Raw genomic sequence first — 114087 nt, 5'->3', positions numbered from 1 at the left:
AGGACCGGGAGCAGGACGTAGAGGTGGCGCAGCGCCTCGGCGACCGTCAGCCCCCGCGCCTCCAACTCCAGCCGTACGTAGCGGGACTCGCCCCACTCCGGGAACTGTTCGTCCAGCGGAACGGCCTCGGCCGACACGGTCCAGCCGAGCGGTTCGAAGAGTGCGCGGACGAGGTCGGCGCCGCCGCGTGCGGGCAGTGCGGGCACCTCGACGCGCAGCGGCCGGGCCTCCGCGGGCAGTTCGGGCCGGGCGGCGCACTGGCCCTTCATCGCGCTGGAGAAGACGGCGCTCAGCGCGACGGCGAGCAGCGAGGAGGCGGCGTACGGGCGGTCGTTGACGTACTGCGCGAGGGCGGCGTCGGGTGCGCCGCCGCGTCCCTTGCCCTTGCCGCGCCGGACCAGGGCCACCGCGTCGACCTCCAGGAGCAGCGCGGCCGTGTACCGCTCGGCGGTCGCCTCGGGGTAGAGGACGTGGGCCGTGCCGTAGGACGTCGAGAACGTCTGCGCCTTGTCGGGATGCTTGTGCAGCAGAAAGCCGAGATCGGTCGCTGGGCGCTCTGGGGTACCGGTGGTACTGATCGTCAGGAACACTGTCGTCTGCCTCGAAACGTCTTCTGAGCTGCGGAAACCCACACGGATCGGCGGTTCGGCGCACACGGGTGCGCGCCTCTTCCGGCGCCGCCCGGTCGCAGCGATGGGCGAGCGTGCCTCGGGGTCGCCGCCGCGGCCTCCCCTCCGGCCCGGCGGCCTGTGGCCACACCGCGCCGCGGTCGGCCGCGGGGGCGACGCCTGGTCTCGGCGCGCCCCCACAACGTACCGCCGACGTCCCAGGTGGGCTCGGGGTTTTTCGTGCCGCCGGGGTGGGTGACGGGGGTCGGACGGAGGTGCCGGACGATCTCGGCACGGCCTCCTACGCGTCGTCGACGCCCGCGGCGTCGAGGAGGGTGCGGGCCGTCGTGACGGCGAGGCCGTCGAGCCCCCGGCCCTGCATGACGGCGCGGACCCCGGATCCGTCGAAGGTGACGGTCAGCTGCCGGGCGAGCAGTGCGGGGTCGTCGGCGCCGGCGCGCTCCGCCTCCTCCGCGAAGAACGCGGTCAGGGTGTCCTTGCAGCGGCGGGCCACCAGGCTCGCGGGGTGGTCCGGGGCCTTCAGCTCGGCGGTGACGGACACGAAGGGGCAGCCGCGGAAGTCCGGGCGGGCGGCGAGCTCCTCCAGGCGCTCGAAGACGTGCAGGATGCGCGCCCGCGCCGGCCGGTCGTCGGCGGCGGGCACCAGGAACGCCTGGTGGGCGGGCGCGATGCGTTCGAGGCTCGCCGCCAGCACCTCGTCCTTGCTGCCGAACAGCTGGTACATCGAGCGCTTGGAGACCCCGGCCTCGCGGCACAGCGCCTCGACGCCGATGCCGACCCCCTCGCGGTAGAAGAGCCCGGCCGCGGCGTCCAGCAGTCGGTCCCGCGTCGTGGAGGCAGCGGTCGGGGAGGCAGCGGCCGCGGAGGCCCCGGTCGGTGTCGCCTGTGTCATGCGGACAGCCTACGTTCTCCGGTTGCCTTTCGGAAACCGATCGGTTTACAGTTCCCGGAGACGAAGGAAACCGATCGGTTTCCGAAAGGGGAAAGCTCATGACCAGCATCGAAGGTTCCGTGGCACTCGTGACCGGCGGCAGCCGCGGCATCGGCAAGGCGCTCGTGGAGTCCCTCTACGAGCGGGGCGCCGCCAAGGTGTACGCGACCGCCCGCGACCCGAAGACGGTCTCCCACCCCGACGCGGTGCCGCTGGCGCTGGAGGTCACCGACCCCGCGTCGGTCGCGGCCGCCGCCGAGCGGGCCCAGGACGTCACGATCCTGATCAACAACGCGGGCGGATCGGGACGGACGTCGTTCCTCGACTCCCCCGTCGAGGACGTGCGACGCGAGTTCGACATCAACTTCTACGGCCCCCTGCTCACCACCCGGGCGTTCGTCCCGGTCCTGGAGCGCAACGGCGGCGGACACATCCTGACCGTCCACTCGGTGCTGTCCTGGCTGACGGTCCCCGGCTCGGGTGGCTACAGCGCCTCCAAGGCCGCCCTGTGGTCGCAGAGCAACGCGCTGCGACTGGAACTCCAGCCGCGGGGGATCAAGGTCACCGGGCTGCACGTCGGCTACGTCGACACCGACCTGACGACGGGCCTCGACGTGCCCAAGGTCTCCGCGCACAGCGTCGCGACGGAAGCTCTCGACGGCATCGAGGCGGACGCCCACGAGGTCCTCGCCGACGCGGTGACCCGCCAGGTCAAGGCGGGCCTCTCGGGCGACCTCAGCGCCCTCTACCCGCAGCTCGCCGAGCAGCGGTAGCCCCCGTGGGGCCCCCGCCGCTACGGGGTGACTCGACCGATCGCGCCGAGCCACTCGGCCAGCAGCCGGCTCGTCTCCTCGGGGCGCTCCTGCTGGATCCAGTGGCCGCAGCCGTCGAGGACGTGCGAGGAGACGAGGCCCGGCAGCGTGACGGGGAAGGCCTCGATGGCGTCGGACATCCATGTGGTGGAGGCGTCGAGGGCGCCGCCGATGAACAGTGAGGGCTGGGTGATCGGGGCGCCGTCGTGATCGGCGAGGTCCTCCCAGTCCCGGTCCATGTTGCGGTAGCGGTTGAGCGCCCCGGTCAGGCCGGTGCGTTCGAACTCGGCCGCGTAGACGTCGAGTTCCTCCGTGCCGAGCCAAGCGGGGCGGGCGTCGGCCGGGAAGCGGTCACGGAGCGTGCCGCCGGGTGCGGCGAAGTGCGGGTCGGGCGCGCCGGCCCCGGGCATCGTGTCGCCGGACAGGGCGGCGTAGAAGCCCGCGAGCCAGCCGCGTACGTCCGGCTCGATCTCGGCCTCCGCGCGGCCTGGACGCTGGAAGCGGGAGACGTGGAACTCCTCCTCACCGCCCATGCCCGCGAAGATCTCGGAGGGTCGCGGGCCGCCCCGCGGCGCGTACGGGACGCTGAGCAGCCCCACGGCCCGGAACACGTCGGGGCGCAGCAGCGCGGAGCCGGCCGCGATGTTCGCTCCCCAGTCGTGTCCGACGATCACCGCGTGCTGTTCGCCCAGCGCCCGCACGACGGCCACGTTGTCCTCGACCAGGTCGGGCATCCGGTACGCCTCGACCGCCTCCGGCCGGGACGAACGGCCGTAACCGCGGACGTCGACGGCGACCGCCCGGTAGCCGGCCGCGGCCAGGACCGGCAGTTGGTGGCGCCACGAGTACCAGAACTCCGGGAATCCGTGCACGAGAAGGACCAGCGGCCCCTCACCCTGCTCGACGAGGTGGATCCTGCCCGCGGGGCCGGGGACCACCCGGTGCGTGACGTCCGGAGTCTGCTGCGGCATGGGTCCTCCACGGGCCTCGGTCCGGCTGGTACGGCTGCGGCGCCCGGTGGTGCGCACCGGGTACGGATGCTGCGCCAAGATCGCCTCCGATCCTGGTGGAACGCCCCCGCCGTCGCGAGCGATGTTGCCGCTTCGGCAACAGAGCGATCGGGGGACCGGGAGATCGAGGGCCCAGCTCGGGGCGAGATGATCGGGACGGTGGGGACAGCGGTTCGGCACGGGACGCCTGATGTGACCGGTGCATGATGGATACATGGATCTTCGAGTCTTCACAGAACCGCAGCAGGGCGCGACCTACGACACGCTGCTTCGCGTGGCCAAGGCCGCCGAAGACCTTCACTACGGCGCCTTCTTCCGCTCCGACCACTATCTGCACATGGGCTCCGCCGACGGCCTCCCCGGCCCCACGGACGCCTGGATCACCCTGGCCGGCATCGCCCGCGAGACGAGCACCATCCGTCTCGGCACGCTGATGACCGCGGGCACCTTCCGCCTTCCCGGCGTTCTCGCCATCCAGGTCGCGCAGGTCGACCAGATGTCGGGCGGCCGTGTGGAACTCGGACTGGGGGCCGGCTGGTACGAGGCCGAGCACGCGGCCTACGGAATTCCCTTCCCCAAGGAGAAGTTCGGCCGGCTGGAGGAGCAACTCGCGGTCGTCACCGGGCTGTGGGGCACGCCCGTCGGCGAACGGTTCAGCTTCGACGGCACGTACTACCAGTTGAAGGACTCGCCCGCGCTGCCCAAGCCCGCGCAGTCGAAGGTACCCGTGCTGATCGGCGGCCACGGAGCCAAGCGCACCCCGGCTCTGGCGGCTCGCTACGCCGACGAGTTCAACATCCCGTTCGCCTCCGTCGCGGACTCGGAGCAGCAGTTCGGCCGGGTGCGGGCGGCGGTGCAGCAGGCCGGACGCAAGGCCGACGAACTCGTCTACTCCAACGCCCTCGTGGCCTGTGTCGGCCGCACCGACAGCGAGGTGAAGCGGCGCGCGGACGCCATCGGCCGTGACGTCGACGAACTGAAGGCGAACGGCCTCGCGGGTTCTCCCGCCGAGGTGGTCGAGCGGATCGCCCAGTACCAGGCGGTCGGTTCGCGGCGGATGTATCTCCAGATCCTCGACCTCGACGACCTGGACCAGCTGGAGTTGATCGCGGCCGAGGTGATGCCGGGGCTCGACTGACCCCGGACATCGCGCCGTACGGTCCGGCCGTGGAGCGGCACGCGCCCCGCTCCGGCCGGACCGCGGCGGCCCGGCCGACCTCCCGCCGACTCCGACGGAGTCGCGACGGATCGGGTCAATCCCGGTCACCCGCGCGGCAGTCGCCGACGTCACGGCGGCATCCCTGTCCACGGGCGGGTGAAAATCCGTCAACCCCGGTTGCGCTGCGGGGTCGCGCCAGTGACCGGGGTCGACGGTGATCGTTGGCTCGGGCGGAGCCGGACCGCCCGGCACCCGTCGCCGGCGGTCGCCGGGACGTCACCCTCGTCAGTGGCCCTCCGTCGCGGGGGCCGAGGAGGCCGTCGTGACCCAGGAAACCGTGCCCCAACAGGGCACGTCCGCCCAGCCGAAGGGGCTGCTCCAGCAGATGGAGGAGCTGATGGCGGCACTGAACGCGGACCTCTCCCAACTGGACGCGGACCTGTCGGCGCCACGCCCCACGCGGGCGCCCGAACCCGAGAGGGCCTGACGGCCCGACCTCCCGGACGGGGCTCGCCCCGCCCCCGTCCCTTCGTCCGGGCCCCGGCATCTCCGCATCCCGCAGACCCCGCTCGCGTCCTCCCGCCCCCGGGGCGGGATGCACGGGCCCGGGTGGGCCGCACGCCTACCCGGTGGCCGAACCCCGTTCGACCACGCGTTTCTCGTCCCGCACCGCGAGGCGTCTGAGCATCTCCAGGACGCGGTCCCGGGACTCGTCCGCCGCGTCGATCGCCTCCATGCACTGCCAGTACGTCCCCTCGTCGTCCGCCGCGCAGGCGACGCTGACCAGGGCCATACCGACCTCGCCCAGGAGGCTGCCGAGGCAGAGCAGCGCCTCGCGCGGATCGCCCAACTCGGTGAGCTGGGCGGCGCGTAAGGCGCCGACGCCGAGCGCGGGGGCACCCAGGACCCCGCAGCCGCGGCCCGCCAGCTCCGTCAACCCCAGGGCCTCACCCCGGAGTTCAGGCGGGCCCGAGACCGCGAACCGGCTGCCGATCGCCTGGGCCAGGGAATGCGCCTGCCATGCCTCGGCCATCACCTCCGGGGTGTCCCCGCTCTCCGCCAGGGCACGTCTGCTCGTCACGATGAGCCGCACCGCTTCCATGCGCTGCCCCCGTCTGTCGCGACGCGCTCGCACGCGTCCGCCCGAACTCACTGGTTCACTACCCAGAGTGAAGTCCCTTGAGACGAAAAGCCAGAGGAAGCCCGAAATCTGTGGACACGGAGTTGAGAGTTGACGACTGAACGACTCCGGAGAGTGACACCTTCCTCTTTCGGTGATCGTGAACGGGCTTCTTTCGTTCCCCTCAGGAGTCCCCGGGCGCCGGGAACCTCAGCTCGTTGCGGTCGATCTTCGCGTCGAGTGCGGCGAGCGGATCGACCCCCAGCACCTCGCAGAACTGCAGCAGATAGGCGAGGACGTCGGCCACCTCGTCACGGACGCGGTGCGCGCGGTCCGCGTCGTCCATGACGCGGGCCGACTCCTCCGGGGTCAACCACTGGAAGATCTCGACGAGTTCGGAGGCCTCCACGCTCAGGGCCGCGACCAGGTTCTTCGGGGTGTGGTACGGCTGCCAGTTCCGGGCGGCCGCGAAGTCGGCCAGCCTGCGCTGCAGTGTCGCTACGTCCAGTTCACTCACGGCGTCAGGTCTACCACCGTCGCCCCGGCCGCCCCGAACGCCGGGGCGCCGTCGCTCAGTGCGGCCACCAGCCGGATGTGGCCCCGCTCGCACATCCGCTGGGCCAGCCGCACCAGTTCGCCGGTCTGCCGTGCGTCCAGCCCGCGGTCGAGGCCGTCGGCGAGCACCGTCAACGACTGGAACGCGGCCGGCACCTCGCCCGCCGGGTCGACCTCCAGGACCCCGGGTCCGGTGAGCAGGACGAGGGCCAGCGCGAGATACCGCAACTCGCCGTCGCCGAGCAGCCCGAGCGGCGTACGGGCACCGTCGCCGCGGTCGAGGAGCCCCTGGACCCGGCCGTCGCCGACCACCTCGGCCAGGACGTCGGTGACGGTCCCGGCGCAGCCGGCGCGAACGGCGGCGACCAGGTGGGCGTACCGGTGGCCGCACTCCGACCGTGTACGCCACAGCACTTCGGCGAGGTTGCCGCAGTTCCGCAGAAGGCGTCCCGTGCCGAGCGGGGCGGGGACGCGCATGGCGTGCGGGCTCGGGTCGCAGGCGTAGACGGAGCGCAGCGCGAGCACCATCTGCTCGGCGGCGGCGAGGACCTGACACTCGCCCGCGGTGCGGCCCGCGACGCGCAGGGGCAGCAGGGCGGTGCCGAGGCGGTCGTCGGGGAGGGGTCCGCGGGTCACGGCGGACGATCCCCCGGTGTGCCAGGCCGCCTGCACGGACGGGCGGCCCGGGTCACGCAGCGCGGTCTCCAGCAGGGTCTGGCCGCCCGCCGACAACCGCTCCCCCACGATGCGCAGTTCGGGCTCGGCCTGGACGGCCACATCGAGGCGGACCGGTCCTTCGGGGCCGTCCACCGTGCAGCCGATGCGGAAGCCGCGGCGCTGCTGCGCGTCGGGCCGGGCCTGCTCGGGCACGCAGGCGACCGGATCCGGGAACACCTCCCGGAGTTCGGCGCCGCCGCCGAGCCGGGCCAGTGCCTCGTAGGCCCGCAGGGCGGCCGTCTTGCCGCTGCCGCTCGGGCCGGTGACGAGGGTGAGCGGTCCGAGGGGGAACCGGACACGGCGATGGGTGGCGAAGGCGGCGAGGCGCAGCTCGGTGAGGCCAGGTCGGTCGGGGCGCGCCTGCGCCACGGTGGGCGCTTCCGGCGTGGACAGGGTCATATGCGGACGGTAGGCCTCCGTCACCGGACGAACCGTTCCACTTGGGGAACCTTCCTACGATCGGGGGACGAATCCACCGGTTCGTAGGACGGGTTCACCGGGCCCTCGGCTCCGTTCGCCCGGGACCGGGGTGAGTTCACGACGGTCGCGGGGTGAGTTCACGGCGGGGCGAGTTCACGGCGGGGCGAGTTCACGACGGGGCGAGTTCACGACGGGGCGAGTTCACGACGGGCGCGGGGCGAACCCCTCAGAGGGCAGGGGGCGCCGCCCGGTCGCGCTGCCGATCGGGCACCCGGTCACGGTGCCGGTCGCCGGTCCCCCGTCGCGAGTACCCGCTGGGCACCGTCGCTCGGTCCGGCGGCGCGGCGTCAGATCCCGGGGACCCCCGCCTCCTCCATGAGTCCGCGCACCTCGGTTCCCGGAGGGGTCAGCAGGAACACGTTCCGGTCGACGCGATGCATACCGCTCGCGAGGCCGAACACCACGCCCGTACTGAAGTCGAGGACGCGCTTGGCGACTTCGCTCTCCGCGCCGGTCAGGTCGAGGAGGACCGGGATGCCGGCCATGAGGGTCTCGGCCACGTCGCGGGCGTCCGCGAAGACGTTGACCCGGAGGACCACGAAACGGCGCCGCGCCTCCGTCGGGGCCTCGGGGATCGACCGGTGGCCGACCGAGGAGGGCCAGGCGTCCCGGCCACGCAACGGAACGACCTGGGCGAGCCCTCTCCACTGTTCGTCGGTGACGTCGTGGCTGTTCATCGATCCACCCCGTCCTGGCTCGCACTCGTAGTCTGCACCGGGCAATTCTTACGCATGGTCACCCGTTCGGCCCAACAGCGACACGGTCCGCGACCCGGTTCGCGTGCGTTCCGCCCGTTCCTCCGGCGCCGTGCCCCTGTTCGTCGGAGGCGCTCCGTGCTGGAATACCCCGTCGCCGTCGGGCCGTTCGCGGACGGGCGACGTCCGGCGCCGTGCCGGGAGCAGCGAGGTCGTGAAGATCAACGTCGCCGAACCCGTGGGGTCGTGATGGCTGGGACGTCGGATTTCTCGCAGCGTGAGGGTGTCGCGTTCGTCGCGGGCGGCACCGGGGGCATCGGCTCGGCGATCGTGCGGACGCTCGCCGAGCGGGGCAGCGACGTGGTGTTCACGTACCGCTCCAGCCGTTCGGCGGCGGACGCGCTCGCCGGGGAGGTCGCCGGGCTCGGGCGCCGGGTCCGTTCCCTGCGGCTCGATCTGACGGAGGAACGGGCGGTGGCCGACGCCGTGTCCGAGACCGCCGTCACGCTCGGTGGTCTGCACACCCTCGTCCACGCGGCGGGACCGCACGTTCCCATGGTGCATCTGAGCCGGGTCACACCGAGTGAGTACCGCACCCAACTCGACGCCGAGGCGGGAGCGTTCTTCAACCTCGTGCACCCCTCGCTGCCCCTGTTGCGGGAGAGCCGGGGCAGTGTCGTCGCGGTCACCACCGTGGCCACGCGACGGTTTCCCGTCCGCGACGGACTCTCCTCGGGCACCAAAGGCGCCGTCGAGGCGGTCGCCCGCGCGCTCGCCGCCGAGGAGGGCCGCTACGGCGTCCGCGTCAACTGCGTCGCCCCCGGCATGCTGACCGACGGCATCGCCGCCCGTCTGATCAGCTCCGGCGAACTCGACGACACCGCGCTGGAGATCGCCCGCCGCAACATCCCCCTGCGCCGCTTCGGCACCGCCACGGACATCGCCGAAGCGGTCGCCTTCCTCGCCTCCGACCGCGCGGGCTTCATCACCGGCCAGGCGTTGGGGGTGGACGGGGGGTACAGCGTGTAGGGGGTGACGGGGAGATCGGCCAGGGCGGTACCGGCACCGAGCGTGCGCGGCGGGCACATCCCCCTGCGGGTGCGGGCGTTGACCGCGCCCGCCGGGCAAGTCCGCCGGCAGGCGCGGCCGTCGACCGTATACGGAAGGCAGGACCGCCGGGATGCAGGGGCGTCGACCGTGCGAGGCGGGCGACGCCCCCGACGGGTGGCTCGATCGACTCCGCGCGCCGGGTCGCCGTCGCCTTCCCGGTCCTCACCCGCCCGCCCCCGTCGCCGTGCCGATCTCGACCACGCGGGCCCAGGCGGGCGGAGTGTCCGGGACGTAGTCCGGGTCGTCCTCGTCCCAGGAGTCGTCCTCCCCGTGCCGGGGGAAGAGACCCACCACCGTCCGGCACGGTGGGCGCGCGTCCGGCCACGGAGTCTGGCCGTCGGTCAGGACCACGACGACGTCGGGGCGCGGCCGGGCCCGGAGCGCGGCGGCGAACCCGGAGCGCAGGTCGGTACCCCCGCCACCCATCAGCGAGATCCCCTCGGCTCGGCACAGCGGGTGGGCGACCCGGGCCGCCGCGTCGCAGGCCGCCACGGTCACGAGGTCGCGACGGCCGCCCACGGCACGGGAGATGGCGGACACCTCCAGGAGCGCGCTGCCCAGTTCCGCGTCGCTGACCGAGCCGGAGGTGTCGATGACCACGAAGACCCGGGGTGGTCTGCGGCGCAGGCTCGGGAGCACGATGCCGGGGAGGCCGGCCGCGCGCCGCGACGGACGGCCGTAGGTGTAGTCCTCGCCGGCGCCCGGCCCGGAGGCGGCGGACCGGACCGCCGCGCCCAGCAGCTCCCGCCAGGGCTGCGGCGGATGGAAGGCCTCCTCCGCCCACCGCTTCCAGCCCCGGGGAGCGCTGCCGGGGCGGGCGTTGATGCCCTGAGCGACCCGGAAGCGGACGGCGTCGCGTTCCTGCGCGCTGAGCCCGTGTGCTCCGTCCGGTCCGAGGTCCCAGTCCCGTTCGCGTCCGTCGGCGCCGCTGCCGCAGTCCAGCCAGGCCAGGCTCTGGGTGCGCGGTCCGAGCCGGAACCGGGTCAGGTACTCCTCCATCAGTTCGCCCGGCGGCAGGAGCAGGAACTGCGGTGTGACGGCGCCCTCGGGCCGGACCAGGCCCTCTCCGAAGGCGTCGTCGTTGATCTCGCAGTCCGCGGCGATGTTCATCCGCAGCCGCTCCGCAGGGCCGGTCAGGCCGCGTTCGCGGGCCACGCGGTCGCTGCGGCCGTGGTGGTCGCGCAGCAGGTGGGACACCTCGTGCACCCAGACGCCGGCCAGGTCCTCGACGGGCGTGCGGTCCACGAAGCGCGGCGAGACGTAACAGCGCCAGTGCCGGTCGACGGCCATCGTGGGGACGTGCCGCGACGCGACGGTGTGCAGGGCGAACAGCGCCGTCGCGAGGTAGGGGCGGACCCGCGCGGCGTGCAGGCGGGCGGCGAAGAGCTTGTCGAGGTCCAGGGCACCTCCCTGCGCGCCGGACGTCGTCATCGGCGCACCGTCCTGACGCCGGACGCGGCGCGGGCCGCCGCGTCGTCCGCGCGCCGGGACAGGGTCACCGCTCCGGCGAGCCGCTCGATGGAGGCGGGCACGTCCCAGTCCTGCCGGCGCAGCGTCGCGAGCGTGGTCGCGGGGACGACCACGAGATCGGGTGCGCCGGTGTCGAGCGCCCGGACGAGCAGGGCCCATGCGGCGTCCCAGCGGGCCTTGTCCGGACGGGCACGGACGGCGGCGACCACCCCGTCGAGAACGGCCTGGCGCAGATCACCCCGCTCGGGGAGTTCGGCGCTCTCCGGGTCGGCGAGCAGGGTCTCCGGGTCGGGCAGGTCCAACCGGTCCAGACCGGCGAGGAGTTCCAGCCCCGGGCCGTCCCCCACGGTGCCCCGGACGAGCAGGGACAGCACCTCGCGGGAGGAGTCGGCGGCGGTCGCGAAGGCGATCAGGCGCAGGGTCATCTCCCAGCTCCGCGGCGAGGGCCAGGCGCCACCGCGCCGGGTCTCGCCGCTGGGCAGCCGATGGACGAGTCCGGGTCGGGCGGTGAGCAGGGCGCACACCGCGCGGCGGGCGAAGTCCACGGCCTCGCGCAGCCGCCGCGGGTCCAGGCGCGGCAGGGTCGCCCGGGGCCAGGTGCCTCCGAGGCCGCGGACGACGACCTCGTGGTCGTGGGTCCACTGGAGGTGGACGAACCGGTTGGCCAGCGGCGGGCTCAGCTCCCAGCCGTCGGCCGCCGAGGAGCGCGGGTTGGCGGCGGCCACGATCCGGACGCCGGGCGGAAGTTGGAGCGCGCCGATCCGCCGTTCCAGGACGAGCCGGAGCAGGGCGGCCTGGACGGCGGGGGGCGCGGTCGACAGTTCGTCGAGGAAGAGCAGCCCCCGGCCGGCTCGTACGAGACGGACCGCCCAGTCCGGTGGGGCCATGGGGACGCCCTGCTCGGCGGGGTCGTCGCCGAGCACGGGCAGCCCGGAGAAGTCGGACGGTTCGTGGACGCTGGCGATCACCGTGGTCAACGGCAGGTCCAGGGTCTCGGCGAGTTGGGTCAGCGCCGCGGTCTTGCCGATCCCCGGCTCGCCCCACAGCAGGACGGGCAGGTCGGCGGCGACGGAGAGGGTCAGGGCCTCCAACTGTGTGTCGGGACGCGGCTCGGTTCCGGTGTCGCGGAGGAGGGACAACAGTGCCTCTGCCACGTCGAGTTGGTTCGTTCCTGCGGGAACGTCCGGGTCGGAGAGAAGGTCGGCTTCCAGGAACGGGGTGCGTGTGGGCATGTCTGATCACCTTGGGTTTCGTGACGGTCGCACGGCGGCGGACCGGGCGGATGGTCGCGGCCAACCGCTGTGCGGCGAGGTTTCGGTGGGCTTCGGGCTTCGAGCGCGTCGAGTTGGGCGCGGGCGACGGGCGGTGACGATTCGGGGCGGAGAGGTGTCCGGCGAACGGGACCGGCCCAAGGGCCTCTCGTGTCGCGCGCGGTCGGTCTGGTGGTGAACGGGCGCTATTGGACTGCGTGTTGTCCCGCGCGGATGGGACTGGTGGTGAACGGGCCCTGTCCGACCACCTGTTGTCTCGCGCGGATGGGAGGGTGGCGAAGGAGCCGGCTGACCGCTCGTTGCGGGGTGCGGAGGGGACCGGTGACGGACCCGCTGGTGGCCTTTCGCGTCACGCGGGTGCTACCGGTGACGAACAGGGCCTGGTCGACGGTCTGTTGTCGCGCACAGATGGGACTGGTGGCGAGGGGGCTGACTAACGGCCCGTTGTACGGCGCGAAGGGGACCGGTGACGGCCTGGCCGGCGGCCTGTCGGGTCACGCGGTGCGGCCGGTGACGAACGGGGCCCGGTTAACGGCCCGTTGTCTCGCGTGGATGGGACCGATGGTCCCGGGGCCGCGTGGGCCCCGGTCGGATGCGGCCGGGCGCGGGACCGGTCAGGCCCGCTCTGAACAGTCCGTAGGTGATCCGGCGCTCGGCGGCCGCCCGGAGTTCGTCCCGCAGCGCGCCGCCCCGCAGCACCGCGTCCGGGCCCAGCAGGCCCTCGACGACGGCCAGCGCACCGGCGGTGTCGCCGTGATGGAGGCGTTCGCGGACTCCGGACAGACAGTGCGGGCGCCGATGCGCCTCGTCGATGGCCTGGAGGCAGGGCAGGGGCGTGCCGGTCAGCGCGACCAGCAGTTCCTCGCGACGGATCTCGGTCGGGTCGTGGTCCAGCGGTCGCAGGACGCCGTCGACCAGGCCGATCCGGTGCCGGTCGCCCCGGCACTCCACGATCCGGGGCCGGCCCGGCGGGTCGGGTGCCCGGGGGACGGGGACGGGGGTGCGCCCGGGCACGAGGGCCGCCGCGACCAGCGGATGCAGTCGCTGGGCATCGATCGCGCCGGTGCGGATCAGGTGCAGGTCGGGCAGCACCCAGGTCGCCGCGTCGGGCAGGACCGGCAGCGGCGAGCCGTTGCCGCCCTTCGGCGCCGGTCGGATCCGCGGGCCGGGCGGTCCCGGGCCGTCCGACGCCTGGGGCACGCCCCTGTCCACGCCCGAGTCCGTGAGCGGGTCCAGGGCCGAGCGGCGAAGGCCCACGTCCAAGCCCACGTCCAGAAGCAGCCGGTGCCGGGACCCGAGCCGTACGGCGACGGGTCCGGCCGTCCGGCCCTCGGCACGCAGCAGGATCGCCGCCTCGGCCGCCCACCGGTCCACGGCACACCCGAGTTCGGGCGGCACGAGCCCGAGCGGATCGAGCCCGAGCGGATCGAGGTCCGGCGGCCGGGGAACGGCAGGTGGTAGGTCGGCACCGGCCCGGACCCACAGGCCTTCGGCCCCGGACGGGTACGCCCCTCCGTCGGCACCTGCCGAGGATCGAGATGCGTCGGCAGGGGAGAACGCGCCGCACCGGACCCGTAGCTCGTCCGTCCTGCGCGCGTCCCAGAGGTGGCGGTGCAGGTCGAGACGGTAGCGCCGGCCGGGGCGTGGATGCGGATGCCTGTGGGCACCTTCGTCGAGGCACGGGCCGCGGGAGCCGCCCTTCGGTGCCTCCCACAGCGCGAGGCTGATCCGCTGGCCGCCGTCGGCCCAGGCCGGTGGCGTGCGGACGACGAGGTGCACCGGGTGGACCGGGTCGGGTGCGGCCCGGTCAAAACGTGCGGGCGCGCCGCCCTCGGGCCCGGCCCGGTCGTAGCGTGCCAGCGTCAGGGTGATGCCGGGGCGCAGCAGTCCGTCGGGGCCGACCCGGGGCATGTGCCAGCGCAGCAGGTCGGGCGCCAAGTGGCGTAGATCCGCTCGGACTTGGGAGGCGAGGGCCCGGCCGTGCGTGCGGGCCAGGGAGCGGAGGTCGAGGTCGACGTCGACGCCCGTGGCGGCACACGCCCCGGCCCAGTCCCCGGCACGGCGGCGGGCGGTCGCGGTCTCGATCATGGAGGGCGGCACGGCGAAGTCACGCACGCGCGGCCAGAAGGAAGCGAGGAGGGAGTCCTCGTACGCGGTCCGAGTGAGCATCAGCACTCACCTTGCGCGGACGGGGCCCCCCATCTGTCACCGGAGAGAGTTGTCATCGCCGGGAGCATAGCCCGCTGTTCGGAGGGCTGTCAGGTGATTTCGACCGGCCCCGAACCGGCCGCCGGTCCCCCCGTGGTGCCGGTGGTGCCGGTCAGGTGCGGGGCCCCGTCGTCGTCGAGGAACTCGACCACGGCGAGCACCAGCAGGGCCACCACGGCGATCCAGACGGTGACGGCGGCCGTGGGGTAGTTCCAGATGAGCAGGGTGACGGCGGCGACCGCGACGACCGTCCAGTTGAGCCACGTCTTGGCCCGGTGCACCCAGGCCCCGACCGGTCCCAGGTCGAAGCCCACCGCGCCGCGCACGGCGCCGATGCCGCCCCGCCAGGCGGCCAGGACCCGCGTGGCGGCCCGGCCGCTGCCGGTCAGCCAGGTCGCGAGGGCGACGACGATTCCGAGAGTGATCACCATGCGTACCGTCGTCCGCAGATAGCGCACGAGGGTGTCGAAGACCGAGCCCGCTGCGGGCTGGGAGACCCCCGAAGGCAGGCCGTCGAGATAGATCCCCCGGAAGATCCAGAGCGCGATGCCGAGGACGGCGGCCCCGGCGGCCACGGCGAGCGCCGCTGTGACGAGGGCGCGGCGCCTGCGGATGGCGAGGAGCACACCGCCGGCCGCGAGGAGCAGGGTCAGCACCGGCAGCCAGAACCCGACGATCTGCAGGAGCCGGTAGAGCTTCTTGGCCTTGCCGATGGAGTCGGAGGTCAGGACCGTGAAGTCGGTGTGCACCTCGGGGATCTTCGCGGCGATGCCGAGTCCCCTGTCGACGAGGGCCTGCTTGACGCGGTCGATGACGGGGGCGAGGTCGATGACGACGGCGTCGTCGGTGAGCTTGACGGCTCCGCCGCCCTTTCCGGTGAGCGCCTTGTCGACGGAGGCGTGGGCCGTCCTGTTGAGGTCGGTCCACAGGGTGGCGAACGCGTCGCTGCTGACGAACTTGTCCGCCGTGCTGTGCACGAAGTCGGTGAGGCCACTGGTGATCGGACCGCTCAGCGGGCCCAGGGCCTTGGTCAGCCGGGGCCGGTCGGCCGGGGCGACGGAGGTGAGCAGCGCCTCGATGTCGACGTGCTGCATGACCGCTTTCGTCACCCGGTCGGCGACGGCTTCCTGGACGTCGGCGTCGGAGGCGAGCGGCTTCATGGTGGAGACGTAGCGGTCGGTGTCTCCGATCAGGTCGCTCGACCAGGCCGCCACCGCGCTGAGCGGGGTGAGCACGGCCGCGACGAGGATCAGGAGGACCGCGAAGAACGGCCGTACCCAGTGCCGCCCGCCCGTCGGGCGCCGCCGCTCCAGTTCCGCGACCCGGGACCGCAGCTCGGCGATCTCCCGGGCGTCGTCGCCGTTCACGTCGCCTCCGTGGGGCGGGCGGCCGGGCACGGCCGGCGTCGCGCGGACCGTTGACCGGCGCGTGCCCGGTCGGTCAGGTCATCCATGGCGCTCTCGTTCCGCTCGGTCCGCTGCGTGGTGGTGTACGGGTACGACGGCCCCTCCCCCGGCGGCGTCGGATCGGCCACCGGGCGGAGGGGTCTCGTGGGTGCGGGTGCGTCACATCGCTGCCGTCACGTCGGGGCGGCCGGAGCGGAGGACGGTTCAGCGCGGCTGCGGCTGTCGCGGGGACTGCGACGGTGACTGCGGCCGGGACGGTGAGTGATGGCCGTGGGGCCGGTAGGCGGCGAGCGCCCAGATCACGAAGACGTCGATCGCGATCATGATGACCGACCAGATCGGCGCGTACGGCAGGAACATGAAGTGGAAGAGCATGCTCACCGCGGCCAGCGCGATACCGGTGACGCGGGCCCACGCGGCGCCCTTCAGGATGCCCGCACCGACGACGGCGGCGATCACGCCGACGACCAGCAGGATCCAGCCCCAGCCGGTGAGGTTGATGCGGTACACGTAGTCGTTCACGCGCGTGTACACATCGTCCTTGGCGATCGCGGAGATGCCCTGGAGGATGTTGAGGAAGCCGTTCACCAGCAGGAGCACACCCGCGAAGGTGACGCCGCCGGCCACCCAGGCACCGTCACCCGACGGCGGCGGCCCGAGATCTCCTCCGGCGGGCGCCGCTCCGGACCACTGGTCTCCCCACAGCGGCATGTCGCCGCCGCTCGGCTGGGATCCCGTGCCGCCACCGGGCGGCGGGGTCGGGGGCTGCGAAGCGTCCTGGCTCATGCTCGACCACCTCGATGCGCTGTCGGCCGCTGGCCGACCCCGGTGCGGGAGGCATCGGGGAATTCGAGCCTCCGCCGCCGTTCCCCGCCCCGCCACGGGGGTGCCGCCGATCGGGTGACGGTACGAGGACGGGCCTGCCGCCGACGGCAGGCCCGCATCCTTCGCCTCTCACCCGTCGCTCCACCCCTGGCTCTTCGGTCCCCGCCCCGCCTCAGACGGCGTCCGCCTCCGCGTTCTGCCGGGAGACGAGGTCCAGTGCCCGCCCCAGCGTGGTGAGCCGGGCGTCGAGGGTCTCGCCCGCGGGATAGAGGCGGACGGTGTCGACGCCCGCGGAACGCCATACGCGGAGCCGCTCACGGACCATGTCCTCGGTGCCGATCAGGGTCGTGCCGAGCACCATCTCGTCGGTCACGAGTCCCGCGGCGCCGTCCCGGTCGCCGGCCTGCCAGCGCTCGTGGACCTCGGCGGCGATGTCCGCCCAGCCCTGCCTGCTGTACGCGGCGTTGTAGAAGTTGGTGGTGGCGGAGCCCATCCCGCCCAGGCTGAAGGCGAGTTCCTTCTTCCGTCCCGCCACCATGGTCCGCAGCGCGTCCTCGTCCTCGGCGAACGCCACTTCGGCGCCCTGGCAGATGTCGAGGCCGGCGCGGTCCCGGCCCGCCGCCGCGAGACCCGCGTCCAGGTGGTCGAAGTACGCCTCCTTGGCGCCCTCGGGTACGAAACTGGTGCCCAGCCAGCCGTCGGCGATCTCCCCCGTCAGCCGCAGCATCTTGGGGGAGAGGGTGGCGAGGTAGACGGGCAGGTCGTGCTCGGCGCGCATCGACAGCCGCATGGGACGGCCCTCGCCACCGGGCAGCGGGATCGTGAACTCCCGTCCCTTGTGGGCGATCTTGTCCCCCGCCACGGCCTGCCGAACGATCTCCACGGTCTCCCGCATCCGGGCCAGCGGGCGCGCGAAGGGCACGCCGTGCAGACCCTCGATCACCTGGGGCCCGGACGGTCCGAGGCCAAGCAGGAACCGTCCGCCGGAGATGTTGGAGAGGGTGATCGCGGCGCGGGCGATGGCGGAGGGAGTGCGGGTGCCGAGCTGGATGATGCCGGAGCCGAGCAGTATCCGCTCGGTCCGTGCCGCCAAGTAGCCGATGGGGGACGGTGCTTCGGAGCCCCAGGCCTCCGCGACCCAGCAGATGTCCATCCCGAGCTTCTCGGCCTCGACCACGAAGTCGACGGTCTCCCGCCAGTCGCCCCCGGACGCCTCGATCGTCGTGGAGGTCCGCATCACGCGCCCTCCCCTTCCGCGTTCTCGGCACGTTCCCTGATCGCCTCGACGGTGCCCGTCATGCTCCGCTCGAACTCCCGCAGCCGTACGAACACGATCTTCTGCTCCTTGTCCGGCATCCGGTCGATCGCGTGACAGAGCCCCGAGCGGCCGGGCCCCATCCGCATCCACTGGGTCAGCTCGGTGCCGCCGTCCTTCTCCTCCAGACTGAACCGCCAGACGGAGCTGGGGCGTTCGGGGTCCTCCACGGCCCAGGCGAACGTGCGGTACGGATCGCACCGCACGATGTACGAGGTGGTCTCCCACTCCCCCAGCGACTCGTGCCGGCTGCGGCCCACGAACCGGGCACCGACCGCGGGGGCCGTCGCGTCGTCGAGCCACCGCACCGACTGGAGTTCCGTGCTCAGTTCCGGCATGAGCCCGATGTCGGAGACCAGGTCCCACACCCGCGGCGGCGGGGCGTCGATCCGTGTCCGCACCTCCACCGTCGGCTGGTCCGCATAGCGCGCGCCCGTCCACTCCATGAGTTGCCCGGCCTTCCTCTCAGCGTTCAGGAAACCTGCCCCAACAGGGCTCTGAGCTTGAGAGTTGCGTAGATAGACTTACCTGTCAAGGAAATCCGCCCCCGGCACGCGGACCGGGGGCGGTGAGGAACCGGCGAGTCGGACGGGGAAGCGCACCGCGCTCGCGGTCGGTGAAGCGGGCGCTCAGTCGGTGAAGCGGCTGCGGATGTCGGGGCGTTCGGCCAGGTGCGGCGGGTAGCCGGGACCGAGGCGCGGCCGGGTGTTCTCGGCCGTCATCGGCTCCCCGCACTCGGCGCACACCACGGCCGCCTCGCTCTCGTGTCCGCAGCGGTCGTGACGGAAGACGACGGGCGGCCCCTGCTCACCGCTGAGCCAGCGGTTGCCCCAGCTGTTCATGGCGGCCAGCACCCCGAAGAAGTCGCGGCCCATCTCGGTGAGCACGTAGTCGTGGCGCACCGGGTCCGTCTGGTAGGCCCGCTTCTCCATGAGCCCCTCGTCGACGAGGCGCCGGAGCCGGTCGGTCAGCGTGTTGCGCGCGATGCCCAGCTCCTGCTGGAACGCGTCGAACCGCTTGATCCCGTAGAAGGCCTCCCGCAGCACGAGGGGCGTCCACCAGTCGCCGAGGAGGTCCATCGTGCGCGCGATGGAACACGGCCAGTTCGCAAAAGAAGTCCGCCTCACCCGTTCAGCATACGAGGGTCCAGGAAAAGGACCCAGCAGCTCGCACGGGGTGACTCACCGCGAGGGGCCGGACCGGCCCGCCCCGTCACACGAGGCGCCTGATCTCTCCGCGCACCCGGTAGAAGCCGCCCACGGAGGAGTGCAGCGCATCCACCACATAGCGAGCGCCGGGCTCGCGTATCGCCCGCGGGAACTGGACCTTCCAGCCGGTCTCGTACCCCTCGGAGACCACATGGACCCGCACGCGACCGCCCTCCTGGACGCACTCGACGACCACGCCGTCCCCCGGCGCGGGCAGGGCACTGACCGTGGCGACGGACGCGGCGGTGGTCAGCGGTGCGTAGGTCGGCAGCGCCGCCGCCAGCTTGACGTCCGCCGCGACCGGGACGGTGCCGGACTCGGCGGCCCGGATGGCGCTCTCCGTCGCGTCGACACAGGCGAGCGAACCGTCCGTGGAGACGATGTACAGCCGCTCGTCGTGGTACTGCATGGACAGCGCGGAGCCGCCGCCGGTGCCGAGCTTCCACAGCCGGGTGCCGTCGGCCGTGAAGCAGTAGACGGAGGAGGCCGAGTCGCCCGCGAACACGTACCGGCCGCCGGGGGACGTGGCGCACGAGTAGACGGGAGCGTCGCAGAGATAGGTGGCCTCGACCCGTCCGGTGGACTTGGCGAGCCGCTGGACCTGCCTGCGTCCGGTCCCCGCGTAGACCGCGTTCTCCTCCTGCCAGCCGAACAGCACGTTGCCGCCGGTGTCGGTGTGCCAGAGCAGGCCCGCGCCGTCCGCGGCGTACGCCGTCACCCCGCGGCTGTGCCCGTGGTACACGGCGTGGTCGTCGGCGCGCACCATCCAGGCGTGGTCCCCGCCGGAGTCGCGCGACCACTGGAGCTCGTCCTCGTGGTCGATGACCGTCAGCCCGCCCCGGCGGTCGGACACGCTGAGCACGCCCGCGTGGATGTCCAGCCAGAAGATGTCGACCTCGGCCGCTATCTCGTAGGCCGCGAACGGCACCTTCGAGGAGAGGTCGTACACCCGGCCGTCGTCGCAGCCCGCGTAGATCCAGAAGTCGTCCGCCACCAGGCACTTGACGCCGTCGGGCAGGGAGTAGTGCGCGAGCACCTCGCCGGAGTGGCTCAGGTTGTACACGTCGCCGTGCTGGTTGCCGACCCAGCAGCGGTCCTCGTCGACGTGGATGCCGAACGCCGAGGCTCCCGTGCGGAACCGCCACAGCACCGGTGCCGTGGCACGGGCCGTGGAGGGCGCCGACGTCACCTGACGGCGCGTCACCGCACGGGCCGCGCGCTGCCCCTGGACGGCGGGCGCGTACCCCTTGCGGACCTTCTCGGCTATCTTCTTCGCCGCCGCGGCCCGGGCCTTCTCGACGGTGGGGAAGCTGGAGGTCTGGCGCTGGCCGTCGACGCCGATCCGGCCGTACCGCACGGAGACGGTGGTCTGCTCGACCGTCACCTCGTAGAACTTGTGGGCGCCGCAGCTGTCCTGGGACAGCTCCAGATACGTCGTGTTCCCCGTCTGTCGTGTCTGCGCAGCGGACACAGCACACCCCTCCCCAATGACCCGGCCGGCCCCGCACGGGCCGTCTTCCAGTGACTCCAAACTAGAGGTCACCACTGACAACGGCGTCGCAGCGCGAACGCCCGAGGGGCTCCCACGGGTACGCGCCCCGGGGAACCCCTCGATGTGACACCTGCCGCGCGAACGGTGCGAAGACGATCGCGTGCGGGAGGTCGGTTCGCCCGCGCCGTCAGGGCGCGAGCAGCAGGCTGTCGCCGCGTTCCTTGGCCGCCGTGTAACGCCGGGCCACGTCCTGCCAGTTGACGACGGCCCACATGGCGTCGATGAAGTCGACCTTCTGGTTCTTGTACTGCAGGTAGAAGGCGTGCTCCCACGCGTCGAAGACCAGGACCGGGGTCGAGCCCTGCCCGACGTTGCCCTGGTGGTCGTAGACCTGCTCGACGATCAGGTGGCCGCTCAGCGGCTCGTAGGCGAGGACGCCCCAGCCGGAACCCTGCGTGGTCGCGGCGGCCTTGGTGAGCTGCGCCTTGAAGCCGGCGAAGGAGCCGAAGGACTCGGTGATCGCGTCCGCGAGGTCGCCCACGCCGTCCGCGGCCAGGGGCTCACCACCGCCGTCGCCCGTCATGTTGTGCCAGTAGATGCTGTGCAGGATGTGCCCGGAGAGGTGGAAGGCCAGGTTCTTCTCCAGGCCGTTGATCGACCCCCACGCCTCCTTGTCCCGCGCCTCCGCGAGCTGCTCCAGCGTGTCGTTCGCGCCCTTGACGTACGCCGCGTGGTGCTTGTCGTGGTGCAGCTCGACGATCTGGGGATTGATCACCGGTTCGAGCGCCGCGTAGTCGTAGGGAAGCTCCGGGAGCGAGTACACCGCCATGTCCAACATCCTCCGCCATAATTGCAATCAGTGTGCAGTTGCACGCTAACAGCAAGAGAAGACCAAGTGCAGGAGGGTCGCGGATGGGGTCGACGATCGTGCTGGGTATCGAGTCGTCCTGCGACGAGACCGGCGCCGGGCTCGTCAGCGAAGGGCGGTTGCTCGGGCACGCGGTGGCGTCGAGCATGGACGAGCACGCGCGCTTCGGCGGCGTCGTCCCGGAGATCGCCGCCCGGGCCCACATCCACGCGTTCCGGCCGGTGGTCCGTCAGGCGCTGGACGACGCGGGGCTGCGGCTGTCCGACGTCGGCGCCGTGGCCGTCACCGCCGGCCCGGGCCTGCCGGGCGCCCTGCGGGTGGGCGCGGCCGGCGCCAAGGGGCTCGCCTACGCGCTGGGCGTTCCGCTCTACGGCGTGCACCATCTCGCCGGGCACGTAGCCGCCGACACCCTGGAACACGGCCCGCTGCCGGACCCGTGTGGTGCTCGTCGTGTCCGGCGGCCACACCTCGCTGCTCCTGGTGCGTGACCTGGTCCGTGATCCGATCGTCCACCTCGGCGACACCCTCGACGACGCCGCCGGGGATCGACAAGGTGGCGCGGGTCTTCGGGCCGCCCTACCCGGGCGGCCCTGCCATCGACCGGGCGGCACGTTCGGGCCGTGCGCGCGGTCGCCTTCCCGCGCCCGCTGCCCGGCTCGTACGACTTCTCCTTCTCCGGTCTGAAGACGGCGGCGGCCTGCTGGGCGGAAGGACACGGGGACCGCGAGCTGCCGGTGGCCGACGGGGCGGCCTCACTCCAGGAGGCCGTCGCCGACGTCCTGACCCGCAAGGCGGTCGCGGCGTGCGTCGAGCACGGCGTGGGCACGGCGGTGGTGGTCGGCGGTGTGGCCGCGAACTCGCGGGTGCGCTCGCCCGCCGAGGAGCGCTGCCGTGCGGCCGGTGTCGAACTGCGGTTACCGCCGCCGCGGTTGTGCACCGACAACGGCGCGATGATCGCGGCCGTCGGCGACCTCCTCGTACGCGCCGGTGCGGAACCCGCACCGCTCGACATGTCCACCGACCCGTCGGCACCGCTGGAGCACGCCGCGCCGCATCCGGCCGGGGCCACGACTCGGCCGGCCGGGCCCGTCTGACGGCTCCCGGCGAACCTGCGCCCGCCGGGATGAACCGCCTCCACCGCCCATCTGGTCGGGGAGGACGTCACCGACCGCTCGACACCCCGTAGTACTGGAGGTCCTGGACGGTTGCCGTGCGTCGGGCCGGGTAGCGGGTCGTGACGGCTGCCGCGGTGTCGCCCGCGCGGCGGGCGACGACCTGGGTGCGGCCCGGACTCAGCGGCAGCGCATGGGCGTTGACGCCGACGGGAGCTTGGTAGGCGTGCGGCACGGAACCGACGCGCGCGGACACGGAGGCGGGCGCGGTCAGGAAAGTGAGCAGCTCCACCTGGTCGCGCGGGGTCGCCGTCCCCGCGCGGGGCCGCATCAGCCGTGCCTGCTGCACGCCACCGCCGCCGGTGAACTGGACGCGGGAGGTGACGTACACGGTGTCGCGCACGATCCGCGGCCAGGCCCCGGTCTTGAAGCGCGTGAGGTAGTACGAGGAGATGTCCAGGTACGTATGGCCGTTGTGCAGTGAGGGCGCGAACTGGCTGCCCTCGGAGTAGTCGTTCCAGGTGGTGAGTTGCACCCAGTCGGCGCCGTCGGAGATCGCGTGGTTCCAGGTCGACCGCAGGGTGGCGGTGTTGCCGGCCTCGTCGTAGACGCCCTGGTTGGGCCGGGCGTCCTGCACGGAGACGGCCTGCATCCACTTCTTGCCGAGCGAGTGGGCGAGCCGGACGTCGCCGGGGACGTTGTCCTGGCGGGCGTAACTGCGGTTGCCCCAGGACGAGAAGGCATGGCTGATGGGCGCGAAGCGTTCCGCGTTGGCACGGAAGTTCAGGAAGACCGGGACGAGCGCGGTTCCGACACCGTGTTGGCGCAGTCGCGCGGTGACCTGGTTCCACCAGGCCGGATCCTGGGCCTCGGCCTTGAACGGGGACACCACGAGGCGCCCGTCGGCCAGCCGGTACGCGGCGGGTGACGCGGCCAGTACGGCCAACTGGTCGGCGAGCGTGCGCGGATCGGTGTGCAGGGAGGTCATGTCCGGCATCAGCACGATCCGGAACCCGGGGTCGACGCGGTGCGCGGCGCGCAGCAGCAGGTCGACCCGCTCGCGGTTGGGGCCGGTCAGGGAGAGGAGGTCGACGGTGAAGCCGTCGATCCCGGCGTCCCGGGCGGTCCTCACCTCCCTTTCCAGGTTGGCGAGTTGCCAGTTCCCGGTCGACGGGGTCACGGGCTCGGGCCGGTCGCGCAGCAGTCCGCCGTAGGCCGCGTGCTTGCCCTGTTCGCCCTGGGGCGTCAGGTAGTTGCGGGTGTAGTAGTCCCGGGACGCGGGCTGGTTGTCGAGGGAGAGCGGGTAGGGCGTGAAGTAGTGCGCGAAGACCAGGTGGGGACTTGCCCGCAGCACGGCGGCGGAGGGCTGGTCGAAGGGCAACGCCGTGGCGTTGGCCCGCTCGGCGGAGGACGTCTTGTCCTGCCGGTCGAGGGCCAGTCCCGTGCCGGCCACGACTCCGATGAGGAGCAGGCCGAACAGGGCGCCGAGCGCGGTGCGCCGCCGTGTGCCAGGCGGCCTCCGGTGCTGGCGCGTTGGACGTGCGGGCTGATCCGTCATGGGTGTCCTCCGCGGACGCCGATGGGCCACCGGGGGCGAACTCTACTGCACGGGCGGCCTGTTGGGTGACAGAACGTCACTCAAGAGGCCACCGTGCGTGATCATCGCCGTGCGGTCAGGACGTCGTGGCGCCGAGCCGGTCGACATCGTGGGACTGGAGGTAGACGTCGAGGGCGTCCTCGCGCATCGCCCGCCACAGGTCGGATCCGTTGGTCCGGTCGAGCAGGACCACGGACTGGCCGGAGATGGTGTCGGTCCCCTTGGCGGGGGCGTTCATGAAGACCATGTTCCCGGGGCGGACCTTCTTGTTGTCCCAGAGCAGGTCGCGCAGGTCGCCGTCGCCGAGCCGGTCGTCGACGCTCACGGCGGCGGTGAGGTCGTCCAGCACCTCGCCGGCCTTGACCGGGTTCTTGAAGGTGGACGGCTGCATGACCTTCGACAACAGCGTGCGCAGGAAGTACTGCTGACGGTGCGTGCGGTCGAAGTCGCCACGCGCGAGGTGGTGCCGCTCGCGCACATAGGTCAGGGCCTGCGTGCCGTTCATGTGGCGGCTCGCGCCGTCCACGACGAGGTTCACACCGCCCACGGAGTCCGTGAGCTTCTTGAATCCGTCCCAGTCGATGACCGCGAGGTGGTCGACGCGCACCTTGGTCAGCCGCTGGACGGTGTCGATGAGGAGCGGCGGTCCGCCCCACGAGAACGAGGCGTTGAGCTTCGCCTTGCCGTGTCCGGGGATGTCCACCCACGCGTCACGGGGCAGCGAGACGACGTACGCGCCGGAGTGGTCGGCCGGGAGGTGGACCAGCATCATCGTGTCGCTGCGCTGGGCTCCGTACTTCCACTCGGGGGCCTTGGCGTCGCGGCCGGTGGTCGGCAGGTCGGAGCGGCTGTCGACACCGACGAGCAGGAACGTCTGCCCGCCGTCGGAAGCGGCCGGCTGGGCCGCGGCGGGCACCTTCGGGAAGACCCCGGAGATGCGGTCGACCTTTCCGGTGTAGTGGTCGACGGCCCACCAGGCGACTCCGCCCATCAGCAGCAGAGCGACCGCGAACAGCACGAGCGCCCCGAGGAGCACCCGTCGCGTGCGACTCATGCGGCGCCGCGGACGCACCGGAGGGGCGTCGGCCCCCTTTGCCGGAGCGCCTTCCGCGCGACCGCCGTCGTCCACCGGGTCGGATACATCCGAACCCGTCCTGCCCAGCTCGTCGCCCCGGTCCGCCCCCGCGTCCCCGCCCGCCACATCGGCCTCGGCCGTGTTCCTGTCCCCCACCACGTACTCCCCACCTCACCCCGGTACGGCCCCTTCCGCACCGGGCGCACACTGTAGCCAGCACTTTCTATGATCGTACGGATTTTCGGAAGTCCGGCGTCGCGCAAGATCAACGGGTGGACCCGGGGCGCGATTTCGTACAGCTCGGCACTTCTCGGTGACGTTCACGTAAACACTCACATGCGTACACAAGTTTGCCGTACTGTTCACCATCGTGCCGCATGTTCGACGAATAGGTGTTCGCGACGTCCGGCGACTCGTGCAGCTGAATGTGCCTGGGGGGGTACATGTGGGATGTTCAGGCCACTGAATCCGACAGATCACGCAAAGCGCGCTCACGGGCGCGCTCTTCACTTTGGATGGGACGCAAGTCCCGTTGGTATCTTCCCGCGTCGCTGATCACCGATCTCGTCGGCGCGGGCGTACCGGTCACCGTCATGTTCTCCACCGCGCACCAGCCGTGGCCCGTGCCGAGCGGCATCGTCGCCGGACTCGCGTGGGCGGGCGTCCAGTTGTTCCGTTCGCGGTACGCGGCCCGGACCATCGGTGAGAGCCGGGGCACCCTGCCCGTACTCCACGACTGGTTCATCCTGCTGGGCGTGCTCGCGGTGGTGCACGCCTCGGCCGGGATCCGGCTACGGGCACCGCTGTGCCTGCTGGCGCTGCTGCCGGCCCTGCTGCTGACCCTGGTGTGCCGCAAGGCGGTTCACCGTCATCTCGCCGCGGTGCGCCGCAGCGCGCAGGCGGTGATCAAGGTCCTGGTGGTGGGTGAGGCCGCCGCGGCGGACGATGTCACCGCCCATCTCGCCTCACGCACGGACCATCCGTACGTGGCGGTGGGTGCCGTCCCGGTGGGCTCGGGCCCGTTCGCCTCAGGGGTCAGGACCGGGGAGCGGCTCGCCGCCATCGCACCCGATGCACCGGCGGAGGACGCCAACCTGGTGATCAGCGCGGTGCACCGGCTCGGCGCCGACCTGGTGCTGGTCGTACCCGGCGCCGCGACCTCCGGGGAGCGGCTGCGGCGGCTGTCCTGGGGGCTGCACGACGCCGGCATCGAACTGTTCGTCGCACCCGGCCTGGTGGAGGTCTCCGTCAAGCGCCTGGAGACCGGCTCGGCCGGCGGCATGTCCCTGCTGCGCGTCGCCCCTCCCGTACGGGAGGGCATGCAGCCGCTGCTCAAGGAGGTCCTGGACCGGAGCACCGCTCTGGTGGGGCTGCTCGCGCTCGCCCCGGTGCTGCTGCTGGTCGCGGTCTCGGTGAAGCTGTCCTCACGGGGTCCGGTCCTCTACCTGCACGAGCGCATCGGCCGGTCCGGCCGCCCCTTCGTGATGTGGAAGTTCCGCACCATGCGGGTCGGCTCCGACCGACTGAAGGCCGAACTGGCCGAGGAGAACGAGAACGACGGGCTGATGTTCAAGATGCGCCGGGACCCGCGGGTCACCCGGGTCGGCCACTGGCTGCGGCGCACCTCGCTGGACGAACTGCCCCAGCTCGTCAACGTCCTCAAGGGTGACATGTCCCTGGTGGGTCCGCGTCCGCCGCTCGCGGACGAGGTGGCGCACTACACCCCCGTCGAGTGGCGGCGGCTGAGCGTACGGCCGGGCATGACCGGGCTGTGGCAGATCAGCGGACGCTCGGACCTGTCCTGGGACGAAACGGTTCAGCTGGATCTCAGTTATGTCGACAACTGGTCCTTCACCAGCGACGTCGACGTCATGGCCCGCACGTTCCGCGCCGTCGTCGACGGTCGCGGGGCGTACTGAGAGGGCCGCCCGTGAGAGCACAGTTCCCCGGCGCGCGGCGCGCGCCGGGGTCCGTCGGCCGGTCGGGCCCGTCAGCCGTCGAGGCCGCCGCGCCAGTGGGCGTAGGTGGCGGCGATGCCGTCGCGCAGCGGGATCGCCGGCTTCCAGCCGAGGTCCGCGAGCCGGGAGATGTCGAGCAGCTTGCGCGGCGTGCCGTCGGGGCGGGTGGTGTCCCAGCCGATCCTGCCGGTGAAACCGGTCACCTCGGCGACCGTCGCGGCCAGTTCGCGGATGGTGAGGTCGTTGCCGCAGCCGACGTTCACCGGCTCGTCGCCGTCGTAGGAGCGCAGCAGCAGGGCGCAGGCGGCGGCGAGATCGTCCACGTGCAGGAACTCCCGGCGCGGGGAGCCGCTGCCCCACAGGGTGACCTCGTCACGCCCCTCGGCCGCGGCCTCGTGGAAGCGGCGGATCAGGGCGGGCAGGACGTGGGAGGTCTCCAGGTCGAAGTTGTCGCCGGGTCCGTAGAGATTGGTCGGCATGGCGCTGATGTAGGACGCGCCGTACTGACGCCGGTAGGACTGCACCTGGACGATGCCCGCGATCTTCGCGAGGGCGTAGGCCTCGTTGGTGGGTTCCAGCGGTCCGGTCAGCAGGGCGTCCTCGCTGATCGGCTGGGGGGCGTGCTTGGGGTAGATGCACGACGACCCCAGGAACAACAGGCGGCCCACACCGGCGGCGTGGGCACCGGCTATCACGCTGAGCTGGATCTGGAGGTTCTCCTCCAGGAACTGCACCGGCTGGGTGCTGTTGGCCATGATCCCGCCGACCTTCGCGGCGGCGAGCACCACGGCGTCGGGGCGCAGGTCGGCCAGTTCGGCCGCGGTGCGCGCGGCGTCGCGCAGGTCCAGTTCGGAGCGGGTACGGGTGAGCACCTCGTGCCCGTCGGCGGCGAGCCGGCGGGCCACGGCGGAGCCCACCAGGCCACGGTGGCCGGCGACGAAGACACGGGCGCGTTCGGGCAGGAGCGATGCGGTCATATGCCGGATCATGCCAGGCGCCGCGTGGCCGGATCGCCCGGATCGGCAACTCTGCCGAAATTTCCTGTAGTTCATGACATGCGACCCGCGCACCGCGGGCGCACGGACCGGACCGGCCCGCTGGGCGGGTCCGGCAGGGAGGGGAACACCGCATGACCAAGACCGCGCTGATCACCGGCGTGACCGGGCAGGACGGCTCGTACCTGGCGGAGCTTCTGCTGGCGAAGGGATACCGGGTCCACGGCCTGGTGAGGCGGTCGTCCAGCTTCAACACCGAGCGGATCGACCACATCTACCAGGGCCCCCAGGAGGCCGAGCGGCACTTCGTGCTGCACCACGCCGACCTCTCCGACGGGGTGGCGCTGGTGAACCTGCTGCGCGAGATACAGCCGGACGAGGTGTACAACCTCGGCGCCCAGTCCCATGTGCGGGTCTCGTTCGACGCGCCGCTCTACACCGGTGACGTGACGGGCCTCGGTGCGCTGCGACTGCTGGAGGCCATCCGGGCGAGCGGGGTGGAGACCCGTATCTACCAGGCCTCGTCCTCGGAGATGTTCGGCTCGACGCCGCCCCCGCAGAACGAGGACACCCCCTTCCACCCGCGCAGCCCGTACGGCGCCGCGAAGGTCTTCGGGTACTGGACCACGGTCAACTACCGCGAGGCGTACGGGATGTTCGCGGTCAACGGCATCCTGTTCAACCACGAGTCCCCGCGCCGCGGCGAGACCTTCGTGACCCGGAAGATCACCCGCGCCGTCGCCCGTATCAAGGCCGGCCTCCAGGACCGTCTCTACCTGGGCAACCTCGACGCGGTGCGCGACTGGGGGTACGCGCCCGAGTACGTCGAGGCGATGTGGCGGATGCTCCAGCACGACGAGCCGACGGACTACGTGGTCGCCACCGGAGTCTCGGCCACGGTGCGGCAGTTCGTGGAGACGGCGTTCGCCCACGCCGAGCTCGACTGGAACGAGCACGTGCGCTACGACCCCAAGTACGAGCGTCCCAGCGAGGTCGACGCGCTGATCGGTGACGCGTCCAAGGCCCAGGAACTGCTCGGCTGGAAGCCGACCGTCCTGGTCGACGAGCTGGCGCGGATCATGGTCGACGCCGATGTGCAGCAGGTGGAGAAGGAGCTCGCGGGCGCCGTCGTGCGCATCGACCGCTGACGCGGGCCACCCGCGGAGGAAGTCGGCCACCTGCGAAAAGGCGGCCGCGAGTGTCGGGTGGGCATCAGGAGAGTCACGGAAACGCCGTGAACACCTTGAAATTTCCTACCAGATGAGTCAAGTGCGTTCCATGACGTGTCATGTACTCGTATGGTTCGCGAGCAAACAGTTCACGCGGCCCGTGCGGATCAGGGGAAACACCGCCGGGCACGCCGAGGCAATGGGTCCGCGAGCGGGCCCGGAAGCCGGGGGGTTCATGCACAGATCCAGAGGGCTCAGCGCCGCCCTTGTCCTTTCCACAGCGGCAGGCCTGGGCCTGGTGGCCATGCCGCAACCGGCCGCAGCGCTCACCGCGCCGGTCGCCTTCACCGCCGACGACCTGCCGACCTGGCAGACCAACGGCATCGTGTGGGCGCTGGCGGAGGCCGGCGGCACCGTGTTCGCCGGGGGCACCTTCTCGCAGGTGCGTCCGCCCGAGGGGGGCAGCGGCACGGCGCAGAACGCGGTGAACTTCGTCGCGCTGAACGCGGCGACCGGCAACCCGACGTCCTGCAACCTGTCCTTCACGATCGGCAGCGGCAGCGCGACGGTCCGTGCGCTCGCCGTCTCGCCGGACAAGAAGACGCTGTACGCGGGCGGTTACTTCGGGGCGGTCAACGGCACGCCGGTCAGCAGCCTCGCCGCGATCGACATCGCCACCTGCACGCCCAAGGCGAACTTCCACCCGAGCGTCTCCGCCACCGTGCGGACGCTCGCGGTCACCAACGACACCGTGTACCTGGGCGGCGACTTCACCTCGGTCGGCGGCGCCGCGCACGACCGGTACGCGGCGGTCGACGCAACCAGCGGTGCCGTCAAGGCCTTCCAGGCGGACGTCGACGAGCCCGGCCGGGCCGTCGCGGTCACCCCGGACGGCAACAACGTGATCCTCGGCGGCGACTTCTTCACCGTCAACGGCGCGAACTCGCACGCCCTGGCGGTCGTCGACTCCGGCACGGGCGCGAACGTGCGTACCTACCCGGGGTTCATCGAGAACAACTCGGTGGTCAAGGCGCTCGACACGGACGCCACCGGCTTCTACACCGGCAACGAGGGCACCGGCGGCGGTGTCTTCGACGGCCGTATCGCGCTGGACCTGTCCACGTTGAACCAGCGCTGGCGCGACACCTGCCTGGGCGCCACCCAGGCCGTCAAGTCGTACCAGGCCGTCGTGTACAGCGCCTCGCACGCGCACGACTGCTCCAGCGTCGGGGAGTACCCCGACGGGCGCCGTCACCACCTGCTCGCGGAGCCGACCTCCGGCACCAACAAGCTGGGCTGGTTCCCGGACACCAACGACGGTCTCGGCGAGGGCATCGGCCCGCGCGCCATGGCGATATCCGAGACCTCAAACAACAAGTACATGTGGGTCGGCGGCGAGTTCACCACCGTCAACGGCTCGGCGGCCCAGGGCCTGACGCGCTTCGCGGCGACCCCGGACGTCGGCGCGCCGACGGTGCCGTCGGTCGGCGCGGAGTCGGTCAAGCCGACCGAGGCGCGCGTCCGCTGGCGTGCCAGCCTCGACACGGACGACACCAAGCTGACGTACAAGGTGTACCGCAACGGCGGTTCCACACCGGTGTACACGGTCGACGGCGACTCCGTGGAGTGGTCGCGCCCGCAGCTGTCGTTCACCGACACCAACGTCACGGCCGGCTCCACCTACAGCTACCGGGTGACCGCGACCGACGGAGCGGGCAACGCCTCCGCGCTGTCCGCCACGGCCACGGTGACGGTGCCGACCTCCGCCCAGAAGTACGCGGCGAAGGTGCTCGACGACGGCGCCAACCTGTACTGGCGCTATGACGAGTCGACCACTCCGTTCGTCGGCGACACCTCGCCCGGCGACCAGAGCGGCATCCACGTCAACGGTCCGTCCCTGCGGCAGACTCCGGCGGCCGTGACCGGTCCGTCCACCGCCATCGGGTTCAACGGCTCGGACCAGATCGTCTACAGCGACAAGCGCACCACGGTGCCGAGTCAGTACTCGATCGAGACCTGGTTCAAGACGACCACGACCAGTGGCGGCAAGCTCGTCGGGTTCGGCGACAACACCACGCGGGCCAGTGGTAACTACGACAAGCACGTCTACATGCGCAACGACGGCCGGCTGGTCTTCGGTGTGTGGACGGGCAGCGCCCGCACCATCACCTCGTCCAACGGCTACAACGACGGCTCCTGGCACCACGTCGTCGCCACCCAGGGTTCCTCCGGGATGGCGCTGTACGTGGACGGCAGCCAGGTCGGCACGCTCGCCGAGTCCAACAGCCAGGCCTACAGCGGCTACTGGCACGTCGGCGGCGACAACCTCAACGGGTGGCCGAACCAGCCGTCCAGCAACTACTTCTCCGGACAGATCGACGAGACCGCGATCTACCCGTCGGTGCTGAGCCCGACCCAGGTGCAGAGCCACTACACCTTGGCCTCGGCCCCGGCCGACAGCGTGCAGACCGTCCGCGCCACGGACGACACGTACGTCAACGCCGGTGCCGCGAGCACCAACTACGGCACCTCCACCTCGCTGGCGGTACGCGGCAGCGCGGCGTACGAGACGTACCTGCGCTTCGACCTGCCGGCGGCGCCGGCCGGGACCGTGCTCAAGAGCGCGCGCCTCGCGGTGAAGACGACCACGCTGAGCACCGCGGGCAGCACGGACGACTTCGCCGTACGGCCGGTGACCGGAAGCTGGACCGAGGCGGGGACCACCTTCACCTCCAAGCCGGCCCTGTCCTCGACCTCGGTCGGCACCCTCAGCGGGGCCACCGACCTGTCGACGGTCTACTCGGCGACGCTCGACACCTCGGCGCTCTCCCCCTCTCTGGGGAGCAGCTACGGCCTGGCGCTCACGAGCACCGGGACGGACGCGCTGTGGGTGTGGTCCAGTGAGGCGTCGGCGGCGGAGAACACCCCGCAGCTGGTGCTGACCTTCGGGGCGCCGTAACCCTCACGGCGTCCCCGTGGGCGGGGTGCCGGGCCGTGTGCCCGGGACCCCGCCCACCCCACCTGGGCCCGCACCTTCGTGTGCGGGCCCGCCTTCATACCCGGCCCGAGCGGGCCGCAGGAGCCACCATGCACACTCGTACTCTCCGGTCCCTCCGGCGCGGTGCCGCCGCCGGCGCCCTCGTCGCCCTCCTCGCGCTCTCCGGCTGCAGCTCGGACGGAGGTTCCGACGCGGCGGCGAACCCGACGCGGAGCATCTCCGACGACCAGGCGGCCGGCGTCCCGGACGATCAGGCGAGCCCGGCTCCCGAGGAGTCGTCGAGCCCGTCCAAGGGGCCGGTCCTGCCCGATGCGAAGCTCACCCCGGTGACGGGTTCCTTCACCGCCAAGGAGAAGAAGTACCTGCACGGCCGGGTGCCGAAGAACATGGACCCGGCCGCCGTGCTCCAGGTGGGCCAGGAGACCTGCCAGCGCGTCGAGCGCACCGCCGCCCACGACAAGGACGCCGCCATCGGCGCGCTCATCGCCGGGGACCTGCCGTCCGCCGACGACGCGATCGGCCAGCTGTGCCCGAAGCAGAAGCCGCTGCTGGACCAGGCCGCGACCGGCTTCGCCGACGGCACCCGCAAGAAGCCTGCGCCGGGCACCTACCGCGCGCTGACCAGTGCGAAGGGCTGCACCTGGAAGGCTCTGGGCGCGGGCGACAAGGTGCTGGCCTCGGGCCCGGGCCCGGACGCTCCGAAGAAGATCACGGCGAAGGTCCCGGCCGGCACCGCCACGTTCGTCTCCTCGGGCTGCTACGCCTGGCTCCCCGCGTAGCGGGGGATGCCGTTCGGACCGGCGCGCCCGCGCACCGGTCCGAACGAGGGGGCGACGTCGCCGCTAGGCCCGCTCGTACACGTCGAGAAGCGTGCCGAGGACCGCGTCCATGGCGAACGTCTCGGCGGTGAGCTTGCGGGCCGCCGCCGACGCGGTGCGCCGGGCGTCCGGGTCCAGCAGGTCGAGCACCGCCGGGGCGATGCCGTCGGGTCCCGTCACCACGCGGCCGGCCCCGGCCCGGTCCACCTCGCGGGCCAGGCCGTTGGAGTCGGTCACCACCACCGGTGTGCCCACGGCCATCGACTCCAGGACCGACATCGGGAACGGCTCGTCCACCGACGGCAGGACGTACACGTGCGCCCTGCGCAGCTCCTCGGTCATACGGGCCCCGTCGAGGGCTCCCGGGCAGCTCACCCGCGCCGCGAGTCCGAGCTCGTCGATCCGCCGTCGCACGGCGGCGAGTTCGCCCTCGTCGGGTCCCGCCACGACGAACGTCGCCTCGGGGTGCCGGGCCAGGATCGCGGGCGCCGCCTCCACCAGGTCGACGGGGCGCTTACGGGCCTGGAGCCGGGCCGCGTACAGGATGCGCGGCGGTCCTTCCGGTGCCGGGCCCTCGGGCTGCGCGGGCACGCCGTTCACCAGGCGGACGGCGCCGGCGAGCCCGGTCCCGCCCACCACGGCCTCCAGGTCCCGCAGTTCACGGGTGGTGAGGTGCAGGACGGCGGTGGCACCGCGCAGCACCCGCCGCACCGCGACCGCGTCGAGAACGCGGGCCGAGCGCCGCTCGCTCGGGTCGACCATGCCGTGCGTCTGGAGGACCAGCGGCTTCCCCGCGCGCAGCGCGGCGAGCGCCACCGGCAGGGTCACCAGGTCGCGCGCGAGATGGACGTGGACGACATCCGCCTGCCGTACGAGACGGTGGGCGCCGGCGAGGAGGGACGGCGAGGTCAGGCCACTGAACCCGAGGGGCAGGATCCTGCGCGCCTGGTGAAGGCGGGCGGGCACGCCCTCCACCTCCTCGGGCAGGGGCCGTTCGAAGCCGTCGGCGAGGGCGGTGAGCCGGGCGTCGTGCCCGCGTTCGCGCAGTCCCTTGCAGAGGTTGAGGGCGACCCGGACCGGACCGCCGAAGGCATGGGTGGGGCTGTGCAGGGTGACCGCGTGCAGGACTCTCACGCCGGCTCCTCGACGGGTCGGCGCCGGTTGTCGGCGGTGTGCAGGGTCAGCTCGGGCAGGTCGGTGTGCAGGACCGCTCCCGCACCGACGACCGCGCAGCGGCCGACCTTCACCCCGGCGAGGACGGTGGCACGGGCCGCGACCCAGGCGCCGTCGTCGACGGTGATCGGCGCGTTGCGGTACCGGAAGTCGGCGGCGCGGTGGTCGTGGCTGCCCGTGCACAGCAGGGCCTCCTGCGACACGCACACATGGGCGCCGAGGGTGACCGGCTCCAGGTTGAGGATCCACGCCCCCTCGCCGATCCAGGTGTGGTCGCCGACCGTCAGCTTCCACGGCCACAGCACGCGCACCCGGTGCCGGACGAGCACCCCGGTGCCGATCCGGGCGCCGAAGGCCCGCAGCAGGGCCGTCCTGACCCGGGCCGGGGTGAACCACGCCATGAAGACCGTGTTCATCACCGCGAACCAGAGCGCCTGGACGAGTATCCCGCGCCCCTTGTCGTATCCGGCCAGTGTGAAGGCCGGGAGATCACGCATCGAACCATTCCCCCCAACAGCGTCTCCCCGGACGCTACTTCGCCACACTCTAGTAGCTGACCGTTCACCGCAGGCCAGGGCTCGTTAGACTGCGCCGGGGATCTCTTTCGGGGCGGGGGCGCCATGACGCAGCAGATGGACCGGGGCACGACCAGCACGCCCGGGCCACCGGAGCGGGGCTGGCAGGCGGCGGTGCCGCCCTTCCGGCCACGGACGCTCCTCTCCCGCGCGCTGTCGGTCCCGCTCGTCCTCGGCTTCTCGGTGTTCCTGCCGCTGCTCGTCCTGGTCCAGCCCGGCACCGGTCTGCACGACTCGGCGCTGTGGCTCCAGCTGGCGCTCACCATGTACGCCGGCATCCGGCTCTCCACGATGATCCTCTCCAACCGGCGCAAACTGCTCGCCGGTTCGTTCTGGCTGTTCGTCTACATGGCGATGGGCGTCGCGCCGCTCGCGCAGGCCGTGCTGGGCCGCACACCGACCCCAGTGGTGGGCGCGCGCACCGATCTGACGGAGGCGGTCGCGCTCGTCCTGATCGGCTGTGTCGCCTTCGACATCGGCACCCTGCTGGCACGCCAGCGGCCCGAGCGGAAGCGCGAGGACAAGCTGCGTCCGGCGCTCGTCCACCGGCGCCGGCTGTACCTGCTAACCGTGATCGCCTTCTTCGGCTCGGCGCTCCTCGTGGTCAAGCTGGGCGGCCCCGCGGTGTTCTTCACCAGCCGCCAGGAGATCATCAGCAGCGTCCAGGAGGCCGGGCTCTCCCAGGCGGACTCGCAGGCCGGACAGGCCATCGTGCGGGGCTTCGGCACCGTGCCCGCCCTCATCGCCTGGCTCGCTTACACACGCTGGCTGGTGACCTCGCGGCGGGCGCGACGCTCCGTGGTGATCATCGCGGTCTGGGGGGCGCTGGCCGCCCTGAACGCGGTGGTCAACAACCCGATCTCCAACCCGCGCTTCTGGTTCCTCACCGTTCTCTTCTCGCTGCTGTTCACGGTCTTCCCGGTGAGCGCGGCCTTCTACCGGATCGCGCTCAGCCTGGGTGTCATCGTGGCGCTGGTCGTCTTCCCGTTCGCGGACCGCTTCCGCTACGACGACGCCAACTACCGCCCGGTGCAGACCACGTCGCCCCTGGAGCCACTGGCCCTCAAGGACTACGACCAGGTCGGCATGTTCGCCAACACCATCACGTACGTCCGGTCGGGCAGTGGCCACACCTTCGGCCGTCAGATGGCCGGCTCGGTGCTGTTCGCGGTCCCGCGCTCGATCTGGCCCGACAAGCCGATGGACACCGGGGTCATGGTCGGCCAGTGGATGGGGGCGACCAACACGAACCTCTCGTCGCCGGTGTGGGCCGAGCTGTGGATCGACTTCGGCCCGGTCGGAATGGTCGCGGGATTCGTGGCGCTGGGCTACGCGGCGGCGCGGGTCGACCGGCGCTATGCCCGCCGCGCGGTGCGCAGCGCCCGGCCGGGCAGCCTGATCGCCCTGGCCGTCCCGCTGGTCGCCGGCTACTCCTTCATCCTGCTGCGGGGCCCCCTGCTCCAGGCGTCGGGCCGGGTGGCCATCGCCGCGTTCTGCATCGCCCTGATCACCACGTTCCGCCAGGACCGGGCGACAGGACTGCGCTGACCCCGGCATCCCGACCGGGCCGCGCCCAGCCGGGAACCCCCGCCCGGCGGACGGCGGGTCACCTCAGGCCGTACCACCGGCTCCGGCCGCACCCGCCCAGCGGCCGGGAACAGGCCGGCCACCGCACCTCGTACCGACGACCCATGCGTGACACGCCCCACTTGGCGTCGACCGCCGTGCAGGAGCCCAGGCCGACCGGGCGCGTCGCGGGGCGGGCGGCGGGTGGCAGTGAGACTCATCGCCCTCCAGGGGCGGTACGGCGCTTCGTCGGTCCTTCGGCCGAGGACGGCCGGAGCCCCCTCCGGCCACTCCCCCGGGGACCTGCCGTGGCCCTCAGTTCGCCGGGACCGCCGGTATCGCCGTGGCCGGGGCCGGTTCCTCCACCCGCAGGCGAGCGACGCGGGTCCAGGCCGCGACCGCCTTGAGCGCGGAGCCCGCGGCCAGACCCCAGGCCGCTCCGAGCGCCGAGCCGGTCAGCACGTATCCGGCGAGCATGAAGACGACCGAGAGCAGCGAGAACACCACCTGGACCGACAGGGTGGCGCGCGGGCTGAGCACGCGCAGGGTCACCAGGGCACAGGTGCCGAGGCCCATCACCGCGTACTGTGCGCCCGAGGCGGGCAGCAGCGCGGCGGCCGACTGCCAGGTGGCGCCCAGCAGTTGGCGCCCCACGTGGTCGGGAAGGGCGTACAGCACGAGCCCCCACGCGAGGCCGACGACACTGAGGACGAGACCGAGCAGCGCGGCGGCGCGGGTGGTGGCCCGGCGCCCGCCCAGCCGGTTCAGCAGGGGCGGTCCGAAGGCGTTCACCGAGTTGAACAGGACGTTGAGCGGCCCGAAGAGCGTGGTGGCGCCGCGCAGGGCGCCGACCGCCAGCGGGGCGGCGAAGAGGCCGAGGCCCAGCACCGCGAGCTGGCTGGAGGCGTTGCCCACCGCGAACTCCACGACGAAGCGCTGTCCGAGGTGGCCCCGGCGCACATAGGGCCGCAGGTCCGTCCGCGCTCCGCGCACATGGGGCCACAGCAGACGCAGGCCGAGCAACAGCGCCGGGACGGCCGACACACCCCACACCGCCACGAGCAGGCCGGGTGCGGCGTGCCGGGGCTGGAGCAGCAGCGCGGGGACCACGCACACCAGGCGCAGGGTGTCGGCGGCCAGGGCCAGCCCGGGGCGCCGCAGGGTGGAGAACGCGTACCGCAGTCCGTCCTGCACCAGGACGAGTGGCAGGACGAGCCCGAGGGCGAGGAAGGCTCCGCCCGGGCCGGCCCAGCCGCCGGTGACGGCGCCGGTGACCGCGCCGACGGCGGCGAGCAGGACACCGACGACGGTGGAGGCGAGGGAGGTGAACGCGATCGCGGACCGGCACGCGGCACCGGTGGTGGCGGTGTCGCCCCGGGTGAGGACGACGGCCTGTCCGACGTACGCCATGTTGAGGCCGAGCAGCACCGTGAAGGTGAGGTACACCATCGAGAAGGTGGCGAAGCCGTGCGTGGTGGAGACGCGGGCGGCGATCACCAGCACGGCGATGTTGGTGAGGCTGGACGCCGCCTGGTCGAGCACCGAGGCGAGGGCGGCCGCCGACCGCCGCGGGGTACGCGGCGGGCCGGACGGCTTCTCGGACGGCGGCTGTTCCTCCGGGGCGGTCACCGGTCGCCCGAGCGGACGGTGCGCAGCGCGACCGTCTCGCTGCCGTCGAACTGCCTCTCGGGTTCCGTGGTGTTGGCGGGTTCGGGGGTGCTGGCCGGCTGGTTCCTGGGCGACCGGCGTCCGCTGCCGCGGCGCGCGACGGGCGTCCGGACCCGCTTGGAGTCGGTGTGCGTGACCGCTCCGAGGACGGTGCCGCCCGCTCCGACGATCAGCTCGCGGATGCGCATCAGGTCAGCGCGGTGCACGGTCCGCGGGTCGCAGACGATGAGCACGCCGTCGACACGGTCGACGAGGGCGAGGGCGTCGGCGTACGCGAGGACGGGCGGGGCCACGACCACGACGGTGGCGTCCGGGTCGTCGGCCTCGGCGATCAGCCGGGTGGTGCGGGCGGAGGTCAGCGCGCGCGGTACGTTGCGCACGCGTTCGCCGGGGACGAGCCCGAAGGCGCCCGACTCGCCCGCGTCGACGAGGAGTTGGCCGCGGGTGGGCCACTCGCCCTCGACGTGCTCGCCGGTTCGGCTCCAGCGGGGCAGGGAGGCGGCGGACACGTCGAGCCGCTCGGAGAGCGACGGGGTGCGCAGGTCGGCCTCGACCAGCAGGACGTTCTTGCCGGTCTCGGCGAACGAGGCGGCGAGGTTGACCGCGACGGCGACGCTCGACTCCATGGAGCCGCGCGGGGCGACGACGAGCAGCCGGCGCCGGTCGGCGAACCGCTCGTCGTAGGCGAGGCGGAAGGCGATCGAGCGGTACTCCTCGGCGGCCCGGGAGTCGGTGTGGCCGACCACCAGGGTGCCCGCCGAGCCGCGGGGCAGCGCGCCGAGGACGGGACCGCGGACGGCGCGGGCGACGTCACCCGCCGAACGCGGCGCGGGGTCGAAGACCAGCCGCACCCACGCGCCGAGCAGGCCGAGGCCGACACCGACCAGACCACCGAGCCCGAGCGACAGCGGCAGACCGGGTCCGTCGGACGAGGAGGGGACCGTGGCGTTGCGGATCACGTTGCCGGGCGTCATGTCGAGCGCCTTCAGGCTGGTGATCTTGGAGCGGAGGTCGGTGATGCGGTTGAGCAGGTTGGCCTGCACCGCGTAGGCGGAGTCCGCGGCGGATCCGTCGGGGAGCTGCTTGATCTGCCGGGAGAGCTCGTCGTTCTGCTTGGCGACCGGGTTGAGCTGGTCCTGCAGACTCTTGAGCATCGAGTCGCGGACGGACTCCCACTGGTCCTTGCGCATGTCGATGTACGACGCGGTGAGGGCGTTGGCGCGGCGCGCCGCCTCCTTCGGGTCGGACGCGTTGTACGTGAAGTGCAGCACGAGGGTCTGCGGCGGGTTGGTGACCTGGAGCCCGTGCTGGAGCTGGTCCACGTCGTCCGCGCTCATCTTGAGCTGCTTCGCGGCGCCCTGCGCGACGGAGCGGCTGAGGGCCGTCTGCCGCTCGGATCCCATGTTCAGCGCCTTGTCGCTGGAGAGCGTAGGCGCGAAGGGGTCGCTGGTGGGGGCGCGGAGCACGATGTCGGTGGTGGCGGCGTAGCTGTCGGCGCCGGTGACGCCGAGCCAGGCTCCGGACAGCAGTCCGATGCCGACACCGCCGCCTATCAGCCACCGGTACCGCAGCAGTTGGCGGAACTGCTCACGCAACTGCTCCGGCTCATCCTCTCCCCGGACGGGAACGTGTGTCTCGTTCACCTTCCAAGTCCCCCCATTGCCTCGTCGATCAGCGCGTCGATGCGCGCGAGACCCGCCTCCCGTGACAGATGGGCCGCTACATGGCGCGGACCCGCCGCGCCCAACTCGTCCGCCATCTTCGGATCTTCGGCGAGTCTACGCACCGCTGACAAGAACTGATCAGGATTCTCCGGTTCCACAAGCATTCCGGCACCGGATCGCAGCACTTCGCGGGCCGTACCGCCCTCGGCGGCGACCGAGGCGACGACCGGGCGGCCGGTCGCGAAGTAGGAGGTGAGCTTGGACGGGACGCTCATGTCGAGGACCGAGGCCCGCTGGGTGACGGCGAGGACGTCGGCGGCGGCCAGCACGTCGGGGAAGTCGGCGTCGTCCACCGAGGGCAGGAACTCCAGGTTGGGCAGCCCCTCGGCCAGTGCGGCGAGGTGCTCGCGCTGGTTGCCGTCGCCCATCAGGACGATCCGGGTGTCCGGGTCGCGGCGGGCGGCGTCCACCAGTACCTCGAGCCCCTGCTTGAGCCCCATGTTCCCGGAGTGCAGGACCACGGTCTGCTCCGGCCGCCAGCCGAGCCGTTCACGGGTACGCTCGCGCGGCGCCGAAGGGGCCTGTATGTGCGACCAGTTGGGCACCAGGCGTATGCGGCCCGGATCCACCCCCATGGCCCGGACCCGCTCGACGAACGTCTCGTGGATGACGCCGACCAGGGTGGCGCGCCGCAGCACCCACGACTCCGCGCGCTCGGCCAGTTCGGCGGCGCGGCCACCGCCCTGGATGCCGGACTGGGCGGCGGCGGCCCCCATGAGGTCCTGCACGACCGGGACGAACGGTGCCCGGTTCCGGGCGGCGACGCGGGCGCCGAGCACGCCTCCGGCGAGGCTGGGCAGTTGGGCGAGCACGGCGTCGAGACGGCCGGTGCGGGGTGGCGCGACCATGCCGTGGGCGAGTATCGAGCTCTCGAACAACGCCCTGCGCAGGGCGCTCTGGCGCGGCGGGACGCTGTGCCGCCTGCGGTGCACGGTGACACCGGCCCGCTGCTCGGTGGCCCGCCACACCTTGCGGTAGGCGGGGTCGAGGCTCCAGGACGGGTAGTGCGGCAGCCCGGCGAGGACATGGGTCTCGTGGCCGCGGCTCGCCCAGTGCTCGGCGATGCCGGTGGCGTACGGGCCGATGCCCGTGTGCTCGGGCGCGTAGTTGGTGGACACCAGGAGCAACCGACGTCCGGAAGGCCCGACTTCGCCCTCCTTGTCGGTGCGTCCGCCGATGTCCGGCTCATTGGTGCGCTGCACCGGAACGGACCCCGCCGGACCGGCGACCCCCGTACCGCTCCGGTCACGACGCTCGTCGTGGGTATGTGTCACGCGACGAAACCTTCCCCCCGGCCGCCACTGCGGCCTCCCCTGTGTGTCTGCGTCCCACGGGACCCCCCGGTCCCCGCGCCGGTCGAAAGTGACCCAGGACGCACCCTAATTGTTCACCCTCCCTGCACCATGCATGAACGCTATCGTCAAAGTCCGCGCATCCCCCGGAAAGGGGTGCGCTCTGGGGGCCAAAAACGAACAAGGGGGGCACTTGTGCCATCGAGCAAGCCGTACCGCGTGGGCTACGCACCGGGCGCCTACGATCTTTTCCACATAGGGCACTTGAACATCCTGCGTCACGCACGTGCCCAGTGCGACTACCTGGTGGCCGGCGTCGTCTCGGACGAGATGGCCGAGCACGCCAAGGGCAGGCTTCCGATGATCCCGCTGGTGGAGCGGCTGGAGATCGTCCGCAGCATCAAGCACGTCGACGCGGCGTTCGTGGAGACCGTGCCGGACAAGCTGGAGACGTGGAAGCAGGTCCGCTTCGACGTCATCTTCAAGGGCGACGACTGGCGGGACACCCCGAAGGGCGAGCGGCTGGAGAAGGACTTCGCCGCCGTAGGAGTGGACGTCGTCTACTTCCCGTACACCGTGCACACGTCGAGCACCCAGCTGCGGCGCGCCATCGACGCCCTGGACGGGACGCGGTTCAACGACGAACTGCGGACAGCTCCCGGAACCACTTGGTGAGGAAGGCCGCCAGGAAGAGCACGGCGGCGACGGCGAGGAGGGTGTAGGCCCACCGGAAGGCGCTGCCGCCGCCGAGCAGCAGGAACACCAGGCAGAACACCCCGTGGTCGACCGGGAGCAGGGCCACCGCGCGCACCGTGGAGGGCTCGGGGGCCCGGTCGCCCGGGGCGGCCTTGGGCTTCAGCTTCTCGGTGAGCAGCCCGCCGAAGAACGTGACGACGGCGGCGAGCTGGAAGCCGAGCGGCACGAGCAGCCAGGCGTCGGCCCCGGTCCCGAAGTGACCGGGGTTCCGGTAGAAGGCGATCAGCACGGCGGTGTGCAGTGCGGTGATCTTGGCGCAGTCGACCACGTGGTCGAGCCATTCACCGGCCGCGCTGCCGCCGCCGCGCAGCCGGGCGAGCTGGCCGTCGGCCGAGTCGAAGGCGAAGCCCACGGCCAGCCCGAGCCACACCAGGAGTCCCGCGGCCCAGGTGGGCGCGGCGAGCGCGGCCGTCGCGACCGCGGCGAAACTGAACGCCGCGCTGATCAGCGTGACGTGGTTGGGCGTCAGCCCGACCCGGTAGGCCCCGGCGGCGAGATACCGGCCCACCGGCCGGTTCACGAAGCGGGAATACAGCGATACACCCTTGGCGCTCTTCTGCGCGGACTTCAGCCGTATCAGCGCGGACGTCGTCGTACTGCTCATGGATCCCCCCGGACCTCATCACTCACGGCCTCCCCGGCCGCTCCCCTGATCCACATCATCACAGCAGTCGACGGGCGATGGCGAACGATCGAAAAACTGACCGGAAACGAAACGCGTCGGAAAACTGACGGAAGGTGACGGAAGCCCCACCCCTTTCCCGCCCTTCCCCGGAGCTTCCCTGACAAAAGTGGCGGGGCGCCGTCGGCGGGCGTGGAATGGAAGGGGTGGGGCCGCAAACGTGGAGGCGTCGTGGGTGTTGCACCGCTGACCGAGATCCTCTCCGGGCCGTTCGCCGAGCGCTACGCCGTGCCGGCCATCAACGTGTTCAACGACCTGACGATGGAGGCCGTGCTGGCCGCGGCGGTGGAGAAGCGGTCGCCCCTGATCGTGCAGACCTCCGTCAAGACGGTGAAGTCGATCGGCAGCGACGTTCTGTATGCGATGTGGACCGCCATGACCGCCGGGATCGAGGTGCCGGTCGCCCTTCACCTCGATCACTGTCCGGAGCGGGAGGTCATCACGGAGTGTCTGCGGCAGGGCTGGAACTCGGTGCTCTTCGACGCCTCGAAGCTGCCGGTCGAGGAGAACATGCGGCAGACGGTGGAGGTGGTCGCGGAGGCCCGTTCGTACGGGGCGGCCGTCGAGGGTGAGATCGAGTCGATCACCGGCGTGGAGGACGGCGTCGGCAGCGACACCGCGGCGGAACAGCAGACGCTGGAGGTCGCCCTGGAGTTCCTGCGGACCACCGGGGTCGACGTCTTCGCACCGGCGATCGGGAACGCCCACGGGTCGTACAAGCAGGCTCCCGTGCTCGACGCCCAACGGGTCTCCGACATCGTGGCGGCGTACCCGGTGCCGATCGCGCTGCACGGTGGGAGCGGGCTGTCGGACGAGCAGTTCCACGACCTGATCTCCCGGGGCTGCGCGAAGGTCAACATCTCCACCGCCCTCAAGGAGAAGTTCATGAAGTCGAGCCTGGCCTTCCTGGAGACGGCGGCCGAGCGCCAGAAGTGGGACCCGCCGTCGCTGCTCAGGTCCGTGCGCCAGGACGTCGTCGACATGACCGGTTCGCTGATGACCCTGTTCGGCAGCGCCGGCCGGGCGGGATGACACCGTGCCCGCGCTGGTCTACGACTGCGACGGCGTCCTCGCCGACACCGAGCGCTACGGACATCTGCCCGCGTTCAACGCCACGTTCGAGGAGTTCGGGCTGCCGGTGCGGTGGAGCGACACGGACTACGCGGAGAAGGTGAAGGTCGGCGGGGGCAAGGAGCGGATGAAGACGCTGCTGACCCCCGACTTCGTCGCCGCCGCGGGCCTGCCCGCGGACAAGGACGCACTGGACGAGGAGGTCGCCCGCTGGCACCGGCGCAAGACCGAGATCTACACCGGGATCATCCGCAGCGGCGCCATTCCGCCGCGACCCGGGGTGCGACGGATCGCCGAGGCGGCTCACGCGGCCGGCTGGACCCTCGCGGTCGCCTCCACCTCCGCCGAGGCGTCCGTCCGCAGCGTCCTGGAACTCGCGATGGGCACCGAACTGGCCTCGCGTTTCACGGTGTTCGCCGGTGACGTGGTCCAGCGCAAGAAGCCCGCCCCGGACATCTACGCCTTCGCCGTGCGCCGGCTCGGCCTCGACCCGGCGGCCGTCGTCGCGATCGAGGACAGCCGCAACGGCATGCTCGCCGCGCTCGGCGCCGGGCTCGCCTGCGCCGTCACGACCAGCGCGTACACGGGCGAGGAGGACTTCGCGGGCGCCTCCCTGGTGGTCACGTCGCTCGGCGACCCGCCGCCGGAGGAGACCGTGGCCCGGGTGCTGAACGATCCCCTCGGGGTGCACCCGGGCCCGTGGGTGGAGCTCCCGGACCTGGCCGTGCTGCTCACGGCCGGAGACGCAGCGGTCGCGGGGCACACCGGTGCCCCGCTGTCCGATCCCCCTGGTTCGGCACCACCCGCCCCGAGTTGACCGGAGTACCGGAGCACCCGACCAGGACCGCCGGCGATCCGCGTGCCCGAGCGGGGCAGGCCCCTCCCCCGTCCCTCCCGTCGGAACCGACATCACGCGCCAGTCAGGAGAGTCAGTCAGGAGAGTCATGACAACGCCAACGACATCCGCCGGCGACCTCGCGTTCGTCGTCCGGACGATCGCCCGGACCGCGGTCGACAACGAGAAGGCCTTCGGTGACCTCGACGCCGTCGCGGGAGACGGGGACTTCGGCTTCTCGCTCGCCCGCGGCTTCGAGATCGTGCTCGCCGACTGGGACACCCTCGACCCGGAGTCGCCCCCCGAGTTCCTGAAGAAGGTCGCCATGGTGATCTCCAAGCGGGTCGGCGGCACGTCAGGGCCGCTGTGGGGCACCGCCTTCCTGCGGGCCGCCATGACCGTGAAGGACCGCGACGAGCTGGACGCGGCGGACGCGGTCGCCATGCTCCGGGCCGCCGCCGACGGGATCAAGGCCCGCGGCAGGTCCGACCTCGGGGACAAGACCCTGCTGGACGCGCTCATCCCGATGACCGACGCGCTGGAGCGGCGGACGGCCGACGGCGAACCGCCCGCCACGGCCGCGGAACTCGCCGCACTGGCCGCCACGACGGCCCGCACCGCGGCCGACGCGACGACGCCGATGCAGGCACGACGCGGCCGGCAGAGCTACACCGGCGAGCGCAGCATCGGCTCGCCGGACCCCGGCGCCGTGGCGGTCGCGGTGATGGCGGAGCGCGTCGCGGCCGAGTGGGAGGCACGCGACTGACCCTGGGCGGCACCGTCGCACGAACCGCCCCCGGCACCCCGGGCGACGAGATCACGAGGAGCACGGCATGAAGAAGTTCGTCAACGACCCGAAGGACTACGTCGCCGAGATGCTGGAGGGACTGGCGCTGGCCAACCCCGACACCCTCAGGTACGTCCCCGAGTACAACCTGATCATGCGCGCCGACGCCCCGCAGGAGAACAAGGTCTCCATCGTGCAGGGCTCCGGTTCCGGTCACGAGCCCGCACACGTGATGACGGTCGGCCGGGGCATGCTGGACGCGGCCTGTCCGGGCGACGTGTTCGCGGCGCCGCCCGCCGACTTCGTCTACGAGACGGTCAAGCGGGTCGCCTCACCCAAGGGCGTCCTGCTGCTGGTCAACAACTACACCGGGGACCGGATGGCCTTCGAGATGGCCGAGGAGTTGTCGCAGGCCGACGGCGTGACCGTCCGGACCCTGTTCATCGACGACGACGTGGCCGTGCAGGACTCGACGTACACCGTCGGCCGTCGCGGGGTGGCCGGCAACTTCTTCGTGATGAAGGCGGTCGGCGCGGCCGCCGAGCGGGGCGCCGACCTCGACGAGATCTACCGGATCGGCGAGAAGGTCAACTCCCTCACCCGCACGATGGGCATGGCCCTCACCGCGTGCACCCCTCCGGCGAAGGGCTCGCCGCTCTTCGAACTCCCCGACGACGCGGTTGAGATGGGCGTGGGCATCCACGGCGAGCCGGGCCGCGAGCGGGAGAAGCTCCAGCCGGCGAACGCGATGGTGCGGGAGCTCGTCGACGCGGTCGTGGAGGACCTGCCCTTCGCCTCGGGCGACTCGGTGGCCCTGATGGCCAACGGCCTCGGCGGCACCCCCATCGGCGAGCTGTACCTCGTCTACGGCCTGGCCCACAAGCAACTCGCCGATCGCGGCATCGGCGTCTGGCGGAGCTACGTGGGCGAGTACTGCACGTCCCTCGACATGGCCGGCGCCTCGATCACGATGGTCCGCCTGGACGACGAGATCAGGGAGCTGCTGAGCGAACCGGCGGAGATCCCGATCCGGGTGTTCTGAGAGCACACTCCACGCCAGCGACATCGACGGCGCGACCCTGGGTGCCGAGCCTCACCGCCCGAGGCGGACAGCCACCGGGACCGGGGCGGCCGGTCCCGGGGAACGCCTCGTAGCATGGGCGCATGCTGGCCTTTGTACCGTCGTTCGTCTGCTTCTTCTTGTTCTGCGTAGGGGTGGTACGGGACCGCCGCCGGGTCGGCAACGCGGTCCTCCTCGGGCTCTCCGTCGTCTTCGCCGTGATCGCGCTCTTTCTGCACCTGGCCTCCGAGAAGGCCCGGTTGGGCCACGACCTCGCTGTCGCGCTGTTGACCCTGGCGGCTCTGGGCGTCGTCACGCTGGCCTGGTTCCTCATCGCCAACGGGATCACCATGGTGCGCAAGGAGGGCAGAAGTCCGGCGAACCTGCTGTCCCTGGGAGCGGGCGTCGCACTGGTCGCCCTGCTCGCCCTGTTGATCACGGCGCTGGTACTGCACACGCACACACTCCTGGTGGTGGCGGCGACAGCCGTCGCGCTCTCCGGATACGTCGCCTTCCTGTTCCTGTGTTTCCTCTTCTACGGCGCGCTGTACGGACACCTGCGCATCCGGCGCCGGGCGGACTACGTGGTGGTCCTCGGCTCGGGGCTGATCGGCGGCACCACTGTCCCTCCGCTGCTGGCCGGCCGGCTCGACCGCGCCCGCAAGGAGCACGCGAGGCTCTCGCGCAGGGGGCGGCGACCGGTGCTGCTCACCTCCGGCGGACAGGGACCCGACGAGAAGCTTCCGGAGTCCCACGCGATGGCCGACTACCTGGTCGCCCAGGGCTTCCCCGCCGACCTGATCGAACGCGAGGACCGCTCGACGACCACGGACGAGAACCTGACGTTCAGCAAGGCCCTGATGGAGAAGGCGAATCCGGATTACCGCTGCGTGATCGTCACGAACAACTACCACGTCTTCCGCGCCGCGGTGACCGCCCGCCGCACCGGCGTCCGGGGCCATGTGATCGGCGCCCCGACGGCCTCGTACTTCTGGCCGAGCGCCATGATCCGCGAGTTCGTGGCACTCCTCGTCGCCTACCGACGCACCAACGCGGCGATCTTCCTGCTGGTCCTGCTGAGCGGCCTGTTCATCTGGTGGCTGGGCTGGCCGTCGACAGGGGCGGTCGCCCTGGCAGGTCGGTAGCCCAACCGCCCGGACGAGTTACCGAGTGCCTTGGTCGCCGAGGCCGACATCCGGGGCCGCCGGAGCACCAGATGACGTCGCCACCCGTCATCACACCTCAGTGTGGACGGCGTCGGCGCGACCGTTCCAGTCGAGACAGACGACCGAGGCGTCGGCGGCGAGTTCATGGCTGCCGAAGTGCTCGAACAGACCGTTGACCATGGCTCGCGCGGCTTCGTGCGGCGGCTCGTCCCGTGTGGCGCCGACGGTTTGACGCAGGGCCCGCTCCGCGAACGTTCCGCCGTCGCCGGCGAGTGCGCCGTGCACGCCGGTGCTGAGAACGATGAGCCGGTCACCCGGTTCGACCTGGAACACCTGCTCCTCGTAGGGGGTCTCCTCGAACATGCCGAGGGGGAGCTGGGCGTCGAGTTCGATCTGCTCGATCGTGTCGTCACGCTGGCGGTAGAGCTGCGGCGAGCCCGCGTCGACGGCTCGTACGGTGCCCGAGTCCAGGTCGAACTTCAGCAGCAGGGTCGACGCGTACTTCTTGCCTCCGTACTGGGCGAAGAGCGCCTGGTCGGCCAGACAGGCCTGGTCCGCGAGGCCGATCCCGGCGCGGCGTGCGTTGCGCAGGGCGCCGACGGCGAGGCTCGTGAGCAGGGAGGCGTCGATGCCCTGACCCATGCCGTCGGTGACGGTGAGGGTGAGGTGGTCGGCGTCGGTCGACCAGTCGAAGTTGTCGCCGCCGATGGTGTAGGCGGGCTCCAGATGGGCGCCGATGACGTACTCCCGGCGGGCGCATCCACGGCCGGGCAGGAGCTGCCACTGCATCTCCGCGGCCAGGGTGAGGCGTCGGGTGCGACGGGCCTGCAGATACAGATCGGTGTCGCGGCCCGCGGTGATCACCTCGTGGGCCAGAGCCGTGGCGAAGTCGGCGAGTCGGAGCACGGTGGTGGTGTCGGTCGCGCTGCTGGGCAGGCGGACGGAGAGCACACCGTGCCGGTCGCCGCGCACGCTGAGGGGCAGATGAACGGTCTGGGTGCGGCTGGTGGCGCTCGTGATCTCCACGACCGGTGTCTGGCTGATGAAGGCCCGGCCGGCCGGTCCCTTGTGCGCGGGCACCGGGTCGTCGGTGTGCGGCAGGTGGGTGACCGGTTGGAGAACGCTCAGTCCGTAGTCGGCGAGAAGCACGGTCATGTCCTCGGCCCCGACGCGTTCCGCGAGGAGACGCCGGGCGGTGGCGACCAGCTCGTGCGGTGGAGCGGCGCGCAGCAGGCTCTCCGCGGACGGTGCCGGCCCTGCCGGCTCGGATGTGCTCACGGTATCCACTCTCCTCTTCCGCCTTCTCGTTCTTCCCTTGCGGCCTCCACGCTATCCGTCTGCCCTGAAAGGCAAGAAGAAGGTCGGCAGGCATGGAGATCGATCCGCGGGGCACACGAGGGTCCGGAGGTTGATAACTATGGTTCCCGTTCTTCTTGTTCTTCTGCTCGCCCTGATCCTTTTCGGTGCCGGTTTCGCGCTGAAGGCGCTCTGGTGGATCGCCGTGATCGTCCTGATCGTGTGGGTCCTGGGCTTCGTGATCCGTCCGACGGCAAGCGGCGGCAAGCGTGGCCGCTGGTACCGCTGGTAGACGGCCTGAACAGCACAGATACACACGCATACATGGGTGGGGCCCGACGCCACGGCGTCGGGCCCCACCCATGTCCCGTCCCGGTGGGCACGGGATGAACGTGGCGATTCCTCCGTTCGGAGGTGGCCGGAGACCATGGCCGAAGGCGGCCGTGACGCCCGGAACCATGGCCCCCCGAACACGACGCCTCCGGCCATCCACTCTTTTCACGACGAGTATGTCCGAGCTCAAGATGCCCGCACGCTGGAATTCCTGAAGGAACGTCACCGAATTCGATGACACCTGAGAGCCTCACAGTTCGGCGCTGGGGACAGTCGACGAATGTCGACGAGGGAGCCGAACTTCCCGAGCGACAGAGCTTGGAACCACCAGCCGGCGTATGGATCTTCGGGAAGCACGCCCTCCTCCCGCCGACACCGTACTCACGGTCGACCAGGTCCAGCGCAAGATCCACGTCGGCTCACCAAGGACGAGATCAGATCGTCCGGCGTCCCAGGTGGCTCAGGCCGCGGCAGTGGGATCCTCGGGCTGGGAGGCGCGGCGGTATTCGTCGTTGATGCGCCGGGCTTCTTCGAGCTGATCCTCGAGGATGACAATGCGGCAGGCGGCCTCGATCGGCGTGCCCTGGTCGACGAGCTCACGGGCGCGAGCGGCGATCCGCAACTGGTAGCGGGAGTAGCGGCGGTGGCCGCCCGCCGAGCGGAGCGGGGTGATCAGGCGCGCCTCGCCGATCGCACGGAGGAAGCCCTGCGTGGTGCCGAGGAGTTCGGCGGCCCGCCCCATCGTGTAGGCGGGATAGTCGTCATCGTCGAGTCGGCCGAACGAGTCGTCTGCCGTCATTGCACCTCTCTCATGGAACGCGTGGAGGGGCCCTGGCACCATGAGTGCCAGGGCCCCGAAGGAACTGCTACACCATCTGCCGGCCCTGATACTGCACCGGCCTCTGTTTCCGCACATCCGACCCGAATGGTGCCGGAAGACGCGGGGATCGCGGTTGCTCGACCGGAGACCACCTCACTATCGATGTCCTGCGGTACCCGGGCTCAGCCAATCCGCCCGGGCGATCCTGATGGCGCCTCACTCCTCCGTTCATTCCCTCTGGGATCAATCAACTGCTCGTACTGCTCTCCTGCGTACTGCTGGTGGTGCGAACTACTCAGCGGCCTCTCCCAGCGCCGCGCTTCGGCAGCCAGCCCCGTCGCCCATCCTGCAACCGCTCTGGCTTGGAACCCCACTGCCGAACTTCCCGGTGCGCGCGCCCGCAGCCGACGCCTTCACCGAGGTACCACTCACCTACCTTCACTGCTGGATACCGCGAACTGCACTAACGGGTACTACACCTTCAATCGCGGTCCTGCTCGTGGCGGCCCCTGATCACCGCAGGCCACCCGGTCCGGCAGCCAGCCCCGTCGCCGACCTGCGACAACCCTGGCTTCGGAACTCCACCACCGCACCGTCCTGCCAACTGCAACTACCTGTACTCCTGCCCGGCAGTTCGTGTCTGCCGGGCCCTGCTGTCTTCCTGACTACGAGAGAAACCATAGCCAGCCGATCAACCAATGTCTACCTCAGCCACCACAGATTTCCGCGCGGCCACTAAGGAGGTAATCAGACTCGAGGAGCAGGGCCCGCGGCTGTCGCCGAGTCCGAGCGAGGGGAAGCGGACGGCGGCGCTGTCCGCGTCCGGAGCGGTCCGGTGCGCTATCCGTCCCACTCCCCCTCGGTTTGATACCTTTCACTGGACACGTAAATCGATCGGATGTTCGTTTACTGGGATCTCCGAGACGTCCGTTGTCGGCAGTAGACGCTCACGTCTCCGACGTGCGGCGCGCCACACAATCGGACCGGGTGAAAGCTCATGGCAGGAACCGACCAGGAAAAGGCGCTGGACACCGCGCTCGCACAGATCGAGCGGAAATTTGGCAGGGGTGCGGTCATGCGCCTCGGCGAGCGGCCCAACGAGCCCATCGAGGTGATCCCCACCGGATCCACCGCGCTCGACGTCGCCCTCGGAGTGGGCGGTCTGCCCCGCGGCCGTGTGGTGGAGGTGTACGGGCCGGAGTCCTCCGGCAAGACGACGCTGACGTTGCACGCGGTGGCGAACGCGCAGAAGGCCGGCGGCTCGGTGGCGTTCATCGACGCCGAGCACGCTCTGGACCCGGAGTACGCCAAGAAGCTCGGCGTCGACACCGACAACCTCATCCTGTCCCAGCCGGACAACGGTGAACAGGCGCTGGAGATCGTCGACATCCTGATCCGCACCGGCGCGATCGACTTGATCGTGATCGACTCCGTCGCCGCCCTGGTGCCGCGCGCGGAGATCGAGGGCGAGATGGGTGCCTCCCACATGGGTCTACAGGCCCGTCTGATGAGCCAGGCCCTGCGCAAGATCACCAGCGCGCTCAGCCAGACGAAGACCACCGCGATCTTCATCAACCAGCTCCGCGAGAAGATCGGCGTGATGTTCGGCTCCCCGGAGACCACGACCGGTGGCCGGGCGCTGAAGTTCTACGCCTCGGTGCGACTCGACATCCGCCGCATCGAGACGCTGAAGGACGGCACCGACGCGGTCGGCAACCGCACGCGCGTCAAGGTCGTCAAGAACAAGGTCGCGCCGCCGTTCAAGCAGGCCGAGTTCGACATCCTGTACGGGCACGGCATCAGCCGCGAGGGCGGCCTGATCGACATGGGCGTGGAGCACGGCTTCGTCCGCAAGGCCGGCGCCTGGTACACGTACGAGGGCGACCAGCTCGGCCAGGGCAAGGAGAACGCGCGCAGCTTCCTGAAGGACAACCCCGACCTCGCCGACGAGATCGAGAAGAAGATCCTCGAGAAGCTCGGAATCGGGGTACCGGCGAAGGCCTCAGTCGCCGAGTACACGGCGGCAGACCCGGTCCCTGATGCCGTACGGCCCTCGATGGGAAACGCCTCCTGACAGGCAAGCGCGCCCCCGGCCGGGGGCCAGGCTTCCACCATGTTCCCGGGATCCAACCCGTCGGCTCATACGAACCTGTCGGCGCCGGCATCTCATCGGACGGCGCCTGCCGCCCCGCCCCCGTTCACCATGCCGGCGGGTGCAGGGCCAGTATCTGCAGCGTGCAGGGGGTGTGGACGTCGTTCAGGGTGTACGTGTAGCCGCGGGGGAGATAGAGGGCCTCGCCCACGCGGAGGCGTAGGTCCAGCGTGTGTTGCGGTCGCGGGGACGGGTGCGCGGGGCGGGTCGGTTCGACGCGGCCGCCGCAGCTTCCGTGGACCGGGAGCAGGACCAGATCGGTCTCCGTGGTGGTGCCGGTGTGTCGGGCGCCCAGGGCGAGGGCCACGGACGTACTGACCACCGTGCAGCCGAGGAGCATGCCCAGACGGTTCGTCAGGTCCGTTTCTCCGGGCGGTACTTCGGGTGAGGTCGATGGCATGTCGAGGGGCGGGGCTTCGCCGGCTGCGGCCACCACCGCCTCGATGCCCTCCGGCCACACCAGGGCGGGTGTCCTGTCCCGGTTGACGGACAGGCACAGGGCCACATCCCTGACGAAGAGGTCCAGGCCGGCTCTGCCCGTGACCGAGGTCGATTCGAAGTCCACGTCGTGCTCCCGCTCCCGTTGGCGCAGATCCTCCGGCGTGCCGCGACGCACGTGAGGTCGCCGACCGCGCCGTCGTCCGCGGGTGGGGCACGTGCGCGGCGTAGAGGCCGGAGCTGTGCCCACATGCGGTGTCGTTCGTGCGCGGAGGGCCCGTCCTTCGTGCACGGAACATCCGGGAAGGACAGATCTGCTGTTCTTCCGCCACATGGCCGCAGGGATGGGCGGCGTCGTCGGACCGGTCCCCGTCCCTGCGGTTTGCAGGAACTCTCTCGGACCGGGCCGGTGGTGCGGCAGTCCCGGGATCACGGTACCGCAGGGGCCGTTGCCCGTCGCGGCCCCTTCCGTCGGACCGAGGCACTCCGGCGCGGGGGCGCTCAGCCCGGGGTGGGTACGTCCTCCGTGTCGTCGTCGAGGAGTCCGGCCCGCGCCGCCAACACCCCTGCCTGGAAGCGGCTTTCGGCGCCTAGCGTCTCCATGATGTCGGCGATGTGCTTGCGCGCGGTGCGCAGGGACATCCCGATGCGGCGCGCGATCGTCTCGTCCTTCAGGCCTGCCGCGAGCAGCCGGGCGATGGTGCGGTCGATGTCCTTGGCGACGAGTTCGAGTCCGTCGGTCGCGGCGTCGGAGAATGGCGCGGCCTGCATCCACGCCTGCTCGAAGACCTCGCACAGGTAGCTCACGACCGACGGTTCCCGGATGACCACCGCGCCCCAGGTGCCGCCGCGTTCGGGGATGAAGGCGACCTTGCGGTCGAAGACGATCAGGCGGCCGAACAGTTCGTGCGCGGTGCGGTACTCGGCGCCGAGGGAGGACACCATGGAGACGTAGGCCTGACTGGGGCCGTTGAAGCGTGCGGTGTGGTGGTAGAGCGTGCGCATGCGGACACCGCGACCGAGCATGGCGCTGTCGCGGGCGAGCGCCTCCTGGAGGACCTCGGGGACGCGGTTGCCGCCGGGCTGACTGGTCAGCATCTCCTCGGCGCACTCCTCGGAGGCGCGGTTGAGGGCGGCCCTGACCTCCTCCAGACGGGGGATGACCTCGAGGCCGACGGACCCGCGGCTGATGCTGTCCAGGTAGTGGCCGCGCAGGTCGGCGAACTGGTCGCGGATGCGGTGCAGTTCGGCCTGCTGGGTGCGGATCTCCGCTTCCATCGTGGTCGTCACGACGGCGGCCACCAGGTCCGGGTCGACCGGTCGCAGCCGGCCGGGGTCGTCCGGGTCGGCCTTCATGAGGCCGAGTTCGGTGAGGGAGACGACGGCGGCGTCGACCTCGTCGCGGCCGAGGCCCAGCTCCCGCGCGGCCCGGTCGGGGTCCATGCGCTCGTTCCTGGCGACCCATCTATAGAGGGCGATTTCCCTTTCGTTCGGTCGCACGGGCGGTTCGAATGCCCTACTTTCGTCCGCTATGAACACTTCGTCCCCTGTTCGTTTTGCTGCGAGGCAGCTTGGTGAGCACCGTGATCGGTAGTCAGGGCCACGTGCGGCACGAGAGTCTTGAGGCAACGGAGAAACCGCCGCAACGGAATCCCCGAATCCGTCCAGAATTCAAGTACAGGAGTGCCCAGAATGAAGTCCTTCCGCGCCGCCGCCATTGCCCTCGCCGCCGCTTCCATCGCTTTCGGCGGAGTTATCGGGACCGCCCAGGTCTCGCCGGCGACACCGGCCCACACCGCGGCCACGGACGGCAACACGGACGGCGACAGCGGCTGGGGTGGGCGCGTCATCAACGTCCCCACCGACGCCGGTACGACCCGACACCTCACGGCCGGCGACCACACGACCGCCTGAGCCTCCCCGTACGCGTGACCCGGCGGGCCCGAGACGGCCCCCGAGCGCAAGAACGAGGACCCTGCGAGCGCGCCTGGGACGGGTAATAACCGCTGTTCCACGCGCCGCTCGCGGTCCGGGCGTCCGGTCAGCACTGCGTCCGCGCCCCCACCGTGTCGATATCCGAACACACGCTTCAGACTAGCCCGTGCGACCGACGCCCTGCTCGACGGCGCGCGGAGGGCACACAGGTGCGGCCTGACCGGCGATTCAGCAGCCGGGGCCGCCGCGTGACGGCGGCCGAACCGGCTCCACCCTCCCTGGAGCACCGGGGAGCCCGCCCCATGGCCCTCACCCCCCATGAAAGGCACACGTGTGAGTCCGTTCGCCGTCGAAATCCTGGAACTCCTCAGCGACCGCGAGCTCGAAGTTCTGGGCTACCTCGCCGAGGGCCACACCTATTCCTCCATCGCGCGGAGAATGAATCTCAGCCCGCACACCGTGGACACTTATCTGCGCAGAATCCGAGGAAAGGCAGGGGTCAGCAATCGCGCGCATCTGATGGTTCTAGCTCTTCAGGTCTCGCGCCGGCACGACTTCGGCATGACGCAGGTGTGAACTCCGTCCGAACGACGGCGGAGGACGCCGGTGGGGCTTCCCCACCGGCGTCCTCCGTCGTGGTGCGCGCCCCGGGAGGCGCGCACCCCACTCACCCCCGGACCCGCGCCTCCCGCTCGCGCCGCTCGACCTCCTGACGCACCAGTGGCAGCAGGGTGCGCCCGAACTCCTGGGCGTCCCGAACCGGTTGGTACCCACGGAGCAGGAACGTCGTGACACCGATGTCGACGTAGTCCAGCAACGCCCGGGCCACCGTCTCCGGTGTCCCCACCAGGGCTGTCGAGTTTCCCGCGGCGCCGGTCACGGCGGCCGGCGCCGTCCACAGAGCACGGTCGTGCCTCTCGCCCCGCTCCGCCACGGCCAACAGCCTTTGCGAGCCCGCGTTCTCGGGGCGTACCGAGGGCCCGAGTGGCAGCGGCGGCCTGCTCCGGTCGAAGAAACCGCCCGCGGTCCCCTTCCGCCGGAGCCCGTCCAGGATTCCGAACGCCCGCTCCCATGCCTCGTCCTCGGTCGCCCCGAGCACCGGACGGAACGAGACACTGATCCGTGGCATGACCGTGCGTCCGGCGGCGCGTGCTCCCGCGTGTACGGCGGCGATCTGCTCGGCGGTCTCGGCCAGGGGCTCGCCCCACAGGGCGAACACGTCCGCATGCCTGCCGCCCACCCGGTACGCGGCGGGCGAGGAGCCACCGAAGTAGAGCGGCGCGTGCGGGTGTTGGACCGCCCGCACCTCGGAGCGGAAGTCGTCGAACCGGTAGAAGCGGCCCGCGTGCCCGAACCCCTCCTCCTCCGTCCACGCCCGCTTCACCACGTCGAGGAACTCGTCCGTGCGGGCGTAGCGGTCCTCCTTGCCCGTGTAGTCGCCGTCCCGCCGCTGTTCCGCGTCGTGGCCGCCGGAGATGACGTGCACGGCGAGCCGGCCACTGCTGAACGCGTCCAGGGTGGCGAAGGTGCGTGCCGCCATGGTGGGGGCGACGGTTCCCGGACGGTGGGCGAGCAGCAGTCCGAGGCGTTCGGTGTGGGCGGCGACGTACGCGGCGACCTGGCCGCCGTCGGGTGAGCTGGAGCTGTGTCCGATCAGGACGCGGTCGAAGCCGGCCTCCTCGTGGACGCGGGCGAACATCCGCGTGAAGCCGGGGTCCACGGCGGGCCCCTGGCCGCCACCCTCGGAGTCGCGCGCGCCGATCATTCCGATGAACTCAACGGACACGGTGGCCACCGTCCTTGGTCGTGCGGGGCGCGACGCGCTCCTGGTCCGTGCCGGGGGCCGCCCCGGCCAGCAGGGCCTCCCGGTCGAGCTTGCCGTGCGGGGTGACCGGCAGGCGGTCGAGGTAGTGCAGTCGCTGCGGGAGCATGTGGGCGGGCAGTCGGCCTGCGAGCGCGCCACGCACCCGCGCCGGGGGCACCGCGGCGCGGTCGGCGACCAGGTAGGCGGCGAGTGCGGGGGTGCGTCCGCTGTCGTCGAGGAGGCAGGCGGCTCCGTCCACACCGGAGACCGCTCGCAACTCGGCCTCGATCTCGCCCAGTTCGACGCGAAAGCCGCGCAGCTTGACCTGGCCGTCCATCCGGCCCGCGTAGTGCAGCAGGCCGTCGGCGTCGGCGACGGCCCAGTCACCGCTGCGGTAGCGCCGACCCGGGCCGCCGGGTTCTCCGGGGAAGCGCTCGGCGGTCAACTCGGAGCGGCCCAGATACCCGTGGCTCACCCCGGCTCCACCCACCCATATTTCCCCGGGCTCGCCGGGGCCGACCACCAGTCCCTCCGCATCGCGTAGTTCGACGTCCAGATGGGGCAGCGGCCTACCGATGGGGGTACGGCCGGGGCGGGCGCCGGCGAGGGTCTCGGGGGTCAGCGGGCAGTGCGTGACGTGGACGGTGGTCTCGGTGATGCCGTACATGTTGGTGACCGTCGCACCAGGCGCCGTTTCCGCCGTCCACCAGCGGCGGACGTCTTCGGGGACCATCGCCTCGCCACCGAGGACGACATGGCGCAGGGCGGGCAGCAGGATGCCGGTGGCGGACGTCTCGGCGACGAGGTTGCCGAAGGCGGACGGCACCTGGTTGAGCACGGTCACGGCTTCGTCCGCGAGCAGGTGCGCGAAGGCCTCCGGGTCGGCGGCGGTGTCGCGGTCCACGACGACCGCCCGGCCACCGCCGAGCAGGGCGCCCCAGATCTCCCACACGCTGAAGTCGAAGCTCCAGGAGTGGAACAGCGCCCACACGTCGTCGGCCCCGGTGGCGAACAGCGGAAGCGCGGCGTCGAGCAGCGCGAGGACCTGCCCGTGGCCGACCACGCATCCCTTGGGAAGGCCGGTGGAGCCCGAGGTGTAGATGGTGTAGGCGGTGTCCGGGGGCAGCGCGGGGGCTCCCGGCACGGGCCGGCGGGCGGCGAGGGTCAGCGGTCCCAGCCGGGCGAGCGGGGTCTCCCCCGGCGCCTGTGGCCCCTCCGTGAGGACCAGTGCCGTACCGGAGTCGTCGAGGAGGTGGCGCTGCCGGTCCCGCGGGTAGCCGGGGTCGACCGGCAGGTAGGAGGCGCCGGCGCCCAGGATGCCGAGCAGCCCGGCCAGGGCGGATCGCGAGCGTCCGGCGCGCAGGGCGACCGGCTGCCCCGGCGAGACATGGCCCCGCAGCACGTGCGTGACCGCCTCGGCCTCCTCGGCGAGCCGGCCATAGCTGACCGAACCGTGGACGTCGGTGACCGCCGTACGGTCGGGGGTGCGGGCGGCGATCGCACGGAACCGGGTGTCGAGCCGGTCGTCGGGCCCCGCACCGTCCGTCGGGGTGGCGAGGGCGCCCGTCTTCGCCGCGGGAACCCGGGGCGGTGTCGTCGACGGGCTGCTCATATGGAGCTCCTGTCGGCGGACACGGGAGTTCCGGCCGTCCCTTCCGCGTTCTCGTCCCCGCTCGCCGGCTCGCCGCCGTTCGCGCCCTCGTCGAGGTCCGGTTCGCGGACCCTGGAGCGTCCCACGGTCAGGGCGTGCACGAGATAGCTGGCGACGTCGTCCGGCGTGGTGCCGCGCCCGAAGATGCGGTCGACGCCCAGGTCGGCGGTCATGGCCGGGTCGAACCGCGGGCCGCCGACGACCAGGAGGGGCCGGGGACGTCCGGCATAGGCGGCGTCCAACTCCGCGCTCAGCTCACGGACGTTGGTCAGATGGGCGTCGCGCTGGGTGACGGCCTGGGAGACCAGGACGGCGTCCGCGTTCTCCCGGACGGCCCGCTGCACGAGGTCGGGTACGGAGACCTGCGCACCCAGGTTCACGACGCGCATCGAGTGGTAGTACTCCAGACCCTTCTGGCCCGCGAACCCCTTGATGTTGAGGATCGCGTCGATGCCGACGGTGTGCGCGTCCGTCCCGATGCAGGCGCCGACCACCACGCAGTCGCGCCCCAGGTTGCCGTGCAGGCCCTCGTCGACCTCCTCGGAGGACAGCAGCGGGTACTCACGCTCCACGACGTCCACGGCGTCGAGTTGGACCTCGTGCACGACAGGGCCGTAGACCACGCAGAACGTGAACTCGGTGCCCACCGGGCGGGCGTGGACGAGGAGGGGACGGTCCATGCCCATCTGGCGGGCGAGTTGGAGGGCCGTGCCTTCGGCGAGCGCTCCGTGCGGTAGTGGGAGGGTGAACGAGAGCTGCACCATCCCGTCGCCTGTGGTGTCCCCGTAGGGGCGGACCGCGGGCGGCGGTCCGGCGGGGGTGTTCATCGCTGGTCTTCTCCTTCACGGTCGGAGTCCTGGGGCTTTTCGAGCAGTTCGACGGCGGGGTTGCGGTAGCCGGGGGCGCGCTCGGCCACGCCGTCCCGGCCGCGGCCTCCGTCGACGGGGCGGCGCATGCCGCCGAAGGTGCCTGCGGCGATGGCGTCCAGCAGGCCGTGTTCACCGATCCGCTCCAGCAGGTCGAGGGCCTCGTGCAGCACGACCTCGGCGCGCCGGGTGATGGCGCCGCCGGGTGCGGGGCGGAAGTCCTCCTCCAGGGAACCGGCCGCGTCCATCACGTAGCGGACGTTCTGCAGGGCCAGGTCGCGGTCGGAGAGGAAGGGGGTGACGACGGCTTCGGTCATCATGCCGACGAGCAGGATGTTCTGCCGGGTCAGTGCGCCGGCGAGGTTGAAGAACCCGTTGAGCAGGTAGCCGCGGAAGATGTCGCCGGTCATGTGGCGGGTGGGAGGCATCCACTTGAGCGGGGCGTCGGGGAACAGTTCGCGGGCGAGCAGGGCGTGGGCGAGCTCCATGCGGAAGGAGTCGGGCAGTTCGGGGTCGATCTCGAAGGCGTGTCCGAGGCCGAGTTGGGCGTCGGTGAGTCCCGCCTCCTTGCCGAAGTACTCGTTGAGGAGCTGGCTCGCGGTCACCGTGTGGGCCGCGTCCATCGCGTCGGCGGTGGTGAGGTAGTTGTCCTCGCCGGTGTTGATGACGATGCCGGCGCGGGCGTGCAACTGGCGGGAGAACCGCTGGTCGACGAAGGTGCGGACCGGGTTGATGTCGCGGAAGAGGATGCCGTACATGGAGTCGTTCAGCATCATGTCGAGGCGTTCCAGGCCCGCGAGGACGGCGATCTCGGGCATGCACAGGCCCGAGGCGTAGTTGGTGAGACGTATGTAGCGCCCGAGTTCGGCCGACACCTTGTCCAGGGCGGCCCGCATCAGGCGGAAGTTCTCCTGGGTGGCGTAGGTGCCCGCGTAGCCCTCGCGGGTGGCGCCGTGGGGGACGTAGTCGAGCAGCGACTGTCCCGTGGAGCGGATCACGGCGATGACGTCGGCGCCGCCCCGGGCGGCTGCGACAGCCTGCCGGACGTCCTCGTGGATGTCACCGGTGGCGACGATCAGGTAGATGAGGGGTCCGGTCGGCTCGCCCCACCGGCCGATCAGCCGGTCGCGTTCGCGGCGCCGGCCGTCGATGACGGCGATGCCGCCGGCCATGGCGCGGCGGGCGTCGGCGACCGCGCGGTCCGCCGCGGCGCCCTCGGGCAGCCGGAAGGACACGTCGCGGGCGGTGGCGCGTGAGGCCAGTTCGGTGAGGTCGCGGCAGGAGCCGGTGCGCAGGGCGTGCCACACGGGCAGGGCCACGCCGTGTTCCAGGCCGACCTGGTCGCGTACGGCGTCGACCAGTCGGTTGGCCCAGGGGATGCCCTCGGCGTCGGCGCCGGACAGTCCGGCCAGCCTCAGCGCGGCCCGCTCCACGGCGACCGTGGTGTGGGACCGGGCCATGTCCACGACGGCGCCTCCCGCGCGCGCCGCCAACTCCCGTGCCCGGCGCACCAGTCGGGGGTCGAGGCCCAGTTTCCCGGCGGGGGCCGTGGTGGCCCGGGGGGTGTGGCCGGAGTCGAGGACCACGGCCGAGGAGTCCTTCGTGGGCGTGGAGGTGGCGCGATCGGTCACCGGGGCGTGGGTGGGCACCGGGGATGCCTCGGGCCGGGCCGGCGGGGTGATCCTGCGGTCGAAGAGGGCGCGTACGCCGGGTTCGGTGCGGACCAGGTCGAGTGCCTGCTCGGCGTGGCCGGGCTGGTAGCCGTTGCCGATGAGCATGGTGACGTCGGCGCGCAGCCCCTCGGCCCCGAGTGCGGCGGCCGGGAAGGAGGTGGCCATGGAGAAGAAGACGACGGTGCCGCCGTCCTCGGTCGCCAGCACGGCGGCGTGTTCGCAGCCGGGCACGTCGGTGCAGACCACCGTGATGTCCACCGGGCCGCCGTGGGCGGCCAGGCCGTCACTGAGCGCAACGGCGTCACGGGCGTCGGCCGACAGTACCGTGCCGGCCAGGCCGGAGTCGGCGAGGGCGGTCGCCTCCGCCGCGTTCGGGACGACACCCACCAGCCGGCCGGCGCCGGCGCGGCGCGCCGCGGCCAGCGCCAGGCTGCCCGACTTGCCCGCCGCGCCCAGGACGGCCACCGAGGGGGCGCGGCCGGTCCGGGCGGCGTACTCGGCGACGGTGCGGCCGGTCAGCGCGGGCGCTCCGCAGACGTCGAGGACGGCGAGGGAGAGTTCGTCGGGCAGGTCGGCGGGCAGGACCGCGGCGACCGAGCGTCCGAAGAGGATGGCGTGTCCGCGGGCCGGCACCCGCTCCCCCAGGCCGTCCCAGTCGCGCAGGCCGTCGGTGAGTTCGAGCGGGGTCAGGGTGAGGGAGACCAGGGTCGCCACCCGTTCACCGGCCTTGAGGCCGAGCGGCGTCTCGGGGCCGGCCTCCGCGACGGTCCCGATGAGCATGCCGCCGGAGCCGGTGACGGGGTTGTGCATCTTGCCGCGCTCGCGCACGATCGCGCGGACCGCCTCACGGACGGCGTCGCCGTCACCGCCGTGTTCCTCGTGGAGCTGGCGGTAGGACGCCGCGTCCAGGTTGAGGTACTCGACGTCGATGCGGAGTTCGTCGTCGCGCAGCCGCGGGTCGGGGTCGAGGCGCAGGGCCGCCTGCGGCAGCACTCCCTCCGGGGCGAGCACGCGGTGCAGGCCGAGGGGTGAACCGGGCTTGTGGGAGGGCGTGTTCACTGCTCCTCCCCCGGCTGCCACTGCGCCCAGTGGGCCTGACCGGACGCGGGCAGGGTGTGCAGCGGGTCGTAGTAGTGGTGGGTGCGCTTCAGGGCGTCCGGTGCGTCGTGCTCGACGGAGGTGAGGTAGTTCTTCGACCAGTCGGAGACGCCGAGTTCACGGTCGTACGCGTCGGCCTGGTGCACCCAGCGCTTGCCGACGTAGGGCACGTCGCAGACGAGGCGGGGTGTGGCGAAGCCGGGCAGGTACCCCATGATGGCGTGCTGGAGCCGTTGGGCCTCGGCGAGCGGCAGCCGCCAGTGCTCGGCGCCGGGGACCATGTCGCAGAGGTAGAAGTAGTAGGGCATGATCCCGGCGGTGTCGAGCAGGGCGAAGCACAGGTCGAGCAGCGCCTCGGGGGTGTGGTTGACGCCGTGCAGGAGCACCCCCTGGTTGCGTACGTCGCGCAGTCCGGCGGAGAGCAGCGCGCGGGAGGCCTCGGCGACGAGCGGGGTGATCTGCTGCGCGGTGTTGGCGTGGGTGTGCATGGCGAGTCCGACGCCGCGCGCGGAGGCCTTGGCGGCGAGTTCGGCCATGCCGTCGAGGACGTCGGGTGCCAGCCAGTGCTGCGGCAGCCCGATCAGTCCCTTGCTGGCGAGGCGGATGTCACGGACGTTGTCCAGGTCGAGCAGCCGGTCGACGAAAAAACGCAGGCGCGGCCAGGGCACGTTGGCGACGTCTCCGCCGGACACGACGACGTCGCGGACGGTGGGTGTGGCGCGCAGGTAGGCGATCATGCGGTCGAGGCGGTCGGCGGGCCGCAGCACGAAGCGGTACTTGTCGACCTGCGGGGTGGAGGTGCCGACGAGGTCCATGCGGGTGCAGTGCCCGCAGTACTGCGGGCAGGTGGTGACGAGTTCGGCGAGGACCTTGGTCGGGTAGCGGTGGGTGAGTCCTTCGACGACCCACATCTCGGCCTCGTGCAGGGAGTCGCGGGAGGCCAGGGGGTGGCTCGGCCAGCGCGGGTGCCGGTCGCTGGCCACCGGCAGCATGTAGCGGCGGACGGGGTCGGCGTACCAGTCGGTCGTGCCGGGGGCGGCGGCCGGGGCGATGGTGTTGAGGACCTGCGGCGTGAGCAGGATCGGCATCGTCGCGAACTGCTTCTGGTCCGCGGCGAGATCCTCGTAGAAGGCGTCGTCGAGCCCCGTGCCGGCCAGTTCGCGCAACTGGCGGACTCCCTTGACGCAGTGGGCGCGCTGCCACTGCGGGTCGCGCCACTGGGCGGAGGTGACGTCCCGCCAGCCCGGGAAGCGCCGCCAGTCGGGCTCGACGGCCTCGTGGCGTCGGTAGCCGTAGGGCTGGGCGAGCGCGTCGGCCGGTGCCCGGGTGGGCGGCGCGGTCGGCGGGGGTGCGGTCTTCACGAGGTGCCTCGGTTTCTCCCGGCCGCCGCGGCGGGTGGGGATTCGGGACGGGGCACCGCACGGAACGGCCGTGCGGTGCCGCCGGGTTGAGTGGTCTCGGTCAGCGGGTGAGGGCGTAGACGAGGACGCCGTCGCGGTCCGGGCGGCGCTCGAAGCCGGCGCGTTCCATGACCCGCTGGGAGGGCACGTTGTCCGCGGTGGTCGTGCAGACGACCGTGTCGACGCCGGGCCGGCCGAGCGCCCAGTGGGCGAGTGCGGCCAGTGCCTCGGTCGCGTAGCCGTGGCCGCGGGCGTCCGGGTGCAGGTCGAAGCCGATCTCGGCGGCATCGTCCTGCGGCGGCCCGTGGAAGCCCATACCGCCGACGACGAGTCCGTCGGCCTCGCGGACCAGCACGTACATGCCCCAGCCGGAGCGGTGCAGGCCGGCCGCGTGGGCGCCGGCGAGCATGCCCGCGGCCTCCCGCGATCCCTCCCCGGGGGTGCCACCGAGCCAGGGCAGATCCGCGGTGCGGCCCTCGCGCAGTTCGAGCGCCTCGGCCGGCAGGACCTCGCGCAGCCGGAGCCGTTCGGTGGCGAGGACGGCCGTCGGGCGGGCGGCGACCTGCCGGCGGCAGGTCGCCTCGTCCCCGGACCAGCCGGTGGTGCGCCAGCCGTCGGGGAGTTCCCCGGTGGACGGCAGCACGGCGAAGGCGTCGTGCGGGTCGAGGGCGATCACATGGGTCACTGCTGCTCCTGTGCTGTGGTGGTACGGGACTCGGGCATCTCGCTCGTGCGGTGCCGGTGGGTCACGGGGTCGACGACGTCGAGCGCGTCGAGCAGGCGGTCGAGGTGGTCGGCCGGGCCGACGGAGATCCTGAGGTGCCCGGCCAGGCCGAAGCGGCCCGCGTCGCGGACGAGGATGCCGTGGTCGTCCTCCAGGAGCCGTTCGGCGCGGGCGGAGTCGCCGATGGGCACGGCCAGGAAGTTGGTCACCGAGGGCAGGGCGTGCCGGCCGCGGGCGGCGAGGGCGGCGCGGAACCTTTCCCGCGCGGCCGTGTTGCCGCGCCGGACGTGCTCCAGGTGCTCGCGGTCGGCGAGCGCGGCGACGGCGGCGGCCTGGGCGGCCCGGTTGACGCTGAAGGGCATGGTGCCCTGGACCGCGCGCAGTCGGGCGACGAGGTCCGCGTCGCCGACGGCGTAGCCGATGCGCAGACCGGCGAGGCCGTGCGCCTTGGAGAAGGTGCGCAGTGCCAGGACGGGCGCGCCCGATCCGAGATGGTCGAGGACCTGCGGGGTGCCGGTCGGCGCGAAGTCGAGGTAGGCCTCGTCGACCACGAGGGGCGTGCCGGTGACTGCGGCGCGCTCCACCAGCAGGTCCAACTCGGCACGGTCAAGGGCGCCTCCGCTGGGGTTGTGCGGGTTGCACACGTAGGCGATGCCGGCGCTCTCCATGGCGTCGGCCAGGGCCGCGACTCCCGGTGAGGTGCCGTCGAGGGGGACTTCGTGGCAGCCGCGCCGGGTGTTCTCCAGGCAGATCCGGTAGCCGGGGAAGGTGCCGGCGGTGGTCACGCCGGGGCGGCCGGGGTCTCCGAGGCACAGCGCGGTGAGCAGGACCAGTTCGTCGCTGCCGTTGGCCACGGCGACCTGTTCGGGGCGGACGCCCAGCAGGTCGGCGATGGCCCGCGCCGGGGCGGTGCGGGTGGGGTCGGGGTAGGTGCCGGTGTCGTCGACTGCGGCGTGCGCGGCGCGCAGGGCGTGCGGGCTGGGCCCGTACGGGCTCTCGCTGAGGTGCAGTCGCAGGGGCGCGGCCTGCGCGGTGCGCGCGACGGTCGGGGCGGTCATCGTTCGCTGCCGAGGAGCAGGCCGAAGCAGTAACTGCCGGGCTCTGCCTCCAGGGTGAGGAAGCGGTGCTCGGCCCCGGCGGGGACGCGCAGCAGCGCGGGCGAGGTCAACTCGTGCCGTTCGCCGTCCACGAGGACGTCGATGCGGGCGCCGCCGGGGTTGGGTGAGACCAGGAAGTAGATCTCGTCGACGGCGTGCCGGTGCGGGTCGGCGACGGGCCTGCCGACGAGGTGGGTGATGGGTCCGCCGGCCAGCTCGACGGGTACACCACCGAACATGTCGGCCGTCAGATAGAACGGCGCGGGCGCGTGGTGTCCGGCGACCGGCAGGAACTGCGGGATGTCGGTTCGGATCTCGGCGCCGTTCGCGACGGGGGCACCCCCCTCGGCGGGGACGGTCGGGGTGTTGAAGTCCGCTGCGGTGGAGGGGAGTTCGGTGGTGGCCGGCTCGGTGGTCATCAGGGGGCCTTTCGTACGTCGATGGGGGCGGGGCCGGTGACAGGTCCGGGTCCGGCCGGGACCAGGTCGCGGGCGCGCACCGTGCGTCCCTCGGGTGTGCCGGGGGTTCCGGCGAAGGTGTAGGTGAGCGTGTCGAGCGCCCGGTCAAGGACGGCGAGCATGGTGTCGTGGTCGTCGGCGGTGCCCCAGAGCACGGCCAACTCCCCTGTCGCTACCCCTGGTTCGACCGCCTGGCCGGGTTGCACCCGGGTCTCGTAGGTGTCGACGCCCGGCAGGCCGCGCACCTCGCCGACCCCGCGTACGCCGGTGAGCAGTCCGCCCTCGGCGGGTGTCGGCAGCGCGCGGGCGTACGTCACGCGGTCGTCCGGCACCCAGGTGGTCGACAGGGGGTGCCCGAGGGCCACTTCCGCGGCGAGGAGCACGGGGTCCAGTCCGCCGGCCAGGCGGCCGAGGCCGGCCTGGAAGCCGCCCAGCCTGCCGTTGACCTCGATCAGCCGGGGGCCGTCCGGGGTCAGCTTCACCTCGGTGTGGGTGATGCCGGTGTGGACACCGAGCGCCTCGACGGCGTTCGCGGCCAGGGCGAGGACCGCGTCCCGCTCGGTGCCGGTGACCGGGGCCGGCCAGAAGTGGCCGACCTCGCGGAACGGGGGTGCGAGCGGGAACTTGCCGGTGACCGCCCAGTGGGTGACCCGCCCGTCCAGGACGGCGCTCTCCACCGAGACGTGGTCGCCGTACGGGCCCGCGCCGGCGCCTTCCAGGTACTCCTCCAGGACGAGGGCGTCCTCGCCGCCCTCGGACGCCGGTGCGGTCAGCAGGCGTGCGGCGAGCGCGGCGCCCGTGGCCGCGTCCCGCACGAGGTGGGTGCTGCGGCTGCCCTCGCCGCGCACGGGTTTGAGGACGGCGGGCAGTCCGACCGCGGCGACCGCGGGCGCCCAGTCCTGCGGGGCGCGCAGCAGCCGACCGCGCACCGGGTCCACGCCCCGCTCACGGAGCCTGCGCCGCTGCTCGTACTTGTCGGTGAGCAGGCGTACGGTCCGCGCGTCGTGGAAGGGCAGACCGAGCCGGGCGGCGAGCTCGGCCGTGGTGCCCAACCGGCGCTCGCTGTAGGTGAGTACGGCGTCGGGGCGGTGTTCGCGCAGGAGTTTCGCGGTCGCGTCGAGGGCGTGGGCGTCCTCCTCGCGGACCGGCACGACGGGCGCCAGATCGGCAAGGAGTGCGGCGAGTTCCTCGGTGTGCCGGGAGGGGCATACGGCGAGGACGACGTCGCCGAGCGGTTCGAGCCGGTCCACGATGTCCGCGGGAGCGACGGAGCCGAAGTCGTAGACGACGGCGATGACGGGGCGTGGCATGGCCGTTTCCTCAGACGTCGGCGTGGTCGGGTTCGGGCGCGTACCGGACGCCGGAGAGCGTGACGGCCAGGGCGGGTTCCACCGACCCGGAGGGCGCCGGCGCGGGCCGGGTCGCGGACGCCGCGCCGAACAGGTCGAGGGCCGGTTCGAGGCCGGCGATCTCGGCGGGGACGGTTCGGGCGGCGGCCCAGTCGGCGCGGGCGAGGCGGTAGCGGTCGCTGACGGCGCGTTCCCCGCGTACGGCGTTGACCTGTGTCCCGTCGTGGGTGAAGCCGAACTTGCGGCACACGGCCTGCGAGGCGGTGTTCCCCCGGCGCACCACGGAGAAGGCGTCCTGCGCGCCGAGGCCGGTGAACGCGAGCTCCAGGGAGGCGGCCCGCGCGTGTCCGCCCAGACCGCGGCCTTGGTGGCGCAGTCCGAGCCAGGACGTGAGGAGCACCTCACCGGTCACCGCGAAGTCGCGGGCACCCAGCGACTGGGAGCCGACGACCTCGCCCTCGTGCACGACGACGAGGTAGAGCGTCCAGTCGTCGGGGCTCCAGTCGGCCATGGCCCTCCAGTGACGCTGGAGGACGCGGCGGGCGACGGTGGCCCGGTCCCCGTCCGTCCACTGGGAGAAGAAGGGCATGAAGCCGGGTGTGTGCACGCCCTCGGCGCCCAGGTCGGCGAGCGCGTCGAGGTCCTGCGGGGTGGGGTGGCGCAGTTCGACGAGCGGGGTACGCACGGTGATGCCGGTCGGCGGCCAGTTGTGCATGGCGGGTGCCTCCTTGGGGGCTGCGGCTGGACGGGGACGCCGACTACGGGGCGGCGGTCACGGGGGCGGAACCCTTGCCGCCCGCCGTGGCGGACACGGCTTCGGTGGCCTGCGTGTCCACGGCCTCGGCGGTCTCCGCGTCGAGGGGGTCGGGGGTCCCGTCCTGCGCAGGGGCGTCCGCGGGATCGGGCAGGTCGGCGGTCGACGGCAGGACGCCGCGGAACGCCGCTCCGAGCAGGGCCACGGCCGCGCAGACCGCGATGAGCGAGACGACCAGGGGCAGTCCGTCGGCCAGCGGGAGCGTCGCGCCCGCGAGCAGGGGGCCGGCCACGGAGCCGGTGGACACGGCCACCGACAGCATGGCGTTGACGCGGCCTCGGGTGCGTTCCTCCGCGAGGTCGTTCAGCAGCCCGGTGATCACCGGGAAGACCAGGGCCTCACCGACCGACAGCAGCAGGACACCGGCCATCGCGGTGACCGTGGCGGCGGCGCCGTGCTGCCGTCCGGCGACGAGGACCAGGGCCCAGGCGGCGGTCCACAGGGCGCCGGTGGTGGCGAGCACGGTGCTGCGCCGGATGCGCTGGATCCGCTCGCCGAGGAGCACCTGGGTGAGCACCGCGACGACGATGTTGACGGCGAAGGTGCCCGAGAGCCCTTCGGGTCCGACGGCGCCGCCGGCCGTGAGGTAGCCGGGCAGGCCGGACCTGAGCTGTCCGTACGACACGAGGGAACACAGGGTGAGGGTGGCCAGGAGGACGGCGATCGTGCGTTGTCCGAGGACCTCGCGGTATCCCACGGGGCGCCGCGCGGTGTCGGCCTCGGCGGGGGTGCCGGAGGGGCCCGCCGCCCGGTCGAGTCGCGGCAGCAGCAGGAAGAAGGCGGCACCGGCGGCCAGGAAGGTGCATCCGTCGGCGAGGTACAGGGCCGCGAACCTCGCCGCGTCGGAGCCCGGCCCGGACGCGGCGACGAGGCCGCCCACCAGCACGCCGAGCCCGGTCATCGCGTTGAACACGGCGTAGTCGGCGGAGAAGGCGAGCCCGCGTTCCCGGGCGGTGGCGGCGCCCGCGTACAGGAACCGCAGGACGGTGCCGACGCCGCTGATGCCCAGGCCGTACACGACGGCGGCGGTGAGGGCGGTGGGCGCCGAGGCGGCGAACGCGTACAGCCCGGTGCCCGCGCCCGCCACGCACATCACCAGGGTGACGACGGAGCGGGGTGCGAGCCGGTCGAGGACGGCGCCCCAGGCGAGGCCGCCGAAGACGGCGGTGCCGGCCTGGACGGCCAGGGTGGCGGCGGGGATCCAGGCGGCCAGACCGCGGATCTCACCCAGGTAGATCCAGAGGAAGGGCAGCACCAGGCCGCCGCCGAAGGAGTTGACCGCGTTGACGGCCAGCACCGCGCGGGTCCGCGGGGAGAACTCCCGCACGACCACGAAGGGGTGGGCGCTCATCGGGCCTCCAGCACGTACAGCCACGAGTGCGGGGTGCCGAACGCGACCGTGCGGACCGGGTGCAGTCCGGCGCCGGCGAACAGCTCCTCGTAGGTCTCCTTGGTGTGCAGCGGTACGCCCATCAGCGCGTGCGCGAGTTCGTACCCGAGGGAGAACACCGGCAGGGTGGAGGAGCCCTCGGCGTCGGGGCGGAGCATGGTGTCGGCGAGGACGAAGGTGCGGGCGGCCGGGAAGGCCTCGCGCAGCCGGGTGAACAGGTGCGGCCGGGTCTCGGGGTCGGCGAGCAGGTCGTGCAGCAGGAAGAAGCTCATCACCGTGTCCACCTCGGCGATGGCGTCGCGGTGGGCCTCGCGGTGGCACACGTCGAGCACGTCGGCCTGCACGGCCCGGACCCGGTCCTCCAGGCCGGCGTCGGCGATGGTCCGGCGGCCCAGTTCGGTGGCGGGGCCGCTGATGTCCAGTCCGAGGCCGCGGGTGCCGGGGCGGGCGCCGACGATCCTGCTGACCCGGGCGGAGATGCCGCTGCCGAGGTCGGCGAGGGTACCGAAGTCGATGCCGGCGAGGACGTCGTCCAGGGTGTTCGCCATGAAAGAGCGGTCGTTCTGACCCGAGCCGAGGGCGACCATCGCCTCGTCGCGCAGCAGGTCGTCGCCGAACGTGGCCTGGCCGGTGGCCAGTCGGGAGGCGCCCGAGAAGAGGTCGCTGTAACCGCCCACCGCCCAGGTGAAGTAGCCGCGCATCCGGACGGTCTCGCGTCCGGCGTCGGTGAGGACGGCCGTGTCGCCGTCGTCCTCCAGCCGCAGCCAGCCGCACACGGCGGCTGCTCGCAGCACCTCACGGACGATCCGCTCACGGACGGCGGGGCCCGCGCCACGGACGAACTCCGGGATGTCCAGGCGGGGGTTGTCGGCGAGCCGGTCCAGGACGCCGAGCCGGTCGAGGGTGTGCACCACGGTGGCGGCGACATAGCCGTTGAACGCCTGGTCGACGCCGATCGGGGCCGGTGCGGCCCCGTACCAGTCGGCGGGGAGTTCGGTGGGCGGGGTGTGCAGGAGGGTCATCGTGACTCCGGGTCGGGAAGGAGGGTGGGAGGACGGAGGGAGTGGAGCGGGAGGAGGTGGGGTGGTGAAGTCCGTTCGTGGTCAGGCGGGTTCGGGTTCGGGCTCGGCGAGCGGTGGGGCGGGGACGGGAGTCTCGGCGCCGAGCAGCACGCGGAGTTCGTCGAGCAGCAGCCGCGGGTCGGCGGTGGCGGAGAGCGGCTCGTAGAGCCCCAGGGACAGGGCCCAGTGGGCCGAACCGGCGCGGACGCAGCAGCGCAGGAGCGGCTCGTCGCGCAGTCGGAGCGGCTGCCGGGCCGCGTCCCGTACGGCGGCCCGCAGTTGCTCCGGGCCGGCGTCCGGGTCGGCGGCGAGATGCGTGGGCCGGACGGTCGCGGTGGGCAGGGTGCGGGCCCGCCAGCGCCCCGCGGGGTCGCTGAACACGGTGCGCAGGACGGGGTGGCGGCGCTGGATCTCGTCGAAGGCGTCGGCGATCTCGGCGGGCGCGGGCACCGGTCCGGGCAGCACCGTCTCGACGGTCACGTTGTGGTCGCCGGAGGAGCCGTGGCGCACCAGATCGTAGAAGAGCCAGCGCTGTTCGAAGGGGGTGAGGGCGCGGGTCGCGGGTCCGTCGGCCGGTCCCGCGCCGCCCGGCTCGCGGCGACGGAAGGGGTGTCCGGGCAGCCGGATCCGCCTGCCCTCCCGCCCCAGTGTGGTGTCGACGTCGAAGCCGTGGCGCCACAGCTGCGCGAGCAGCCGGGCGTAGGCGGCCCCGTCGGCCGTGTCGAGACGGAGCGGGCCGGCGTGGCCGGTCGCGTCGATCACCGACTCGGCTGTCGTGCGGGCCGACTCGGAGCCGATGACCACCACGGGTGTGGCCGGCCCGTCCGAGTCGGCCGGGGCGCCGATCGGGGTCTGCTGTGCGCCCGTCGGCTGCGTCGCGTGCTCGGCAGCGGCCCGAAGCGCGGCGGACAGCGGGAGTTCACCGCGTGCGGCGGCGGCGGCCCAGGCGCCGGCGCCGTGGCCGTGCACCGCGTGCGGCGTGACCCCTCGGGCCAGCAGCCACGCCACCACGCCGTACTGGACGGCGGCGGTACGGGCCGCGCTGTCGTCCCCGCCGGCCCGGCAGACGTCCTCGGCCCGCCGCAGGGCATCGGTGATCTCGGGCAGTTCGGGGACCGACGCGGGGGCCGGTGATCCGTCGAGCAGGAGAACGGGTCCGGCGCCGGGCTCCCGCACCGGAGAGGTGTGCGCGCCGTCCGACTCCCGGAGCAGGCGGGCGAGTTCGGCGGTGTCGGTGCCGGTGACGGCGTCCCGACAGGGGAAGCGTTCGCGGCCGGTGTGCAGGGTGCGGGCGATGTCGTCGGGAGCGGTGTCGGGCTCGTGCTCCAGTCGGTCGGCGAGCGTGTGACGCAGCGTTGTGAGGGCCTCGGGGTCACGGGCGGACAGGGCGAGGACGCGGGGCAGGTCCGCGAGGGTCGCGGATCGGATCAGGGATTCGGTCACGGCCGGTCACACCCTTTCGAGCTGAGGGACGGGGACCGTGACGGGCGCGGCGGCGCGGTGTTCCTGGACGACCACGTGGGCGTTGGTGCCGCCCACGCCGAAGGAACTGACACCGGCCGTACGGGGGCGACCGGTGTCCTCGGTCCACGGGCGCCCCTCGCCGAGCAGGGACAGGCGGGTTCCCGCGGCGGTGAGTTCCTCGATGGGCTCGCCCACGTTGGGTGTCGCGGGCAGGTGACCGTGGTGCACGGCGAGTACGGCCTTGATGAGTCCGGCGATGCCGGCGGCGGTGTTGCAGTGCCCCACGGAGGCCTTCACGGAGCCCACCGCGACGCCGGGCCCGTCCGGGCCGAGCGCGTCGGCCAGGGCGGTGGCCTCGATGGCGTCGCCGAGGCGGGTGCCGGTGCCGTGGGCCTCGACGAAGCCGACGTCACGGCCGCTGACACCGGCGTTCGTGAGGGCGTCACGGATGACCCGGGACTGGCCCTCGACGCCGGGGGCCGAGTAACCGATCCTGGCCCGGCCGTCGTTGTTGACGGCGCTGCCCCGGATGACCGCGTACACGGGATCCCCGTCGCGTTCGGCGTCGGCGAGCCGGCGCAGCAGTACCGCTCCGGCGCCGAAGCCGCCGACGGTCCCCGACGCGCGCCGGTCGAAGGGCCGGCACACGCCGTCGTCCGCGTAGAGGAAGCCGGGGCGGTAGCGGTAGCTGCCGTCCGAGGCGGGGTCCAGCGAGACCGCGCCGGCGAGGGCGTAGTCGCTGCTGCCGGTGAGCAGGCTGCGGCAGGCGAGGTGGACCGCGTACAGGCCGGTGGAGCAGGCGGTGTCCAGCAGCAGGGCCTCACCCCACAGGTCGTGGAGATAGGCGAAGCGGGAGGCGACGAAGGTGGGGTCGGCGTTGACGACGTCGTCCACCCGGGCCTCGGGGTCGGTGTCGACGACCTTGGCGCAGCCGGCGTAGAGGCTGGTGCGGGAGGCGATGTCGGACAGGCGCAGGGAGGCGTCCTCGACGGCGGACCACAGGACCTCGTGCAGCACGCCCTGTTGGGGGTCGCCGTCGCGCAGGTCGTCGGGTCCGAAGCCGAGGAAGTCGGCGTCGTAGCGGGTTCCTTCGGCGGACATGCCCCAGCGCGCCACCCGCCGCTGCCCGTCGGGCAGTTGGGTGATCACCGGTCCTGGTCCCTCGCTGAAGCAGTCCCGTCCGGAGCGCAGGTTGTCCCAGAAGGACGGCAGGTCGGCGGCGCCCGCGAACCGGGCGGCCATGCCGACGACGGCGATGGCGTCGTCGTCGCCGGTCCCGCTCCGCACCGGTGTGGCCGCGGCGGCCGGGCGCGGGCGTGCGTCCTCGCCGCCGAGCAGTCGGGTCTGCGACCGTACGGTGCCGTGCCGCAGCAGGTCGGCGATGGCGGGCCTGGTGCCGGTGGCCCGGCGCAGTGCCGCCTGGAGCCGGACCAGGAGCAGCGAGTGTCCGCCGACGTCGAAGAAGTTGTCGTCGGGGCCGAAGGTGCGCTCGCCGAGGAGTTCGCTCCAGGCGCCGTGGACGGCCCGCTGGAGGTCGGTGCCGTCCACCGCCGTCCGGGGAATGCGGGGTTCGGTCGCGGTGAGGTTCGGGGCCGGGGCGGGAGTGACCGTGTCCTCGGGTCGGGGCAGTCGGCGCCGGTCGATCTTGCCGTTGGGGGTCAGGGGAAGTTCGTCGAGGACGACGAGATGGGTGGGGACGGCGAAGGCCGGGAGGCAGGCCCGCAGATGGCGCATGACGTCGGGGTGGGCGCCGGGCCGGCCGAGGACGGCGTATCCGACGATCTCCTTCTCGTCCCGCTCGTTGCGACGGGCGGTCACGAAGGCGGCGGTGACGTCGTGGTGGGCGCGCAGCGCCGACTCCACCTCGCCCAGTTCGACGCGCTGGCTGCGGATCTTGATCTGGTTGTCGGCGCGTCCGATGAACTCCAGCTGTCCGTCGGCGGTCCAGCGCACCCGGTCACCGGTGCGGTAGAGCCTGCGTCCGGGCTCGGTGCTGAACGGGTCGGCCCAGAACCGCTCCGCCGTACGGGCCGGGTCACCGAGGTAGCCGAGGGCCACGCCCGTGCCGCCGAGGACGAGTTCGCCCGGCATGTACGGGGGTGCGGGGATGAGGGTGTCCTCGAAGACGACGTGCGCGACGGTGCCGGGGACGGGGCCGCCGATGGGCAGGGTGCGGGCACGGTCCGGCACCTCCTCCACGGGACACCAGGTGGAGGTGAAGGAGTTCTCCGTGGGGCCGTAGCTGTGCAGCAGGGTGCCGGGCCGGGCCCAGCGCAGCGCCTTGCGCAGATGGGGTACGGAGACCAGTTCGCCGCCGAAGTACACGCGGCGCAGGGTCTGGAGCAGGTCGGGAGCGTCCTCGATGAGGCGGTTGAGGAGCGGGGTGGTGACCAGCAGCGTGGTGACGCCGTGGTCGCGGACGGCGGTGCGCAGGGCGGTGGGGTCGAGGACGAGTTCCTTGTCCAGGACGACGAGCCGTGCGCCGTGGGTGAGGGCTCCCCAGATCTCGTAGGTGGCGCCGTCGAAGTTGAGCGGTGACAGGTGGGAGACCGTGTCGTCGGGGCCGAGCGGCAGGAAGTCGGGCCGGTGCATCATGCGGACGACGCCGCCGTGGTGGAGCAGGACTCCCTTGGGCCGGCCGGTGGAGCCGGAGGTGTACAGCACGTTGAAGACGCTGTCGGGGCGGGCCGTCACGGCGGGCGGGGTGGCAGGGCACGCCGCCGCGGCGCGGGCGATGTCCTGCGGGGTGTGCGCGGGCAGGCCGTCCGGCGCGCGGCCGGTCTCCGAGGGCTCGGCGATCAGCAGCCGGGGGCGGGCGTCCTCCAGGACCACGTGGAGCCGGGTGTCGGGGTGGTCGGGGTCGAGCGGCAGATAGGCCGCTCCGGCCATGGCGACGGCCAGCATCGCGGTCACGGTGTGCGGGCCGGGCCGCAGCAGCAGGGCGACCAGGTCGCCCTCACGGACGCCTCCCTCGTCCCTCAGCCAGTGGGCGGCGCGGGCGGCCGACTCCACCAACGCGCCATAGGTGAGCGCGACTTCGCCGTGGACGACGGCGACGGCGTCGGGGTCGCGGCGCGCCTCGCGCAGGACGAGGTCGGGCACGCTCGGCACGGCGAGCCCCTGCGTGCCGGACGGGTCACCGGCGCGCAGGGCGTCCGGACCGTCCTCGGACACGTCGCTCTCCTCGGCCGCGGTGGCGTCGGCGAGGCCCGCGAGCAGTTCACGGCACCGCGCGCCGGGGCGTTCGGCGGCTGCGAGCAGCTCGTCGAGTTGACGCACCATCAACTCGGCCGACGTGGAGACGTACAGGGCCGTGTCGTAGTCGACGCGCAGCACCAGACGCTCGGGGTACTCCAGGGCCGCCAGCGCCACGTCGTACTTGGCCGAGGCGGTGTCGAGGTGCAGGACACGGACGGTCGCGCCGGGCACCTCCTGGGGCGCGGTGCTCCGGGGCTGGTGCAGGAACACGGCCGTGTACGCGGGGCCGGCGGCGGGGGCCGGCGGCCCGCCCGTAGCGAGGGCGTCCATGGAGTCGAGGACCTGGTCGCCCAGGCGCGCGGCGTGCTGGCCGAACTCCTCGTCGGGCACCATCCGGCTCCGGACGGGCAGGACCCGGGTGAACAGGCCCACGGCGTCCACGGCGTCCGTCTCGTCCCGGCCCGCGAACGGCATGCCGAGGACCCCGTCCCGCTCCCCCGACCAGGCGTGCAGCAGCAGCGTCCAGGCGGTCAGCAGCACGGTCGCGGGGGTCACTCCGAACCGGACCGCCATCCGCCGTACGGAGTCCAGGCGTTCGGCCGACAGGGTCCGCTCGGCCCATCCGGGCGCGCCGCGCAGCCGGTCCTCGGCACGGACGAGGTCGGGCAGCGGTCCGAGCGTGACGGGTTCGTCGTCGAGCAGCTCCTCCCAGTACGTGCACGAAGGCCGCCCCTGCGAGTCGGCGCCGCCGTGGGTCGCCGCGGTCGGACCGCCGGAGTGCGCGCGGGGTGGCGCGGGGGCGAGCGGCGGTGTCCCGGCGACGCGGGCCCGGTAGGCGGTGAGCACGTCGGCCGCGACGAGGTCCAGCGTGCGTCCGTCCGCGACGATGTGATGGATCGTCAGCACGAGGAGGGCGCCGTCGTCGTGGAGCAGCGCCTCGGCGCGCAGCAGGGGTGCCGTGCCGGGGTCCAGGGGGCGCTCGGCGGTCCGTACGGCTTCACGGTGCGCGGCGTCGGAGCGGCAGGAGCCGGTCCGGTGGGAGACGCCGAGCGGGACCGGGGCCCCGGGCTCGGGGCAGAAGCGCAGCTCGCCGTCCTCGCCGTCGAACCGGCCGGCCAGCTCCGTCCGCCGGGCGAGCAGGTCACCGAGGGCGAGGCGCAGCGCCGGCACGTCCAGGTCGCCGAGGAACTCCAGCGCCACCGGTACGTTGTACCGGCCGGACTCCGGTTCGCAGCGGTCGGCCAGCCAGATCTCCGTCTGGGCGGCCGAGGCGGGCCGCCCGGTGTCGTGGCCGGTCACGGGCGCTCCTCCCCCGTCGCCGCGACGGACACCGCGGTGGAAGGTGTGACCGCCGCGGAGGGTGCCGGACGCGCTGTCACGTCGGCCGGCACCTTGGTGCCCGGGGTGGTGAGGGTTCCGGTGTCCGTGGTGCGCGGGAGCGGTTCGGGGGCGTCGGCGACGAGCTCCTCGGCGAGGGCTCTCACGGTGGGGTTGCGGAACAGCACCCGCACCGAGATCCGGCGGTCCAGTGCGGTGCCGAGTTCCCTGACCACCTGGAGGGCGCCCAACGAGTGGCCGCCCACCTGGAAGAAGTGGTCGTCGTCGGTGAATTCGTCGTGCCCGAGCGCCTCGGTCCAGGCGCGGCGCACCAGCGCCGCGATCCCTGTGGGGTCACCGGTGCCGCGTGTCGCGGATTCGGTCGCCATGGCGGCAGTCGTGTCCTTCCGTCGTTCGTCCTGACAGCGGTCGGCCGTGCCCTCGCGGGCAGCGGTGCCGGTCCGCTCTCAGGCGGGTGTCTGCTCGTCGGGCACGAACGCCCGGTAGGTGTCGTCCACGGAGTCCCACAGCCGTGGGAACAGGCTCCGTTCGGCCATGGCGCGTACGCCCGAGGTGGACTGGCCGCGCAGGCTCTTGGGCAGGCCGTCGCGGGTGTCCTCCGCCGCGGCCGTTCCGGCCTCGGGGTGGCCGCCGAGCTGGGACCACACCAGACGCAGGTGGTGGTGCTTCCAGGCGGCGACGGCTCCGTCGAGTCGCAGGAGCGCCTGCCGGACGAGGGCGAGGTCGGGTGCCCTGTCCTCGCGGTCCGGGACGGCGCCCCGGCCCTGGGCGACGACCAGCTGTCTGAGGTCGAGGCCTTCCCGCGTCACGGCGGCGTCTGCCTCCTGCCACAGCGCGGCGGCCGCGCGGCGCAGGTTGCGGGCGCCGGGCGAGTCGAGCCCGGTGGTGTTCTCCGGGAACGTCTCACGCATCGTCAGCAGGCTCTCCTGCGGCAGGAAGTCGAGGAGCACCTGGACGGCCCGGACCGCGACCTCCCCCAACGCGCCGGCGCGTTCGAGGAGTTGCGCGGCGAGGAGGTAGTCGCGGTCGCGCAGCAGTGCGGCCGCGCGGCGCATCTCGAAGTGCATGTCGCACCAGGCGTACTCGGTGATCAGATGCACGGTCTGGAACAGCCGTTGGTCCGGGTGGACGAGCGTGTCCTCGGGCAACAGGGCGGACAGGGCGGTGGTGAGCCGGGTGTCCTGTTCGTAGTTGCTGCCCCGGTCGTACTCGTAGACGAAGAGCCGGTTGCTCTCCTCGGGGTTCATCACCCGGCGGGCCGTTCCGGGCCGCCCGGTCTGGGCTCGCTTGCTCATCGTGGTGGACGCCTCCGGGCGCGGGGTCGGTGCGTGGGCGGGCGGGGAGCGGGTCGTCGGCGGTCAGCCGACGAGGGCGCCCTGGCGGTCGGGGGCGGGGAACAGCCGGTTCTCCAGGACCGCGGCGAGGTAGGGCACGCCCTGGGTGTAGCCGGTTCCTGAGCGTTCGCCGATCATGCGGACGGCCAGGCGGTAGTGGGTCTGCTTCCACCGCTGGTGGACGCCTTCCAGCCGGTCCGCGGCGGCCTGGAGCACGGCGGCCTCCTCGGCCGGCAGCCGGCGTTCGGCGATCAGGTCGTGCCAGGTGCCCTGGACGGTGGGCCGCCCGTTCACGACCCGTTCACGGACCGCGGGGACGGAGGTGTAGGCGGCGGAGGCGAGCCGGGCGAGGCTTGGGGTCGAGCAGAGGGACTCGAAGGTCTTGTAGCCGGCCGACTGGATGGCGCTGGCCCCCTCGGTGAAGTCCCGGAAGACACGGAAGGCTTCGGGCCGCATGGTCGCCAGCAGCGAGAAGAGGGGCAGCGACTCCTTGAGGATGCCGGCCACCGCGTCGACGAGGTCGGCCGCTTCCCGCGGCCGGTTCTCGTCGAGCCGCCCGACCGCCGAGGCGAGGGCTGTCGACATGAAGGTGAACGTCGTCTCGAACGACTGGAGCGTCCGCAGGAACAGGTACTCGTCGTGCAGCACGTACACGGGCTGGACGCTCGCCGACAGCAGCAGGGACTGCGCCGGGGAGGCGGCTCGCAGGACGTCCGCCGCGAGTCGCCCGCCGGGCGTGCGCCCCGGGACGGCGGCAGCGGCGGCCGCGTCCACGACTCCCTCGGGCAGCGCGCGCAGCGCGGCCGGTTCCATCACGCGCACGGCCAACCGGACGCGCTTCGAGACCAGTTGGTCCTCGGGCGGCATGCCGTGCGGGTCGGCGGGGGTGCCGGTCAGCGCCCGCTGTTCGAAGCGGACCAGGTCGGCGAGGAGGAGCAGCAGGACCTCGTCGCGTGACCTGCGGGCCGCGCGCCAGTCGGTCGTGGCGGCCGGGGACAAGAGGGGGAGCGCGGTGTAGCTGGGGTAGTCGTAGCGGTCGTCGTACTTGTCCAGGACGACGTCGAGGAAGCCGCGCAGGAACGCCGTTCCGTCCTGCGGACGGATGCCGTCCCGTGTCTCCTTGCCGTCCTGTCGCCCCCTGCCGGGCGCGGACTCGGGGTGGGCGGGCAGCGTCGCACGGATCTCGTCGAGCCGGGCGAGCAGGTCACCGGTAAGGAAGTGCTTGCCCACCGACCGCAGGTGCGTGAGGAGCGTGTCGTAGGGGAACACGGCCGGCTCCGCGGCCTCCGCCCAGGTGCCGAGGTGCTCCAGGACGGTGGCCACGCCGGGGGACGCGACCGCGGACGCGGCCGGGGCGAGGGCCGCCGGGGCGGATTCGGCGGAACTCATCGGGATATCCACAACGCGGTTATCGAGGGTGCGTTCATCACTCGGTGCCGGGGAATTCGAGCGAACATGGAAGGAAGTCCTCATCTCGGTGACGACAGACGATCGGGTCTGCGTGACGACTGACGATCGGGCGTCCACGAGGAATTCACCTGGCGACCCTGGAACCGACCGCAATCACTTTCCGAGAGAGATCCTGCGCCGTACGCCGGGAACTCCCAAGTCACCGGTATCCGGTCACGCACGCCCGGTCACTGCGCCCCGTTCCCGCCTGCTCGGTCCCGGGATCCCGTGACGTGACACAGGGCCCAATCCGTGCGCCGTCGAGGGGAATTCCCTTCGACTCGGGAGGGTCATTTCCCGGGCCTTCGACGCGTGCCGGGAGACGCCGCCCCAACACTCTGGAACGATGGGGTCATGGACAGGACCAGCAACAGCGAGATTCTCGCGGCGATCGCCGACGGATTGCCCGACTGGCGCAAACTGGCCCAGCCGCTCGCCGCCCGCTATCGCACCGCGGACGCCGTTTCGGGAGCCGCCTTCGTCACGGCGGTCGCGCAGGCATCGGTCGCCGCCGGACACGAGGTACCGGAGATCAGGCTGACGCCCGGGGTGGTCGACATCAGCCTCTACGGTGTCGACACGGCGGGTGCCCGGTGGGTCACGCCCAAGGACCTCGAACTCGCCCGTGTCATCACGGGACTTGCCCGCGAGCACGGACTGGGGGCCGCTCCGGACGAGGTGGCCCAGGTGGAGATCGCCCTCGACACCGCGGACGACACGGTGGCCGGCCCCTTCTGGGCCGCGCTGCTCACCGGGGACGCGGGCAACACGGTGCACGACTCGGCCTTCGACCCGACGAACCGTGTCCCCTCCGTGTGGTTCCAGCAGACCGACCCGCACGAAACGCCGCGTCAGCGCTGGCACATGGACCTGTGGCTGGCTCCCGAGTCGGCGCAGCCCCGCATCCGGGCCGCCGTCGCCGCCGGAGGCACCGTGATCGACGACTCCGGCGCCCCGTCGTACACCGTGCTGGCCGACCCGGAGGGGAACAGGGTGTGTGTCTGCACGGCGGTCGGCCGCGACTGACCTCAAGGCCCCGTGACCCCGTGGCCTCGCGACCTGTCTCAGGTGAAAACCGTTCGTTCTCGCGGGCGTTGGGCGGGCGACGTGCGCCTCAGCAGAGTCTGGACGTCTCCGTGACCGGGTACGCCTCCAGGCCGGGAGTCGCGAGCAGGTCCGCCACGCAGGCGGCGGAGGCTCCGACATAGGTGCTCACCAGGTCCACGTCACCGCCCACGCACCAGGCCCGGTCCTCCGGCCACCACAGGTCGGGGATCTCGGGGACCCCGTCGTCCGATCCCCGCTGCGGCGAGTCGGCGTCCTCCAGAGCGCCGGAGAGCAGGATCTCGTCGCGGCCCGGCGTACGAAAGACGGGGACATCGTCCCAGTCGTAGTGGCCGTACCCCTCCCAGAGCCCGTACCAGCAGCGGTCGGGCGTGCCGGTGTGCCGGGCCAGCACGCCGGCCAGCACCCGGGCCACGTCGGCGGGCACGGGGCCCTCCTGAGGGTGTTCGTCCCAGACCCCGGGAACCGCGGGCGTGTCCTCGTTGCGGTGGACGAGTCGGTCCTCGTCCCGCACGCCGATCAACGTGTGCCAGGACGTCGTCGCGGACACCGACCGCCCGTACACCGGGGCCACCCGGTCCCAGCGCACCGGTTCCGCGCCGAGGCGGGCGGGGTGGAGGATCCGCGCGTACGCCTCGAAGCCGGGTGCGCTCACCCCGGCGACCGTGCCGAACCCGCCTGTCCCGGGCGGCCGTTGCTCCAGCCAGCGGGCGGGCGCGAGGTCGTTCCGCTCGACGCGGAGGGTGCCGTAGACGGACGGGGGCGAGGAGCGGTGGACGTACATGGGTGCAGTGTGACCCGCGTCCGGCCGGCCGCGCACCCGGTGCGGCCGCGATGGGGTCGCATGTCACCGCCCCCTTCCCGACACGGACATTCCACCGGTCGGCCCAGGGGCCCGTGGCGCTCCGGTGCCGTCGGCGGAACAGAATGGTTCATCACCGAACGAAGGAGTGCCTCATGATCTTTATCACCGCCCGGTTCAGCGTCCGCCCGGAGTACGCCGACCGGTGGCCGGAGATCACCGCCGACTTCACCTCGGCCACCCGTGCCGAGCCCGGCTGCCTGTCCTTCGACTGGTCCCGCAGCGTGGAGGAGCCGACGGAGTACGTCCTGGTCGAGGCCTTCCGCGACGACGACGCCGGAGCGGCCCATGTCCGGTCGGCCCACTTCAAGGCGGCCCAGCAGACGCTGCCGCCCCATCTGTCGGCGACGCCGCGCATCGTGAACATGAAGCTCCCGCAGGACGAGTGGTCGCTCCTCGGGGAGATGGCCGTCGAGGGCGACTAGGGGCGTGCCGGTCAGGTCCGGGCGCTCGAAGTCGCGCGGGCCGTCGTGGAGTTCGGGGGACCGTGAGACGGTTCCCCGCTCCGCGGACGGAGGCTTTGCGTTCCGCCGCCGCCCTACGTACCCTGTAGCAGGTGAACAGCAATACTGACCCTTACATCCTGGATGCCGCGACACCCTCCGTGGAGACCTACCTGAGGTTGCGCACCGGTTCCGGCCTGAGCGGGAAACCGGTCGAGGCGGCGCTGGCGGGGCTGCCGAACACCTGGCACGCGGTGACCGTCGTCCATGACGGCGAGCCGGTCGGCATGGGGCGCGTCATCGGCGACGGCGGCTGCTTCTTCCAGGTCGTCGACATCTGCGTCCTGCCCGACCACCAGGGGCGCGGGCTGGGCAAGCGGATCATGAAGGCACTCGTCGACGCGTTGGAGCGGCGCGCCCCCGACGGGGCGTACGTGTCACTGATCGCCGACGGCGACGCCCGGTTCCTGTACGAGAAGTTCGGGTTCACCCCCACGGCACCCGCGTCGATCGGGATGCACCGGACCGTCTGAGAACGACCGCCGACCCCATCCGCCGAACCGCACCCCGCACACGAATCCCCGATCTCCGCTCCCGCCGGGGAACGGACGGGGCCGCCGGAGGGTCAGCCGGCGAAGTCCTCGACGGGCTGGGAGAAGTCCGACCCGAGCTGCGACATCAGGTTCCCGAACTCCTTCTCGCTGATCGCGTCGCGCAACGTCACGAGGACCGCGCGGACACCACTGTCGGCCTCGCTCTTCTTGAGCATGTTGCGCTCGGCGACCCGCCGCACGGTCTCGGCGTAGCTGAACGCCTCGATGGCCGAGGTGGCTCCACGGCGGACGGACTCCGCCAGGCCTTCCGGGAGTTCCAGCGCCAGGGCTCGGTCCTCACCCCCGCTCAGCCGGTGGGCGAGCGTCTCCAGCGTGGCGCGCGTCAGATCGGCCGACTCCTGCCGTGACAGCCCTGTGCGCTCCGACACCGCTTGGACGAATTCCCTCTCCTCCACGCGCTGTCTCCTTCTTCTGCGCCGGTGGTCCGGCAGCTCGGCGTCTGGCGGGGCGGTGTCCCGGAGCCCTGACGGTCTCGCGGCCCCACGGCCCTGGATCCACCCTGACACGCGACCGCCGGGCCCGCGCGGGCAAGCCCCGGCCGCCTCACCCTGCGCCGGTGACCGCTCCCGCCGCACTCGGGCTCGCGCACCGTCGGCCGGGCCGTCTCACCGGACCCCGAGCTGGGCGAACAGGTGCAGCATGTCGGAGTTGACCCAGTACTCGGCGTACCTGCCGTCGTGGGCCCGCAGGGTGTCCGTGCCGGTGAAGGCGACCACCGTGCCCGGGGCCGCCTGTGCGCCCGGGAAGCCGCCCGCGTAGGTGCCGCCGGCGGTCCAGCGCACGGACGTGAAGGCGCCGTCAACCAGCGGTTCGACCTCGACGGCGAAGCGCAGGTCGGGGAATGCGGCGCGGGTCTGCCCGATCCAGGCCGCGAGTCCGTCGGCGCCCCGGACGGCGCTGCCGTCGCCCCCGTCGAGCAGGGCGGCGTGGAGGCGGAAGTCGGGCGTGACGGCCTCGGGCGCCAGGGTCAGATCGCCGTTCCACAGGCGCAGCCACACGTCGAGCAGGGCGTGGGCGTCGGCGTGGGTCGAAGTGGCACCTGGGGTGGGGGTGTTGGTCATGGCTGGTCCTCGCGTTCTCCGGTCGGGGGTACGGCTGCGGGGTCTGGGCTCGTGGATGCGGGCCGTGGGCCTACGGGTTGAGGACGACCTTTCCGGCGACGGTGCCGGACTCGGCGAGCCGCAGGGCCTCGGCGGCGCTGGCCAGGGGAAGTTGGGCGGCGATCTGCGGAGTGACCTCACCGCGCCGGAGGGCGGCGAAGACCTGCGCGAGGTCGGCGCGCAGCCGGGCCCGGAACCGGTTCTTGGCCAGGGCGCGGCCGCCCCAGACGTTGAAGAAGTAGGCGTGTCGCCCGTTGGGCAGGGTGTTCCACAGCCAGACGCGGCCGAGCAGCTTGAGCACGGGCCACTGCTTGGACCCGGTGTCGTCGCGCGTGGAGGCGCTGCCGTAGGAGACGAGGGTGCCGCCGGGTGCGAGGAGGTGCCAGGAGTCGACGGCACTGCGGCCTCCGACGTGGTCGAAGACGGCGTCGACGCCCCCGGGGGCGACCTCCCGGACGCGGGCCGTGATGTCGTCGGTGCGGTAGTCGACGGGGGTGACGCCCTGCTTCCTGAGGGCGTCGTGATGGCGGGCCGAGGCCGTGCCGATCACCTTCACGCCCGCCGCGTGGGCCAGCTGGACGAGGACGGAGCCGACACCACCGTTGGCGCCGTGGACCAGGATGGTCTGCCCGGACCGGACGTGTGCCTTGCGGTGCAGCATCTGCCAGGCGGTGATGCCGTTGACGACCACGGTCTCCGCCTCCGCCGCCCCGATCCCATCAGGGACGGGCACGATGTCGGCCGCCTCGACGCGGACGTGGGTGGCCCATCCGCCGACCTTCAGCAGGGCGGCCACGCGGGTGCCGGCGAGGGCCGGGTCGACGCCCGGGCCCGTCGAGAGGACGGTGCCGACCAGGTCGTAACCGGGCACGAAGGGGAAGGGCGGCTGGTCGTAGTACCGCCCGCGCCGCATCTGCTGCTCCGCGAAGGACACCCCGGTCGCCTCCATCCGGATCACGACCTCGCCGGGGCCGGCGACGGGGACGGCCCCGTGCCGGATCTTCAGGCCCTCCGGCTCCACCTTGCCCGGCAGGACGACCTCGACGAGTCCTTCGGCGTTCATGACGACCTCCAAGGAGTTCCGCGCCTGTCAGCTCGTTACTGACCTTCGCTAGAGTTAGAGGTTATAACTCGACGGCGTGAGGGTCAAGAGGTTTCGTGACAGGGTCTAACGAACACGTCAACCGTTCCGGCGACGGGGTCGGCCGCGCCCCGCACCTGTCGGCTCTCACCCGCAGCCGAACGTCCGGCGGCCCGCTCGGGCCGAACACTATGAACACAACGATCACGGCCATGGATCTCGCCGGGCGGGCTTCCTAGCATCACGGCCGACGGCGCGACGAGGCGCCGACGAGGACAAGGAGCCGCGCCGTGAACAGGTCCAGCACGCCCGTACGCCTCCCCCGCCGGTCCCGGTCACGCGGACCGCGCCGCGCGACCGTGGCCGCCCTGGTAGCCGGTGCCGTCGCCGGGACGCTCACCCTCGCGCCGCCGGCCACCGCCGTCACCGCGCCGCCCGCCACCGTCGACTGCCCGGCCGACCTGACGGGGAAGGCGACCTGCTACACCGGCCGGGACGGCAACGGCGCCTACTACGCGATGGCCGTCCCCACCGCCTGGAACGGCTCGCTCGTGATGCACGCCCACGGCGGCCCGGACCTCGGCGCGGAGTCCGACCCCGCCCGCAGCGTCGGAGACCTCGACCGGTGGTCCGTGATGGTCGACCAGGGATACGCCTGGGCCGGATCGTCGTACCGGCGCGGCGGCTACGGAACGCGCATGGCCGCCGCCGACACCGAGAGCCTGCGACGCCTGTTCGTCGGCACGTTCGGCACTCCGAAGCGGACGTACGTGCACGGCCAGTCCTGGGGCGGGAACGTCGCCGCCAAGGTCGTCGAGACCTACGGCGGCAGGCGCGGCCCGTACGACGGCGCGCTGCTCACCAGTGGCGTCCTCGGCGGCGGCTCACGCGGCTACGACTACCGCGTGGACCTGCGCGTCGTCTACCAGTACTACTGCCGGAACCACCCCCGGCCCACGGAGCCGCAGTACCCGCTGTGGCAGGGGCTGCGCGCCGACTCGACGATGACCTCGGCAGGACTGCGCGCCCGGCTCCAGGAATGCACCGGCTTCTCGTCCGCACCCGAGGACCGCACAGCGCTCCAGCAGCGCAACCTCGACGACATCCTGGCCGTCACGCACATCCCCGAGCGGACCCTCGAATCACACCTGCGGTTCGCCACGTTCACGTTCCGGGACATCGTCCGCGACCGGCTCGGCGGACGGAACCCCTTCACCAACCAGGGGGTGCGGTACGCCGGTTCGCACGACGACAAGGCGCTCAACGCCGGCGTCGAACGCTTCACCGCCGACCCCGCCGCCCGACGCGACCTCTCGTACGACAGCGACCTGACCGGCAGGGTCTCTCTGCCCGTGCTGACCCTGCACGCGATCGACGACCCGACGGCGTTCGTCGAGCACGAGGCCGCCTACCGGGCCACCCTCCAAGGCGCCCACCGCGCCGACCACTTGGTGCAGACGTTCACCCGGGAGACCGAGCACAGCGAACTCAGTGACGCCGAGTACGCCAACTCCCTCGCCGCACTGGACTCCTGGGTCCGCACCGGGCGGAAGCCCACCGCGCGGTCGGTCGGTTCGGGCTGCGCCGCGTTCGACCGCGTCTATGGCACCGGCTGCTTCTACTCCCCCGACTTCCGCCCGGCCCCGTACGCGTCACGCGTGAGGCCCCGTCCCGGCGGACTGGCCTGGCCCGCGATGACCGCCGCCCAGGAGAGGCGCTGGAGCCGGATCGACGGGATCGGGATCGCGCCCTGAGCCCTGCTCCGGAACGCCCACGGACCGGCTACGCGGCCGGTTCCGCCGTCCAGGTGATCTGCGGCGGCACCACCCGTGCGCAGCGCGGATGGCCGGACTCGTCGGTCAGACCGAGACGGGCGACGAGCAGTCCCTCGCGCCCCGCGGCGGCGAGGACGTCGGCGGGAACCGCGTCGAGCATCAGCTTGGCCCGGCGGAACATGCTGAAGACACCCGCCTCGTCGACGGTGCCCCAGGACAGATAGATGAAGCGGTGACCCAGCCGGTCCTGCACGTAGGGGCCCTTCACGTCGATGCCGGCCGGTGACGGTTCCGCCGTGCAGTCGAGGGACCAGGTAGCGGTGGCGCCGTCGCCCGGCTGGGGGTCGAGCAGCTCGGCCGGGCGGTCGCGGCGCTGGACGGCCACGTGGATGTTGTCGTACGCCGAGACGGCGCGGCCCTCGGGGGCCGGGCACGTGCGGCCGGGCAGCTCGACGGCGTCGATACGGATGCGCATGCGAACCATCATGCCGCCCAGGGTCCCGCGGCCGGCATGCGCGGTGGTCGGGCAGCCACGGACGACGGGCCGAGGACCGCCCCTGACACGGCCTGCGACCCTTCGGCCTGCCGACCTTGCCCACCGGGACGGAGCCGGAGGCGTCACACCGCGTCTCACGGTGGGACGCCCCCGGTCCTGCGTACCGCGCTGATACCGGAACTCAGCCGGACAGAGCCGCCGAGACCACGGCCTTCGCCTCGTCCTGCACCTGCCGGAGGTGGTCGGTCCCGCGGAAGGACTCCGCGTAGATCTTGTAGACGTCCTCGGTCCCCGACGGGCGGGCCGCGAACCAGGCGTTCTCCGTGGTCACCTTGATGCCGCCGATCGGCGCGCCGTTGCCCGGCGCCTCGGTGAGGACCGCGGTGACGGCTTCGCCGGCGAGGGTGTCCGCGGTGATCTGCGCCGGGGACAGCTTGGCGAGGAGCGCCTTCTCCTCGCGGCTCGCGGGGGCGTCGATGCGCTCGTAGGCGGGCTCACCGAACCGCCCGGTCAGCTCGGCGTAGTGCTCGGAGGGCGTCTTCCCGGTCACCCCGGTGATCTCGGAGGCGAGCAGGGCCAGGATGATCCCGTCCTTGTCGGTGGTCCACACCGAGCCGTCGCGGCGCAGGAAGGAGGCGCCGGCCGACTCCTCGCCGCCGAACCCGATGGAGCCGTCGACCAGCCCGTCCACGAACCACTTGAACCCGACGGGCACCTCGATCAGCTCGCGGCCGAGATCGGCGGCGACCCGGTCGATCATGCTGGAGGACACGAGCGTCTTGCCGATCCCCGTGCCGGCCGGCCACCGGTCCCGGTGCGCGTACAGATAGCCGATGGCCGTGGCGAGATAGTGGTTGGGGTTCATGAGCCCGCCGTCCGGCGTGACGATGCCGTGGCGGTCGGCGTCGGCGTCGTTGCCCGTGGCGATCTGGTAGCGGTCACGCTGGGCGATGAGCGAAGCCATGGCGTACGGCGACGAGCAGTCCATGCGGATCTTGCCGTCCCAGTCCAGCGTCATGAAACGCCAGGTCGGGTCCGTGGTCGGGTTGACCACGGTCAGGTCGAGCCGGTGCTGCTCGGCGATGCGTCCCCAGTACGCGACCGACGCGCCGCCGAGCGGGTCGGCGCCGATCCGGACACCCGCGTCGCGGATCGCGTCCAGGTCCACCACGTTGGGCAGGTCGGCCACGTACTGGCCGAGGAAGTCGTAGCGCCCGGTGCCCGGGGCGGTCAGCGCGCGGGTGTAGCTGACGCGTCGTACGTCCTTCAGGCCGTCCCTGATCAGTTCGTTGGCGCGGTCCTGGATCCAGGAGGTCGCCTCGGAGCCCGCGGGTCCGCCGTTCGGCGGGTTGTACTTGAAGCCGCCGTCGCCCGGCGGATTGTGCGACGGCGTGACCACGACGCCGTCCGCGAGGCCGGTGGTGCGGCCCCGGTTGTGGGTGAGGATCGCGTGCGACACCGCCGGGGTGGGGGTGTAGCCGTCCTCGCTGTCGAGGAGGACCGTCACGCCGTGCGCCGCGAACACCTCCAGGGCGGTGACCTTCGCGGGCTCCGAGAGCGCGTGGCTGTCGATGCCCAGGAAGAGCGGGCCGTCGGTGCCCTGGCCGTCGCGGTACTCGCAGATGGCCTGGCTCGTCGCGGCGATGTGGTCCTCGTTGAACGCGGTCGCCAGGGACGATCCGCGGTGTCCGGACGTGCCGAAGGCGACGCGCTGGCCGGGGTCGGCCGGGTCGGGGTGGAGCGCGTAGTACGCGGTGACCAACCGGGCTACGTCGACGAGGTCCTCGGGGCCGGCCGGCTTGCCCGCTCGCTCGTGCTGCATGTGCCCGCACCTCCACATCGGTGGTTCTTCGCTTGTGGTCTCATCTTTCCCCACCGGGGTCCGCGGCGGCACGGTGGCCTCACGGTCGTCTTCGTGGGAGGGGCCCGTCCGCGGTCATTTCAGGCGGTCGTCGTCGTCCGGGGGCGGCGGACGGGGTGGCGGGTTCCCGGCGGTCAGGTGTTCCAGCACCTGGACCAGTTCCTGGCAGGCCCGTTCCACGGAGCGTCTCGTGTTGCGCTGTTCGGTGATCACCGCGGACAGCAGGAGGGCCGTCAGGGCCATGGACCCGTTGAACGCCTGCAGCTTGATCATGACCGAGGTGTTGCTCAGGTCCACGAAGGGGCCGGCGTGGTCCGTGGCGGCGATGGTGGCCAGGACCGACGCGAAGAGGGCGCACACCATGCTGCCCGCCAGCTCGAAGCGCAGCGCAGCCCAGATCAGCAGGGGATACACGAGGTAGAGCAGGCTGAGACTGCTGCGGGTGGCGTACGGCACGAGGACGCAGACCGCGGCCAGCAGGAGCACGGCCTCCTTCCATCGCGACAGGTTCAGCGGCCTGCGGAGGGTGTAGGCCATGAGCAGGACCGGGGTGATGATCAGAACGCCCATCGCGTCGCCCACCCACCAGGCGAGCCAGACGGGCCAGAAGTCGCCCGAGGCGAGCTTGCCCGTGGCGATCAGGAGGCCGACGCCCGCCGTCGCGCTGATCGTCATGCTGCCGAGGGCGGCGAGGAAGACCAGCGCCACACCGTCCCGCAGCCGACCCAGATCGTTGCGGAAGCGCACCTTGCGCAGCAGGAGGTAGGCGCACACGGGGGCGAGTGTGTTGCCGGCGACGATGCCGATCACGGACGGCGTGATGGAGGAGAACGAGGAGAGGGACAGGACGACCAGGAGGGCACCGAGGGCGATGCCGAGCCAGGAACGGATCCCGAGGATCAGCAGGACCGCGACGGCCACTCCGGTGGGCGGCCAGATGGGGGTGAACACCGCGCCCTCGACGGAGAGCCGCCGCACGAGTCCGAGCCGCCCCGCTCCGTAGTAGCAGGCGGCGATCGCCAGCGTCTGGAGCGCCAGGACAGCCGGCCTGCGCAGCTCGTGCGTACCCACCACACGAGCCATCAGACACCTACCCCGCCCTCTCGGCGAGGCGAGCGGCCGTTCGGCGCCGGGGGTGTCTGCCGATCGGACCGGACGAGGAAGGCGGGGTGCGCCGGACCGACGCGACCGGCCGGCCCCCTAGAGGTGGGCGCCCAGGCCGTCGTGGCCGACGACCAGGACGGCCGCGTCGTCCTCGTGGCCCACGCGCTCGGCCCCCTTGATGACGGCGGCGGCCAGCGATCCGGCCGACAGGCCCGCCACGGCGGCCACGCCGGCGAGCCGGACCACCTGGTCGAGGCCTTCGTCGACGCTCATCGACGGCCCCTCGACGACCCCGTCGGTGAGCAGCACGAAGACGCCGCCGGTGGTGAGGCGGTGCCGGGTCACCGGGTACTGCGTCCCCGAGACGATGCCGAGGGGCGGGCCGCCCTCGTCCTCCGTGATGCCGGACTTTCCGTCCGCCGTGGCCCAGACGCACGGTATGTGTCCGGCCCGGGCGCTCTCCAGCAGGCCGGTGGTGGGATCGAGCCGCATGAAGGTGCAGGTCGCGAAGAGATCGGCGCCGAGCGACAGGATGAGCTCGTTGGTGCGGGCCAGCAGCGCCCCCGGCTGGCTGGTCACGGAGGCGAGGGCCCGCAGGCCGACCCGGACCTGGCCCATGAATGCCGCGGCCTCGATGTTGTGCCCCTGCACGTCACCTATGGACAGGCCGATGCGTCCGTCGGGGAGTGTGAAGGCGTCGTACCAGTCGCCGCCGACGTTGAGGCCGTAGCAGGCGGGCGCGTACTGGACGGCCAGCTCGAATCCCGGGGCGGACGGCATGTCTCCCGGAAGCATGCCGCGTTGCAGCGCGATGGCCAGCTCCACCTGCGAGCGCTGGAACTCCGCGCGTTCACGCGCCTGGGCGGTCAGCGACCCGAGCCTGGCCAGCAGCTCGTCGTCGTCGTCCGTCGGGGCTTTGCGGGACATCGACCACCCCGGGAGGAGGAGCACACAAGGATAAAAGGTTAAAAACGCTTCTATCGGATGATAACGACCTCAACGGCGGGACCTGACATCGTGCGTCCCTGGCCCGAGGCTCACCCGGAGGCCGCGGGGCGCAGGCGGGGGAAGAGCCGCTGGGCGTTTCGGGTGGTCAGGGCGTGCCAGGTGTCGCCCGCGGGCTGCGCCGCCCCGGTCAGGGAGGCGATCTGCGCGTCCACGCCGAACGCCGGCGTCCAGCAGTAGTCGCTGCCGTACAGCACGCGCTCACTGCCGAAGGCCGCCGTCAGGGCCGGCGCCTGGTCGGGGAAGGGGGTGCCCGCCAGGTCGTACCAGAGGCGTCCGAGCCGGTCGGGTACGGAGGCGGAGTCCGTGGGGCCGGTGGGGAGCATCGCGCGGAACAGTTCCATCCGCCGGGCCAGCAACGGCAGGGCGCCGCCGCCGTGGGTGATGATCCACGGGATGTTCGGATACCGCGCGAGAACGCCGGCGAAGAGCAGGTCGCTCACGGTCCGGGCCGAGTCGAAGACGAACTCCAGCATCGGGCGGGGCCGGCCGAGCGCGAGGTCCTCGGCGTGCGGCGGGGAGGTGGGGTGGACGAAGACGGGCGTCCGCCTGCGGTCGAGTTCCGCGTACAGCGGCTCGTAGCGCGCGTCACCGAGGTAGACGCCGTGGGCGTTCGTCTCCACCGTCACTCCGTCGGCGCCCAGGTCGTCCATGGCGTGGGCGAGCGCGTCGAGGGCGCCCGTCACGTCGGGCAGGGGCAGCGAGGCGAAGTGGCCGAAGCGGTCCGGGTGCCTCCGGCGGATCGCGGCACCCGTCTCGTTGACGTGGCGGGTGAGGGTGCGGGCCTCAGCGTCGTCGCCGAAGTGGGTCCCCGGTGAGGAGATCGACAGGAGCGAGGTGCCGATGCCCCAGCGGTCCATCAGGCGGAGGTGCTCCTCCGCGCTCCAGTCGGGCCAGCCCGGCATGCCGTCGGGGTGGAGGTGTCCGGCGGCCTGCGCGGCCGCCACGTAGTCGGGGGTCAGGAAGTGGGCGTGCGCGTCGACGAGCGGGGGTGTGGTCTCCGGCATGGGGGGTCCTTTCGCGGTTCGGCGGGGTGAGGAATAGGACGGGGGCAGGGGGAGGCGGGCCGGTGCTCAGGAGCCGGCTCCGCGGTTCGGTGACAGCGGCGCGAGGTGGGCCGCGGGTGGGGTGCGGCCGGGCAACCGGCGGATCGTGGCCGGTCAGGCGCGGGCGGCGACACGCTCCTTGAGGGCGTCCAGGTCCGCCTTGTCGTAGTGGTGTCCGGCGCGCACCACCCCGGTGATGCGGTGCAGATGCTCGACGCTCTCCACGGGGTCGGCGTCCAGGAGGACGAGGTCGGCGCGCTTGCCGGGCTCGACGGTCCCCATGGTGTCGGTGGCGCCGAGGAACTCCGCCGCGCGGAGGGTGGTCATCTGCAGGACACGCAGCGGTGCGAGACCGGCGCGGGCCAGTTCGTCGAACTCGTGGTGCAGGGAGGCGCCCGGTACGACCCAGGCCGCTCCGGAGCAGTCGCTGCCGGCGAGCATCGGGACCCCGGCGTCGTCGAACAGCTTGGTCAGTTCCAGCTGGCGCCGGTAGACCGCGCGGAAGGTGTCGCGGGCCTCGGGCGGGAAACCGGCGAACTTCCGGGCCGCCGACTTCCAGGCGCGGACCGTGGCCTCGCCCATGAAGCGCAGATCGGGATCCTCGGCGAACGCCGGGTCGTCACACAGCTCCTGGGTCTTGACGCGGATCAGGGTCGGCACCTGCCAGGTGCCGTCGGCGACGAACCGCTCGGCCAGGGCGGCGGCCAGTCCGTCGTCGAAGGTGCGCACCGCGAGCCGCAGGTTCTCGATGTCCGCCGGCTTGGTGCGGTTGACCGGGTTGACGACGAGCTTCTTGACGACGCGCTCCATCACCCGTTCCATGAACGGGATCCTGAACGGCGGCACCTTCATCGGGGGCTGCCCGGCGGCGTTCGCGTGCACGTGCGTGCCGTCCGTGGAGCAGCACGCGAACAGGCCGACGCCCGGGCCGAGATGCTCGATGGACTTCATGCCGATCCGGGACGCCTTCGGAACGTCGATGCCGACGGGCAGGTGTCCGACGATGGGCAGTCCCAGGCGCAGCGCCTCGGCCTGGGCGGCGAAGAACACCTCGGGGGTGACCATGGCCGCCTTGATGAAGTCGGCGCCGGCCGCGTGTTGTTCGCGTACCGCGGCCACGGCCTGCTCGCCGGTGGCGGCGTTCACGGGCGTCAGCAGCAACGGGCCGGGCAGCGCCAGGAGGTCGGGCGAGGCGGCCGGGAAGGCGAGGGTTCCCGAGGCGCGCCTCTCCAGCAGGGCGAGCGAGCCCGACATCTGGCGGAAGCCCGTCACGCCGTGGGCCAGCAGGAGTTCGAGGTCGCGCGTCTCCTCCTGCGGACGTTGGCCGAGGGGGTGGGCGTGCATGTCCGCGTAGCCGGGGACGACGTACGTGCCGCAGGCGTCGACGGTGACCGGATCGGGTCCGTCCGCGACGGTGATGCCCGGACGCACATCGACGATCCGGTCCCCGCGGATCAGCACGTCGGTGCCGGGCGCGAGGGCTCCGTCCCGGGTGTCGACGACCGTCGTGTTCTGCAGCAGCACGACAGAGCGCCGCCGGGCAGCATCGTCCGTCGTGGGCGGTGGGGTCATGTCGGGTGCTCCCTTACTGGCGTGTGGCGGGCCCTCGGCGAGCCGTCCCTGTTGACGTCCGGCCGGTTCCACGTTAAGCAGGTGTTCCAGCGAATGGCAGGGCATGTGCCACTGAATGGAACGGAGATGCCGTGCGAGCAGCGGATCACTCCCCCGGTCTCTCGGGGCGTGGCGCGGCGACGCCCGCCGGGCACGCGGCGGTGGGGCGCGCTGCGGCGGGACAGGAGGCCCGGGGCCCGGGCGAGGGTCCGAAGGGCGAACCGCCGGCGACCGGGGCGCCGACGCGGGGGCGCAAGCCGCCGGTCGGTGAGGCGGTCGTCGACCGGGCGTTCACGCTGCTGCGCTCCTTCGACGCCGAGCACCGCGCCCAGCCGCTCGCCGAACTCGCCCGGCGGACGGGAACACCGCGCAGCAGCGCCCTGCGCATGGCCCGCAAGCTCGTCGAGGTGGGCGCGCTGGAGCGGCTCGACGACGGGCGGTACGTCGTCGGGCTGCGGCTGCTGGAGATCGCCTCGCTCGCTCCTCGCGGGCACGGGCTGCGCGCGGTCGCCATGCCGTTCATGGAGGACCTCTTCCATGTGACCGGCCAGCACGTGCTGCTGGCCGTGCGCGACGAGGCGGAGGCCCTCCTGGTGGAGCGGCTCTCCGCCCATGACGCCGACCCGGTCCGGTTCCGGGTGGGCGGACGGATGCCGCTGCCCACCACGGGGGTCGGTCTGGTCCTGCTGGCCCACGCGCCCGCCGAGGTGCGAGAGGCGGTGATCGGATCGTTCGAGGGCGGCGCCGGGGACGACGTGGTGCGGACACCCGCCGAGCTGCGGCGGGCGCTCGCCGAGATCCGGCGGGGTGACTATGCCGTCGGCAGCCAGAGCGCGCCACGGCCGTTGCTGACCGTGGCGGCGCCGGTGCGGGACGCGGAGGGCGTGGTCGCGGCGCTGTCCGTGGTGGTCCCCGGTACCGGCCCCGGCCCGGCCTCGTACGTCCCCGCCGTCCGCACCACCGCCCGGGCGATCTCGCGCCAGCTGGCGTCCGAGCGCCCGGCCGACTGATCAGGAACCGTCGGCCGTGGTCCGGGAGAAGCGGGTGACGTAGGCGAGGGCCGCCGGGTCGTCCACCGCCTCCCGGCCGGCGACCCGGCTCGGATCGGCGCCCTGGATCAGCCGCTTGACCGGGATCTCCAGCCCCTTGCCGGTGCGGGTGTGGGGGAGCGCGGGTACGGCGATGACCGCGTCGGGGACGGGCCGCGGCGAGGCCTGGGTGCGGATCGCCGCGGTGATCTCCGAGCGCCGGCATCGGTGAGGTCGTGTCCCGGCGCCATCACGACGAACAGCGGCAACCAGTAGCCCCCGTCGGTGAGTTCGGCCCCGATGACGAGGCTCTCGCGTACGCAGGCCGGCTCTTCGACCACGGCGTAGACGTCGGCGCTGCCGAGGCGCACCCCGTGCCGGTTGAGCGTGGAGTCCGACCGGCCCGAGGTGCGCCTCGGCAGCGACGTGCGGGTCACCCAGTCCCCGTGCCGCCACACCCCCGGGTAGGCCCCGAAGTAGGCGTCGCGGTACCGGGATCCGTCGGTGTCGCCCCAGAAGAAGAGCGGCATGGACGGCAGGGGGCGGGTGACGACCAGTTCCCCGATCTCGTCGAGCACGGCACGGCCGTCGGGGTCCCAGGCCTCCAGGGAGCCTGCTCGACGGCTGCGGCAACGACCGGCTGCTCTCGGTCGCCCTCTCGCTCCGGGACGCGGCGACGCTCTACCGCCGCCGGTCCGTGCCCGTCGGCCACGACTACGACCGTGACGTCGCCGGCGAGCATCGGGCGCGGGCCGACGCGGTCGTCGCCCGGGACGCCGCGACCGCCTCACGCACTCTCGCCGAGCACATCGACCGCACCCCCGCCTCACTGCGGGCGGTCGTCCAGAACGTGAGCGAACACGCGGGATGAGCCGGCGCGGCTGACGCTCCGGCCACCATCTCCCGCACTCCGGGCGGCAGTCGGCCGCCCGGGAGCCGCCCGTCAGGCCTCGCGGACCGCCGTTCCGGGAAGCGGCCGGCGCAGGCCGTCGACGATCAGGTCGAGGATCCGCACGGCCCGCACCTCGCCGCCGCGCGCCGGATCGAGCCGCCACAACACACTGAGCTGCAACAGGACGTCCTCGGGGTCCAGCCCCTCCTTCAGGGTGCCGTCCGCGGCTCCCGCGTCGAGCAGTACGGCGATGGCCCGCAGGAAGGGGTCGTAGTACTCGTCGTCGAGGCCGCCGCCCGCCGCGGCGTGGATGACCTCGGCGACGCCGTACTTCAACTGGCCGTACCGGGCGACCTCGTCGAACCACTCCCGCAGCGCCTCCAGCGGCGGCCGCGACGCCGCGAGCGCGGGCGCGAGGTCGATCAGGTGCTGGATGTCGTGCCGGTACAACTCGACGATCAGCGCCTCCCGGGTCGGGAAGTGCCGGTACAGCGTGCCGATGCCGACGCCCGCCCGTTTGGCGATGGCGGTGAGGGACGTACCGCTCGACTCGGCCAGCGCCTCACGGGCCACGGCGAGGATCCGCTGCCGGTTGTCGAGCGCGTCCCGCCGGGTCGGCTTCGAGTGCTGCGCGTTCACGAGTGATGGCCGTCCGTCCCGTACGAATTGATAAGCGGAGGCCCCTCCGGTAGCCTGTTCGTATCGGAGGGCCCTCCGTTTCATTTTCCCACACCACCGCCCACACCGTGGAGGACATGTCATGGCCGAGTTGGTTCTGGTCACCGGGGGCAGCGGCTACATCGCGGGCTGGTGCGTCGCCGAGCTCCTGGAACGGGGCTACGACGTACGGACGACCGTGCGGGATCCGGAGCGGGCGAAGAGCGTCACCGCCGCCGTGTCCACCGTCGTCGACCCCGCGGGGCGCCTCTCCTTCGCCGTCGCGGACCTCACCTCCGACGAGGGCTGGGACGCGGCACTGAAGGACGTCGACCACGTCCTGCACGTCGCCTCCCCCCTCGGGAACACCTCCGGAAGCGATCCCGACGCCCTGATCGCCCCCGCCCGCGACGGGGCCCTGCGCGTGCTGCGCGCGGCGACCGCGGCCGGCGTACGGCGCGTGGTGATGACGTCGGCGGCGAACGCCGCGAGCCCCTCGTCGTACGCCACCGAAGGCGTGACCGACGAGACGCTGTGGACCGACCCGGACGATCCGACCCTGATCCCCTACCGGCGCTCCAAGACCCTCGCCGAGCGCGCGGCCTGGGACTTCATGGACGACTACGACGGTCCGACCGAACTGACCACCGTGCTGCCCGGAGCCGTGTTCGGGCCGGTCCTGACGACGGAGAACCTCGGCTCCGTCGGCATCGTCGCGCGGATGCTCTCCGGCGAGATGCGCGGCATCCCGCGGATCGGACTGGAGATCGTCGACGTCCGCGATCTCGTCGACGTGCACATCCGGGCCATGACGTCCCCGGCGGCCGCGGGCCAACGCTTCCTCGCCACCGGGGAGTTCGTCTGGATGGCGGAGATGGCGCAGACCCTGCGCGAGGAACTCGGCGCGGCCGCCGGCCGGGTGTCCACGCGGGTCGTCCCGGACTTCGTCGTGCGCCTGGTGGCCCGGTTCAAGGACCGGTCGCTGCGGGACATCACCCCGGCCCTCGGCCGGCGCAACCGCCACAGCACCGAGAAGGCGCGCACCCTCCTCGGCTGGCAGCCCCGTCCGGCCCGCACGACGGTGGTGGACTGCGCCCGGAGCCTCATCGCCCACGACGCGGTCCGCGCCTGAACCGGGGACACCCCCTGTCCCCGCCAGGAGGGTGCCGGAGTCCCGAGGACTCCGGCGGCCGGCACACGGCGCGACCGCGGTCAGCCGTCGATCCGGCCCCCGCCGGAGGCACAGGCGGACGTCGTCGACGCCTTCCCGGCCTGCGCCTCGAGACCTCCGGACGCCACCTTGAAGTCCAGGACGAGACCGTCGGCGCCGGCGTGGGCGCCGGTCAGCGTGGCTCCGTCGGGAAGCTTCTCGATGTCGACGGTGCGCGGCTTCAGCTTGTCCGCGAACCGACCCGCGCCCGGCAGCGCGGAGAGCGCCGACACCGGCACGTCACGGCCGAGGATCCGGACCGTCGCGGGGGCGATCGTGAGGCTGTGCGTCGTGGTGGTCAGTTTCGTCACGACCGTGACGGGCATCCCGGTGCCGCCCGCCGTGCCGCTGAGCGTGAGGTGCGTACCGTCCGTCCCGGTCTTCAGTCCCTGCGCCCCGGCCGTGCTCTTCGCGTCGGCGGTCTTGTCGAGGGCCCCGTACGCGATGGTCGCGGTGGCGGTTCCCCCGGCGGAGGAACCGCCGGTCGACACGCCACGCAGGTACACGTCGACGTCCATGTCGGTGCCCTGGCGGCGTACCCCCTCGGCGCCGACGTGGACGGTGCCGACCGTGCCGGTGAGCGCCTTGAGTCCGGCGAGGGTGTCGTCCAGGTCGACCTGCACCCCCCGCGTCGCACCGAGACGGCACGCGGCGGTCTCCGCGACCCGGCCCCGCACCTGGTGCTCCACGACGAGGTCGGTGGTGACGGCTCCCGCGACGGCGGCGGTCAGGCATGTCGCGGTGATGACGACGCGACGGCGATGGCTCACGAGCTGGTGGCTCCGATCAGGGAGAGGAAGGTGAACGCCCGCGGGAGCAGGCGGTCGGGTTGCGCGGGGATCCCGGCGCTACGACGGTTCCGCAGTGTCCGCAGGACGGCGCGGGGCGCCGGCAGCGCGCAGTTGGCGATCACGGCGGACCGCGGGTCGGCGTCCGGCGCTCCCTCCGAGAGGCGTTCCAAAACGGGTTCGGTGAGGCGCTGCTCGGACTGCTGGAACTGCCGGGACAGACCCTCGCGCGCCTGCTCCCGGATCTCCCCGAAGGGATGCGCCGGCGCGGTCGCGCAGGCCGGGCCGCTCGCTTCCCTCAGGCATGGAGCCACCCTCACCACCGGCGCCGGGTCTGTCAATTGTCAGCTCTGCCATTTCAGCAGGTGAGAGTGCACCTCGCGGGCGGCCGGGTCAGGGCGTGGGGACCGCGCCGCCGGGCTTCAGGAGTCCGCCCACCCACCAGTCGTGCGGTTCGCCGTCGACCTTGCTGCGGTTGCGCAGCGTTCCCTCGACGGTGAAGCCGAGGCGCTCGGCGAGCGCGCGCGACGGGGTGTTCCCGACCATCGCCCACCATTCGAGCCGGTGGGCGTCGAGTGCGTCGAAGCCCCAGTCGCACAGGGCGCGCGCCGCTTCCAGCGCGTACCCCTTGCCGCGCTGCTCCTTGTCCGCCCAGTAGCCGAGTTCGTAGACGCCCTCGAAGAGCCTCGTCAGGCAGAACGACCCGACCAGGGCCGCGGTGTCGGCACGGAACGCCCCGAGAATGTGGTCACGGTCCTCGGCCCAGCCCCGCGCCGCGACGTCCTCGACGTACTTCTCCGCGTCCTCGCGGCGGTACGGCGTGGGCGCCGGCGTGTAGTGCTGGATGTCGGCGTCCTGACAGGCCGCGTACACGGCGTCCGCGTCCGAGGCGACGAACGCCCTCAGGACGAGCCGCTCGGTCTTCAGGGTCACGGGTTCCATGCGGGGAGTATGGGTGGCGCCCGAAGGACCCTTCCAATGATTTTCCCGACCGTCGCGACCTGAGGCGCTCCCGGCGCCGGGACCTTAGGCTCGGACCCATGAGTGACAACGATCAGCGGCTCGTCACCGTCGAGCGGACCGGGGCCGGGCGGTTCGCCGCGACGAACACGCGGGGTGGGACCATCTCGTTCGGCACGGGGGCAGAGGGGGACGACTCGTTCACCCCCGTCGAGCTGCTGCTCGCCGCCATCGGCGGCTGTACCGCGGTGGACGTCGACGTGGCGACGACCCGGCACGCGGAGCCCGAGCGGTTCACCGTCACGGTGACCGGCAACAAGATCACCGACGAGCTGGGGAACCGGCTGACCGACCTCGCGGTCGCCTTCGCCGTGGCGTTCGGCGACGGAGAGTCCGCCGACCGTGCCCGTGCGATCCTCCCCCGCGCGGTCAAGACCTCCCACGACCGGCTCTGCACGGTCAGCCGCACCATCGAGGTGGGCACTCCCGTCGAGGCGACGGTCACGGACGTCTGACCTGGCGGGGACGAGGGGGGAGCCGCGAAACGACGTGCGGGAGAGGATCGCGCGAGGGGGTGGAGTGAAGCGTGGTTTTCGGGGAAGGCGCCCGTATGTCGGAGCGGGCGGACGCAGGACGGAACACATGGGCCGATCGGTGAGTGAAGCGGAACAGCGGAAGCGACGGGGTGCGCTGATCGAGGCGTCCGTCGCGTACGACGGCGACTCCGCGTGCATAGCTGAGGCGCGGGCGTTCGCCCGTGACTTCCTGACCCAGGTGCAGGCCGTCGCCGGACTGCCCGTCTCGGGCCGGGTGATGGGCATGGTGCCCCTGGTCGTCAGCGAGCTGGTGACGAACGCGGTCAAGTACGCGGGCGGCCCCTGCCTGTTGTCCCTCGAGGTGGACCAGGGCGCCGTACGGGCGACGGTGTGGGACTCCGACCCGACGCTTCCGGTGGCCCGTGCCGCCGACGTGGGCCGGGTCGGACAGCACGGCCTGGAGATCGTCATGGGTGTGTGCCAGGCCTTCGAGGTGCACCGCGAACCGGTCGGCAAGCGCATCACCGCGGTCGTGGTGCTGGCCGACGCCCCCGGCAGCGACGTGACACAGCCCGTCGCCTGATCCCGGGTCCCCCACCGCACACCCGGACCCGCACCGCCCGGCGCCGAGGCCGTCGGCCGGCGCCGTGAGCCGAGCGCCTTCACCGGTGACGCATCCCGGTGGAGCACGCGCCCCCGGGTCGCCCGACGCTGCCACGTGCGACGCCGCCGCGGAACGTCCGAACAGCCGTGACGACATCGTGTCGCGACTCCGAACGCGACGTGCGGGAGAATGACGAGTTCGACCATCTCTTCCAGGCGAGAAATACGGGGGGTTCCCACGTGCGGCAGGCAGGTGTACTCGACGTCGGGTGTCACAGCGCGTTGCTCACCGTCGCGCGCCGTCGCGGCGGGACCGACATGGAACCGGTGCTGTCCCGCAAGGTACGGCTCCAGCTCCACGAGACCCTCGACGCCCACGGACGCCTGGACAAGACAGGCGTCCGCAGCGTCCAGTTGGCCGTCGCCGAGACACTCGCCGAGGACGGCGAGAGCCTGCCGGACGTGTACGCGTTCGCCACCTCCGTGATCCGTGACGCACCCAACCGCGAGGAGGTCCTCGCCCAGGTGGCACGCGCCACCGGTACCCGGCTGCGGGTGCTGTCCGGCGAGGAGGAGGCCCGGCTGGCGTACGTCGCCGCACGCCACTGGGCGGGCGCGAAGACCGGCTCGCTGCTGGTCCTCGACATCGGCGGCGGCACGGTGGAGATCGCCTCCGGCACCGCGAGACAGCCGCGCACCACGCTCTCGCTCCCCCTCGGAGCCCGCACCGTCACCCGCGAATGGAAACTCGGCGAGGCCGTGTCGTCGAAGCGGCGGCTGGCCGAGGTCCGCGACCACCTGGGCGACCGTCTCGCCGCGGTGGCCGACCTGCCGCAGGCCGATCCGGACGGACGCGTCCTGGCCTGTTCCAAGACCTTCACCCAGCTCGCCCGCTACACCAGCGCCGGCCGCCCCCGTCCGCTCGCCCAACAGCGGCTGACCATCGACGAGGTACGGGCCGCGGTGCGCGTCCTCGCCAAGCAGGGGTCCGCCGGCCGGAGCAGGCTGCCCGGCATCTCGCGCCACCGGGCCGGACAGTCCCTGGCCGGTGCCCTGGTCGCCGAGGCCCTGATGGACGCGTGCCGTGCCACGAGCGTGGAGATCTCCCCCTGGTCCACCCGCGAGGGCCTCCTCCTGGAGCGCCTCGGGGCGCTGCGCAGCAAGGGATCCGCCCGTCGCTGAGCCCGGGGGCCGCGTTCGGTGAGCGTGCCGGTCCCGGCACCGGGCGCACTCGTACCGGGCGCCGTCGTAGCGAGTCGGCACGTATCGCCGGTGGTCCTGTCCGGTCGGCGCTGTCCGGGGTGGCCCGCCCGGCGAGCGGAGCGCTGATCACTCGCCGGGCGGGCCGTTCACCGGCTGCCGCTGTCAGCCGGTCAGCGGGCCGCTCGGTCGGCGTCCACGCTCGCCCGTCGCGGTGCGGGGCGGCGGGCGTTCCGGCCGGTGGCCAGGGCCACGAGTAGCGCGGCCAGCGCCACGAGCGCCGTGGCCGCCGAGGCGGCACCGGCCGCCCACGGTGGTGCGGCCGCGATGTCCAACGCCTGGGACAGGGACGTGGAGTGGAGCCGGCCTTCGAGGAGTTCGACGGCGGCGAGGGCCGCCGGCACCAGGACGGCGGCGACGAGCAGGGGCACCGCGCCACGCAGCAGCAGGGCCGCCGCGAGCAGGAGGCACAGCGCGAACACGGCCACGCCGAAGCCCTGGACGGGCAGCGTCGCGCCGTCGTGGCGCAGCGGCAGGTACATCGCGCCGCACACGACGAGGGCGACGGCCGCCACGCGGCGCGGCCAGTCCGGGGGTGCGGCGGTCCTCACGGGATCACGCTCCCCACGTGTCCTGGCGGCGCGTTCGGCGCGCTCCCGCGGTGCGTCACGGTCCTGTCCGGTCGCGGGCCACGCGGTCGGACCGCCGGTCTCCGTGGCCGAAGACGGCGGCGTCGGTGTCGCTGTCGCGTCGGAGCGGTCGTGCTCGGGGTCGTCGGCGGGCGCGTCGTCCTGGCGGGCACGCTCGTCGGACAACCGGCCGATGAGTTCGACGAGTTCCTCGACGGGGCGGTGCGCGGCGACGGCGCGGACGGCCTCCTCCGCGCAGTGGGACTCGACCGACGGGCTGTGCAGCAGCGCCATGAGGCGGCTGACGTCCTCGACGGGGCGGGACTCGGCCGCCGAGCGGATCACCTCGTCCGCGCTGTCGGGGTTGCGGGGCGGGCTGGCCAGCTCGGCCACGAGCCGGCCGACGTCGTCGACGGGGCGGTCCACCGCCACGGCCCTGAGCGCGTCGACGGCGGCACGGGCGTGGTCCGGTGACTGTTCCAGCAGCGTGATGAGCTGGATGACCTCTTCCAGGGGCCGATCGGCGACTGCCGCGTGCACCAGGCCCTCGAACGGGTCGGGGTGGGGCGGCGCGGGCGGGGTGTCGTGGGTGTCGAGGGATATGCCGGAACGGTCCGGGGCGGGAGAGGAAAGGGGGGTGCTCATCTTCTTTGCTCCAAATACTTGCTGCGGCCGCGCAGGCGACGCACGGTGCGACCGCTCTCCGGTCCCCGAATTCCGTTCGCGGCCCGCTGCCCATTACTAGGGGTGCCCGTGGCCGCCCGCCACTCGGACGGGGCATCGGTGTGAGGCTCCGGTCACCCGCTCGGCCGTACGGTCCGGAGCCCGCCCGGAGCGTCGTCGCGTCCCTCGTGAACGCTCGTGACGTGCGGAGGGCGGGAACAAACCCCGGCCCACCGACGCTGATTCGGACAGCTGACGGGAACCGGTGGACGGGGTCCCACCTCGGACGGTGGACCGGCCGACGGGACTGTTCGTGGAAAGGCGTGAGAGCGATGACGAGGTTCGGACAGGGGCGAGCGGACGGGGTGAGGGCGGCGGACGCGCCACTGGTGACGTCCTGCGGCCGAAGGATCGCCGTGAAGGAACTGCGGCTGTTCTCCCCGGACCGGCCGGTCGGGCGCGTCACGTTGGACGTGGGCCCCGATCAGGGCGACGAGCACGGGGCGTGGGCCTCGCTCACCCCGGCCGAGGCGCGTGAACTGGCCCGCCGCCTCGTGGCGCACGCCGCACTCGTGGAGCCGGTCGGTCCGCCCGACCACGAGGGCGCCCGGACCCACGACGACCCCTTCGACAGCGTTCCGGACAGGGTCCCGGCCCGCCCCGGACGGCTGAGCCGCCCGTTCTGAGACACCGGGAGCCGTGGGCGTACCCCTCGCATGAGTGAGGTGCCGGCGCCGGGCGCTCGGAAACGCGATGCGGGTGCCGGGTTCCCCTCCGAGGAGGGGAACCCGGCACCCGCGACGTGTCAGGCGGTGCCGTCGGCCGTCAGGCCGTCACGGTCACGGGAACTGCGTGATCTTCGAGGGGACGGTGTCCGTCCCCGACGTGGGTGCACCGGTGTTGTTGACGACGTGGGCGTACTGGCCCTTGCCGCCCAGGGAGATCACCAGGATGTCGTGCAGCTTGATCCCTGTCTTGACCGGCACCTGGAAGCCGTGTGCCTGCACGATGGACGGGTCCGAGGTGAAGTTGCAGTAACTTCCCAGGCCCCAAGCCTCGTGCACGTTGACGGAGTCGGCGACCTTGTAGGCCGCGTATCCGACGATGCCGTCATGGGTGATGGCGGCGGAGTTCGGCACGTCGTACGCCTTCTCGTTCTGGAAGAAGATCGTGCGTCCGCGTTCGCCGTTCCACAACACGTCGTACTTGTTGAAGTGTTCGACGAACAGACCGGTGGTGAGGACGTCGTCACCGTTGACCACGAGGCCGTAGTCGGCCCGGTTGGTCTCCCAGCCGACGCCTTCGCCGTGGTCGGCGCGCCAGAGCCAGGTGTGGTCGACGACGACGTCGTCGCTGTTGACCACGACGGAGTTGGTGGCGAGGCCGGGGCCGGCACCACCGATGCGCACGAACACGTCCTGCATGGTCGTGGGGTTGGCGGCGTGGTCGGCGGAGCTGTTGGCCGGGCCGATCTGCAGCAGCGTGTTGGAGTTGGAGCGCCCGGCGTCGATGAGGAACCCGGCGAGCCTGACTCCGTCGACGTCCGCCACGTGCATGGCGTCGACGCCGTTGTCCGGAATGATGGTCGCCAGACCGAGACCGAGGACGACGGTGTTCGCCCGGGTCACGTTGATGGTCTGGTCGAGGTGGTAGACGCCCGGGGTGAACAGCAGGTTCAGACCCTGGGCGAGGGCGGTGTTGATGGTCGCCGCGGTCGCGCCGGGCTTGACCACGTAGAACTGGTCCAGCGGAATCGACGAACCGGGCGTGTTGGGCCAGGAGACGCCGCGCGCGTTGGTGCGCTTGGAGGGCACGAACACCTTGTACGCGTTGCCGTCCAGGTAGAGGTACGGCTTCTCGCGCGAGACGGGGGTGTTGTCCAGGGTGGTGTACGGGCCGGAGTCGAAGTTGGTGGCCGGGGCTCCCTGCACGCCGGAGAACGTCATGTTCCAGACGCCGTTGGTCCAGCCGCCGACGGAGCTGTCCCGGGTGTACCACTGCTGCTGGGAGTACGGGCCGACCGTACCGTCGATCTTGGAGTCGGCGATGTAGCCGCCGGAGGCCCAACCGTAGCCGTTCGGGGCGAGATTGAGGCCGCCCTGCACGTGGATACGGCGGAAGGGGGCCGCCTGGGCCACCGCCCAGCGGTCGGTGCCGTTGGAGGGCGTGATCGACAGGTTCTCCGCCGAACGCCAGAAGTTCTGGGTCGCGTTGCCGTTGAACCAGCCCGCGTCGACGGTGATGTCACCGTTGATGTGGACGTCGTCGGGGTTGAGGCCGAGGCCCGAGACCGATGTGTAGAAGCCGACCTGGGCGTTGATCCCGTTGTAGGTGCCGGGCTTCATCAGGAACTGGTAGCGGCCGGTGCCGAACTGGTTCGACTCCTGCTGCGCGAAGACCTGGTCGAACTTGGCCTGGAGGTTGGGCGTCGAGGGGTCGACGACGATCACGTTGGGGCCGAGGTCGCCGCCGCCCTGCACGGGTCCGCTGCCGCCGCCTGTACCGGTGTGGACGGCCACCTCCCAGAGCGAGTATCCGTATCCGGTGCCACGGGTCGTCCCGTTGATCCGGACGTAGCGGCCCTGGCCGGAGACGTCGTAGGACGTCGAGCCGGCGGTGCCGTCGGTGACGGACTTGAGCGTGGTCCAGCTCTGTCCGTCCGCGGAGGCCTGGATCTGGAAGGTCTTGCCGTACGCGGCCTCCCAGTTGAGGTCGACGCGGCACAGGTCCTTCGACGATCCGAGGTCGACCTGGATCCACTGCGGGTCGGAGGCCGCGCTGGACCAGCGGGTGCCGGTGTTGCCGTCGAACGCGGCCGACGCCGGGGTGCCGGCGTTCTCGGTGGAGGAGGCGCTCGCCGTCTTGCCCTGGGCGGCGTTGGCCGTGTCACAGCCCGCGGGCGGGGTGGTGCCGCCGCTGCCGAACACCTGGAACTCCCAGAGGGAGTAGCCGTACTGGGTGGCGCGGTGGACGCCGTACATCCGGACGTACCGGCCCTGGCCGGAGACGTCGAGGCTGTCGGTGCCGCCGTCGCCGCCGTTCACGGACTTGATGTCGGTCCAGGTGTTCCCGTCCGGGGACGTCTGGATCTTGTAGTCGGTGCCGTACGCGGCCTCCCAGTTGAGGACGACCTTGGTGATGGTGGCCGAGGAGCCGAGGTCCACCTGGAGCCACTGGGTGTCCAGGGCGGCGGAGGACCATCGGGTGGCGGTGTTGCCGTCGACGGCGTTGGCGGCTGCGGTGCCCGCGTTCTCGTCGGAGGACGACGTGGCCGTCTTGCCCTGGGACAGCGGCAGGTCGGCCGCGGCGGCCGGGCTTTGCAGGGGCAGGGTGACGAGCGCGGCCATGGCGGCGAGCGCGACACCCAAGGATCTCAGTTTCATGCCGTGACTCCATGCGGGTGGGGTGACGAGCGGAGCGGACGCACGGGAATGAGGACGCAGGAGCGAGTTCCGCCCCGTGCGACCGGTGAGCGTGAACCAGCCCTGGGAGGCGCTTAGTTCACGGTTTGATTTAAGTAATGAACCATTGGGGTGGCAAGAGCCGTGACGCGAGTTTCTTCAACTCGCTTTCACAGCGGCCTGATCGGCGCACCACCCCGAACGGCGTGACCTGGAGGGAGGCGCCGGGGGCGGACCGGGCGCGACGGGAGTCCTGTCAAGGCTTGAAGGCGCGACCGCGCCCGAGGTGCCGCCGCGCGTCTTCGCGGGCAGCGGAGAGGACCGCCAAAGGTGCTTCCTCGAAAGGTGCTTGACGCTCGGTCAGCAGCAGCCGTGTTCCGCCGCGCCGGTGGCGGAGGTGATCGCCGATGTCTCCCGGCGACAGAAGCAGGACGCCTCGATCCGTACGTCCGCCTGCGCGAGCGCCGTCCTCAGCTGCTGCCCCACGATCTGCGCCTCCCCCGTCCTGCCGAGCCTGACCAGGCACTCGTGGAACCCGTGCAGGGCCCAGACGTTGCCGGGGTGCTGGGAGGGGCGGGGCAGTGTGTCGTCGATGCCGAGGTCGGCGCGGTAGACGGCTTCCGCCTCCGCCACCCGGCCCTGTTCGAGCAGCAGGGCGCCGTAGGCGTGCCGGGTGGGCTGCATCCAGCCCCACGGCTCGTCGTAGGGAAGGCCGTCGTCCAGGGCGATCGAGCGCTCCAGCGCGGCGAACGCGGCGTCGTGGTCGCCCTTGCGGTAGGCCAGTTCGCCGTCGAGCATCTCCGACGCGATCGCGAGGATGTCGGCACAGGTGTTGTTGAAGAGCATGCGGGTCCCGGGGACCCGGGTGACCGCTTCGCGGAACCGTTCGCGCTCTGTCTCCGCCTCGGCGACACGGCCGGTGGCGGACAGGGCGACACCGCGCGCGTAGTGGAGCATCGCCGTGGTCACGCAGTGGAGCCGGGGGTCCGCGGGCAGCGGCAGGCGCAGGATGTCGTCCCAGCGGCCGAACCGGATCAGCACGTGGACCCGCATGGCGAGGAACCCCTCCAGCCAGTCCGCCATGGGCGGGCTCTGCACGCGCAACAGTTCCTCGGGGATGGAGGCTTCGAGCTGCGTGGCGGTCTCCAGGGCGGTCCTCGACCGGCCGAGGAACATCGCTCCGTAGATCCGGAAGTGGTAGTTGTGCGAGCGGTACAGGGTGTAGAAGTTCATCGCGCCGGCCCGCGCACGGTACTTCTCGTCCGCGGCGATCGCGGTGCCGTTGTCCGCCACCACCCGCCGGTAGTCGCCGCACAGCACGTCCAGATGCGTGGGCATGTGCTGGAGATGACCCGCGTCGGGCACGAGACCGCGCAGCCGGTCCGCGACGGGCAGCGCGGTCTCGGGCGTGGGAGACATCTCCATCAGGTGGATGTACAGGTGCAGGAGCCCCGGGTGCCGCTCCCCCGCCTCGGTGGCGAGTGCCCGTTCCAGCACCGCCCTCGCCTCGGCCGTCCGGGCGCCCTCGGCCGGTTCACCGGTGCGCAGGTCCCACAGCTGCCAGGGGGTGAGGTTCATCAGCGCGTCGGCGTGGAGGGCGGCGATGTCGAGGTCGTCGGGGGCGCCTTCGTACACGGCGCGCATGGCGTCCGCGTAGGGCGCGTTCCACACCGAGCAGTCCTCGACGGGTTCCGCGCGCGGGTGGCGCAGCTCCAGCGCGCCGATCAGGGCCTGTTCGGCCGGGGTCGCGGTTTCCGCCTTCGCGCGCGCGAACCGCACGGCGGCGTGTGTGCGCTCGACCGTACGGGTCAGCTCGTCGCCGTCGAAGAACTCCCACGGCTTGTTGTAGTTGGGCCCCAGGGCGTAGGCGATGCCCCAGTACGCCATCGCGCAGTCGGGATCGGCCGCCGCGGCGGCCTCGAAGCAGGAGACGGCCTCCTCGTGGTGGAAGGCGTAGGACCACACCAGGCCGCGGTCGAACCACTGTTGGGCCTCGGGCGACGTGGTCGTCACCGGACGACTGTGGGTGCCGAGGTCGTAGTAGTCCATCCCGCGCTCCTCAGACTGCTGCCGAAAGGGTGCCGTCCTCTCCATCGTGGGGCATCCGGGGAGCGTCCCGCCGCCGAAACGACGGGACGCTTGCGTGGGCCTCGGTGTCAGGGCGTGATCCGCCACTGCTGGATGTAGCCCACGTCGATCGAGGCGAGGTCCCGGACGCGCAGCTTCCAGGTGCCGTCGACCGGCTGGGCCGAGGCGTCCACCGTGAACGTCTGGTCCACATTGTCGGCGGAGCCCCCGCTGCGGTTCAGCAGCGAGTACACCGTGCCGTCGGGGCCGACCAGGTCGACCGTCAGGTCACCCCGGTAGGTGTGCACGATGTCGACGTAGACCTCCGTGGTGGCCGAGGCGTTGCCGGGGCGGCCCGTGATGGTGACGGGCGACTCGACCGCCGCTCCCAGGTCGGGGATGTCCACGCGGGTGCTGTTGGCGTACACGTACGCGACGCGCCACGTGAAGCCCACCGAGACGGTGGCGCCGGTGCTGTCGGTCACGGTGACGGTGGTGTCGCTGGTCCCGGTGGTGGTGGGGACCCCGGAGACCAGACCGGCGGCGCTGATGGTCAGCCCGTCCGGCAGGCCGGTGGCGGTGTAGGTCAGGCTCGCGTCGGCGTTGGTGGTGTACGCGTCGACCTGGAGCGAGACGTCCTGGCCGACCCCGGAGGTCTGGTCGGCGATCGGGGCGATGTTGACGCCCAGAGCGATGCGGTCACCGACGTCGATGCCGGCCCAGGCGTCGGCGACGCCGAGGTAGGTGGCGCTGTAGGCGCCGAAGAGGTCGGCCGCGGCCTGCAGGGTGGCGGCCCTGGCACCCGCGTAGTTGGTCGTCGACGTCATGTACGTGGTCAGCGCGCGGTACCAGATGCGGGAGGCGTTCTCGATGCCGACGCCGGTGACCGGGAGCCCGTCGGCGGTCGGGCTGTCGTAGGCGACGCCGTTGACGGTCTTCGCGCCGCTCCCCTCGGAGAGCAGGTAGAAGAAGTGGTTCGCGGGGCCCGAGGAGTAGTGGACGTCGATGCCGCCCAGCGAGGAGTCCCAGTAGTCGCGGGAGGAACCGTCCCGGGAGGGCTTGTCCATGTAGCGCAGCGGCGTGCCGTTGCCGCGAATGTCGATCTTCTCGCCGACGAGGTAGTCGGGAACGTCCGCCGCGAGGTTCGAGTGGAACTCCACGGCCGCGGCGAAGATGTCCGACGTCGCCTCGTTGAGGCCGCCGGACTCTCCCGAGTAGGTCAGGTTGGCGGTGGCGCTGGTGACGCCGTGGCTCATCTCGTGGGCCGCCACGTCCAGTGCCGTCAGCGGGTGGGTGTTGCTCGCGCCGTCGCCGTACGTCATGCAGAAGCAGCTGTCGGACCAGAACGCGTTGACGTAGTTGTTGCCGTAGTGGGCCCGGCTGTACGCGGCGACGCCGTCGTTGCGGATGCCGTTGCGGCCGAAGACGTCCTTGTAGTAGTCCCAGGTCGCGGCGGCGCCGTAGGCGACGTCGACGCCGGCGGTCTGCCGGTCGGACTGGGTTCCGTCCCCCCAGACATCGTTGTCGTCGGTGTAGAGCGTCCCGGTGCCGGTCGTCCCCTGGTTGAGGTCGTAGGTGCGGTGTGCCGCCCGGTCCGCGTCGACGAGTTGGTACGTCGAGCCGGAGGGTGTCGTGGAGAGCGGGACCGTGCCGCTGTACTGGCCGGTGCCCGTGCCCGTGTGGACGTCCTCGTACCGGGAGGCGACCTTGCCGGTCGACGCGTCGGTGACGACGTGCAGCGCGCTCGGCGTGCCGTCGTGCTGGACCCCTTCGACCACGGACTCCCAGGCCAGCACCGGCCGGCCCTCGGCGGCCCACACCACGAGCCGCGGCGCCCCGTCGACAGCCGAGTGTCCGACGGCCGCCTTCCCGCTCACGGAGAGGGCCTTCGCCCTGGCGTCGGCGGCGGACCTGCGGGGTGTGGTGCTCGGCACGGTGATGGTGGAGCGGGTGGCCTCGGACACGGTGGTCCGGCCGCCCTTCAGGTGGACGACCAGGTCGCCGCCGAGCACCGGTAGTCCGGCGTACGTCCGTTCGTACCGCGTGTGGATCGTGCCGTCGGCGTCCTGGACGACGTCCTTGACGACGAGCTTCTCCCGGGCGCCGAGTCCGAGTCGGCGCGCGGTGGCGCCCGCGTCGGCCGTGGCGTTCTTGACGAGGGCCGTGCGCCGCGCGGGCGACAGCGGGACCTGGGCGGCGGCCGCCCGGGGCTTGGCGGTGATCCGCGTGGTGGCGGGGCCGGGGTCCGCCGGGGCGGCGGACGCCGAGCCCGGCTGGAGGGCGAGGGCGAGCAGTGAGCCGGCGGCGGTGAGGGCGAGAGCGGCGGCACGTCTGCGTCGACGCGCGGAACCATGGTTCCCGTTCAAGGTCGTCTCCTTCTGCGGGGGTGGCCCGGGGGGGGCGCCCGGGCTGCCGGACCGGCAGGTGGGGCCGGTCCGGGGGCGGGGGCGGGAAGGAGCGCCGCACGACGGACCGCACGAGGACACACGCGGTTTCGGCGGCGCGTGGAGCGTGAAGGTGCGCGAGCACGGGTGGGGGTGGTGGTGGGGACGAGAGATGTGGGGGTGTGAACGAAGCGTGAACGTTCGCCAGCAGAGTGACATCAGCCCGGTTGTCTTGTCATGGAGATGACAAGACAACGGCTGGAATTGACCATGACCCGCTGGGCGTTCGTCACCCGCGCCAGACCTTTTCGGCCGCTGTGCGTCCGCTGTGAGCGGGGCGATCGTGGTGGCGGGTCCGGCGACGGGTTCCGGCTGCGGGTGACGGGGGCGGACCGGCGCCTGGCGCGGAAGTGTGCGGTACGCCGCACCGGCCGGTCCGGAACGCGGTCACCCGGCGCCCGGAGACGTCTGCCTCAGGGCTGACTCGCGTGCGTGTGACCGTGGGACCACTCGGGCGGGCAGGGCGGCTGCTCCTGATCGGGTTTGCGGTCGCGCAGCCAGTCGTACACGGCGAGGGCGAACGCGCAGAGGATGGCCAGCGTCCCGGATCCGACGGCGATGAAGACGGCGGACCGGTAGTCGTGGTGCCCCGTGCCGAGCACCATGTAGAAGAGGCCCGGCAGTGCGGCCGTCCCGACGGCGCCGCCCAGGCGTTGCGCCGTCTGGAGGGCTCCGCCGGCCGCTCCCGCCATCCGTACGGGCACGTCCCGCAGGGTCATCGTGACGTTGGGCGAGATCACGCAGCCGCTGCCCAGGCCGCCGACGAACAGGGCCGGAGCCGCCCACCAGACGGCGCTGTCCGCGGGGCCGAAGCGCAGGATCAGCACGGCGCCGCCGAGTCCGAGGGCGACACCCGCGAGGCCCCAGACCGTCAGCAGCCGTCCGAACCGCTCCACCAGGCGGCCGGCGATCACCGCGGCCGTGGCCGAACCGATGGCGAACGGCGTCACCGCAAGTCCCGAGCGCAACGGGGAGAAACCCTCGCCGTCCTGGAAGTACAGGGCGAACACCAGCCACACCCCGCTGAACCCCACGAAGTACAGGGCCGCGATGGTGGCACCGGCGGCATAGCCCCGCGTGCTGGTCACCAGGCGCGGGTCCAGCAGCGGCTGCCCGCCGCCCGCCGCGAGACGCCGTTCCCAGCGGGCGAACGCCACGAGCAGGATCAGCCCGACGAGGAAGAGCCACCACCTTTTCCGTACGCCGCCCGACTCGGCCATCACCAGCGGCAGCATCATCGCGAGCACCCCGCAGCCGAGCAGCAGCACCCCCGGCAGGTCGAGCCGTCCTCTGCGCCCCGGGGCGACCTTGGGCAGCATGCGCATTCCCAGCAGGAAGGCGACGGCGCCGACGGGCACGTTCACGTAGAAGATCCAGCGCCAGCCGCCGGGGCCGTCCGCGAGTTTCAGGATGAGCCCGCCGACGACGGGGCCGACCGCGCTGGAGATGCCGACGGTGGCGCCGAAGAGACCGAAGGCCCGACCGCGCTCGGCTCCGCGGAACATCTGCTGGATGAGGGCGGAGTTCTGCGGCGCGAGGCAGCCGGCCGCCACACCCTGCGCCAGTCGGGCCACGACGAGCAGGGTGATGTTCGGTGCGGCGCCCGCCCCCGCGCTGCACAGGACGAACGCGGCGAGCGCCCACAGGAAGATGCGCCGTCTGCCGATCGCGTCGCCGAGCCGTCCGGCCGTGACGAGGACCAGGGCGAAGGTGAGGGCGTACCCGGAGACGACCCACTGGATGGACGGGGCCGAGGCGTGCAGGTCCCGCTGCATGGAGGGCAGGGCGACGGCGACGATCGTGACGTCGAGCAGGCTCATGAACCCGGCGGCCAGCGTCACCCACAGGGCGTGCCACCGCCGCGGATCGGCTCCCTCGGCCGCCCCCTTCGAACTGTCTCCTCGTCCTCCGTCTGACCGCGTGTGCCGTGCTCCCACGCCGGGGGCTCCTCTCCGCCGCTCCCCACCATCTTCGGTCCGCTCGGCGGTCCGGCAACAGGAACAGCGCGTACGGCCGCTCCTGTCCCGTCGTCGGCGGCGCCGACGGTGTCCTCATCGGTGGACGCACGCCGGTGGGGCCCGTTCCGAGGAACGGGCCCCACCTGGTTCGGCCCGACGGCTGCGCCGACTCTGCCGGCCGAGCGCCGGACGGCCGTCGCGCGGCCCGGCGCCGGAGCCGTCCCGGCGTCAGTGCTTGAAGGCGTCCTTCGTCTTCTCCTTGGCCTGACGCGCGTCGCCCTTCGCCTTCTCGGCGCGGCCCTCGGCGGTCATCCGCTCGTTGCCCACGGCGCGCCCGGCGGCCTCCTTGGTCTTGCCCTTGGCCTGTTCCATCTTGGCCTTGGCCTTCTGGTCACCAGCCACAACTGCTCACTTCCCCATCAGGATCGACATCAGTTGTTGGAAGGTCGGGTGACCGCCCAGGCCCGGATCAAACGTGAGGACTTCGGATCGCCACCCGCCAGGCGGTCACTCTCCGTGTCGTCGCGCCGTTCCGGCGTGCCGGAACGGGTGGGCTGGGCGAGCCTGGGTACGCGGGGCGATGACATACATCGAACCATCCGGGAGGTCGCTGACGACATGGGCAGCCAGAGCGAGGACGACACCATGGGTGACGAGGTCTACCAGCCGGAAGGCCTCGACGACCGCGAGGACGAGGGCATCCTGGACGCGGAGGACACCCTGGAGGACCGCGGCGCCGACCCCTACGACGAGGGGTGGTCGCCACCCGAGCGCCCTCTTGGCGTGGAACACCAGGGCACCACGGAGCGTGAACAGCGCGAAGGCGAGACGCTCGACGAGCGGCTCGCCGAGGAGCGTCTGGACCCCGCGCTGGAGGAGCCCGACGCCGACGACGACGGCGTGGGCGATCTGGAGGGCGGGGACGGCGAACCGCTGGACGACGAGGTGGGCGCGGAGCGCGCCGGCCGCCTCGTGTCGTACGACGGGGACGCCCTGGAGGACGCCGAGAACGACATGCTCGCCGAGGACGTCGGAATCGACGGTGCCGCGGCCTCCGCGGAGGAGGCGGCCGTCCACCTGGTCCCGGACGACGTCCCCGAGGACGCGGTGGACGAGGACCTCCGCGAGGCCCAGCGGGACGAGGTCCGCCGGCTGCGTAACGAGACCGACACCGCTCCCTGATCCGCCCCCGCCGGCGCCCGGACACGACACGAGGGCCCGGATCCCCTGTACGGGATCCGCGCCCTCGTCGTACGAAGCCCGGGTGCCGGCGGTGGTCAGTCCTCGCCCCGGACTATGTTCCCCTCGGGGGCGGACCGGTCCTGGAGGGCCGTCCGCTCGGTGGTCGCAGGAACACAGGTCTGCGGACCACTCCCCCGACGGCGCGCCTCGGCCCACTCCGTCTCGGTCCGAATGATGGTCCTGCTGCTGCTCGTGCTCCTGCTGTCCGCGGTCACGACGCTCATCTTCCTTCTGTTTGGGCCCGTTCGGGACCGGACTTCCCTGCGGCTCTGGGCTTTCCCTACCGGGTCCCCGCCGACGGCGCGGAGAAACCCGGCCGTTGCCCGCGAGAACCGGACACCGGCCGGTTTGCGCGGCCGTCCGCGGGCCAGACGGTGGGTAACGCCGCAGCGCGGCACGGAGCCCCCGAGAGGACGACGACGATGAGGTTCAAGGGCAACGCGAAGGTGAGACAGCTCAAGGGGAAGGTCACGGAGTCCGTCGGCAAGGCCATGGGCGACCCGTCCGTCCGCCGGGCCGGGCGCCGTGAGCAACTGCGGGGCAGGGCACAGGAGATGACACAGACGGCGACGGACCGCGTACGCAAGTGGACCAAGCGCTGACCATGGTTCTCCAGCATCCCGCCGACCGTGGCGGCGACGACCGCGGCAGGTTCGAGCGGCTCGCCGAGTCCGCGTCGCGCTTCACCAGTTCGCCGGTCTTCTTCGCGATCTGCGTCGTGCTGGTGTCGCTCACGATCGCCGTGCACTTCGCCGGGCTCTCCCTGGAGTGGCTGCTGCTCGCCGGTGACGCGATGACGACGGTGACGCTGCTGCTCCTCGCCCTTCTGAAGAACTCCGAACTGCGGGGCGAGCGGGCTCTCCAGCGCAAGCTGGACGCCATCGCCGCGGCACTGCTCGAGGCGCAGGAGGGCGTACCCGGCGCGGCGCACAAGAACCTCAGGAGCGTGATCCGCATGGAGGACGAGACCTGAGGCCCCGGAGGCTTCGTACGAGGGGACCCGCACAACACCTGTGCGGGTCCCCTCGTTGACGAAGTCCTCCTGCTCTCAGCCCTTGTTGGCGCCGAGGGTCAGGCCGCTGACGAACTGGCGCTGGAGCGCGAAGTACACGATCAGCGTCGGGATCGCGGTGAGCAGCGCGCCGGCGGCGACCAGGTTGGGGTCGGTGAAGTACTGCCCGGAGAGGTTGTTCAGGGCCGAGGTGATCGGCATGTTCTCCCCGGTCGAGATGAGGACGATGGCCCA

Annotated in this window: 100 protein-coding genes and 3 pseudogenes (1 of these 103 only partly in view); 34 read left to right on the top strand and 69 right to left on the bottom strand. The window is 72.2% G+C overall.

Annotated features, from left to right (window positions below; genetic code table 11):
- Together AB0C62_RS24275 and AB0C62_RS24270 are read right to left on the bottom strand one after the other, a co-directional pair.
- Positions 1-590, bottom strand: partial view of a 3' terminal RNA ribose 2'-O-methyltransferase Hen1 gene (locus tag AB0C62_RS24275; protein ID WP_362976361.1) — the start only. It extends 889 nt beyond the left edge of the window; 590 of the gene's 1479 nt are visible here — the first part of the coding sequence; it begins with the start codon at positions 588-590; its stop codon lies beyond the left edge, outside the window.
- Between the two features lie 319 nt (positions 591-909).
- On the bottom strand, positions 910-1521 hold the full coding sequence (locus AB0C62_RS24270; RefSeq protein ID WP_362976359.1) for a TetR/AcrR family transcriptional regulator: 612 nt from the start codon (positions 1519-1521) through the stop codon (positions 910-912).
- Between the two features lie 98 nt (positions 1522-1619).
- On the opposite strand from AB0C62_RS24270, the gene AB0C62_RS24265 reads away from it, so the two are divergent.
- Positions 1620-2333, top strand: a complete 714-nt coding sequence (locus AB0C62_RS24265) for an SDR family oxidoreductase (protein ID WP_362976357.1) — start codon at positions 1620-1622, stop codon at positions 2331-2333.
- Positions 2334-2353: 20 nt separating this feature from the next.
- Here AB0C62_RS24265 and AB0C62_RS24260 read toward each other — a convergent pair whose 3' ends face one another.
- Positions 2354-3343, bottom strand: coding sequence for an alpha/beta hydrolase (locus AB0C62_RS24260; protein WP_362976355.1), 990 nt, complete (start codon positions 3341-3343; stop codon positions 2354-2356).
- Positions 3344-3596: 253 nt separating this feature from the next.
- Between AB0C62_RS24260 and AB0C62_RS24255 the strand changes: the two genes are divergently transcribed.
- The gene (locus tag AB0C62_RS24255; protein ID WP_362976353.1) at positions 3597-4520 is read left to right on the top strand and encodes an LLM class F420-dependent oxidoreductase; all 924 of its coding nucleotides are present in this window, start codon (positions 3597-3599) and stop codon (positions 4518-4520) included.
- Positions 4521-4863: 343 nt separating this feature from the next.
- Entirely contained in the window at positions 4864-5028 is a 165-nt protein-coding gene (locus AB0C62_RS24250) for a hypothetical protein (protein WP_362976351.1), read from the top strand.
- A gap of 135 nt (positions 5029-5163) precedes the next feature.
- Here AB0C62_RS24250 and AB0C62_RS24245 read toward each other — a convergent pair whose 3' ends face one another.
- The 4 genes from AB0C62_RS24245 to AB0C62_RS24230 all read right to left on the bottom strand — a co-directional run bounded on the left by AB0C62_RS24245 (position 5164) and on the right by AB0C62_RS24230 (position 8090).
- A complete protein-coding gene (locus tag AB0C62_RS24245; RefSeq protein WP_362976349.1) occupies positions 5164-5643 on the bottom strand; it encodes a DUF6099 family protein in 480 nt (159 codons plus the stop codon).
- A 202-nt stretch (positions 5644-5845) separates the two neighbouring features.
- Positions 5846-6178 carry a nucleotide pyrophosphohydrolase gene (locus AB0C62_RS24240; protein ID WP_362976347.1) on the bottom strand — a complete coding sequence of 111 codons (333 nt, stop codon included), beginning with the start codon at positions 6176-6178 and terminating at the stop codon, positions 5846-5848.
- Positions 6175-7332 (bottom strand): ATP-binding protein, encoded by a 1158-nt coding sequence (locus AB0C62_RS24235; protein WP_362976345.1) that lies wholly within the window; start codon positions 7330-7332, stop codon positions 6175-6177. Before AB0C62_RS24235 ends, AB0C62_RS24240 begins: the two co-directional genes overlap by 4 nt.
- A gap of 368 nt (positions 7333-7700) precedes the next feature.
- Positions 7701-8090, bottom strand: a complete 390-nt coding sequence (locus AB0C62_RS24230) for a cell division protein SepF (protein WP_081219895.1) — start codon at positions 8088-8090, stop codon at positions 7701-7703.
- 267 nt (positions 8091-8357) lie between these two features.
- Between AB0C62_RS24230 and AB0C62_RS24225 the strand changes: the two genes are divergently transcribed.
- Positions 8358-9137, top strand: a complete 780-nt coding sequence (locus AB0C62_RS24225) for an SDR family NAD(P)-dependent oxidoreductase (RefSeq protein WP_362976343.1) — start codon at positions 8358-8360, stop codon at positions 9135-9137.
- Between the two features lie 243 nt (positions 9138-9380).
- Here the strand turns inward: AB0C62_RS24225 and AB0C62_RS24220 are convergent, their stop codons facing one another.
- From AB0C62_RS24220 to AB0C62_RS24175, 10 genes are all read right to left on the bottom strand, one after another.
- Positions 9381-10649, bottom strand: coding sequence for a VWA-like domain-containing protein (locus tag AB0C62_RS24220; RefSeq protein ID WP_362976341.1), 1269 nt, complete (start codon positions 10647-10649; stop codon positions 9381-9383).
- Positions 10646-11920, bottom strand: a complete 1275-nt coding sequence (locus AB0C62_RS24215) for a MoxR family ATPase (RefSeq protein ID WP_362976339.1) — start codon at positions 11918-11920, stop codon at positions 10646-10648. The genes AB0C62_RS24220 and AB0C62_RS24215 overlap by 4 nt, the downstream gene beginning before the upstream one ends.
- A gap of 567 nt (positions 11921-12487) precedes the next feature.
- Positions 12488-14128, bottom strand: a complete 1641-nt coding sequence (locus AB0C62_RS24210) for a hypothetical protein (RefSeq protein WP_362976337.1) — start codon at positions 14126-14128, stop codon at positions 12488-12490.
- A gap of 89 nt (positions 14129-14217) precedes the next feature.
- On the bottom strand, positions 14218-15534 hold the full coding sequence (locus AB0C62_RS24205; protein ID WP_362976335.1) for a hypothetical protein: 1317 nt from the start codon (positions 15532-15534) through the stop codon (positions 14218-14220).
- Positions 15535-15777: 243 nt separating this feature from the next.
- Complete coding sequence (locus tag AB0C62_RS24200; protein WP_362976333.1) at positions 15778-16359, bottom strand: hypothetical protein; 582 nt, start codon at positions 16357-16359, stop codon at positions 15778-15780.
- A 211-nt stretch (positions 16360-16570) separates the two neighbouring features.
- Complete coding sequence (locus AB0C62_RS24195; protein ID WP_362976379.1) at positions 16571-17635, bottom strand: LLM class flavin-dependent oxidoreductase; 1065 nt, start codon at positions 17633-17635, stop codon at positions 16571-16573.
- On the bottom strand, positions 17635-18159 hold the full coding sequence (locus AB0C62_RS24190; protein ID WP_362976331.1) for an SRPBCC family protein: 525 nt from the start codon (positions 18157-18159) through the stop codon (positions 17635-17637). The genes AB0C62_RS24195 and AB0C62_RS24190 overlap by 1 nt, the downstream gene beginning before the upstream one ends.
- Before the next feature lie 183 nt (positions 18160-18342).
- Positions 18343-18840 carry a helix-turn-helix domain-containing protein gene (locus AB0C62_RS24185; RefSeq protein WP_362976329.1) on the bottom strand — a complete coding sequence of 166 codons (498 nt, stop codon included), beginning with the start codon at positions 18838-18840 and terminating at the stop codon, positions 18343-18345.
- A gap of 85 nt (positions 18841-18925) precedes the next feature.
- Positions 18926-20392: a WGR domain-containing protein gene (locus AB0C62_RS24180; RefSeq protein WP_362976327.1), complete on the bottom strand. Its 1467-nt coding sequence runs from the start codon at positions 20390-20392 to the stop codon at positions 18926-18928.
- A 208-nt stretch (positions 20393-20600) separates the two neighbouring features.
- The gene (locus tag AB0C62_RS24175) at positions 20601-21242 is read right to left on the bottom strand and encodes a superoxide dismutase (RefSeq protein WP_362976325.1); all 642 of its coding nucleotides are present in this window, start codon (positions 21240-21242) and stop codon (positions 20601-20603) included.
- A gap of 83 nt (positions 21243-21325) precedes the next feature.
- On the opposite strand from AB0C62_RS24175, the pseudogene tsaD reads away from it, so the two are divergent.
- Positions 21326-22375: pseudogene (gene tsaD / locus AB0C62_RS24170) on the top strand (tRNA (adenosine(37)-N6)-threonylcarbamoyltransferase complex transferase subunit TsaD).
- Positions 22376-22442: 67 nt separating this feature from the next.
- Here tsaD and AB0C62_RS24165 read toward each other — a convergent pair.
- Together AB0C62_RS24165 and AB0C62_RS24160 are read right to left on the bottom strand one after the other, a co-directional pair.
- A complete protein-coding gene (locus AB0C62_RS24165) occupies positions 22443-23951 on the bottom strand; it encodes a glycoside hydrolase family 71 protein (protein WP_362976323.1) in 1509 nt (502 codons plus the stop codon).
- Positions 23952-24066: 115 nt separating this feature from the next.
- Positions 24067-25044, bottom strand: coding sequence for an LCP family protein (locus AB0C62_RS24160; RefSeq protein WP_362976321.1), 978 nt, complete (start codon positions 25042-25044; stop codon positions 24067-24069).
- 536 nt (positions 25045-25580) lie between these two features.
- Between AB0C62_RS24160 and AB0C62_RS24155 the strand changes: the two genes are divergently transcribed.
- Positions 25581-26984, top strand: coding sequence for an exopolysaccharide biosynthesis polyprenyl glycosylphosphotransferase (locus tag AB0C62_RS24155; protein WP_362976319.1), 1404 nt, complete (start codon positions 25581-25583; stop codon positions 26982-26984).
- A gap of 71 nt (positions 26985-27055) precedes the next feature.
- Here the strand turns inward: AB0C62_RS24155 and AB0C62_RS24150 are convergent, their stop codons facing one another.
- Positions 27056-28000, bottom strand: coding sequence for a GDP-L-fucose synthase (locus AB0C62_RS24150; RefSeq protein WP_362976317.1), 945 nt, complete (start codon positions 27998-28000; stop codon positions 27056-27058).
- A 152-nt stretch (positions 28001-28152) separates the two neighbouring features.
- Here AB0C62_RS24150 and gmd point away from each other — a divergent pair, with 152 nt between their 5' ends.
- The 3 genes from gmd to AB0C62_RS24135 all read left to right on the top strand — a co-directional run bounded on the left by gmd (position 28153) and on the right by AB0C62_RS24135 (position 32964).
- A complete protein-coding gene (gene gmd, locus AB0C62_RS24145) occupies positions 28153-29166 on the top strand; it encodes a GDP-mannose 4,6-dehydratase (protein ID WP_362976315.1) in 1014 nt (337 codons plus the stop codon).
- A 256-nt stretch (positions 29167-29422) separates the two neighbouring features.
- Positions 29423-32146: a LamG-like jellyroll fold domain-containing protein gene (locus tag AB0C62_RS24140; protein ID WP_362976313.1), complete on the top strand. Its 2724-nt coding sequence runs from the start codon at positions 29423-29425 to the stop codon at positions 32144-32146.
- A gap of 128 nt (positions 32147-32274) precedes the next feature.
- On the top strand, positions 32275-32964 hold the full coding sequence (locus AB0C62_RS24135; RefSeq protein ID WP_362976311.1) for a hypothetical protein: 690 nt from the start codon (positions 32275-32277) through the stop codon (positions 32962-32964).
- A 63-nt stretch (positions 32965-33027) separates the two neighbouring features.
- On the opposite strand, the gene AB0C62_RS24130 is transcribed toward AB0C62_RS24135, so the two are convergent.
- Both AB0C62_RS24130 and AB0C62_RS24125 read right to left on the bottom strand, forming a co-directional pair.
- Positions 33028-34137, bottom strand: a complete 1110-nt coding sequence (locus AB0C62_RS24130; protein WP_362976309.1) for a glycosyltransferase — start codon at positions 34135-34137, stop codon at positions 33028-33030.
- Positions 34134-34673: a WcaF family extracellular polysaccharide biosynthesis acetyltransferase gene (locus AB0C62_RS24125; protein ID WP_362976307.1), complete on the bottom strand. Its 540-nt coding sequence runs from the start codon at positions 34671-34673 to the stop codon at positions 34134-34136. Before AB0C62_RS24125 ends, AB0C62_RS24130 begins: the two co-directional genes overlap by 4 nt.
- A gap of 123 nt (positions 34674-34796) precedes the next feature.
- Here AB0C62_RS24125 and AB0C62_RS24120 point away from each other — a divergent pair, with 123 nt between their 5' ends.
- Positions 34797-36299, top strand: a complete 1503-nt coding sequence (locus AB0C62_RS24120; RefSeq protein ID WP_362976305.1) for an O-antigen polymerase — start codon at positions 34797-34799, stop codon at positions 36297-36299.
- A gap of 333 nt (positions 36300-36632) precedes the next feature.
- Here AB0C62_RS24120 and AB0C62_RS24115 read toward each other — a convergent pair whose 3' ends face one another.
- The 3 genes from AB0C62_RS24115 to AB0C62_RS24105 are packed head-to-tail and all read right to left on the bottom strand — an operon-like array spanning position 36633 to position 40830.
- On the bottom strand, positions 36633-37946 hold the full coding sequence (locus tag AB0C62_RS24115; RefSeq protein WP_362976303.1) for a hypothetical protein: 1314 nt from the start codon (positions 37944-37946) through the stop codon (positions 36633-36635).
- Entirely contained in the window at positions 37943-39628 is a 1686-nt protein-coding gene (locus AB0C62_RS24110; RefSeq protein WP_362976301.1) for a lipopolysaccharide biosynthesis protein, read from the bottom strand. Before AB0C62_RS24110 ends, AB0C62_RS24115 begins: the two co-directional genes overlap by 4 nt.
- The gene (locus tag AB0C62_RS24105) at positions 39625-40830 is read right to left on the bottom strand and encodes a glycosyltransferase (RefSeq protein ID WP_362976377.1); all 1206 of its coding nucleotides are present in this window, start codon (positions 40828-40830) and stop codon (positions 39625-39627) included. Before AB0C62_RS24105 ends, AB0C62_RS24110 begins: the two co-directional genes overlap by 4 nt.
- 366 nt (positions 40831-41196) lie before the next feature.
- Here AB0C62_RS24105 and AB0C62_RS24100 point away from each other — a divergent pair, with 366 nt between their 5' ends.
- The gene (locus AB0C62_RS24100; protein ID WP_362976299.1) at positions 41197-41676 is read left to right on the top strand and encodes an adenylyltransferase/cytidyltransferase family protein; all 480 of its coding nucleotides are present in this window, start codon (positions 41197-41199) and stop codon (positions 41674-41676) included.
- Here the strand turns inward: AB0C62_RS24100 and AB0C62_RS24095 are convergent.
- Positions 41636-42361, bottom strand: a complete 726-nt coding sequence (locus tag AB0C62_RS24095; RefSeq protein WP_362976297.1) for a CDP-alcohol phosphatidyltransferase family protein — start codon at positions 42359-42361, stop codon at positions 41636-41638. The genes AB0C62_RS24100 and AB0C62_RS24095 overlap by 41 nt on opposite strands.
- 249 nt (positions 42362-42610) lie before the next feature.
- Between AB0C62_RS24095 and AB0C62_RS24090 the strand changes: the two genes are divergently transcribed.
- The 5 genes from AB0C62_RS24090 (at position 42611) to AB0C62_RS24070 (ending at position 47337) form a co-directional block, all read left to right on the top strand.
- Positions 42611-43471 (top strand): class II fructose-bisphosphate aldolase, encoded by an 861-nt coding sequence (locus tag AB0C62_RS24090; RefSeq protein WP_362976295.1) that lies wholly within the window; start codon positions 42611-42613, stop codon positions 43469-43471.
- 4 nt (positions 43472-43475) lie between these two features.
- Complete coding sequence (locus tag AB0C62_RS24085; RefSeq protein WP_362976293.1) at positions 43476-44327, top strand: HAD-IA family hydrolase; 852 nt, start codon at positions 43476-43478, stop codon at positions 44325-44327.
- 127 nt (positions 44328-44454) lie between these two features.
- Complete coding sequence (gene dhaL / locus AB0C62_RS24080; protein ID WP_362976291.1) at positions 44455-45111, top strand: dihydroxyacetone kinase subunit DhaL; 657 nt, start codon at positions 44455-44457, stop codon at positions 45109-45111.
- Between the two features lie 67 nt (positions 45112-45178).
- Positions 45179-46174, top strand: a complete 996-nt coding sequence (gene dhaK / locus AB0C62_RS24075; RefSeq protein WP_362976289.1) for a dihydroxyacetone kinase subunit DhaK — start codon at positions 45179-45181, stop codon at positions 46172-46174.
- 122 nt (positions 46175-46296) lie between these two features.
- On the top strand, positions 46297-47337 hold the full coding sequence (locus tag AB0C62_RS24070) for a YdcF family protein (RefSeq protein ID WP_362976287.1): 1041 nt from the start codon (positions 46297-46299) through the stop codon (positions 47335-47337).
- 90 nt (positions 47338-47427) lie between these two features.
- Here the strand turns inward: AB0C62_RS24070 and AB0C62_RS24065 are convergent, their stop codons facing one another.
- Positions 47428-48645 carry a PP2C family protein-serine/threonine phosphatase gene (locus AB0C62_RS24065; protein WP_362976285.1) on the bottom strand — a complete coding sequence of 406 codons (1218 nt, stop codon included), beginning with the start codon at positions 48643-48645 and terminating at the stop codon, positions 47428-47430.
- 130 nt (positions 48646-48775) lie between these two features.
- Between AB0C62_RS24065 and AB0C62_RS24060 the strand changes: the two genes are divergently transcribed.
- On the top strand, positions 48776-48946 hold the full coding sequence (locus AB0C62_RS24060; RefSeq protein WP_164369086.1) for a hydrophobic protein: 171 nt from the start codon (positions 48776-48778) through the stop codon (positions 48944-48946).
- 501 nt (positions 48947-49447) lie between these two features.
- Here the strand turns inward: AB0C62_RS24060 and AB0C62_RS24055 are convergent.
- Positions 49448-49786 carry a MerR family transcriptional regulator gene (locus AB0C62_RS24055; protein WP_362976283.1) on the bottom strand — a complete coding sequence of 113 codons (339 nt, stop codon included), beginning with the start codon at positions 49784-49786 and terminating at the stop codon, positions 49448-49450.
- Between the two features lie 1018 nt (positions 49787-50804).
- Between AB0C62_RS24055 and recA the strand changes: the two genes are divergently transcribed.
- The gene (recA, locus tag AB0C62_RS24050; RefSeq protein ID WP_362976281.1) at positions 50805-51881 is read left to right on the top strand and encodes a recombinase RecA; all 1077 of its coding nucleotides are present in this window, start codon (positions 50805-50807) and stop codon (positions 51879-51881) included.
- 124 nt (positions 51882-52005) lie between these two features.
- Here recA and AB0C62_RS24045 read toward each other — a convergent pair whose 3' ends face one another.
- Entirely contained in the window at positions 52006-52524 is a 519-nt protein-coding gene (locus AB0C62_RS24045) for a hypothetical protein (protein WP_362976279.1), read from the bottom strand.
- Positions 52525-52898: 374 nt separating this feature from the next.
- Complete coding sequence (locus AB0C62_RS24040; RefSeq protein WP_362976277.1) at positions 52899-53897, bottom strand: helix-turn-helix transcriptional regulator; 999 nt, start codon at positions 53895-53897, stop codon at positions 52899-52901.
- A gap of 192 nt (positions 53898-54089) precedes the next feature.
- On the opposite strand from AB0C62_RS24040, the gene AB0C62_RS24035 reads away from it, so the two are divergent.
- Positions 54090-54311 (top strand): hypothetical protein, encoded by a 222-nt coding sequence (locus AB0C62_RS24035; RefSeq protein ID WP_362976275.1) that lies wholly within the window; start codon positions 54090-54092, stop codon positions 54309-54311.
- 354 nt (positions 54312-54665) lie between these two features.
- Positions 54666-54908, top strand: coding sequence for a helix-turn-helix transcriptional regulator (locus tag AB0C62_RS24030; protein WP_241539850.1), 243 nt, complete (start codon positions 54666-54668; stop codon positions 54906-54908).
- Between the two features lie 91 nt (positions 54909-54999).
- Here the strand turns inward: AB0C62_RS24030 and AB0C62_RS24025 are convergent, their stop codons facing one another.
- The 17 genes from AB0C62_RS24025 to AB0C62_RS23945 all read right to left on the bottom strand — a co-directional run bounded on the left by AB0C62_RS24025 (position 55000) and on the right by AB0C62_RS23945 (position 78440).
- The gene (locus AB0C62_RS24025; RefSeq protein WP_362976273.1) at positions 55000-56118 is read right to left on the bottom strand and encodes an LLM class flavin-dependent oxidoreductase; all 1119 of its coding nucleotides are present in this window, start codon (positions 56116-56118) and stop codon (positions 55000-55002) included.
- Complete coding sequence (locus AB0C62_RS24020; protein WP_362976271.1) at positions 56108-57748, bottom strand: amino acid adenylation domain-containing protein; 1641 nt, start codon at positions 57746-57748, stop codon at positions 56108-56110. The genes AB0C62_RS24025 and AB0C62_RS24020 overlap by 11 nt, the downstream gene beginning before the upstream one ends.
- Positions 57745-58614 (bottom strand): OAM dimerization domain-containing protein, encoded by an 870-nt coding sequence (locus AB0C62_RS24015; RefSeq protein ID WP_362976269.1) that lies wholly within the window; start codon positions 58612-58614, stop codon positions 57745-57747. Before AB0C62_RS24015 ends, AB0C62_RS24020 begins: the two co-directional genes overlap by 4 nt.
- The gene (locus AB0C62_RS24010) at positions 58611-61385 is read right to left on the bottom strand and encodes a lysine 5,6-aminomutase subunit alpha (RefSeq protein ID WP_362976267.1); all 2775 of its coding nucleotides are present in this window, start codon (positions 61383-61385) and stop codon (positions 58611-58613) included. The genes AB0C62_RS24015 and AB0C62_RS24010 overlap by 4 nt, the downstream gene beginning before the upstream one ends.
- Positions 61382-62785 (bottom strand): lysine 2,3-aminomutase, encoded by a 1404-nt coding sequence (locus tag AB0C62_RS24005; RefSeq protein WP_362976265.1) that lies wholly within the window; start codon positions 62783-62785, stop codon positions 61382-61384. The genes AB0C62_RS24010 and AB0C62_RS24005 overlap by 4 nt, the downstream gene beginning before the upstream one ends.
- Before the next feature lie 100 nt (positions 62786-62885).
- Positions 62886-63509 (bottom strand): GNAT family N-acetyltransferase, encoded by a 624-nt coding sequence (locus AB0C62_RS24000; RefSeq protein WP_362976263.1) that lies wholly within the window; start codon positions 63507-63509, stop codon positions 62886-62888.
- The gene (locus tag AB0C62_RS23995) at positions 63506-64606 is read right to left on the bottom strand and encodes a histidinol-phosphate transaminase (protein ID WP_362976261.1); all 1101 of its coding nucleotides are present in this window, start codon (positions 64604-64606) and stop codon (positions 63506-63508) included. Before AB0C62_RS23995 ends, AB0C62_RS24000 begins: the two co-directional genes overlap by 4 nt.
- Complete coding sequence (locus AB0C62_RS23990; RefSeq protein WP_362976259.1) at positions 64603-65064, bottom strand: cupin domain-containing protein; 462 nt, start codon at positions 65062-65064, stop codon at positions 64603-64605. Before AB0C62_RS23990 ends, AB0C62_RS23995 begins: the two co-directional genes overlap by 4 nt.
- Entirely contained in the window at positions 65064-66413 is a 1350-nt protein-coding gene (locus AB0C62_RS23985; RefSeq protein ID WP_362976257.1) for an ATP-grasp domain-containing protein, read from the bottom strand. The genes AB0C62_RS23990 and AB0C62_RS23985 overlap by 1 nt, the downstream gene beginning before the upstream one ends.
- Before the next feature lie 10 nt (positions 66414-66423).
- On the bottom strand, positions 66424-67167 hold the full coding sequence (locus AB0C62_RS23980; protein ID WP_362976255.1) for a GNAT family protein: 744 nt from the start codon (positions 67165-67167) through the stop codon (positions 66424-66426).
- Between the two features lie 43 nt (positions 67168-67210).
- The gene (locus tag AB0C62_RS23975) at positions 67211-68617 is read right to left on the bottom strand and encodes an MFS transporter (protein WP_362976253.1); all 1407 of its coding nucleotides are present in this window, start codon (positions 68615-68617) and stop codon (positions 67211-67213) included.
- The gene (locus AB0C62_RS23970; protein WP_362976251.1) at positions 68614-69678 is read right to left on the bottom strand and encodes a methyltransferase; all 1065 of its coding nucleotides are present in this window, start codon (positions 69676-69678) and stop codon (positions 68614-68616) included. Before AB0C62_RS23970 ends, AB0C62_RS23975 begins: the two co-directional genes overlap by 4 nt.
- 81 nt (positions 69679-69759) lie before the next feature.
- Positions 69760-71160 (bottom strand): hypothetical protein, encoded by a 1401-nt coding sequence (locus AB0C62_RS23965; protein WP_362976249.1) that lies wholly within the window; start codon positions 71158-71160, stop codon positions 69760-69762.
- Positions 71161-71166: 6 nt separating this feature from the next.
- Positions 71167-75678, bottom strand: a complete 4512-nt coding sequence (locus AB0C62_RS23960; RefSeq protein WP_362976247.1) for an amino acid adenylation domain-containing protein — start codon at positions 75676-75678, stop codon at positions 71167-71169.
- Entirely contained in the window at positions 75675-76085 is a 411-nt protein-coding gene (locus AB0C62_RS23955) for an acyl carrier protein (protein ID WP_362976245.1), read from the bottom strand. The genes AB0C62_RS23960 and AB0C62_RS23955 overlap by 4 nt, the downstream gene beginning before the upstream one ends.
- A 78-nt stretch (positions 76086-76163) precedes the next feature.
- Positions 76164-77012, bottom strand: coding sequence for a hypothetical protein (locus AB0C62_RS23950; RefSeq protein WP_362976243.1), 849 nt, complete (start codon positions 77010-77012; stop codon positions 76164-76166).
- Between the two features lie 63 nt (positions 77013-77075).
- Positions 77076-78440: a tryptophan 2,3-dioxygenase gene (locus tag AB0C62_RS23945; protein WP_362976241.1), complete on the bottom strand. Its 1365-nt coding sequence runs from the start codon at positions 78438-78440 to the stop codon at positions 77076-77078.
- Between the two features lie 414 nt (positions 78441-78854).
- On the opposite strand from AB0C62_RS23945, the gene AB0C62_RS23940 reads away from it, so the two are divergent.
- Positions 78855-79526: a VOC family protein gene (locus tag AB0C62_RS23940; RefSeq protein WP_362976239.1), complete on the top strand. Its 672-nt coding sequence runs from the start codon at positions 78855-78857 to the stop codon at positions 79524-79526.
- A gap of 88 nt (positions 79527-79614) precedes the next feature.
- Here the strand turns inward: AB0C62_RS23940 and AB0C62_RS23935 are convergent, their stop codons facing one another.
- A complete protein-coding gene (locus AB0C62_RS23935; RefSeq protein ID WP_362976237.1) occupies positions 79615-80349 on the bottom strand; it encodes a hypothetical protein in 735 nt (244 codons plus the stop codon).
- A gap of 173 nt (positions 80350-80522) precedes the next feature.
- Here AB0C62_RS23935 and AB0C62_RS23930 point away from each other — a divergent pair, with 173 nt between their 5' ends.
- Together AB0C62_RS23930 and AB0C62_RS23925 are read left to right on the top strand one after the other, a co-directional pair.
- Complete coding sequence (locus AB0C62_RS23930) at positions 80523-80852, top strand: putative quinol monooxygenase (RefSeq protein ID WP_362976235.1); 330 nt, start codon at positions 80523-80525, stop codon at positions 80850-80852.
- Positions 80853-80983: 131 nt separating this feature from the next.
- Positions 80984-81403, top strand: coding sequence for a GNAT family N-acetyltransferase (locus AB0C62_RS23925; RefSeq protein ID WP_362976233.1), 420 nt, complete (start codon positions 80984-80986; stop codon positions 81401-81403).
- A 92-nt stretch (positions 81404-81495) separates the two neighbouring features.
- Here the strand turns inward: AB0C62_RS23925 and AB0C62_RS23920 are convergent, their stop codons facing one another.
- From AB0C62_RS23920 to AB0C62_RS23910, 3 genes are all read right to left on the bottom strand, one after another.
- On the bottom strand, positions 81496-81879 hold the full coding sequence (locus AB0C62_RS23920) for a DUF2267 domain-containing protein (protein ID WP_355864564.1): 384 nt from the start codon (positions 81877-81879) through the stop codon (positions 81496-81498).
- Between the two features lie 210 nt (positions 81880-82089).
- Positions 82090-82545 (bottom strand): ester cyclase, encoded by a 456-nt coding sequence (locus tag AB0C62_RS23915; RefSeq protein ID WP_362976231.1) that lies wholly within the window; start codon positions 82543-82545, stop codon positions 82090-82092.
- A 70-nt stretch (positions 82546-82615) separates the two neighbouring features.
- Complete coding sequence (locus AB0C62_RS23910) at positions 82616-83647, bottom strand: medium chain dehydrogenase/reductase family protein (RefSeq protein WP_362976229.1); 1032 nt, start codon at positions 83645-83647, stop codon at positions 82616-82618.
- Between the two features lie 308 nt (positions 83648-83955).
- Between AB0C62_RS23910 and AB0C62_RS23905 the strand changes: the two genes are divergently transcribed.
- Positions 83956-85419: a hypothetical protein gene (locus tag AB0C62_RS23905; protein ID WP_362976227.1), complete on the top strand. Its 1464-nt coding sequence runs from the start codon at positions 83956-83958 to the stop codon at positions 85417-85419.
- 28 nt (positions 85420-85447) lie between these two features.
- Here the strand turns inward: AB0C62_RS23905 and AB0C62_RS23900 are convergent, their stop codons facing one another.
- The 6 genes from AB0C62_RS23900 to AB0C62_RS23875 all read right to left on the bottom strand — a co-directional run bounded on the left by AB0C62_RS23900 (position 85448) and on the right by AB0C62_RS23875 (position 92524).
- On the bottom strand, positions 85448-85915 hold the full coding sequence (locus AB0C62_RS23900; RefSeq protein ID WP_362976225.1) for a DUF5990 family protein: 468 nt from the start codon (positions 85913-85915) through the stop codon (positions 85448-85450).
- A 202-nt stretch (positions 85916-86117) separates the two neighbouring features.
- Entirely contained in the window at positions 86118-87758 is a 1641-nt protein-coding gene (pgm, locus tag AB0C62_RS23895; protein ID WP_362976223.1) for a phosphoglucomutase (alpha-D-glucose-1,6-bisphosphate-dependent), read from the bottom strand.
- Between the two features lie 114 nt (positions 87759-87872).
- Positions 87873-88880, bottom strand: a complete 1008-nt coding sequence (locus AB0C62_RS23890; protein ID WP_362976221.1) for an MASE1 domain-containing protein — start codon at positions 88878-88880, stop codon at positions 87873-87875.
- 117 nt (positions 88881-88997) lie between these two features.
- A complete protein-coding gene (locus tag AB0C62_RS23885; protein ID WP_362976219.1) occupies positions 88998-89828 on the bottom strand; it encodes a PP2C family protein-serine/threonine phosphatase in 831 nt (276 codons plus the stop codon).
- A 110-nt stretch (positions 89829-89938) separates the two neighbouring features.
- Positions 89939-90913, bottom strand: coding sequence for an amidohydrolase family protein (locus AB0C62_RS23880; protein ID WP_362976217.1), 975 nt, complete (start codon positions 90911-90913; stop codon positions 89939-89941).
- Positions 90914-91066: 153 nt separating this feature from the next.
- Positions 91067-92524, bottom strand: a complete 1458-nt coding sequence (locus AB0C62_RS23875) for an amidohydrolase family protein (RefSeq protein WP_362976215.1) — start codon at positions 92522-92524, stop codon at positions 91067-91069.
- A gap of 131 nt (positions 92525-92655) precedes the next feature.
- Between AB0C62_RS23875 and AB0C62_RS23870 the strand changes: the two genes are divergently transcribed.
- Positions 92656-93573, top strand: coding sequence for an IclR family transcriptional regulator (locus AB0C62_RS23870; protein WP_362976213.1), 918 nt, complete (start codon positions 92656-92658; stop codon positions 93571-93573).
- Here AB0C62_RS23870 and AB0C62_RS23865 read toward each other — a convergent pair.
- Positions 93574-94205: pseudogene (locus tag AB0C62_RS23865) on the bottom strand (acetoacetate--CoA ligase); the annotation flags it as partial.
- Here AB0C62_RS23865 and AB0C62_RS23860 point away from each other — a divergent pair.
- Positions 94205-94462 carry an FCD domain-containing protein gene (locus AB0C62_RS23860; protein WP_362976375.1) on the top strand — a complete coding sequence of 86 codons (258 nt, stop codon included), beginning with the start codon at positions 94205-94207 and terminating at the stop codon, positions 94460-94462. The pseudogene AB0C62_RS23865 and the gene AB0C62_RS23860 overlap by 1 nt on opposite strands.
- Before the next feature lie 72 nt (positions 94463-94534).
- Here the strand turns inward: AB0C62_RS23860 and AB0C62_RS23855 are convergent, their stop codons facing one another.
- Positions 94535-95122 carry a TetR/AcrR family transcriptional regulator gene (locus AB0C62_RS23855; RefSeq protein WP_362976211.1) on the bottom strand — a complete coding sequence of 196 codons (588 nt, stop codon included), beginning with the start codon at positions 95120-95122 and terminating at the stop codon, positions 94535-94537.
- A gap of 121 nt (positions 95123-95243) precedes the next feature.
- On the opposite strand from AB0C62_RS23855, the gene AB0C62_RS23850 reads away from it, so the two are divergent.
- Entirely contained in the window at positions 95244-96272 is a 1029-nt protein-coding gene (locus AB0C62_RS23850; protein WP_362976209.1) for an NAD-dependent epimerase/dehydratase family protein, read from the top strand.
- A gap of 80 nt (positions 96273-96352) precedes the next feature.
- Here AB0C62_RS23850 and AB0C62_RS23845 read toward each other — a convergent pair whose 3' ends face one another.
- From AB0C62_RS23845 to AB0C62_RS23835, 3 genes are all read right to left on the bottom strand, one after another.
- Positions 96353-97120 (bottom strand): LmeA family phospholipid-binding protein, encoded by a 768-nt coding sequence (locus AB0C62_RS23845; RefSeq protein ID WP_362976207.1) that lies wholly within the window; start codon positions 97118-97120, stop codon positions 96353-96355.
- The gene (locus AB0C62_RS23840; protein ID WP_362976205.1) at positions 97117-97452 is read right to left on the bottom strand and encodes a hypothetical protein; all 336 of its coding nucleotides are present in this window, start codon (positions 97450-97452) and stop codon (positions 97117-97119) included. The genes AB0C62_RS23845 and AB0C62_RS23840 overlap by 4 nt, the downstream gene beginning before the upstream one ends.
- Before the next feature lie 79 nt (positions 97453-97531).
- A complete protein-coding gene (locus tag AB0C62_RS23835; RefSeq protein ID WP_362976203.1) occupies positions 97532-98080 on the bottom strand; it encodes a GNAT family protein in 549 nt (182 codons plus the stop codon).
- A 98-nt stretch (positions 98081-98178) separates the two neighbouring features.
- Here AB0C62_RS23835 and AB0C62_RS23830 point away from each other — a divergent pair, with 98 nt between their 5' ends.
- The 3 genes from AB0C62_RS23830 to AB0C62_RS23820 all read left to right on the top strand — a co-directional run bounded on the left by AB0C62_RS23830 (position 98179) and on the right by AB0C62_RS23820 (position 100419).
- Positions 98179-98613 carry an OsmC family protein gene (locus AB0C62_RS23830; protein WP_362976201.1) on the top strand — a complete coding sequence of 145 codons (435 nt, stop codon included), beginning with the start codon at positions 98179-98181 and terminating at the stop codon, positions 98611-98613.
- A gap of 139 nt (positions 98614-98752) precedes the next feature.
- Positions 98753-99217, top strand: a complete 465-nt coding sequence (locus AB0C62_RS23825) for an ATP-binding protein (protein WP_362976199.1) — start codon at positions 98753-98755, stop codon at positions 99215-99217.
- A gap of 260 nt (positions 99218-99477) precedes the next feature.
- The gene (locus tag AB0C62_RS23820) at positions 99478-100419 is read left to right on the top strand and encodes a hypothetical protein (protein ID WP_362976197.1); all 942 of its coding nucleotides are present in this window, start codon (positions 99478-99480) and stop codon (positions 100417-100419) included.
- Between the two features lie 191 nt (positions 100420-100610).
- Here the strand turns inward: AB0C62_RS23820 and AB0C62_RS23815 are convergent, their stop codons facing one another.
- Positions 100611-101711, bottom strand: a complete 1101-nt coding sequence (locus AB0C62_RS23815; protein ID WP_362976195.1) for a hypothetical protein — start codon at positions 101709-101711, stop codon at positions 100611-100613.
- A gap of 350 nt (positions 101712-102061) precedes the next feature.
- Here AB0C62_RS23815 and AB0C62_RS23810 point away from each other — a divergent pair, with 350 nt between their 5' ends.
- Entirely contained in the window at positions 102062-102415 is a 354-nt protein-coding gene (locus AB0C62_RS23810) for a hypothetical protein (protein ID WP_362976193.1), read from the top strand.
- 153 nt (positions 102416-102568) lie between these two features.
- On the opposite strand, the gene AB0C62_RS23805 is transcribed toward AB0C62_RS23810, so the two are convergent.
- The 5 genes from AB0C62_RS23805 to AB0C62_RS23785 all read right to left on the bottom strand — a co-directional run bounded on the left by AB0C62_RS23805 (position 102569) and on the right by AB0C62_RS23785 (position 112001).
- Positions 102569-105112, bottom strand: a complete 2544-nt coding sequence (locus AB0C62_RS23805) for a discoidin domain-containing protein (RefSeq protein ID WP_362976191.1) — start codon at positions 105110-105112, stop codon at positions 102569-102571.
- Between the two features lie 378 nt (positions 105113-105490).
- Positions 105491-107179 carry a hypothetical protein gene (locus AB0C62_RS23800; RefSeq protein ID WP_362976189.1) on the bottom strand — a complete coding sequence of 563 codons (1689 nt, stop codon included), beginning with the start codon at positions 107177-107179 and terminating at the stop codon, positions 105491-105493.
- A 107-nt stretch (positions 107180-107286) separates the two neighbouring features.
- A complete protein-coding gene (locus tag AB0C62_RS23795; protein WP_362976187.1) occupies positions 107287-109563 on the bottom strand; it encodes a M4 family metallopeptidase in 2277 nt (758 codons plus the stop codon).
- Positions 109564-110054: 491 nt separating this feature from the next.
- The gene (locus AB0C62_RS23790; RefSeq protein ID WP_362976373.1) at positions 110055-111488 is read right to left on the bottom strand and encodes an MFS transporter; all 1434 of its coding nucleotides are present in this window, start codon (positions 111486-111488) and stop codon (positions 110055-110057) included.
- A 339-nt stretch (positions 111489-111827) separates the two neighbouring features.
- The gene (locus AB0C62_RS23785) at positions 111828-112001 is read right to left on the bottom strand and encodes a CsbD family protein (protein WP_267049275.1); all 174 of its coding nucleotides are present in this window, start codon (positions 111999-112001) and stop codon (positions 111828-111830) included.
- Positions 112002-112217: 216 nt separating this feature from the next.
- Here AB0C62_RS23785 and AB0C62_RS23780 point away from each other — a divergent pair, with 216 nt between their 5' ends.
- The 3 genes from AB0C62_RS23780 (at position 112218) to AB0C62_RS23770 (ending at position 113814) form a co-directional block, all read left to right on the top strand.
- A complete protein-coding gene (locus AB0C62_RS23780; RefSeq protein ID WP_362976185.1) occupies positions 112218-112781 on the top strand; it encodes a DUF5709 domain-containing protein in 564 nt (187 codons plus the stop codon).
- A 482-nt stretch (positions 112782-113263) separates the two neighbouring features.
- Positions 113264-113443, top strand: a complete 180-nt coding sequence (locus AB0C62_RS23775; RefSeq protein ID WP_362976183.1) for a CsbD family protein — start codon at positions 113264-113266, stop codon at positions 113441-113443.
- Between the two features lie 2 nt (positions 113444-113445).
- Positions 113446-113814 (top strand): low affinity iron permease family protein, encoded by a 369-nt coding sequence (locus AB0C62_RS23770; protein WP_362976371.1) that lies wholly within the window; start codon positions 113446-113448, stop codon positions 113812-113814.
- A 75-nt stretch (positions 113815-113889) separates the two neighbouring features.
- On the opposite strand, the pseudogene AB0C62_RS23765 reads toward AB0C62_RS23770, so the two are convergent.
- A pseudogene (locus AB0C62_RS23765) lies at positions 113890-114087 on the bottom strand (carbohydrate ABC transporter permease); the annotation flags it as partial.

This window comes from Streptomyces sp. NPDC048643, from assembly GCF_040650615.1.
Classification (GTDB): Bacteria; Actinomycetota; Actinomycetes; order Streptomycetales; family Streptomycetaceae; genus Streptomyces.
Note: the sequence above shows the minus strand (reverse complement) of the source record. Positions and strands in the feature narration are given on the sequence as shown.

Coding starts and splice junctions, on each gene's coding strand:
- AB0C62_RS24190 (WP_362976331.1), bottom strand. CDS start 18,159: ATGGAGTGGACGGGCGCGCGCTATGCGGACCAGCCGACGGTGGAGGTG.
- AB0C62_RS23915 (WP_362976231.1), bottom strand. CDS start 82,545: ATGACCAACACCCCCACCCCAGGTGCCACTTCGACCCACGCCGACGCC.
- AB0C62_RS23990 (WP_362976259.1), bottom strand. CDS start 65,064: ATGACCACCGAGCCGGCCACCACCGAACTCCCCTCCACCGCAGCGGAC.
- AB0C62_RS23975 (WP_362976253.1), bottom strand. CDS start 68,617: ATGAGCGCCCACCCCTTCGTGGTCGTGCGGGAGTTCTCCCCGCGGACC.
- AB0C62_RS24260 (WP_362976355.1), bottom strand. CDS start 3,343: ATGCCGCAGCAGACTCCGGACGTCACGCACCGGGTGGTCCCCGGCCCC.
- AB0C62_RS24060 (WP_164369086.1), top strand. CDS start 48,776: ATGGTTCCCGTTCTTCTTGTTCTTCTGCTCGCCCTGATCCTTTTCGGT.
- AB0C62_RS24265 (WP_362976357.1), top strand. CDS start 1,620: ATGACCAGCATCGAAGGTTCCGTGGCACTCGTGACCGGCGGCAGCCGC.
- AB0C62_RS23935 (WP_362976237.1), bottom strand. CDS start 80,349: ATGTACGTCCACCGCTCCTCGCCCCCGTCCGTCTACGGCACCCTCCGC.
- AB0C62_RS24215 (WP_362976339.1), bottom strand. CDS start 11,920: ATGCCCACACGCACCCCGTTCCTGGAAGCCGACCTTCTCTCCGACCCG.
- AB0C62_RS23830 (WP_362976201.1), top strand. CDS start 98,179: ATGAGTGACAACGATCAGCGGCTCGTCACCGTCGAGCGGACCGGGGCC.
- AB0C62_RS23890 (WP_362976221.1), bottom strand. CDS start 88,880: ATGGCTCGTGTGGTGGGTACGCACGAGCTGCGCAGGCCGGCTGTCCTG.
- AB0C62_RS23875 (WP_362976215.1), bottom strand. CDS start 92,524: ATGACCCCACCGCCCACGACGGACGATGCTGCCCGGCGGCGCTCTGTC.
- AB0C62_RS23775 (WP_362976183.1), top strand. CDS start 113,264: ATGAGGTTCAAGGGCAACGCGAAGGTGAGACAGCTCAAGGGGAAGGTC.
- AB0C62_RS24155 (WP_362976319.1), top strand. CDS start 25,581: ATGGGACGCAAGTCCCGTTGGTATCTTCCCGCGTCGCTGATCACCGAT.
- AB0C62_RS23950 (WP_362976243.1), bottom strand. CDS start 77,012: ATGAGCAAGCGAGCCCAGACCGGGCGGCCCGGAACGGCCCGCCGGGTG.
- AB0C62_RS24135 (WP_362976311.1), top strand. CDS start 32,275: ATGCACACTCGTACTCTCCGGTCCCTCCGGCGCGGTGCCGCCGCCGGC.
- AB0C62_RS24055 (WP_362976283.1), bottom strand. CDS start 49,786: ATGACGGCAGACGACTCGTTCGGCCGACTCGACGATGACGACTATCCC.
- gmd (WP_362976315.1), top strand. CDS start 28,153: ATGACCAAGACCGCGCTGATCACCGGCGTGACCGGGCAGGACGGCTCG.
- AB0C62_RS23810 (WP_362976193.1), top strand. CDS start 102,062: ATGACGAGGTTCGGACAGGGGCGAGCGGACGGGGTGAGGGCGGCGGAC.
- AB0C62_RS23900 (WP_362976225.1), bottom strand. CDS start 85,915: ATGCGCATCCGTATCGACGCCGTCGAGCTGCCCGGCCGCACGTGCCCG.
- dhaL (WP_362976291.1), top strand. CDS start 44,455: ATGACAACGCCAACGACATCCGCCGGCGACCTCGCGTTCGTCGTCCGG.
- AB0C62_RS23800 (WP_362976189.1), bottom strand. CDS start 107,179: ATGGACTACTACGACCTCGGCACCCACAGTCGTCCGGTGACGACCACG.
- AB0C62_RS23985 (WP_362976257.1), bottom strand. CDS start 66,413: ATGCCACGCCCCGTCATCGCCGTCGTCTACGACTTCGGCTCCGTCGCT.
- AB0C62_RS24255 (WP_362976353.1), top strand. CDS start 3,597: ATGGATCTTCGAGTCTTCACAGAACCGCAGCAGGGCGCGACCTACGAC.
- AB0C62_RS23815 (WP_362976195.1), bottom strand. CDS start 101,711: ATGAGCACCCCCCTTTCCTCTCCCGCCCCGGACCGTTCCGGCATATCC.
- AB0C62_RS24210 (WP_362976337.1), bottom strand. CDS start 14,128: ATGCTCACTCGGACCGCGTACGAGGACTCCCTCCTCGCTTCCTTCTGG.
- recA (WP_362976281.1), top strand. CDS start 50,805: ATGGCAGGAACCGACCAGGAAAAGGCGCTGGACACCGCGCTCGCACAG.
- AB0C62_RS24160 (WP_362976321.1), bottom strand. CDS start 25,044: ATGAGTCGCACGCGACGGGTGCTCCTCGGGGCGCTCGTGCTGTTCGCG.
- AB0C62_RS23850 (WP_362976209.1), top strand. CDS start 95,244: ATGGCCGAGTTGGTTCTGGTCACCGGGGGCAGCGGCTACATCGCGGGC.
- AB0C62_RS24225 (WP_362976343.1), top strand. CDS start 8,358: ATGGCTGGGACGTCGGATTTCTCGCAGCGTGAGGGTGTCGCGTTCGTC.
- dhaK (WP_362976289.1), top strand. CDS start 45,179: ATGAAGAAGTTCGTCAACGACCCGAAGGACTACGTCGCCGAGATGCTG.
- AB0C62_RS23945 (WP_362976241.1), bottom strand. CDS start 78,440: ATGAGTTCCGCCGAATCCGCCCCGGCGGCCCTCGCCCCGGCCGCGTCC.
- AB0C62_RS24175 (WP_362976325.1), bottom strand. CDS start 21,242: ATGGCGGTGTACTCGCTCCCGGAGCTTCCCTACGACTACGCGGCGCTC.
- AB0C62_RS23880 (WP_362976217.1), bottom strand. CDS start 90,913: ATGCCGGAGACCACACCCCCGCTCGTCGACGCGCACGCCCACTTCCTG.
- AB0C62_RS24095 (WP_362976297.1), bottom strand. CDS start 42,361: ATGAGCAGTACGACGACGTCCGCGCTGATACGGCTGAAGTCCGCGCAG.
- pgm (WP_362976223.1), bottom strand. CDS start 87,758: ATGCAGCACGAGCGAGCGGGCAAGCCGGCCGGCCCCGAGGACCTCGTC.
- AB0C62_RS24230 (WP_081219895.1), bottom strand. CDS start 8,090: ATGAACAGCCACGACGTCACCGACGAACAGTGGAGAGGGCTCGCCCAG.
- AB0C62_RS24120 (WP_362976305.1), top strand. CDS start 34,797: ATGACGCAGCAGATGGACCGGGGCACGACCAGCACGCCCGGGCCACCG.
- AB0C62_RS23940 (WP_362976239.1), top strand. CDS start 78,855: ATGGACAGGACCAGCAACAGCGAGATTCTCGCGGCGATCGCCGACGGA.
- AB0C62_RS24235 (WP_362976345.1), bottom strand. CDS start 7,332: ATGACCCTGTCCACGCCGGAAGCGCCCACCGTGGCGCAGGCGCGCCCC.
- AB0C62_RS23930 (WP_362976235.1), top strand. CDS start 80,523: ATGATCTTTATCACCGCCCGGTTCAGCGTCCGCCCGGAGTACGCCGAC.
- AB0C62_RS24270 (WP_362976359.1), bottom strand. CDS start 1,521: ATGACACAGGCGACACCGACCGGGGCCTCCGCGGCCGCTGCCTCCCCG.
- AB0C62_RS23770 (WP_362976371.1), top strand. CDS start 113,446: ATGGTTCTCCAGCATCCCGCCGACCGTGGCGGCGACGACCGCGGCAGG.
- AB0C62_RS23955 (WP_362976245.1), bottom strand. CDS start 76,085: ATGGCGACCGAATCCGCGACACGCGGCACCGGTGACCCCACAGGGATC.
- AB0C62_RS23805 (WP_362976191.1), bottom strand. CDS start 105,112: ATGAAACTGAGATCCTTGGGTGTCGCGCTCGCCGCCATGGCCGCGCTC.
- AB0C62_RS24140 (WP_362976313.1), top strand. CDS start 29,423: ATGCACAGATCCAGAGGGCTCAGCGCCGCCCTTGTCCTTTCCACAGCG.
- AB0C62_RS24020 (WP_362976271.1), bottom strand. CDS start 57,748: ATGAGCAGCCCGTCGACGACACCGCCCCGGGTTCCCGCGGCGAAGACG.
- AB0C62_RS23995 (WP_362976261.1), bottom strand. CDS start 64,606: ATGACCGCCCCGACCGTCGCGCGCACCGCGCAGGCCGCGCCCCTGCGA.
- AB0C62_RS24015 (WP_362976269.1), bottom strand. CDS start 58,614: ATGAACACCCCCGCCGGACCGCCGCCCGCGGTCCGCCCCTACGGGGAC.
- AB0C62_RS24165 (WP_362976323.1), bottom strand. CDS start 23,951: ATGACGGATCAGCCCGCACGTCCAACGCGCCAGCACCGGAGGCCGCCT.
- AB0C62_RS24125 (WP_362976307.1), bottom strand. CDS start 34,673: ATGCGTGATCTCCCGGCCTTCACACTGGCCGGATACGACAAGGGGCGC.
- AB0C62_RS24200 (WP_362976333.1), bottom strand. CDS start 16,359: ATGAGCCAGGACGCTTCGCAGCCCCCGACCCCGCCGCCCGGTGGCGGC.
- AB0C62_RS24245 (WP_362976349.1), bottom strand. CDS start 5,643: ATGGAAGCGGTGCGGCTCATCGTGACGAGCAGACGTGCCCTGGCGGAG.
- AB0C62_RS23970 (WP_362976251.1), bottom strand. CDS start 69,678: ATGACCCTCCTGCACACCCCGCCCACCGAACTCCCCGCCGACTGGTAC.
- AB0C62_RS24220 (WP_362976341.1), bottom strand. CDS start 10,649: ATGACGACGTCCGGCGCGCAGGGAGGTGCCCTGGACCTCGACAAGCTC.
- AB0C62_RS24035 (WP_362976275.1), top strand. CDS start 54,090: ATGAAGTCCTTCCGCGCCGCCGCCATTGCCCTCGCCGCCGCTTCCATC.
- AB0C62_RS23885 (WP_362976219.1), bottom strand. CDS start 89,828: ATGTCCCGCAAAGCCCCGACGGACGACGACGACGAGCTGCTGGCCAGG.
- AB0C62_RS24070 (WP_362976287.1), top strand. CDS start 46,297: ATGCTGGCCTTTGTACCGTCGTTCGTCTGCTTCTTCTTGTTCTGCGTA.
- AB0C62_RS24195 (WP_362976379.1), bottom strand. CDS start 17,635: ATGCGGACCTCCACGACGATCGAGGCGTCCGGGGGCGACTGGCGGGAG.
- AB0C62_RS23980 (WP_362976255.1), bottom strand. CDS start 67,167: ATGCACAACTGGCCGCCGACCGGCATCACCGTGCGTACCCCGCTCGTC.
- AB0C62_RS23910 (WP_362976229.1), bottom strand. CDS start 83,647: ATGAACGCCGAAGGACTCGTCGAGGTCGTCCTGCCGGGCAAGGTGGAG.
- AB0C62_RS23835 (WP_362976203.1), bottom strand. CDS start 98,080: ATGGAACCCGTGACCCTGAAGACCGAGCGGCTCGTCCTGAGGGCGTTC.
- AB0C62_RS23780 (WP_362976185.1), top strand. CDS start 112,218: ATGGGCAGCCAGAGCGAGGACGACACCATGGGTGACGAGGTCTACCAG.
- AB0C62_RS24150 (WP_362976317.1), bottom strand. CDS start 28,000: ATGACCGCATCGCTCCTGCCCGAACGCGCCCGTGTCTTCGTCGCCGGC.